108 protein-coding genes and 2 rRNA genes (1 of these 110 running past the window's edge) are annotated in these 115,343 nt (G+C 38.4%); 41 read left to right on the top strand and 69 right to left on the bottom strand.

From position 1 onward, the window contains the following. From I6F47_RS06475 to I6F47_RS06455, 5 genes are all read right to left on the bottom strand, one after another. Window positions 1–105 carry the beginning of a hypothetical protein gene (locus I6F47_RS06475; RefSeq protein ID WP_165721722.1) on the bottom strand. The gene continues 309 nt to the left of window position 1, outside the view, so only the first 105 of its 414 coding nucleotides appear in the window; its start codon is at window positions 103–105; its stop codon lies off the left edge, out of view. Between the two features lie 100 nt (window positions 106–205). After that, on the bottom strand, window positions 206–895 hold the full coding sequence (locus I6F47_RS06470; protein ID WP_165721723.1) for a hypothetical protein: 690 nt from the start codon (window positions 893–895) through the stop codon (window positions 206–208). Window positions 896–1,009: 114 nt separating this feature from the next. Next, complete coding sequence (locus I6F47_RS06465; RefSeq protein WP_007584363.1) at window positions 1,010–1,381, bottom strand: hypothetical protein; 372 nt, start codon at window positions 1,379–1,381, stop codon at window positions 1,010–1,012. Window positions 1,382–1,914: 533 nt separating this feature from the next. Then, on the bottom strand, window positions 1,915–2,166 hold the full coding sequence (locus I6F47_RS06460; RefSeq protein ID WP_165721724.1) for a Rho-binding antiterminator: 252 nt from the start codon (window positions 2,164–2,166) through the stop codon (window positions 1,915–1,917). A 17-nt stretch (window positions 2,167–2,183) separates the two neighbouring features. Beyond that, a complete protein-coding gene (locus I6F47_RS06455) occupies window positions 2,184–3,023 on the bottom strand; it encodes a DUF417 family protein (RefSeq protein ID WP_165721725.1) in 840 nt (279 codons plus the stop codon). A gap of 286 nt (window positions 3,024–3,309) precedes the next feature. On the opposite strand from I6F47_RS06455, the gene I6F47_RS06450 reads away from it, so the two are divergent. Then, window positions 3,310–4,776 (top strand): DASS family sodium-coupled anion symporter, encoded by a 1,467-nt coding sequence (locus I6F47_RS06450; protein ID WP_165721726.1) that lies wholly within the window; start codon window positions 3,310–3,312, stop codon window positions 4,774–4,776. Between the two features lie 114 nt (window positions 4,777–4,890). After that, window positions 4,891–5,325, top strand: coding sequence for a GNAT family N-acetyltransferase (locus I6F47_RS06445; protein ID WP_165721727.1), 435 nt, complete (start codon window positions 4,891–4,893; stop codon window positions 5,323–5,325). Window positions 5,326–5,327: 2 nt separating this feature from the next. Here the strand turns inward: I6F47_RS06445 and I6F47_RS06440 are convergent, their stop codons facing one another. From I6F47_RS06440 to I6F47_RS20750, 4 genes are all read right to left on the bottom strand, one after another. Beyond that, on the bottom strand, window positions 5,328–5,963 hold the full coding sequence (locus I6F47_RS06440) for a trimeric intracellular cation channel family protein (RefSeq protein ID WP_004334621.1): 636 nt from the start codon (window positions 5,961–5,963) through the stop codon (window positions 5,328–5,330). 257 nt (window positions 5,964–6,220) lie between these two features. Next, the gene (locus tag I6F47_RS06435) at window positions 6,221–6,460 is read right to left on the bottom strand and encodes a hypothetical protein (protein WP_165721728.1); all 240 of its coding nucleotides are present in this window, start codon (window positions 6,458–6,460) and stop codon (window positions 6,221–6,223) included. A gap of 266 nt (window positions 6,461–6,726) precedes the next feature. Then, on the bottom strand, window positions 6,727–7,323 hold the full coding sequence (locus I6F47_RS06430) for an RDD family protein (protein WP_165721729.1): 597 nt from the start codon (window positions 7,321–7,323) through the stop codon (window positions 6,727–6,729). Window positions 7,324–7,640: 317 nt separating this feature from the next. Continuing rightward, the gene (locus I6F47_RS20750) at window positions 7,641–7,721 is read right to left on the bottom strand and encodes a hypothetical protein (protein ID WP_231609192.1); all 81 of its coding nucleotides are present in this window, start codon (window positions 7,719–7,721) and stop codon (window positions 7,641–7,643) included. A 283-nt stretch (window positions 7,722–8,004) separates the two neighbouring features. Here I6F47_RS20750 and xdhA point away from each other — a divergent pair, with 283 nt between their 5' ends. From xdhA to puuE, 8 genes are read left to right on the top strand one after another with little or no spacing between them, the layout of a single operon-like run. Continuing rightward, on the top strand, window positions 8,005–9,504 hold the full coding sequence (gene xdhA / locus I6F47_RS06420) for a xanthine dehydrogenase small subunit (RefSeq protein WP_165721731.1): 1,500 nt from the start codon (window positions 8,005–8,007) through the stop codon (window positions 9,502–9,504). Further along, a complete protein-coding gene (gene xdhB, locus I6F47_RS06415; protein ID WP_165721732.1) occupies window positions 9,491–11,830 on the top strand; it encodes a xanthine dehydrogenase molybdopterin binding subunit in 2,340 nt (779 codons plus the stop codon). Before xdhA ends, xdhB begins: the two co-directional genes overlap by 14 nt. Beyond that, window positions 11,823–12,713, top strand: a complete 891-nt coding sequence (xdhC, locus tag I6F47_RS06410; RefSeq protein ID WP_165721733.1) for a xanthine dehydrogenase accessory protein XdhC — start codon at window positions 11,823–11,825, stop codon at window positions 12,711–12,713. The genes xdhB and xdhC overlap by 8 nt, the downstream gene beginning before the upstream one ends. Further along, complete coding sequence (gene uraD / locus I6F47_RS06405) at window positions 12,710–13,210, top strand: 2-oxo-4-hydroxy-4-carboxy-5-ureidoimidazoline decarboxylase (RefSeq protein ID WP_165721734.1); 501 nt, start codon at window positions 12,710–12,712, stop codon at window positions 13,208–13,210. The genes xdhC and uraD overlap by 4 nt, the downstream gene beginning before the upstream one ends. Then, a complete protein-coding gene (uraH, locus tag I6F47_RS06400; protein WP_033028479.1) occupies window positions 13,207–13,557 on the top strand; it encodes a hydroxyisourate hydrolase in 351 nt (116 codons plus the stop codon). Before uraD ends, uraH begins: the two co-directional genes overlap by 4 nt. A gap of 2 nt (window positions 13,558–13,559) precedes the next feature. Continuing rightward, entirely contained in the window at window positions 13,560–14,924 is a 1,365-nt protein-coding gene (gene guaD / locus I6F47_RS06395) for a guanine deaminase (protein ID WP_197113012.1), read from the top strand. Between the two features lie 5 nt (window positions 14,925–14,929). Beyond that, window positions 14,930–16,141, top strand: a complete 1,212-nt coding sequence (locus tag I6F47_RS06390) for a urate hydroxylase PuuD (RefSeq protein ID WP_197113010.1) — start codon at window positions 14,930–14,932, stop codon at window positions 16,139–16,141. Window position 16,142: 1 nt separating this feature from the next. After that, window positions 16,143–17,075, top strand: coding sequence for an allantoinase PuuE (puuE, locus tag I6F47_RS06385; protein ID WP_197113008.1), 933 nt, complete (start codon window positions 16,143–16,145; stop codon window positions 17,073–17,075). 68 nt (window positions 17,076–17,143) lie between these two features. Here puuE and I6F47_RS06380 read toward each other — a convergent pair whose 3' ends face one another. Continuing rightward, the gene (locus I6F47_RS06380; RefSeq protein ID WP_197113006.1) at window positions 17,144–19,645 is read right to left on the bottom strand and encodes a S8 family serine peptidase; all 2,502 of its coding nucleotides are present in this window, start codon (window positions 19,643–19,645) and stop codon (window positions 17,144–17,146) included. 583 nt (window positions 19,646–20,228) lie between these two features. On the opposite strand from I6F47_RS06380, the gene I6F47_RS06375 reads away from it, so the two are divergent. From I6F47_RS06375 to I6F47_RS06360, 4 genes are read left to right on the top strand one after another with little or no spacing between them, the layout of a single operon-like run. Beyond that, complete coding sequence (locus I6F47_RS06375) at window positions 20,229–21,731, top strand: curlin (protein WP_007584406.1); 1,503 nt, start codon at window positions 20,229–20,231, stop codon at window positions 21,729–21,731. A gap of 38 nt (window positions 21,732–21,769) precedes the next feature. Further along, window positions 21,770–22,171: a curli production assembly/transport protein CsgE gene (locus I6F47_RS06370; RefSeq protein ID WP_007584407.1), complete on the top strand. Its 402-nt coding sequence runs from the start codon at window positions 21,770–21,772 to the stop codon at window positions 22,169–22,171. After that, window positions 22,161–22,586 carry a curli assembly protein CsgF gene (locus I6F47_RS06365; RefSeq protein WP_007584408.1) on the top strand — a complete coding sequence of 142 codons (426 nt, stop codon included), beginning with the start codon at window positions 22,161–22,163 and terminating at the stop codon, window positions 22,584–22,586. The genes I6F47_RS06370 and I6F47_RS06365 overlap by 11 nt, the downstream gene beginning before the upstream one ends. Further along, window positions 22,586–23,359, top strand: a complete 774-nt coding sequence (locus I6F47_RS06360; RefSeq protein WP_007584410.1) for a CsgG/HfaB family protein — start codon at window positions 22,586–22,588, stop codon at window positions 23,357–23,359. Before I6F47_RS06365 ends, I6F47_RS06360 begins: the two co-directional genes overlap by 1 nt. A gap of 148 nt (window positions 23,360–23,507) precedes the next feature. Here I6F47_RS06360 and I6F47_RS06355 read toward each other — a convergent pair whose 3' ends face one another. The 6 genes from I6F47_RS06355 to I6F47_RS06330 form a co-directional block, all read right to left on the bottom strand. Then, complete coding sequence (locus I6F47_RS06355) at window positions 23,508–24,197, bottom strand: response regulator transcription factor (protein WP_197183542.1); 690 nt, start codon at window positions 24,195–24,197, stop codon at window positions 23,508–23,510. A 249-nt stretch (window positions 24,198–24,446) separates the two neighbouring features. Continuing rightward, window positions 24,447–24,968, bottom strand: a complete 522-nt coding sequence (locus tag I6F47_RS06350) for a hypothetical protein (protein WP_197183541.1) — start codon at window positions 24,966–24,968, stop codon at window positions 24,447–24,449. 56 nt (window positions 24,969–25,024) lie between these two features. Further along, window positions 25,025–26,563, bottom strand: a complete 1,539-nt coding sequence (locus tag I6F47_RS06345) for an EAL domain-containing protein (protein ID WP_197183540.1) — start codon at window positions 26,561–26,563, stop codon at window positions 25,025–25,027. Window positions 26,564–26,641: 78 nt separating this feature from the next. Continuing rightward, a complete protein-coding gene (locus tag I6F47_RS06340; protein WP_197183539.1) occupies window positions 26,642–27,277 on the bottom strand; it encodes an SGNH/GDSL hydrolase family protein in 636 nt (211 codons plus the stop codon). A gap of 8 nt (window positions 27,278–27,285) precedes the next feature. Next, window positions 27,286–27,795 carry a DsrE family protein gene (locus tag I6F47_RS06335; protein WP_024593723.1) on the bottom strand — a complete coding sequence of 170 codons (510 nt, stop codon included), beginning with the start codon at window positions 27,793–27,795 and terminating at the stop codon, window positions 27,286–27,288. Between the two features lie 72 nt (window positions 27,796–27,867). Then, window positions 27,868–28,341: a flavodoxin family protein gene (locus tag I6F47_RS06330; protein ID WP_165729400.1), complete on the bottom strand. Its 474-nt coding sequence runs from the start codon at window positions 28,339–28,341 to the stop codon at window positions 27,868–27,870. A 76-nt stretch (window positions 28,342–28,417) separates the two neighbouring features. On the opposite strand from I6F47_RS06330, the gene soxR reads away from it, so the two are divergent. The 3 genes from soxR (at window position 28,418) to I6F47_RS06315 (ending at window position 31,004) form a co-directional block, all read left to right on the top strand. Continuing rightward, window positions 28,418–28,876, top strand: coding sequence for a redox-sensitive transcriptional activator SoxR (soxR, locus tag I6F47_RS06325; protein WP_007584428.1), 459 nt, complete (start codon window positions 28,418–28,420; stop codon window positions 28,874–28,876). A gap of 411 nt (window positions 28,877–29,287) precedes the next feature. Next, window positions 29,288–29,929 carry a hypothetical protein gene (locus I6F47_RS06320; protein ID WP_007584429.1) on the top strand — a complete coding sequence of 214 codons (642 nt, stop codon included), beginning with the start codon at window positions 29,288–29,290 and terminating at the stop codon, window positions 29,927–29,929. Next, the gene (locus I6F47_RS06315) at window positions 29,919–31,004 is read left to right on the top strand and encodes a rhomboid family intramembrane serine protease (RefSeq protein ID WP_165721746.1); all 1,086 of its coding nucleotides are present in this window, start codon (window positions 29,919–29,921) and stop codon (window positions 31,002–31,004) included. The genes I6F47_RS06320 and I6F47_RS06315 overlap by 11 nt, the downstream gene beginning before the upstream one ends. Before the next feature lie 60 nt (window positions 31,005–31,064). Here the strand turns inward: I6F47_RS06315 and I6F47_RS06310 are convergent, their stop codons facing one another. The 32 genes from I6F47_RS06310 to I6F47_RS06160 form a co-directional block, all read right to left on the bottom strand. Continuing rightward, window positions 31,065–31,571, bottom strand: coding sequence for a DUF6795 domain-containing protein (locus tag I6F47_RS06310; RefSeq protein WP_024592003.1), 507 nt, complete (start codon window positions 31,569–31,571; stop codon window positions 31,065–31,067). A 400-nt stretch (window positions 31,572–31,971) separates the two neighbouring features. After that, on the bottom strand, window positions 31,972–32,961 hold the full coding sequence (locus tag I6F47_RS06305; protein ID WP_197183538.1) for a hypothetical protein: 990 nt from the start codon (window positions 32,959–32,961) through the stop codon (window positions 31,972–31,974). Between the two features lie 96 nt (window positions 32,962–33,057). After that, window positions 33,058–34,044 (bottom strand): hypothetical protein, encoded by a 987-nt coding sequence (locus I6F47_RS06300; protein WP_197183537.1) that lies wholly within the window; start codon window positions 34,042–34,044, stop codon window positions 33,058–33,060. 293 nt (window positions 34,045–34,337) lie between these two features. Beyond that, a complete protein-coding gene (locus I6F47_RS06290; protein ID WP_231609183.1) occupies window positions 34,338–35,507 on the bottom strand; it encodes a hypothetical protein in 1,170 nt (389 codons plus the stop codon). Window positions 35,508–35,764: 257 nt separating this feature from the next. Beyond that, entirely contained in the window at window positions 35,765–36,082 is a 318-nt protein-coding gene (locus I6F47_RS20560; protein ID WP_231609182.1) for a hypothetical protein, read from the bottom strand. Further along, window positions 36,075–36,386, bottom strand: a complete 312-nt coding sequence (locus I6F47_RS20555; RefSeq protein WP_231609181.1) for a hypothetical protein — start codon at window positions 36,384–36,386, stop codon at window positions 36,075–36,077. Before I6F47_RS20555 ends, I6F47_RS20560 begins: the two co-directional genes overlap by 8 nt. Before the next feature lie 726 nt (window positions 36,387–37,112). Further along, window positions 37,113–37,247 (bottom strand): hypothetical protein, encoded by a 135-nt coding sequence (locus tag I6F47_RS20675; protein WP_269435315.1) that lies wholly within the window; start codon window positions 37,245–37,247, stop codon window positions 37,113–37,115. 890 nt (window positions 37,248–38,137) lie between these two features. Continuing rightward, complete coding sequence (locus tag I6F47_RS06280; RefSeq protein WP_165721748.1) at window positions 38,138–38,734, bottom strand: hypothetical protein; 597 nt, start codon at window positions 38,732–38,734, stop codon at window positions 38,138–38,140. Window positions 38,735–38,736: 2 nt separating this feature from the next. Beyond that, a complete protein-coding gene (locus I6F47_RS06275) occupies window positions 38,737–39,801 on the bottom strand; it encodes a hypothetical protein (RefSeq protein ID WP_165721749.1) in 1,065 nt (354 codons plus the stop codon). Window positions 39,802–39,888: 87 nt separating this feature from the next. Then, window positions 39,889–40,635, bottom strand: a complete 747-nt coding sequence (locus I6F47_RS06270; protein ID WP_197183536.1) for a hypothetical protein — start codon at window positions 40,633–40,635, stop codon at window positions 39,889–39,891. Between the two features lie 100 nt (window positions 40,636–40,735). Continuing rightward, window positions 40,736–41,935 (bottom strand): dolichyl-diphosphooligosaccharide--protein glycosyltransferase subunit 2, encoded by a 1,200-nt coding sequence (locus I6F47_RS06265; RefSeq protein WP_231609180.1) that lies wholly within the window; start codon window positions 41,933–41,935, stop codon window positions 40,736–40,738. A gap of 51 nt (window positions 41,936–41,986) precedes the next feature. Next, window positions 41,987–45,841, bottom strand: coding sequence for a toxin VasX (locus tag I6F47_RS06260; protein ID WP_197183535.1), 3,855 nt, complete (start codon window positions 45,839–45,841; stop codon window positions 41,987–41,989). Then, a complete protein-coding gene (locus I6F47_RS06255; RefSeq protein WP_197183534.1) occupies window positions 45,838–46,863 on the bottom strand; it encodes a DUF4150 domain-containing protein in 1,026 nt (341 codons plus the stop codon). The genes I6F47_RS06260 and I6F47_RS06255 overlap by 4 nt, the downstream gene beginning before the upstream one ends. Next, complete coding sequence (locus tag I6F47_RS06250) at window positions 46,860–47,759, bottom strand: hypothetical protein (protein WP_165721753.1); 900 nt, start codon at window positions 47,757–47,759, stop codon at window positions 46,860–46,862. The genes I6F47_RS06255 and I6F47_RS06250 overlap by 4 nt, the downstream gene beginning before the upstream one ends. Further along, window positions 47,749–48,780: a DUF2169 family type VI secretion system accessory protein gene (locus tag I6F47_RS06245; RefSeq protein ID WP_197183533.1), complete on the bottom strand. Its 1,032-nt coding sequence runs from the start codon at window positions 48,778–48,780 to the stop codon at window positions 47,749–47,751. The genes I6F47_RS06250 and I6F47_RS06245 overlap by 11 nt, the downstream gene beginning before the upstream one ends. After that, window positions 48,770–49,930 carry a hypothetical protein gene (locus tag I6F47_RS06240; RefSeq protein WP_197183532.1) on the bottom strand — a complete coding sequence of 387 codons (1,161 nt, stop codon included), beginning with the start codon at window positions 49,928–49,930 and terminating at the stop codon, window positions 48,770–48,772. Before I6F47_RS06240 ends, I6F47_RS06245 begins: the two co-directional genes overlap by 11 nt. 4 nt (window positions 49,931–49,934) lie before the next feature. Continuing rightward, a complete protein-coding gene (locus I6F47_RS06235) occupies window positions 49,935–50,351 on the bottom strand; it encodes a hypothetical protein (RefSeq protein WP_182692323.1) in 417 nt (138 codons plus the stop codon). A 17-nt stretch (window positions 50,352–50,368) separates the two neighbouring features. Then, complete coding sequence (locus I6F47_RS06230) at window positions 50,369–52,390, bottom strand: type VI secretion system Vgr family protein (RefSeq protein WP_197183671.1); 2,022 nt, start codon at window positions 52,388–52,390, stop codon at window positions 50,369–50,371. A 25-nt stretch (window positions 52,391–52,415) separates the two neighbouring features. Beyond that, window positions 52,416–55,151, bottom strand: coding sequence for a type VI secretion system ATPase TssH (tssH, locus tag I6F47_RS06225; protein ID WP_101163515.1), 2,736 nt, complete (start codon window positions 55,149–55,151; stop codon window positions 52,416–52,418). A gap of 18 nt (window positions 55,152–55,169) precedes the next feature. Further along, window positions 55,170–56,153, bottom strand: coding sequence for a type VI secretion system baseplate subunit TssG (gene tssG, locus I6F47_RS06220; protein WP_007584475.1), 984 nt, complete (start codon window positions 56,151–56,153; stop codon window positions 55,170–55,172). After that, window positions 56,150–57,868 carry a type VI secretion system baseplate subunit TssF gene (tssF, locus tag I6F47_RS06215; RefSeq protein ID WP_165721758.1) on the bottom strand — a complete coding sequence of 573 codons (1,719 nt, stop codon included), beginning with the start codon at window positions 57,866–57,868 and terminating at the stop codon, window positions 56,150–56,152. Before tssF ends, tssG begins: the two co-directional genes overlap by 4 nt. 21 nt (window positions 57,869–57,889) lie before the next feature. Continuing rightward, the gene (tssE, locus tag I6F47_RS06210; protein WP_007584478.1) at window positions 57,890–58,297 is read right to left on the bottom strand and encodes a type VI secretion system baseplate subunit TssE; all 408 of its coding nucleotides are present in this window, start codon (window positions 58,295–58,297) and stop codon (window positions 57,890–57,892) included. A gap of 56 nt (window positions 58,298–58,353) precedes the next feature. Further along, window positions 58,354–58,839, bottom strand: a complete 486-nt coding sequence (locus I6F47_RS06205) for an Hcp family type VI secretion system effector (RefSeq protein ID WP_007584479.1) — start codon at window positions 58,837–58,839, stop codon at window positions 58,354–58,356. 245 nt (window positions 58,840–59,084) lie between these two features. Beyond that, on the bottom strand, window positions 59,085–60,611 hold the full coding sequence (gene tssC / locus I6F47_RS06200) for a type VI secretion system contractile sheath large subunit (RefSeq protein WP_007584480.1): 1,527 nt from the start codon (window positions 60,609–60,611) through the stop codon (window positions 59,085–59,087). A gap of 10 nt (window positions 60,612–60,621) precedes the next feature. Then, on the bottom strand, window positions 60,622–61,143 hold the full coding sequence (tssB, locus tag I6F47_RS06195) for a type VI secretion system contractile sheath small subunit (protein WP_007584482.1): 522 nt from the start codon (window positions 61,141–61,143) through the stop codon (window positions 60,622–60,624). A 76-nt stretch (window positions 61,144–61,219) separates the two neighbouring features. After that, window positions 61,220–62,791, bottom strand: a complete 1,572-nt coding sequence (locus tag I6F47_RS06190; protein ID WP_197183531.1) for a TssA family type VI secretion system protein — start codon at window positions 62,789–62,791, stop codon at window positions 61,220–61,222. Continuing rightward, window positions 62,788–63,780 (bottom strand): type VI secretion system-associated protein TagF, encoded by a 993-nt coding sequence (tagF, locus tag I6F47_RS06185; protein WP_007584486.1) that lies wholly within the window; start codon window positions 63,778–63,780, stop codon window positions 62,788–62,790. Before tagF ends, I6F47_RS06190 begins: the two co-directional genes overlap by 4 nt. A gap of 10 nt (window positions 63,781–63,790) precedes the next feature. Continuing rightward, entirely contained in the window at window positions 63,791–67,462 is a 3,672-nt protein-coding gene (gene tssM / locus I6F47_RS06180) for a type VI secretion system membrane subunit TssM (RefSeq protein WP_024592022.1), read from the bottom strand. Between the two features lie 8 nt (window positions 67,463–67,470). Then, window positions 67,471–68,193, bottom strand: coding sequence for a type IVB secretion system protein IcmH/DotU (icmH, locus tag I6F47_RS06175; protein WP_007584493.1), 723 nt, complete (start codon window positions 68,191–68,193; stop codon window positions 67,471–67,473). A gap of 15 nt (window positions 68,194–68,208) precedes the next feature. Then, window positions 68,209–69,549, bottom strand: coding sequence for a type VI secretion system baseplate subunit TssK (gene tssK / locus I6F47_RS06170; RefSeq protein WP_165721761.1), 1,341 nt, complete (start codon window positions 69,547–69,549; stop codon window positions 68,209–68,211). Beyond that, complete coding sequence (tssJ, locus tag I6F47_RS06165; RefSeq protein WP_007584502.1) at window positions 69,549–70,016, bottom strand: type VI secretion system lipoprotein TssJ; 468 nt, start codon at window positions 70,014–70,016, stop codon at window positions 69,549–69,551. The genes tssK and tssJ overlap by 1 nt, the downstream gene beginning before the upstream one ends. A 21-nt stretch (window positions 70,017–70,037) precedes the next feature. Continuing rightward, entirely contained in the window at window positions 70,038–70,472 is a 435-nt protein-coding gene (locus tag I6F47_RS06160) for a hypothetical protein (RefSeq protein ID WP_007584504.1), read from the bottom strand. Between the two features lie 336 nt (window positions 70,473–70,808). On the opposite strand from I6F47_RS06160, the gene I6F47_RS06155 reads away from it, so the two are divergent. The 13 genes from I6F47_RS06155 to I6F47_RS06095 all read left to right on the top strand — a co-directional run bounded on the left by I6F47_RS06155 (window position 70,809) and on the right by I6F47_RS06095 (window position 84,095). Continuing rightward, window positions 70,809–74,450 (top strand): contractile injection system protein, VgrG/Pvc8 family, encoded by a 3,642-nt coding sequence (locus I6F47_RS06155; RefSeq protein ID WP_197183530.1) that lies wholly within the window; start codon window positions 70,809–70,811, stop codon window positions 74,448–74,450. Between the two features lie 10 nt (window positions 74,451–74,460). After that, window positions 74,461–75,210, top strand: a complete 750-nt coding sequence (locus tag I6F47_RS06150) for an Imm49 family immunity protein (RefSeq protein ID WP_007587069.1) — start codon at window positions 74,461–74,463, stop codon at window positions 75,208–75,210. A gap of 34 nt (window positions 75,211–75,244) precedes the next feature. Continuing rightward, window positions 75,245–75,745, top strand: coding sequence for a hypothetical protein (locus tag I6F47_RS06145; RefSeq protein ID WP_165723084.1), 501 nt, complete (start codon window positions 75,245–75,247; stop codon window positions 75,743–75,745). A 32-nt stretch (window positions 75,746–75,777) separates the two neighbouring features. After that, complete coding sequence (locus I6F47_RS06140; RefSeq protein WP_165723083.1) at window positions 75,778–76,122, top strand: DUF600 domain-containing protein; 345 nt, start codon at window positions 75,778–75,780, stop codon at window positions 76,120–76,122. A gap of 282 nt (window positions 76,123–76,404) precedes the next feature. Then, window positions 76,405–78,075 (top strand): HNH endonuclease, encoded by a 1,671-nt coding sequence (locus I6F47_RS06135; RefSeq protein ID WP_231609178.1) that lies wholly within the window; start codon window positions 76,405–76,407, stop codon window positions 78,073–78,075. Then, the gene (locus tag I6F47_RS06130) at window positions 78,035–78,487 is read left to right on the top strand and encodes an SMI1/KNR4 family protein (protein WP_165723082.1); all 453 of its coding nucleotides are present in this window, start codon (window positions 78,035–78,037) and stop codon (window positions 78,485–78,487) included. Before I6F47_RS06135 ends, I6F47_RS06130 begins: the two co-directional genes overlap by 41 nt. Window positions 78,488–78,789: 302 nt before the next feature. Then, window positions 78,790–79,650, top strand: a complete 861-nt coding sequence (locus I6F47_RS06125; protein ID WP_165723081.1) for an immunity 49 family protein — start codon at window positions 78,790–78,792, stop codon at window positions 79,648–79,650. Between the two features lie 399 nt (window positions 79,651–80,049). Next, window positions 80,050–81,429 (top strand): AHH domain-containing protein, encoded by a 1,380-nt coding sequence (locus I6F47_RS20715; RefSeq protein WP_197183529.1) that lies wholly within the window; start codon window positions 80,050–80,052, stop codon window positions 81,427–81,429. Window positions 81,430–81,441: 12 nt separating this feature from the next. Beyond that, on the top strand, window positions 81,442–81,966 hold the full coding sequence (locus I6F47_RS06115) for a DUF4303 domain-containing protein (RefSeq protein ID WP_165723053.1): 525 nt from the start codon (window positions 81,442–81,444) through the stop codon (window positions 81,964–81,966). Window positions 81,967–82,008: 42 nt separating this feature from the next. Next, window positions 82,009–82,356 carry an immunity protein YezG family protein gene (locus I6F47_RS06110; RefSeq protein ID WP_165723052.1) on the top strand — a complete coding sequence of 116 codons (348 nt, stop codon included), beginning with the start codon at window positions 82,009–82,011 and terminating at the stop codon, window positions 82,354–82,356. Between the two features lie 274 nt (window positions 82,357–82,630). Further along, window positions 82,631–83,170 (top strand): hypothetical protein, encoded by a 540-nt coding sequence (locus I6F47_RS06105; protein WP_155945834.1) that lies wholly within the window; start codon window positions 82,631–82,633, stop codon window positions 83,168–83,170. A gap of 21 nt (window positions 83,171–83,191) precedes the next feature. Further along, window positions 83,192–83,524, top strand: a complete 333-nt coding sequence (locus I6F47_RS06100; protein WP_165723051.1) for a DUF600 domain-containing protein — start codon at window positions 83,192–83,194, stop codon at window positions 83,522–83,524. Window positions 83,525–83,750: 226 nt separating this feature from the next. After that, window positions 83,751–84,095 (top strand): PEGA domain-containing protein, encoded by a 345-nt coding sequence (locus I6F47_RS06095; protein WP_165723050.1) that lies wholly within the window; start codon window positions 83,751–83,753, stop codon window positions 84,093–84,095. A 55-nt stretch (window positions 84,096–84,150) separates the two neighbouring features. Here the strand turns inward: I6F47_RS06095 and I6F47_RS06090 are convergent, their stop codons facing one another. Then, window positions 84,151–84,543 carry a DUF1294 domain-containing protein gene (locus tag I6F47_RS06090; protein ID WP_165723049.1) on the bottom strand — a complete coding sequence of 131 codons (393 nt, stop codon included), beginning with the start codon at window positions 84,541–84,543 and terminating at the stop codon, window positions 84,151–84,153. Window positions 84,544–84,595: 52 nt separating this feature from the next. Between I6F47_RS06090 and I6F47_RS06085 the strand changes: the two genes are divergently transcribed. Continuing rightward, complete coding sequence (locus I6F47_RS06085) at window positions 84,596–85,126, top strand: hypothetical protein (RefSeq protein ID WP_165723048.1); 531 nt, start codon at window positions 84,596–84,598, stop codon at window positions 85,124–85,126. A 62-nt stretch (window positions 85,127–85,188) separates the two neighbouring features. Here the strand turns inward: I6F47_RS06085 and I6F47_RS06080 are convergent, their stop codons facing one another. Continuing rightward, on the bottom strand, window positions 85,189–85,731 hold the full coding sequence (locus I6F47_RS06080; RefSeq protein WP_165723047.1) for a carboxymuconolactone decarboxylase family protein: 543 nt from the start codon (window positions 85,729–85,731) through the stop codon (window positions 85,189–85,191). 112 nt (window positions 85,732–85,843) lie between these two features. On the opposite strand from I6F47_RS06080, the gene I6F47_RS06075 reads away from it, so the two are divergent. Further along, complete coding sequence (locus I6F47_RS06075; protein WP_010553549.1) at window positions 85,844–86,431, top strand: TetR/AcrR family transcriptional regulator; 588 nt, start codon at window positions 85,844–85,846, stop codon at window positions 86,429–86,431. Between the two features lie 103 nt (window positions 86,432–86,534). On the opposite strand, the gene I6F47_RS06070 is transcribed toward I6F47_RS06075, so the two are convergent. The 5 genes from I6F47_RS06070 to I6F47_RS06050 form a co-directional block, all read right to left on the bottom strand. Continuing rightward, window positions 86,535–88,655, bottom strand: coding sequence for a methyl-accepting chemotaxis protein (locus tag I6F47_RS06070; protein ID WP_165723046.1), 2,121 nt, complete (start codon window positions 88,653–88,655; stop codon window positions 86,535–86,537). 106 nt (window positions 88,656–88,761) lie between these two features. Continuing rightward, the gene (gene arsJ / locus I6F47_RS06065; protein ID WP_165723045.1) at window positions 88,762–89,979 is read right to left on the bottom strand and encodes an organoarsenical effux MFS transporter ArsJ; all 1,218 of its coding nucleotides are present in this window, start codon (window positions 89,977–89,979) and stop codon (window positions 88,762–88,764) included. A 23-nt stretch (window positions 89,980–90,002) separates the two neighbouring features. After that, complete coding sequence (locus I6F47_RS06060) at window positions 90,003–91,013, bottom strand: ArsJ-associated glyceraldehyde-3-phosphate dehydrogenase (protein ID WP_165723044.1); 1,011 nt, start codon at window positions 91,011–91,013, stop codon at window positions 90,003–90,005. 32 nt (window positions 91,014–91,045) lie between these two features. After that, entirely contained in the window at window positions 91,046–91,402 is a 357-nt protein-coding gene (locus tag I6F47_RS06055; protein ID WP_165723043.1) for a metalloregulator ArsR/SmtB family transcription factor, read from the bottom strand. Between the two features lie 164 nt (window positions 91,403–91,566). Beyond that, window positions 91,567–91,995 (bottom strand): organic hydroperoxide resistance protein, encoded by a 429-nt coding sequence (locus tag I6F47_RS06050; RefSeq protein ID WP_024594483.1) that lies wholly within the window; start codon window positions 91,993–91,995, stop codon window positions 91,567–91,569. A gap of 129 nt (window positions 91,996–92,124) precedes the next feature. Here I6F47_RS06050 and I6F47_RS06045 point away from each other — a divergent pair, with 129 nt between their 5' ends. From I6F47_RS06045 to astB, 3 genes are all read left to right on the top strand, one after another. Beyond that, window positions 92,125–92,559, top strand: coding sequence for a MarR family winged helix-turn-helix transcriptional regulator (locus I6F47_RS06045; RefSeq protein WP_165723042.1), 435 nt, complete (start codon window positions 92,125–92,127; stop codon window positions 92,557–92,559). Window positions 92,560–92,604: 45 nt separating this feature from the next. Beyond that, window positions 92,605–93,711: an L-dopachrome tautomerase-related protein gene (locus tag I6F47_RS06040; protein ID WP_039486557.1), complete on the top strand. Its 1,107-nt coding sequence runs from the start codon at window positions 92,605–92,607 to the stop codon at window positions 93,709–93,711. A 637-nt stretch (window positions 93,712–94,348) separates the two neighbouring features. Further along, window positions 94,349–95,695, top strand: coding sequence for an N-succinylarginine dihydrolase (gene astB / locus I6F47_RS06035; protein ID WP_004334492.1), 1,347 nt, complete (start codon window positions 94,349–94,351; stop codon window positions 95,693–95,695). Window positions 95,696–95,788: 93 nt separating this feature from the next. Here the strand turns inward: astB and I6F47_RS06030 are convergent, their stop codons facing one another. Then, complete coding sequence (locus I6F47_RS06030; RefSeq protein WP_197183528.1) at window positions 95,789–96,643, bottom strand: mechanosensitive ion channel family protein; 855 nt, start codon at window positions 96,641–96,643, stop codon at window positions 95,789–95,791. A 226-nt stretch (window positions 96,644–96,869) separates the two neighbouring features. On the opposite strand from I6F47_RS06030, the gene I6F47_RS06025 reads away from it, so the two are divergent. Further along, complete coding sequence (locus tag I6F47_RS06025; protein ID WP_197183527.1) at window positions 96,870–97,865, top strand: DUF4382 domain-containing protein; 996 nt, start codon at window positions 96,870–96,872, stop codon at window positions 97,863–97,865. 55 nt (window positions 97,866–97,920) lie between these two features. Further along, on the top strand, window positions 97,921–98,601 hold the full coding sequence (locus tag I6F47_RS06020) for an SDR family oxidoreductase (protein ID WP_024591546.1): 681 nt from the start codon (window positions 97,921–97,923) through the stop codon (window positions 98,599–98,601). Window positions 98,602–98,733: 132 nt separating this feature from the next. Here I6F47_RS06020 and I6F47_RS06015 read toward each other — a convergent pair whose 3' ends face one another. From I6F47_RS06015 to I6F47_RS05990, 6 genes are all read right to left on the bottom strand, one after another. Next, window positions 98,734–99,072, bottom strand: coding sequence for a carbon starvation protein CstA (locus I6F47_RS06015; RefSeq protein WP_169061347.1), 339 nt, complete (start codon window positions 99,070–99,072; stop codon window positions 98,734–98,736). A 163-nt stretch (window positions 99,073–99,235) separates the two neighbouring features. Beyond that, complete coding sequence (locus I6F47_RS06010) at window positions 99,236–99,661, bottom strand: hypothetical protein (protein WP_197183526.1); 426 nt, start codon at window positions 99,659–99,661, stop codon at window positions 99,236–99,238. A 119-nt stretch (window positions 99,662–99,780) separates the two neighbouring features. Further along, entirely contained in the window at window positions 99,781–100,056 is a 276-nt protein-coding gene (locus I6F47_RS06005; RefSeq protein ID WP_197183525.1) for a hypothetical protein, read from the bottom strand. Window positions 100,057–100,172: 116 nt separating this feature from the next. After that, the gene (locus I6F47_RS06000; RefSeq protein ID WP_165723113.1) at window positions 100,173–100,646 is read right to left on the bottom strand and encodes a hypothetical protein; all 474 of its coding nucleotides are present in this window, start codon (window positions 100,644–100,646) and stop codon (window positions 100,173–100,175) included. Between the two features lie 105 nt (window positions 100,647–100,751). Next, the gene (locus tag I6F47_RS05995) at window positions 100,752–101,210 is read right to left on the bottom strand and encodes a hypothetical protein (protein WP_165721575.1); all 459 of its coding nucleotides are present in this window, start codon (window positions 101,208–101,210) and stop codon (window positions 100,752–100,754) included. Window positions 101,211–101,758: 548 nt separating this feature from the next. Next, window positions 101,759–102,466 carry an SDR family oxidoreductase gene (locus tag I6F47_RS05990; RefSeq protein WP_165723068.1) on the bottom strand — a complete coding sequence of 236 codons (708 nt, stop codon included), beginning with the start codon at window positions 102,464–102,466 and terminating at the stop codon, window positions 101,759–101,761. Between the two features lie 388 nt (window positions 102,467–102,854). On the opposite strand from I6F47_RS05990, the gene I6F47_RS05985 reads away from it, so the two are divergent. Beyond that, window positions 102,855–104,168 (top strand): M20/M25/M40 family metallo-hydrolase, encoded by a 1,314-nt coding sequence (locus I6F47_RS05985; protein WP_197183524.1) that lies wholly within the window; start codon window positions 102,855–102,857, stop codon window positions 104,166–104,168. 64 nt (window positions 104,169–104,232) lie between these two features. On the opposite strand, the gene I6F47_RS05980 is transcribed toward I6F47_RS05985, so the two are convergent. From I6F47_RS05980 to I6F47_RS05960, 4 genes are all read right to left on the bottom strand, one after another. Next, window positions 104,233–105,030 (bottom strand): response regulator transcription factor, encoded by a 798-nt coding sequence (locus I6F47_RS05980; RefSeq protein ID WP_197183523.1) that lies wholly within the window; start codon window positions 105,028–105,030, stop codon window positions 104,233–104,235. A gap of 121 nt (window positions 105,031–105,151) precedes the next feature. Beyond that, complete coding sequence (locus tag I6F47_RS05975; protein ID WP_197183522.1) at window positions 105,152–105,868, bottom strand: SIR2 family NAD-dependent protein deacylase; 717 nt, start codon at window positions 105,866–105,868, stop codon at window positions 105,152–105,154. Beyond that, complete coding sequence (locus I6F47_RS05970; RefSeq protein ID WP_197183521.1) at window positions 105,865–106,881, bottom strand: Kelch repeat-containing protein; 1,017 nt, start codon at window positions 106,879–106,881, stop codon at window positions 105,865–105,867. Before I6F47_RS05970 ends, I6F47_RS05975 begins: the two co-directional genes overlap by 4 nt. A gap of 443 nt (window positions 106,882–107,324) precedes the next feature. Continuing rightward, a complete protein-coding gene (locus I6F47_RS05960; protein WP_197183520.1) occupies window positions 107,325–108,203 on the bottom strand; it encodes a diguanylate cyclase domain-containing protein in 879 nt (292 codons plus the stop codon). A gap of 474 nt (window positions 108,204–108,677) precedes the next feature. On the opposite strand from I6F47_RS05960, the gene I6F47_RS05955 reads away from it, so the two are divergent. The 3 genes from I6F47_RS05955 to I6F47_RS05945 are packed head-to-tail and all read left to right on the top strand — an operon-like array spanning window position 108,678 to window position 113,301. Further along, window positions 108,678–110,738, top strand: coding sequence for a TonB-dependent receptor plug domain-containing protein (locus I6F47_RS05955; protein ID WP_197183519.1), 2,061 nt, complete (start codon window positions 108,678–108,680; stop codon window positions 110,736–110,738). Between the two features lie 9 nt (window positions 110,739–110,747). Then, the gene (locus tag I6F47_RS05950) at window positions 110,748–111,275 is read left to right on the top strand and encodes a YfiR family protein (RefSeq protein WP_010553524.1); all 528 of its coding nucleotides are present in this window, start codon (window positions 110,748–110,750) and stop codon (window positions 111,273–111,275) included. 4 nt (window positions 111,276–111,279) lie between these two features. Continuing rightward, complete coding sequence (locus I6F47_RS05945; protein ID WP_197183518.1) at window positions 111,280–113,301, top strand: putative bifunctional diguanylate cyclase/phosphodiesterase; 2,022 nt, start codon at window positions 111,280–111,282, stop codon at window positions 113,299–113,301. Between the two features lie 253 nt (window positions 113,302–113,554). Here the strand turns inward: I6F47_RS05945 and I6F47_RS05940 are convergent, their stop codons facing one another. The 3 genes from I6F47_RS05940 to I6F47_RS05930 form a co-directional block, all read right to left on the bottom strand. Continuing rightward, window positions 113,555–114,190: a methyltransferase family protein gene (locus I6F47_RS05940; RefSeq protein WP_197183517.1), complete on the bottom strand. Its 636-nt coding sequence runs from the start codon at window positions 114,188–114,190 to the stop codon at window positions 113,555–113,557. Window positions 114,191–114,931: 741 nt separating this feature from the next. Then, window positions 114,932–115,046, bottom strand: a 5S ribosomal RNA gene (rrf, locus tag I6F47_RS05935). A 211-nt stretch (window positions 115,047–115,257) separates the two neighbouring features. Beyond that, window positions 115,258–115,343 (bottom strand): 23S ribosomal RNA (locus I6F47_RS05930); the annotation flags it as partial.

The following is a 115,343-nucleotide window of genomic DNA, read 5'->3' as shown; positions in this document are numbered from 1 at the left end:
ATCTTTGATATCAGAGTCAAATTTTTCTTTTGCTCTTTCTGCTGCGATCGGTGGTTGAAGTGCTTCTTCAGGGAGATCTTCGAAATAATCAGACCATTCGCCCATATCCATTCATCCTTTTTAATGTACACACTTTGATAATAAACCTAACGCCCGGCTAAGCCGCCGAAACGGAGTTGGTTGTTTTGCGCAGTTTGTTAGTGTTTTATATTTGATCTAACTCGTCTTTCATTTGCTTACGAATGTTGTCGCGTACGAAGATAATCTCTCGACCTTGTTCTTCAGCTTTTATCTGAAGCGGATACAAAATGGTCTGATTTGCCCAAAACTCAGGGCTTGCCATCATTTCCAACATTTCTTGCGCGGTATTAGTAGCTTCGCCTACTTTAGCTGTGAGTTGATCCAGATGATCATCTAAAACTTCTGAAGAAATTAGACGTATGCTATTAGTTTCTGTGGTGAGTTTTAAGTGCTCTTGGTTTAGCTCACCAAATAAACCCATCATGCTCTGGTTAAACTCAGCGATGCCTTCATTTTGGGTTGACTCATCATTAATTAAATAATTTTCCATAAACTTTGAGTAGATTGGGCCAAAACGCTCCATGAAAATCTCATTGCTTTTGGCATGGAATTTATCGAGAAGAGTAAAGAATTTAGCAAATTGAATCTTCTTTTCTTCGTACTTGTGTTTTCTTAACTCAATATTAAGGGCGTTATCCTTTTTAAGATCCTCGAGCTCTCTAGTATATTTAATCTGAACTTGCTGCTTCTGGTCTTCTAAGCTTTCAATATCTTCTTTTAACGCTCGATTCTTGCCTTTCTCTTTACCATAGGCAATAAAATATCCTGAAGCTATTCCAAGTAGAAATGATATTAATCCAATTATGTATTCCATTCGATTCTCGATCTCAGATGAACACTAACGCCTCAATGACAGGCAAAATTTGGTTAGCTAAAATACGAGCGGAGCAAGATAGACAGCCGTATTTTATCCTTTTTTATTAACTTGTTAGCGCGTACTTTGCTGAACTTTCGGTTTTTCCCATGCAAGAATGCTTACACAGTAATTTACGCCAACCACCAAATACTCAGTTACCTTTGCATTATCTGCTAATAGAAAACCATTTCTATTCTTTTCTAAGTCGAACCAACCATCAGAATTTATTTCATGAAGCCAACCTGCTTGTAAAGAACAATCAGGCCAAAACTCTAGCAAGTCACCTTCATCTAAAACCCGAAAACCTGCTGGATCTTCAAAAATAATATCGATTTTATCACCATCGATAGATATTGTGATCTCTAGAAGTTCAACATCAAAATTGAGGTTTATCACCTCAATCGTGTTTGTTGAATTATCAAACTCTATAACTTTAGATTTCACCAAAACCTCTGAGTACCGCTAACAGCTTATTGACAACATTTGGGGGTTATAACACCCCAAAATGGCGTATATTACATTGTTTAATAATTCCACTAAATAACTTTAATGTAAACAAGTGATTAGGCATGTTATAAAAAGGTCTTTGTTATTTTTCACCAAAACGATTTTTAATGATGTTATCGGACAAAATTAAAACAGCTGTTTATTTAAACAGCTGGCTCTGTAAGTTAGCTTTATTTATGTAGCTACCTTTTACGACCATAATTAACAAACGTACGGATACTAAGCGCTAGTTAAGGCTTATTGAGGCTTACTTATACTGGTTTAGCATTGTTATACGCTTTAATAGTTGGCGTTTAGCCTTATCTGGTGGAAAAACTCGATTATAAAACAGAGGAAAAAGTAATAGGAAAATTTTGGCTTTATGTATTTAGCGCGTAATTAGCTAAAGCATTGGTGAGATAAGCGAGCCTTAACATATTAATGATACAGGCTCGCTGGGGTGTTTGTAATAAAACGAATGAGTGAGGTGCTTACTTTACATCAAAGTTCACGTGGTCAAAGTATGGATTTTTCTCACGCGCTTTAAGTACGCTGATTGTAGTGAGCACAATGAGTTGCAACTCGCTATTTACGCTAACAACTATGCATTCGTCTCTATTAGCATTGCGTTTTGTGTCAGTTGCTACGCCACATACACCATCGCCATTTTTTAATATAAGCTCAATACTTAAACGGTGCATACAGGCAATTTCGATATAGTCGTATTGGTTGCAACTGATCATAATGTCCTCTTTATATGTTATTTAGCCGGTTTAAAAATCATTAAAAAAGCAATAACAACAAGGTTGGCTATATACCAAAGATCTTTAATTACAAACTGCCCTAAGCGTTCCAGTAAAGTGGAAGAGCTAAATGCACCGGTTGCAGTAATTAAGAATGTTTGGGTCATCATAAATACGCTTAAACACGCTAAGCCACTTACAATAATTAGCTTTTTATTATTTAAAAATAGCCCTAAGCCCAATAACACAGCAAATAACACATCAAACCCGCCAATCACGTTAGACGCGCCTTGTACGCTAAATACCGTGTATAACCACGACATAAACGGTGAGGTTTCTACTAAACTTACAATGCCTTTTGCTTCAAACTCATAAAACTTCATGCCGCCAATCCACAATAAAACCATGGCAACCGGTATAAAGTTTAAAAGTACGTGTTGTTTGTCGGTAAGTTTGTCTTTATAAAATAAAAACAAATACAAAGGCACTACAGCAAAGTATTTAATTATGCCCTGCCCACTACCAATGATTGGAAAGCCGCCAAGTTGAGCCATCCAACGGTTACTGGCAAACAAGGTAAGTAATGCTACTAAACTTATAATTGCTGCAAGTAAAAGTGCTGGTGTAGGTTTCATTAATTTAAGGCGAGCGAGCACGGTGGCAAACGCTAAAGCAACCATAAATGAGCCACTAATCAAACCTAATGCAGATACAGACATTAGCGAATCAACGCCATAAAAACTAAACGTAGCCGTTAACGTATTAGGGTTTGCTCCTAACGCAAACGATAAGCCAAGTAACAAAAAGCTACTCGCTAATAAAAAAGTAATCACGTTGTTGGTTAATTTTAAGTTCATTGTATTTCCAGGTATTCGTTAAGACTTACAAAGACCTTGCTAGTCGATAAAACAATTCAAGCTAACTCTTAAAAATATAAGAGTTGATTAAGCACAACGTAAGCTCTCATAGGGTAATGTAATCAATCACTTTAGTTTATGATTTATTACCTCTTTATTAATAAAATCAAATAAGTCTAATATTCATATGATGTGCGTCATCTTTTTTATTATTAAATGAAGTAGAATAACGTCGCCTTTTCAATAAACAGAATGCATGTATTTCTAAAACTTAGGGACATTTTTAATGAAGGGTACTGATATTCGAGTTACCTCTGGACTGATTTCTATAGCCATTGTTTTACTACTTTGGTTTGCTGTACCGCCTCCGCAAGGTGTTACCGAAAACGCATGGCATTTGCTCGCTTTATTTATTGGTACTGTAGTTGCCATTATTGGTAAAGCAATGCCTATCGGTGCCATTGCTATTTTAGCTATTACTTCTGTTGCGTTAACCGGCGTAACTAATGACAGCCCATCTGGCGCTATTAAAGATGCATTAAGTGGCTTTTCTAATTCATTAATTTGGTTGATTGGTATTGCTATTATCATATCTCGGGGGTTAGCTAAAACCGGTTTGGGAAATCGCATTGGCTATAATTTCATTTCTCTTTTTGGTAAAAAAACAATTGGTATTGGCTATGCACTCGCACTTTCTGAACTTGTTATAGCGCCTGTAACGCCAAGTAATACCGCGCGAGGCGGCGCTATTATTCACCCAATAATGAAGTCGATAGCAACAAGTTTTGGCTCATCTCCTGAGGAAGGCACATCTCGTAAAATTGGGCACTACCTTGCTTTAGTGAGCTACCATATAAACCCTATTACATCAGCTATGTTTATTACGGCGACTGCGCCAAACCCTCTAATTGTAAAGCTTATTGCTGATGCTACCGGTGCAAATATTAGTATTACTTGGGGTACGTGGGCGCTGGCAGCGCTTGTTCCTGGTTTGCTATGTATTGCCCTTGTGCCTTTGGTTGTTTATGCCATTTACCCACCTGAAGTTAAAAGTACGCCCGACGCTAAAAAATATGCAGAATCTAAATTAACTGAAATGGGCCCAATGAGTTATGGCGAAAAAATAATGGTGGGTGTTTTTGCTATGCTGCTTATTTTATGGGCCGGCGTACCCGCAATGATTTTAGGGGCTGACTACGCAGTTAACACAACCGCAGTGGCTTTTTTAGGTTTGTCGGTTTTATTAGTGACTGGTGTATTAAGCTGGGACGATGTACTTAAAGAAAAGTCTGCGTGGGATACCGTTGTTTGGTTTTCAGCATTAGTAATGATGGCCACTTTTTTAAATAAATTAGGTTTGGTAACGTGGTTTTCAACACTTGTTGAGAGCAACATTGCACAACTGGGCTTTGACTGGATTGTATCGGCTATTATATTGGTAGCTGTGTATTTTTATGCTCATTACTTTTTTGCGAGTACTACAGCACATATCACTGCTATGTTTGCCGCATTTTACGCCGCTGGTTTAGCGCTTGGCGCTCCGCCTTTATTTTTAGGTTTACTGTTAGCTGGCGCTTCATCACTCATGATGTCGTTAACGCATTACGCAACAGGCACATCTCCCATAGTGTTTGGCTCAGGCTATGTATCTTTAAAAGACTGGTGGGTAATGGGCCTTATAATGAGCGTTATTAATTTAAGTGTATGGGGAATTATTGGCGGGCTTTGGTGGAAAGCACTTGGGTATTGGTAGTATTGCCTTTGTTAGTTTGGCTTGCACATTTAATACTGCGCACTTGAGTTTAGAACAAGTTCAAGTGCTTCAGCCCTAAAAATATAAACATTAGGGCTGTTAGAAGGGAGCATTATGGTTTTTAAATTCATAAAGGCAGCATATTCAGACCGAGACTACTTATTAAGCCTCAGAAAACTGACTATGGTTGAACACTTAGAAAATGCCGGGTTATTTTTAACTAAGCAACAGCATGTTTTAAGGCTTGATGACCAATATGACTGCTCCGATCTTATAGTTATAAATGAGGTACCAATTGGTACTTTAAAATACCAAACGCACGCTCAATACGTTGAAATAATGCAATTACAAATACATCCATTGCATCAAAATAAAGGGTATGGGAGAGCTGTTATTGAACAAGTTATTACAAGTGCGCAATCAAAACCGATTAAACTCACTGTGCTTAAAAACAACCCAGCATTAGGACTTTATAAGCGGCTGGGTTTTACTATAACTGATGAGAATAATTACGAGTACTACATGCAAACGCGGGCTACTCGTAGCTAAAATTAGTCGCTTTGATCTCTGAAGTCTTTTTTTCTGAAAATAGTTAAATGCCAACCCCAATGCAAAGAGCCTAATCTTAAAAAAATAGTCGTGAAAAATGACCCTAAAATACACCAAATGTAATCTACATTAAGACTAAATAAAGCGGCATAAACTGCACCACCCGCTAAACACGCAGAGGCGTAAGGTTCGCTGCGCATAACAGTTGGCACCTCACGGCAAATTACGTCGCGTATTAAACCACCAAATATACCTGTAGTAATGCCCATGGTAATTGCGACCACCATACCAGAGCCATTAATGAGTGCTTTTTCTATCCCCATAATATTAAATAACGCCATACCAACAGCGTCTACCAACAAAAAGTAGTAATTATTAACGCGCGGTAAGTATCGAATAAATGCAATTGTTGCTATAACGGCCCCATAGGTTGAATATAAATACTCCGGGGTAGCAATCCAAAATACCGGTTTGTTTAAAAGTATATCTCTGAGGGTACCGCCCCCTAATGCTGTAACGGTTGCCACCACTACTACGCCAAAGCCACTAATGTTTTTTTCATACCCAAGCAATGCCCCTGCAACAGCAAAAAATGCGACACCGAGTAACCCTAGTACCATAAAGTATTCAGCAGTCATGGTAATTCCTTTTTTAAATTTATAAGGAGTTGTTTCAACTTACGTGCCAAAAAAACGAGTGAATACAAATAAATTTATAATTTAAGCAATTGAAATTTATAAACTTATTATATGTATTAAAAAACATTAGCTATGTGATATTTAGAGAAGGCTTAACAAGAGTAATTATTTTAATTATGGGTAGTTTTTACACGTTAAAGTACAGAGAGGTTTTGTTACAGAGTTGCAGTCGAGCACTTTTAAATCTTAAGCAAAAATTAAATGAGCAATAAAGCTATTACCAATATCACAAAAATAATAGGCAATATTGTATGTTGCCAGTTTTGCTCTTTATTTTGATTATAGAGTGTTTGCATTGAGCTTTTATCATTGTTAGTAAAACTATGCTGGCACTGCTTAAAGCTTTGGGCTTTTATGCTCACCCAAGTACCACATTTAATACATGCGTAACGCCTTGCCAGTTTATCAAACTCGTTTGTTTTTATAAACATTCTCATGTATCACCTCATTGATTTTCGCTGCGGTAAGAAAACCAATGAATAATATATATGTTGGGTAACAAATTAAAGAAGCCGCTAGTGCTAAAATTAGCTGTGTGTTGTTTTTCATAATCATCCTTGGTTACTAGTCAAAAAAAATCGGTAAGGTTTTTTTAATTATATTAACAATTTAGTGAAATACGCCATTTTGTAACTTTTGCTAATCAAACTTAAATCCGGGTAATTTTTTTGCCTAGGCAAAGCTGCCATAATTAATATCCTGATTAATCTACATAACTCACTTTTGTTCCCGCTAAATGATCATGTAAACATCGTTTATCTTTTCCAAATATAAATAATGGATTAACAAAACCAGCTATAAACTGACCTACCGAAGGGACAAGTGATAATAGTTGCATAGAAAGCATGCGTTTAAAGTAAATTGTAGTAAAGCTTGCTTGTGTACCATCTAAATTTTCAATACGGATAGACATTAAAGATTTACCAATTGTTTGTCCGCGTTGGTACATAAGGTAACCATGAAGCACTAACGTGCTTAATATGCCATAACCTAGCAAACCTGCAGATAAAGTAAGTGTTGGTTGGCTTAAATTATCAAACCCTACAAGCATGAATACAGGTATAAAACAAGCAACACCTAAAACGCCATCAACAATAGCAGCTACTAACCTATCTGAGCGCGTTGCTTTTTCTCCTGCTACTTTTGATACAATATTTTCAGATGGGCTCTGTGCTTCTCGCGTTTCAATTAAGTCGTCTATTTCTTTTGCTCGATCTGGGTAGGCTTCGCGATCTATAGCTCTCGCTGATGAGTAAAGCTCATCTAAAGTGTAGGTAGAAAAATCAATTTTAGAGTCCATAAAAGCTAAGTCCGTATCTTCTTTTTATCGTAATTTAACATAATTAATTTATGTTATTCAATTATTTATGTGTTTTTAATAACATACCATAACGTGTTGGCGTTTTTACAATTTGACCTGCAAGCGTGCTGGTATGTCCTGCTAAATCTAGCGCATCAGCAGGCTCTTTTATATTCATTATACCTATCAGCTTAATTAAGTGAGCTATTTTGAGATAAGAAAATCGTGTCGATAACAAGGCAAAAATTTCGCTATTTAGTTGTTCTATATCAGAAATTTTTAACACAATTAGCGTCAGATTCAAGCCCTTAAATTGATCAAGTACTATTGCTGATTGGTATTATACGGCCATTAAAAAACATGTCCCCTTGGTCAGGTTTAACCACATCATAAAGCATTTTCATTAATGTGCTTTTACCAGCCCTATTTTCCCCTTTAGATTTAAATAGTAAAAGCATTCGCTTCACCGTGCCTTATTTTTAAGGCTACTCCGTTATTACCTATACCTCGACAATTTAACCCAACCGCCCTTAACTGACCAAGCGGTCAACAATGGCATAGTAACTGCAATAAGCTAATTAAAGATTAAAAAGTATTTTTGTTACCCGTGCGCAAACAACAAGAAAAAACATACGCCAAGCCTTTATGTATCAGGGCTTTATAAAAATTAAGGGGGTCTGTGTGATTCAATTTTTATTAAATAACACGCCAATTGAAGTACAAGAATGCTCGCCAAGTCTCACCATTTTGGACTGGCTTCGCACCAAAAAAGGGAAAGTGGGCACCAAAGAAGGCTGTGCAACTGGCGACTGTGGCGCGTGCACAATTTTAGTGGGTGAAGAGCGTATAAATGCAAACGGGCAAGCTAGTTGGCAATACAAAACAATGAACAGCTGTTTATTGTTATTAGGTAATGCGCATGCAAAACATATAGTAACGGTAGAGGCTGTGACTACTGGTTTATACCCAAACTTAACCGATTTACACCCCGTACAACGTGCACTCGTTGAGTGCCATGGTTCGCAATGTGGTTTTTGCACGCCCGGTATAATAATGAGTTTGTTGGCTCTTTATATTAATGAACCAACGTACCCTGGTAAAAAAGCGGTTATTCATGCACTTGCCGGTAACTTATGCCGTTGTACAGGTTATAGCCCAATATTACTTGCAGCCGAAAAAGCCTATAGCTATGAGCGTAAAGCTGAACCGTACTCAGCAATGGCCGCTCAATTTAAAGCATCACTTAATACGCAATATGATGACGATATTCCATTTTTAAAAAATGGCCCTCGCAAATTCTATTTACCACAAACGGCCCAACAACTTGTTGAGCTAAAGACGCTTTATCTTTATGCACATTTAGTTGCTGGTGGCACCGACTTTGCCATTGAGCTTAGCCAAAACATGCTCTTACCGGATGTAATTATCTCCCTTAGCCAAGTAAAGGATCTTTGCACCTTGGCAGATAATAACGGTGAGTTACACATAGGTGCAGCGCTACCTTATAGCCAATTTGTTGAGGCATTTTATAACCATTACCCAGAGTCAAAAGAGCTATTTGAACGCTTAGGATCAAGCCAAGTACGTAACAGCGGCACACTCGGTGGCAGCATAGGGAATGCCTCTCCTATTGGCGATCCCGCTCCCCTCTTAATCGCTCTTAATGCATCAATGGATTTATTAAGCAGCGCTGGTACGCGCACTATTAAAGTTGCCGACTACTTTACTGATTACAAAAAAACAGTTCTTAAAAGCGATGAAGTAATCAGCAAGTTCACCATCCCAAAGCGCCCAGAGTCGCTAAAACTGGCATGTCATAAAATATCAAAACGCTTTGAAGACGATATATCTACCGTGTGTTTGGTACTTGCTATAGAGCATTCACAAAACATGATTACTCAAGCCCGCTGCGCTATGGGCGGTATGGCAGCTATTCCTAAGCGCGCGCAGCATATTGAGCAAAAGCTGATATCTCAATCGTTACAAGTAAGTAGCTTTATAGACGCAGCAACGGCTATTAACGATGACTTTACACCTATGAGCGATGTAAGAAGCAGTGCGCATTATCGCACTACGGTAAGCAAAAACTTATTACAACGCATTGGTATTGAGTTTTGTGAGTCGCAAGCACGCAACAATAACAACATTGCCATTACGAGGATCTCACATGCGTCACTTTGAAATGGATAAACTAAAAGCGCAAGGTGGTAGCGTTGGACAGTCTAAATATCACGAAAGCGCTATTAAACAAGTTTGTGGCAGTGCAAATTTTGCCGACGATAACCCTGAGCCATACGGTTGCCTGCATGCTTACCCAGTGCTCGCCCCTGTTACAAGCGGCTTTATTAAATCAATAGATACAAGTCACGCACTGGTAGTTGAAGGCGTTAAACGTATTTTATCGGCCGAAGATGTACCGGGTAAATTAGATATTGGCCCAGTATTTCCAGGTGATGTACTGCTGACCAGCCATGAAATTCAATACCACGGGCAACCTGTATTAATTGTTGTTGCCGACACCTATGAAATAGCGCGCCGCGCGGCACGTTTAGTGGTTATAGAGTGCGAGCAAACCACACCAATACTTGATATTAAAGAAGCCATTAGCAAAGAGCATTGGGTAAGGCCGCCTCATTCACTTAACCGTGGTAACAGCGAAAACGCCATTAATAACGCAGCCCACCAGCTTAAAGGCGAAATAAACATAGGCGGACAAGAACACTTTTATTTAGAAGGCCAAATAGCGCTGGCGCAACCTGATAACGACGGGGGCATTCATGTTCAGTGTTCTACGCAACACCCTACTGAGGTTCAACACTTAGTTGCTAAAATTTTAAAAAAGCCATTTAGCTTTGTAAACGTAGAAACCCGCCGTATGGGCGGTGCTTTTGGCGGCAAAGAAACCCAAGGCGCTCCATGGGCATGCCTTGCCGCCCTTGCGGTTTACCACCTTGGCTGCGCAGTAAAAATGCGCCTAGCCCGTAGCGACGATTTTAAATTAACCGGTAAGCGCCACCCTTTTTATAATCACTATCATGTCGGTTTTGACGAAAATGGTTTAATAGAAGGTGCCGACATTACCGTAAACGGGTTTTGTGGCTACTCCCCTGATTTATCTGATGCAATTGTAGACCGTGCCATGTTTCATGCCGATAACGCCTACTACTACCCAGCCGCCACAATTAAGGGTAATCGCTGTAAAGTGAATACCGTAAGCCATACCGCATTTAGAGGATTTGGTGGCCCGCAAGGAATGATTATGGGCGAGCTAATAATGGACGATATAGCAGCTAAATTAGGTAAAGATCCGCTTGAAATTAGAAAACTCAATTTATATAAAAAAGGCCGCGACACCACGCCGTACCATCAAACCGTAGAGCAACATATTTTAAAAGATATGATAAACCAGCTTGAGGAGTCGGGTGACTACTGGGCACGTAAAGAGGCTATTAAAGCATTTAACGTATCGTCACCCATTATAAAAAAAGGCCTTGCAATGACGCCGGTTAAATACGGTATATCGTTTACTGTACAACACTTAAACCAAGCCGGTGCATTAGTGCATGTATATAGCGATGGCTCTATACATTTAAACCACGGCGGCACCGAAATGGGCCAAGGGCTGAACACCAAAATTGCGCAAATTGTGGCCCATGGCTTTGGGGTCGATTTTAACGCGGTAAGTATTAGTGCTACGCGTACCGACAAAGTACCAAACACTTCACCAACAGCGGCCTCAAGCGGTACCGACTTAAACGGCATGGCGGCGCTAAATGCAGTAAACACAATAAAAGAGCGCTTAATAAACTTTATTACCGAGCACTTTGAAGTAGACAGCCAAAGTATTACATTTAAAGATAACCTCATTACTTTTAGTAAAGGGGAAATTAGCTTTAGCGAACTTGCAAATCTTGCTTACATGAATCGTATATCGCTTTCATCTACCGGTTATTACGCCACACCAAAAATTCATTACGACAGAGCCAAAGGTGAAGGCCGCCCATTTTTTTACTACGCTCACGGCGTAGCACTCAGCGAAGTAGAAGTAGATACGCTAACTGGCGAAAACACGGTAACCCGCGTTGACATACTGCACGATGTAGGCAGCTCAATTAACCCAGCACTTGATATAGGCCAAATTGAAGGCGCCTTTGTACAAGGTATGGGCTGGCTTACCACCGAAGACTTACAATGGAATGATAAAGGCCAGCTTGCAAGCTTTGGCCCAGCCAACTACAAAATACCAGCCATTGGCGATACCCCTGCCGAATTTAACGTCAATCTTTATAACTCAGCAAATCCAGAAACCACCGTGTTTAGATCAAAAGCCGTAGGCGAGCCGCCATTTATGCTGGCCTTTAGTGTATGGAGCGCTATTCGTAATGCCATAAGTAGTGTGGCTGATTACAAATACACCGCCCCATTGGATACACCCGCAACCCCAGAGCGAGTATTGAGTGCAATTGAGCAAACCGCTAGTTGGTTTAAGGAGCATCAACATGACTAATTTAAATGAGTCGTTTCAGGGTTTTCATACTCAAAACTGGGCGCAGGCTATAAACGAGCACGAACAAAGCGGCACTAATTATGTAATTGCCACGGTACTTGGCACAAATGGCTCAACCCCTCGCGGCACAGGCTCTAAAATGGTAATAAGCGGCGAGCATATTTACGACACTCTTGGCGGTGGCCACCTTGAATACGTAGTAATAGAAAAAGCCCGCGAACTACTTGCCAAAGGCGAAGCCGCCCAAGTAATTGAGCAATTTAACCTAGGTGCAAATTTAGGCCAGTGCTGCGGCGGAGCTGCCACCGTTATGCTTGAATGCATGCAATGCGAGCGCTTTACCCTCGACATTTATGGCGCAGGCCATGTAGCACAAGCGCTTATTGGTATATTGGCACAGCTGCCTATGCGCATACGCTGGATAGATAGCCGCGCAGATGTATTCCCACAGGCTATTCCAAATAACGTAGTAAAAGTGGTTGATGAAGAGCCAATAGAACAAGTAAAACGTGCGCCTAAAGCTAATAACTACTTAATACTTACCCATAACCACCAGCTCGACTTTGCACTCACCCAAGCCATTATTAAACGCGCTGATGCCAATTGGCTGGGCGTTATTGGCTCTGACACTAAAGCAAAACGTTTTAAACAACGCCTAGCACATCGCGATTTTACAGCCGCTCAAATACAACAAATGACCTGCCCTGTTGGGCTTAAAAATATTACGGGCAAATTACCAATGGAAGTGGCTATTTCGATTAGTGGACAGCTAATTGCCCTTTATCAGGCTATGCAAACCCAAGCGCCAAAACGCCAAGGCTTGCAGTGGCGCACACTAAAAAATGCCTTAATTAGCACCACGCAGGAGGAAGTAGGCGCATGAGTAGCTTACAAATAAATACGCTAAATGATGCACAAGCAAAACAAGCACTTGAGCATTGCTGCGCGGCCCCTAACTGGGTAGCGGGCATGATAAAAGCAATGCCATTTAAAAGTGCTCAGCAGCTGTTTGAATGCGCAAAAAGCATATGGGATAGCCTTAGCGAGAGCGACTATTTAGCTGCCTTTGAAGGCCACCCGCAAATAGGTGACTTATCAACCCTTAGCAAAAAATACGCTGCTACCGCACAAAAAGCGGGCCATGAGCAATCGGGTATGAGCAAAGCAAACGAAGCCGTACTTACCAAAATGATTACCCTTAATAAAGAGTACCTGAACAAGTTTGGCTTTATTTTTATTGTGTGCGCCACCGGTAAAACTGCCGAACAAATGCTTGAACTCATAGAGCAGCGCATACACAACACCCGCAGCACAGAGCTTGCTATAGCCGCGGGCGAACAAGCCAAAATAACAAAAATAAGATTGGAGTCATTGCTATGAATAAAAGTATGAACAAAAGCCCTATTACCACCCATATACTTGATACCAGCACCGGAAAACCTGCGGCAAACGTTGCTGTTAAGCTATTTAAACTTACAAATAACGAATGGGTACAACTAACCCAAGGCACAACCGATACCGATGGGCGAATTACCGACTGGCTAAATACAGAAGTAGAATTTGCAACCTATAAGCTAGTATTTGATTTAGATAGCTACTACCAAAATCAACCTACCCCTGCGTTTTACCCAGAGGCGCAAATAACGTTTAGATTACAAGATACTAAACATCACCATATCCCATTGTTGCTTAGCCCGTTTGGCTACTCTACATACAGAGGTAGCTAACTATGAGCACACAAAACAATAATAACTTAACAGTAATTTGTGCCGATATACTCGACTTTGTTGACGACCCTGCCATTGCTGGCGAAAGCGCCCATCGTTTTTTTGAAAAAGGCGCATTAGTTATCAAGCACGGCAAAGTAGTTAAACTTGGTTACGAGCACGACATACTGCCAACAATTGATAAATCAGCGCGTGTTATCCGCCACGATGGTAAGCTCGTTATGCCTGGTATGATTGACACCCACATACACTTACCACAAACCGAAATGGTGGGTGCGTACGGCGAGCAACTGCTAAGTTGGTTAACCGAATACGCGTTTCCGACAGAGAAAAAATTTACGTGTAAGCATTATTCAAAAGAGATCTCTAATCGCTTTTTAGACGAGCTGCTGCGTAATGGCACAACCACAGCCCTTGTATTTGGCACTGTGCACCCGCAATCGGTTGATGCGTTTTTTAAAGAATCACAAAAACGCAATTTACGTATGATTGCCGGTAAAGTAATGATGGATCGTAACTGCCCTGACGACTTATCTGATTGCGCGCAAACAAGCTATGACGAATCTAAAGCCCTAATAAAAAAATGGCACAATGTTGACAGGCTAAGCTACGCAGTTACGCCGCGTTTTGCCCCCACATCAACCCCAGAACAATTACAAAAATGCACTCAGTTACTTGAAGAATACCCAGACACCTACCTGCACACTCATCTATCAGAAAACAAAGATGAGTGCGAATGGGTAAAAGGGCTATTTCCAGAAGCTGAAGATTACCTTGGCGTTTACGAGCAAGCTAAAATGGTACGTAAACGCTCGGTATTTGCCCATAGTATTCATTTATCTGAGCGCGAGCTATGCTGCCTTGCAGATAACAATGCGGCAATATCGCACTGCCCTACCTCAAACCTATTTTTAGGATCAGGACTTTTAAATTTAAAAGCCTGTGAAGAGCACGGCATAAACGTAGGCATGGGTACCGATGTAGGCGCAGGAACAAGCTTTTCTATGCTACAAACAGGTAACGAAGCTTACAAAATCCAACAGTTACAAGGTCAAAAGTTTTCAGCATTTAAAGGGCTGTATTTAGCAACTCTCGGCGGTGCCAGAGCACTTGATTTAGAAGGGACAATTGGTAATTTTAAAGCCGGTTGTGAAGCCGATTTTATTGTAATGGATTGTTCAGCAACCCCATTTTTAAAATTTAGAATACAGCATGCCAAAACCCTGCATGAAAAACTATTTGCAATGATGATGTTAGGCGACGACCGCTGCGTTGAGCAAACCTACATTATGGGTAAAAGTGTGTATAAGCGCGATGATAACAATCAATTTTCAGACACCCGCTCACCGGTATTAGAAGAGGCTTAACCGTTATGGAAAACTATTTATTTGAGCTTGCTCATTTAGTACTGCGTTATTTTCATGTTATTGCTGGTATAGCATGGATTGGCGCTTCATTTTATTTTGCATGGCTTGATAACAACCTACAAACACCACCGCAATGGAAAATAGATAAAGGCATAAAAGGCGATTTATGGGCCGTGCATGGCGGTGGCTTTTACGAAGTGGCTAAGTATCAAAATGGCCCTGAACAAATACCTCATACCCTGCATTGGTTTAAGTGGGAAGCGTACACAACCTGGATCACCGGTATATTACTATTTAGCTTACTTTATTATGTTGGCGCCGATGTGTATTTAATTGATAACAGTAAAAGTGAGCTAAGTAAATTTGCAGCTATTGGCGCATCCCTTGGTTTTATTGGCTTAGGCTATGGTGTTTATCGTTTATTGTGTAAAACCCCGCTGGTTGAAAACGGCAAAGTGTTTATTGCTGTAGTTATTGGTTTATTAGCTCTGTGGACTTTTGGGGTTGATCAATTATTTAGCGACCGCGCTGTGTATATTCATGTAGGCGCACTTATTGGCACGTGCATGGTGGGTAATGTGTATCACATTATTATGCCAGGGCAGCGCTACATGGTGAGTGAAGTAGAAGCTGGTAGAATCCCTGATTCAGCGCCAGGTTTAAAGGCAAAGCTGTGTTCTATTCATAATAACTACGCCACGTTACCAGTGGTATTTATTATGCTTAGCAATCACTTTCCTTACACGTATAGCCACAACTTTGGCTGGCTTATTTTAATTGCGCTGTTTGGTATTGGTATGTGGATACGCCATTACTTTAACTTAAAACATCAAGGCGTTAATAAACCTTCAGTACTTATAAGTGGTATTGCAGCATTTTTTGCCCTTATGCTAGCAATAGCACCTTGGCCCAGCAGTACAACAAATGCAGACGAAAACGCGCCTTTACAAGCAAGTATTACCGACGCACAAGCGTGGGATATAATCAGCAAACACTGTACGCAGTGCCATAGCGAAACACCTACCTCTGAGCTTTTTCAAACAGCGCCACTTGGCTTTAAACTTGATTCAATTGAACAGGTAAAAAAGTCGCAAGTACTTGTGCATACCCGCGCGGTTGTAACCAAAGATATGCCACTGGCTAATATGACCAAGATGACAGACACAGAGCGCGAAGCGCTAGGCTCTTGGCTCGCAGCGCTTAAAAAGGAGCAATAAAATGAGTGAGCATTTTAAAAACTACCCGCGCGATTTAATTGGTTATGGTCCAGATGTACCCCATGCAAATTGGCCCAATAAAGCACGTATTGCCGTGCAAGTAGTATTAAATTACGAAGAAGGCGGCGAAAACTGCGTGCTGCATGGTGATGCAGCCGCTGAAACGTTTTTATCAGAAATAGTCAGTGCCCCGCATGTTGAAGACCGCCATATAAGCATGGAGTCTATTTACGAATATGGCTCGCGCGCGGGCGTGTGGAGGCTACTGCGTTTATTTAAAAAATACGATATACCGGTCACCATTTTTGCAGTGGCGATGGCCCTTGAGCGCCACCCCGATGTAGCTAAAGCCTTTGTTGAAGCAGGGCACGAGATTGCAAGCCATGGCCTGCGCTGGATTAATTATCAAAATATAGATAAGCAAACCGAACGCGAGCATATGCAACAAGCCATTGATGTAATTAAAAAGCTCACAGGTAAAAAGCCCAAAGGCTGGTATACCGGCCGAACTAGCCCAAATACCGCAGCCCTTGTAGTTGAAAATGGTAATTTTTTATATGATTCCGACGATTACAGCGACGACCTACCTTTTTACAGTATTAAAGAAGGTAAACCACAGTTAATAGTGCCCTACACGCTTGATGTAAACGACATGCGCTTTGCTGCCGTGCAGGGTTTTAATGCCGGCGATCAGTTTTATAATTATTTAAAAGATGCCTTTGATACGCTTTATGAAGAAGGTGACCCTGAAGGTGAAAACACCCCAAAAATGATGTCGATAGGTTTACATTGCCGCTTAATTGGCAGACCAGGAAGAATAAAAGCATTAGCACGGTTTTTAGAATATGCCCGCTCGCATGAGCAAGTATGGTTTGCCACGCGTGAGCAAATAGCCGAGCACTGGCTTAAAACTCACCCGTATAAAAAAGCATAGTTTATATTTTTTAAAACATAAAAAAGCCCAGCAAAGCTGGGCTTAAATTACTTTAGGAGTAGTGTAATTTATTCAAAAGAAACGGTGATGATATTCGAACACACATTTTCTGTTACACATAATTGGTAATCGTACGATGGTAATGTAGCTCCACGTACGTAATCACGGTAGCGTCCGTTATCTGCAGTGGTATCAACTAACTCACCATTACGGTAAACGCTTAATGACTCTGCACCAACTTCTTCCCAGCTAAGTTCTACACGCATCGTACCTAGGCGTGTTTTGTTAGCGCGTTTTAAGTTCAGTTCAAGGGTCACGTCACTTACAACAACGGTTTGGGTAAATGTATCTGTATTACCTTCACTGTCAGTAACAGTTAGTTCTACATCGTAACTACCCGATTGCGCATATGCATGCACAGGGCTTGAATCTGTTGATGTAGCGCCATCGCCAAAGCTCCAGCTCCATTGTGTAATGTCGTTATTGGCATCATTGCTTGTATCTACAAACGAGGCTGTTAAACCTTGCGTATCAACAGTAAAGCCTGCACGTGGCGGTTGTGCACTTACTTCGCCTATAGCGCTAAGCGTAAGTGACCAGCCATTAATATTACCTGTGTCTGCACCCGCTGTATCCACAGCATTTAACGTCCAGTCGCCTGTTGCTACTTCACTGTTAAATACGCTTGATGTAAATGTTTTAACAATATCATCTTCGCTGCCACCTTCATTACTCTGTAAAGTTACCTCAGAGCCTTGTGGTGAAATTAGCGTAAGGACTATATCGCCAGACCAAGTATGCGTAATATTTACATCAACAGAAGTACCAAAAACAGTTAAATCATCTGAAATTGTAATTACCGAATTAGCACCTTGTGGATCATTATCAGGAATCGCCACATTTTCTTCGCTAGTATAGGTGTAGTCATTTAAACCAGCAGGTTGAAGCATTAAGCTTACTGTTTTTTCTTTAACAATATCATCTGATGTTGCTGTAACAGTAAACTCATAATTACCCCATGGCGTATTTCCATTGGTCTCAACACTAAGCTGTACTGTTTCGCCAGGGCTTGCAGTTAGCTCTGATAAATATGCACCAGTAAGGCTAGATTCTAGTTCAAGCGTTACTTCACCATCCCACTGAGCAATAGAACCAATTTCAAACGTATAAGTTGCAGACTCACCAACTGTTATTTGTTGTGACGCTGGCGTCACAGACATTTTAAAGCTTGGCGTTGGATCGGCATCTAATAACGCCTGATTTGCGTTTAGGCGCGTGCCCGCAAGCGTTTTACCTTGAAGTGCAGCATTAGCGTCACCGCTACTCATTAGTAACGCTTTAAGCTCTGATGTTGTTAAATCAGGGTTTACTGACAACACAAGAGCAGCAACACCGGCAACATGAGGTGTTGCCATTGAAGTACCTGAGTAATTTGCATAGCCATTACCCGGAACTGTTGACAAAATACCAGAGCCTGGTGCTCCCATGTCAACACTTGTCGCGCCCCATTGTGAAAAGTCTGATAAGTTATCATTGCTATCAGTACTGGCAATTGCTAATACACTCTCGTGTTCATAACTTGATGGATAGTGAGGGTTTGCATCATTATCAACTTCGTCATTACCAGCAGCAGCAACAAATAATATGTCAGCTTGCTCACTAACAGTCATAGCATCCGCTAACGCTTGGCTATAACCGCCACCGCCCCAGCTATTGTTTAAAACACGTAAGTTTACACCTGAGTTTTTAAGATTAACCATATAGTCGATACATTTTATTGCATCTGATGTTGAACCATTACCAGCGGCATCTAAAAACTTACAACCAACAATAGAAACTTCATGGTTTACACCCACAACACCTGTAGAATTATTACCGCTTGCACCAATAGTGCCTGATACGTGGGTACCGTGACCTTGGTCATCCATTGGGTCGCCAGCATCCGTAATTGCATTAATACCGTGAATGTCGTCTATGTAACCATTGCCGTCATTATCAATACCATCGCCTGCAATTTCGCCAGTGTTAACCCACGCATTGTCAGCTAAATCAGGGTGACTGTAGTCAACACCAGTATCAATAACACCAACTACAACATCGCGACTACCAATTGAGATTTCCCATGCTTCTGGCGCATCAATATCTGCATCGGCAATGCCACCGGTCTGACCTTCATTATTTAGGCCCCAAAGCTCATCAAAACGAGGGTCGTTAGGTGCGCTCGCAATACTTACTCGGTAATCTGGCTCAACATATTCAATAGCTTGATGAGACTTTAAACGCTCAATAGCTTCTTTAGTGCTCATGCCAGACACTTTAAATTTAGCAAGGCGACCTGAGAATAATGATGTGAAGTTATCATCAACTTCATCATTATTTAAATCTGTAATTTTTGCTTTAACCAAGCTTCGTGCTTGTTTACGCATTTGAGGTGTTGCATTTTTTTTATATTTAACAATAACAGAGTCACTGCTTGCAGCTGCTTGTGGAAGAGCTCCTGCATCAGGTAATTTAGCCGAAGCCAAACAAGGTAGTAAAGCAAGCGTAATAATAGATAATTTTGTTTTCATTGTTCTATCCATAGTTGGGTTAGCTTAGAAGCACTAAGCGGGTTTGTTCACTATTTCAAGTACAAGGGATCACGTGGCAAGTTATAAGCAAACTAGTAAATACGATATTTGACAAGTTAAAAAGTTAAAAAGAATTAAAAATCATAAATTTTGACCAGTTTGGCTATAAAAAAAACACTAAACACAGTCATTTTAATGAACTGCCCCATTACAACCTTACCCATTATAGGGTCAAACTTTTTTACTGCTTTTGCTTACTATTACATTAAAACCCACCAGTTACACACATAAACCGATGATAATAAAAGGTTAATTATTTGGTAAAAAATGATGATTTAAGAAAATGAAATAGGGGAATACAGTTAATGGGTGATTATGAATTTGAGCTTAAACTTTGTTAGTTCAATATTTATGACAAATTAAAACTTAATTATTTATAGTCACATATTACGCTTCACCTACTTCTAAAGTTACGCAAGCGGATCACAAAAAATATATCGGCACGGCATGCTGAAACAACAAATACCTTATTAAAACCTATAACATTTAGGGTATTTGATTTTAATATTTCAAGGAGAAAATAATGAAGTTGAATAAATCACTTTTAAGTTGTGCTGTTGCAATAGCAATGGGTACCAGCTTTGCCTCATATGCAGATACCGACAACAAATCAGCATCAAACTCAGAACTTAGTACAAAAATATCTATACTTAGCACCGCTAATTCAATGACATTGGCACAATCGCAAAATAATAACACCGCGATTTTAATGCAAGAGGGAGATAGTAATACTATTGAGGTTTCGACTACTGGAAACGAGAACACAACAGAAGTTACTCAATTACAATCAGGTAATTATGTTGGCGTAACAACAATTGGTAACAACAACGAGCAAGTATATGCCCAAGATGGCGTTGCCAACGGTGTAATTACCGAAGTTACTGGTAATAATAATTACCTAAATGTTTTGCAAAGTGGCCAAGGCTTTTTTGTAAACAACGAAGCTGTCAACATGATTGTTGGTGACGACAATATCGTTGATGTAGAGCAAGGCACTGGTGGTCATTGGTTTTACAACTTAGATATGAAAGGTAATGGCAACGAAATCAGTTCATTACAAACAGGTGAGTGGCATGAAGCTGAATTAACCTCTGTAATGGGCGATCAGAATAGTCTGAGTCTTGAGCAAAACGGTTACTGGAATACCTTCAAAGTGAGTTCTTTACAAGGCAACGATAACGAGCTTGATATTGAACAAGACGGCGATCGTAATACTGTTACCTTCACTGATATTTTAGGCGATGCAAATGAGCTTTCAATTGAACAAGAAGGCAATACTAACGCAGTAACATTTGTAGCTGTATTAGGCGATGAAAACGAAATTGATTTAGACCAAGAAGGTTCTTTAAATACTATCGAATCAAACTTATTCGAAGGTCAAAACAACGAAGTTACAGTAACTCAGGTTGATTTAAGCAACTCAACAACTGTTGATATTATTGGTGACGATAATGAATTAACGGCTACACAAGTTGGCTTATTAAATGATGCTTACATGGGCGTTTTAGGTACAGATAACGAATTTATGATTAACCAAGTAGGTGAATCAAATTCAGCACACGTTGTTAACTTTAATGGGTCTGAAAATGACGTTAACGTTATTCAGTCTGGCCAAGAAAACACTGCTGTTGTTGAGTCTTCATATCCTGATATATCTCTAACATCAAACGACAACGATATCGATATTATGCAAAATGGTTCTCAAAACGAAGCCATGGTTACACTTGCAGGTATTTTAGATAGCAACATGAACCAAATTGACCTAGCTCAAACAGGTGAAATGAACGTAGTTGATATGATGGTTGAAGGTAATGGCCACAGCATTGATATTTCACAAACTGGCGAAGGTAACTGGGTAGTTGGAATGGAGCAACCTGCATTTTTAGTAGGTGGCGAAAACGTTTCGTTTAGCGTAACTCAAATGGGTAACGATAACATTGTTGAAGGCGCCGTAATTGGTTTCAACAGCACTGTTTCAGTGACCCAAATTGGTGACGGTAACGTGACTTCTATTACTCAAATGTAATTATTGAGGTTGGGGAGAGCAACTCTCCCCATTTAGTTATGCATAATAATAAAAACCATTACCAAGTATTATTACTTACGCTTTCTCTGTTTTTAATGCCCGCATCTTATGCCGCTGAAGAGTTGGAGATTGACGGCCTACTACTTGATAGGAGTATTAGCCGCTTTGGTCATCAGTTCTATTTTGAGTTTTCTAATTACTGGCGAGATCTCCCTTCAACTGCAGGTTTTAACATTGAAATTAAAGAAACGGTCATTCCAAAAGCAGGCACAAAGCTGTCGTTAATAATGAATAACCAACTTGTTTACGCAACTTACTTAGGTAGACGACTAGAGCCTTTAAATGAGCGTGTGGAGCAGGCTGTTTATACAGTGATAGATGCAATGGCTCGCGAAAACATGGCAGTGTCAACACCCGATATGGCTAAAGATGGATGGTAAAATGAAAAATATAGCCCTTATAATAATAACAACATTAAGCTTTTCAGCAGCAGCAACTGAAATAATTTACACCCCAATTAACCCAAGCTTTGGTGGTAACCCACTCAATGCAAATATGCTGTTGAGTAAAGCCCAAGCTCAAAACAAGCATAAAGCACCGGTAGTAGAAAAAGGTTACGCTGAACAATTTCAAGAAACTCTAGAGCGCACCTATTTAAATCGTATGGTAAGAGAAATTACCGATATGGCATTTGGTGAGGACATAGAAGATAGCCTTTTCAATCAAGACTCCATATTTATGAGTGGCGATTATCAAATTGAAGTTATAACCAGCACAACCGATTCTATTACAGTAAGAATAACAAATATAATTGATGACACCGTGGTGATCATTGAAGTACCGAGGTTTGGATAATGTATAAACTACTAATAACAATAATATTAATAGGATTGAGCGGTTGTGCGAGCCTAGGGAACTTAATCCCACCATCGCAACAAAAAGCAGTTAGTTTAGAACCAACCGAATTATTCGCAGATCTGAAAAACTTACCTAAACCGGTCGGGAGTATTCCTGTATCAGTGTACTCATTTAGAGATCAAACAGGTCAATATAAGCCACAAACTAACGTTAGCTCATTTTCGACTGCCGTTACTCAAGGTGCTAACTCAATACTCATACAAGCATTACATGAATCTGATTGGTTTACGCCGGTAGAGCGTGAAGGTTTACAAAACATTTTAACAGAGCGAAAAATTATTCGTGCGGGCCAAGCCGATAATCCTAACCAAGCTGATTTACCTCCGCTAACAACCGCAAAAATCATTTTAGAGGGCGGTATCATAAGCTACGACACTAATGTAAAAACAGGTGGTTTGGGTATGGAATACTTTGGTATTGGCGCATCAGAACTTTACCGTGAAGATGCTATTTCAATATACTTACGCGCTGTTGATGTTCGAACAGGCCAAGTATTATTGAGTGTAGCCACCAGCAAAAAAGTACTTAGCCAAGAAATGCGTGCAGGCTTTTTTAGATACGTGAGCTACAAACGTTTAGCTGAAGCTGAAGCGGGCTTTAGTGACAACGAACCTATGAGCATTTGTGTAACACAAGCAATAGAAAAAGCACTCACAGATCTCATAACAAAAGGTATTGATAAAGGCTTATGGGCTAAAAAATCAGCATAAACTGACTTCCTGGATTAACTAAAGGCTACATATTGTAGCCTTTATAGGTTGTGTGATTAGTGAGTTGAAAGTGCTTCGCTAACCCAACCCTTATAAAGGGTCTAGAGGATAAAGTTTTTACTTAAATAACGTCTTAATGGCTCTACTCTTATTTAGCCATTGGCAGCAAAACCGATATATAGCGCTGCGCCCAATTAGCAAGCTCCACCCTGTTGCGTGAGTTAGTTTTTTTAAACGCACTGTATAAATGTGTTTTTACAGTGTGGTCGCTAATGTTAAGTTTATCAGCGATTGTATTGTTACTCGCCCCCTGTGCAATTAAATGAATAACAGACTTTTCTCGTTTTGTTAAATGATCGTAATCGTCCTGCTTTAATTCAATGTCGTCGTGTAAGCTATTAAACGACGATGCCACGGCTAAAATATCGTTAAAAGCTTTTGAAATCACTTTACGCGTAAACCACAGCTCGCCAGTATTAACACGAAGTAACCCTTTAAAAATATCTTCAGGTGGATCAGATTTATAAAAAACACCATTAAAATGGTTAAGCAATAAGTTTTGCTCGCACACATCTTCTTTATCAACATTAAAAATGACAACGCTATAGTGTTTAGCTAAACAAATAAGGTCAGTCGGAATAAGGTCTTGCCATTTGCTTTTAGTACCATCTATTAAAAACAAATCATAATTTGTGCGCTGCTCAGCTTTAGGAATAACCTCGTCCATTTTAATATCACCAAACAAAGCTTGTAGTGTTCTTAAAATAGCGGTGTAGTTGTGTGAATGAAAAGATGATTGAAACGTTGTTTTTACAAATACCGAGTTTTTATGGGGCATAAATTTCGTCCTTGAAACATTTACACTACATTACCTAAATCAAATACAACTTACAATGGGATTTTGATATTAAAGTACTGTTATTCTTTCTCATCCTAAAATAGATAAAAATCAATTAAATCAATGCAAAACCTTCATCAATTTTATTTTTAAAATTGCTTTTATAAGATAAATAACAGATCGGATTAGTGGCTTAATAACTTATAAAGCCTTAAATATGCATTAGCCTAAACTAACTTTTAGGATCAATTATTCTATACTCGCTTTTAGTTTATTTAGCGCATCAACCGAAAAACCTCGATCATAAAAATATAAAATTTCGCCGCTGTTATTTATAAGTACCACACGTGAGTTATTTGGGCTTTGGTTACCTGTAAACTTTTGAACTGTTTCACCATCTTTATAAATAGTGATTACCCCACCCCATAATTCTTTAGGGATGCCTTTGCGCATACCGCTGTCTATAAATGTGCTAAACATACGTGGTGCCATGCCGGCAATGGTTGGTAGTTCGTATGTAGGGAGCGTTACACCCGCCATATCTAAACCAATTAACCAACGGTCTATATCAAACTGACTATCTTGCTTGTACCCAATGAGCAGCAGTGTTTTATCTGCTTTAAAATCGCTGGGTATAGCCACCATGCTTTGCTCTAAACTTTCGCCGCTAATGCTTGGGAACTGTTTACCTGTTAATTGCTGGTTTGGATACTGTGTTGTACATGCACTAAGTAGTAAAAATGCAAAAGCACTTAATGTTAATTTGATCATAATAAACCTAATATTTATAAATTTCATAATGATACGTTTAGTATGGCAGCTGAGATCTAAAAATGCTGATTAGTTATATAATTTTTAAATTTAGACGCCGTCATGGGCTTACCATACTTCCAACCCTGTCCATAATGCACACCCGCCATTTTTAAAATAGCTTCTTGCTCAGTGGTTTCAATCCCTTCTGCCACACAGGTATAATTAAACTTATGCACAAGTTCCATAATATTTGGGATCATAGAGGCTTTTAAGCCCTCAGTTGCTATATCTTGAACAAACGTACGATCAATTTTAAGTTGATGAAAGCTCAAATTTTGTAAGTTTCTTAAATTCGAATAACCCGTACCAAAGTCATCTAATGATAAGTTAAATCCCGATTCAACTAAGGTTCTAAAATGAGCATGCGCAATGCTTGTATCAAGGTACTCGTCTTCAGTTATCTCTAAACAAATAATAAAGCGTGAGTTGGTAAGCTCTGTAATTTGCGGCAGTAACGACACATTACCCAGCTCTACATCACACGGAAATATATTAAGCGACACTTTAAAGCCTTCTGGCAATAACTCTATAGAGGTTAACTCTTTTATTGTGGTAGCAATCATTGCCTCAGTAAAAGTCCAAGTTAAATTATTTTTTCTAATAACCGGAATAAACTCATCTGGAAATAAAGCACCGTACTTATCTTCAAAACGTGCAAGTACCTCGCAACCAATCAGCTTGCCACTTTGCAAACAAATAATGGGCTGGTAAGTCCAATAAAATGATCCCTTTTTGAGCCCTTTACGAATACGTTGATTGGTAGAGCGGCGTGCAGCAATCCTCGCATCAACTATTAACGCACTCGATATGCCCGCTAAACAGGTTAAAATTAACGAAATTATTAATAATAAGTGATTATTAGAAAAAAACAGACTCCAAGGCAAGTGCACTACTACACAATATTGACTACTTGTAGAACTGCAAACTGAGTTAGTTTCGTAAGGAAAGAAAACGCTGTTTTTTACCTGCTGGTACAGCCCCTCTTTACCTGCTAAATGATGCAAAGCATTTGGTGTTTTATAAATAACTTCCCAATCTGGCGCAGTAATTCCGATGTTGGTAAAGGGCGTGCTCTGCATAATTAAATTATAATCCCTTTGTCTGACTATAATTACCTCCATAGGGCGCTCACTAAATAATAATAGATAAAGCTCTGGCTCAAAACGAACCCTGACCTTCTCACCATCTCGAATAAAGTCAGGCTGTTTGTCGTTAATTGGTTTACTTAATAAGCCTGCACCAGTAGTGCAAACTAGCTGGTTACCTTTAAAAAAGCCTATATCAATTACATATTTTGCATCAAATAAAGCGCGGCGCATCTCAAGAAGGGTTGTGTTGTCACACTGCTTAAACGCAAGCTTATTTAATGGGGTAAGAATTCGACGCCTCTCTGCAATTGCACCTTCTACATGACCGAGAATATATTCAGCATCAGACTTTGTTTGTGCTGTTAACTGCTGCGCTGCAAAATTGAGCAAAATAAAACAGCCAATTACAAAAACTAACCCTCCGGTTAAAACGGCTATAATAGATTTTTGTTGGTACTTTTTCATAGCATCTCGAAGTTGTTAATTTATATCACTACTTTATTAGATGATTGCATAAGTCGCATTAAATTCAAACAGATCGATTCAAGAATTATTGAACGAATTTTGAATAAACTGAGTGATTTTAGCGCTTACCGTTAAATGCTGATTACTTTCAAAGTGAATCCCATCACCGGCTGTTACATTAATAAATGTATTAAAATCAATAAAAGTACATTTATGAGTAGCCCCAACGCTTTTGAATGCACTAGAGAGCTCTGTTGCTTTTATATCTGCACCTTCGTAAATACGCGAATACTGCTCGGTGATTCTTATTTTAGGTGGGCTAGCAATAATAATTTTAGGAGATTTTAAAGTACTACCTTGCTGATAATAAATATGTATTGAGTTAATTAAATCATTTAACCCATCTGCTATTAAACTAGCTGTTAAATTAAAACGTTTTTTAAGATCGTTTGTACCAAGGGCAATAATAATAAAGTCGAGCTCATGCTTATCCAAATAAGGCTTTAGATAACTAACACCATTAAGCACGCCATCAAACGGTGGATTATGCACTAACGTGCGGTTAGGCTGCCCTGCCTCTATTACGTTAAAGCCACACCCTAAGTTTTTATTTAATAACGATGTCCAACGGGTATTTTCATCAAAGCGTTTTCCCGTTACAGGGTTTAAACCCCACGTATTAGAATCACCAAAGCAGAGAATGTTTTTTGTCATGTTAATTATTAAAATGGATTGAGTGTATAACCCTGCTGTTGCAGCTGGGCATGTGCTGTCATCGCCGAAAGTGACATTTGCACACCTTCAATTAGTTGTTCTGGTGCTACTTTATAATGCGTAGCCGATTGCCCACATACATAAACCACGGTGTTATTGGCCAACAATTGCTTTATTAAACTTTGATTTTTGTTATCTGCTTTAAAACGTTCTTTATATTCACTATTAGCCAATACATCAACGCTAGCACTACCATGTACCACTAACGCTAATTGAATGTTATCTGGCTTTACACCGTGTGCTACATGCATATTAATAAAACGTGCAAGTGAGTTCATTGAATTGTTCTGCTCACCTTTTTTAGCGCCATCACCAACATCAAAGGCTATTTTAAATACCGTAGAGTCACTTATCTGAACATGCTCCGGGACACTATAAAAGTAACCAAAGTCTTTAATAAGGTTTTCACCCGCTTGCGAAAATGGGCTTATAAGTAAAAGTAATAATAGGTATTTCATAAACAATCCTGTGTTTTAAATAAGTTAACCTATTTATAAAACTAACAGAAGCAAAGAAAAAAGGGCAGCTTATCATGCTGCCGATTGAGTGTTTTTATGATGGTGGTTAATAAACTGCATACCTAAATAGCTAAATGTTCGTTTAAACATTTCTACAAAAATATCAGGCGCTTCAAGCGATGATGCGTTTGATAACAACGAAAAATCTTTATTACGTAAAGCCCGTAACTTCGGCTTCAAGGTTTCATCATCCATGTAATCTGTGATCCTATCTATAAATGACTTCATTTGTACCGTAGTGTTATACCAATAAACAGGAGACGCGAACACCCAATGGTCGTACTTTAAAACCACTTCAAATAGCGCGTAAAAGTCATCATTTTTATAGTTTTTGTCATAACAATACGGCGCAATTTTATAATCATCCAGACAAATTACGCGCACATCATTTTGCTCGGCAAAGCTATTAACATGAGCTGTGGTATTGCCGTTTTTTCGTGCGCTTGAATAAATAATAACAGTATTACGCTCAAGTTTTTGTTGCATTTAGTTAGCTCCTTTTTTAATGTGGTAGAAGCTTAAAACCTCAAGTTATATTGAGGTCAACTGAAGGATTAAAATAATGCCAGTAGGACAAAAAAAATTAACCGAAGCTAACCTAACCGTTGGCTATGTAGCGAAAAGAAGTGGTGTAAAAGTATCTACTCTTCACTTTTACGAAACTAAGTTTTTAATTAAGAGCTGGCGAAATAATGGTAATCAGCGACGTTATAAACCTGATGTATTACGCCGTGTAGCTGTAATAAAAGCAGCTCAAGCGATGGGAATTACGCTCGATGAGATTAAAAACACCTTAGCGACCCTACCCGACAACCGCACACCAACAAAACAAGACTGGTCAGCACTTTCAAAACATTGGCAAGCGCAACTTGATGAGCGAATTGCGCATATGCAACGCCTGCGCGACAAAGTAGACGGTTGTATAGGATGTGGTTGCTTATCACTTAAAAGTTGCCCAATTTACAATAAAGATGATCATTTAGGCGAAAATAAAAGCGGCGCTGTGCTTTTAAATACATAGTCTTTGCCTGTATAAAAAGTTCTCCACTTTTGTATAACAAAAATAAATACCCCTCTTAGGCGTTGGGCCAACAACGCCTTAAATATAAAGGCTAACTACGCCTCATTATTGAGTTATTAAAGAAGGTTTTTTTAGTCCGTTTATTGGTAATACGTTACTTTGCTAACAAAATAGCCTCAGGTACTACAAAAACTCTCTATTCATTAATATAGAGCCATGAAGTTTCTTGTTTAGTTGGATCGCTAGATGATTTAAAAAACAATTTAAAATTTAGGGGAAGGGCTATACTCGAATGGTTTCTTTAATATATGTAAAAAGTATATTCAATGTGGGTAGGAGCATTGCTAACTGGTTAATTTTTAAGTATTCTTGTGCGCCTAAAAAGGAAGTAAATATTCAAGGAACAAACTGTTGGAACCAACTAATCACACCCCTGAAAACAATACAAAACCACCTGTAGTTACTCAAAAATTTTCGCAAGCCCTTAAAACGGTCGATCACAAAGAACTAAAAAGTACTGGTTTTTGGCTAAATCAATTTTTTATGGTTATTTCTACTATATTCGGCGTGTATTTAGCTGCTCAAAGCGGCTTAGAACAAGCGCTTAAATTTGACTCATTTAGTAAAATGGAAGATAACTACTATTTGCGCACCTCCTTATTTGACGAAGTTGCTGATAATGCAAACAGTATGGAAGAGTATGCTAATTTACTTGCAAAAAGCCCATCAATAAAAGAAATTGAGTATTTTAAACCAACACTCGAAAAGTACATTTGGCAAACGATGCAGTACTCTCCAACTACACTCGAAACCCCAAGTGAATTACTAACGCAAATACGTCGATTTTACTCAAGAGCTAAATTTTTAATAGACGCTGTAGCTAATAAAAGGATTTCCGCTAGACAAGCAGCTGAAGAATTAAAAGAGATTACTAATTTAATTAAAACTCAAACACTCCCTGCATTAAAAAATAGCGCTAAACAATTAAAAATGGAATTACAGCAGAATGATATTTCTGTTGGTTCGTTAAAGGAACTTACAAATGCCAACTAAAAGCTGTCCACATTGTAAAGATCATCCACTAGAAGTAACCAATTATCAGGGTGAAGAAATAGATATTTGCCGTGAATGTGGTGGCTTATGGTTCGAAAAAAATGAAGTAAATCGCATGATTTCCGAGATAAATGACGGCCCAGAAGGTGATAAATTTGAAACTCACTTTGGTGAGCCATTAGGCGTTTCTGAGCTTGACTGCCCTGATTGTAAAAAAAGTTTAGAACGTTTTCACTTACTGGAAGCTTTTCATACCGAAATTGATGTTTGTAGACACTGCGATGGCACCTGGATTGATAAAGACGAACTTGAAAGTGTTGAAAAAAGCCCTGAAATAAAGATGAGTTTAGGCGAGCTAAATCAAAAAGTGAGTTGGAAAACCTACTTGTTTCAATTTTTAACGCAAATGCCTGTTGAATATAATATTAAGCCACAAAAGACTCCTTGGGTAACTCGCGGTCTTATTGTTTTAAATACATTGATTTTTGCACTTTATTTTTTAAACCCGAGCTCATTCAGCTATGTCATTGATAACTTTGCCATGACACCTGCAGATTTAAGCAAAGGTAATGAGCTATGGACTGTATTAACTTGCGTATTTTTACATGGCTCTATAATGCATTTAGTCGGCAATATGTACTTTTTATATATAGTTGGCGATAACCTAGAAGATGTTTTAGGCCATAAACGCTTTTTGTTATGGTATTTAGCCTGTGGACTACTCGCATCGTTTGCAAGCTACATTGTAAGCCCAATGTCTACAATTCCAGGCGTGGGTGCAAGTGGCGCTATAGCCGGTTTATTTGGCATGTATTTAATGTGGTTCAGACACGCAAGCCTTACTTTTATGTTTATAATTTATCAGAAGAAACTTTCTGCGGTATGGTTCTTCGCTATTTGGTTAGGATTTAACATTTTTGGTGCAGTAACAGGCCCCGATGGCATTGATTATGGCGCGCATATTGGTGGCTTTATAGCTGGATTAATTATTGGTTATATTTTAAAAAGTAAAATATTAGAGCAAAACCCTATTATTCGTCTGCTAAATCAAAAAGAAGCGCAACTTAAACGTTAATTAATTTAATAAAGTCATCAATAATAAATTGGTGACTTTATTAAATCTCACTACATAAACTTATAACTTACAGCGAGTATATACGGTAAAAAAATGTCCTGTGTTTTTAATCGGTATATCGTATGTTATTGGCTCTTCAGTAAGCTCGCACTCTAAATTACTTAAGTTATCAGCAAATAAGCCTTGATGCTCTGTAAAAAGAGTATTTAGAACCCATAAAACTGAATCATCAGTATTTTTATTTTTTATATGAATACTTTGCATTAAAGAGCTATTAAAAAACATGTTTGAAGGCTTTGAACTGCGTATTTTTTTATTATTAAAATAGAAGTAACCATTGCTGTCACTTATAGCTTCATCAACATAAGTATCGCCATAAATTAGCTCTCTTGTCACTGTAACGCCTTGTTGAGGCTCACCATTGCTTAATAATCTGCCTTTAATAGACAACGACAACGTAACGTCTTGCTTGTTAAAAAAGCCAAACATATCTGCATATCCTTGCATTGGTATTAATAAAAATAGAATAAGTGTTAACGTCACGCCTGCTGTTCTTGTCTTGATCATAAAAATCCCTCTTGTATTTGTATTTTTAGCCTAACAACAAAAGCCAACTTGTAACATATTTTAAATCGCTATTCTTAGGATTATGCCTATATAGATTTAGCTGATTTACTGGCGATATTAAAAATAACTACAATAATAAAGTCTAAATATTTATACATTGCTATAAGCGAGGTAAGCTGACCTTAAAGTATTAGAAGTAATAAATATAAGATGTCATATTGTCAATTAACTAAAATACACAAACCGTTTAACATTCTTCGTAGAATTAATTGAAGATTATTTTTTAGACTGCGAGCCGCCTAAGTACTTATAATTAAGCATATACTCCTTTAACAAACTCAAACTATGTATAGCTCAAGCTCAAACTTCCTTTAAGTTATAAAGCGGCTTTTATAAACACTTAAGGTATTCCCATAAACAGCTGTAGCGCTAAACGCTTTACTTTGTATTTCCAGGTTAGTTTTTCGATACGCTCAGGCGCACCTTTAAAATGCAGCCAAGGCTTAATTATTTCTTCGTTAGGTGTCGCTCTGAGCCAATTAAAATGAGCAGCCTCTTTATTAAACTTTTGCCAAATTTCGGCTTGTTGAGCAAGTGAAAAGTCGCTCCAAAATTTATTAGGTCTGTCATTTTTTTTGTCAAATTCAGCGGTGGATCCATCAAGGTGGCGGTAGTTTTCATACTCAGGTACATCAGGAAGTGGTTGGCTGCTGTCCATAAAACGCACTACACGCTCCCAATATAAATAACAGTTCATTGGGTTATTTGAGTTATCCGGCACTTGCACAACAATTTTAGTGTCAGGGTATTTATTCTCATCAACATGGCTTATATAGGGTACAAACCCCATTACACCCGGGCGTGTTGCAACCATATCTAAATGGCATACAATATCAGCCCACTTAAAACAACAATTACCCTGCTCATCACGCGCTTCGCAACCAGGGATAGGATAAGTAAAGTCTACTAGCTGCTTTTGTCTATCAAAGTATATTTGTTTTTTGGGGATGTAACTGTCTGTTAGTGGCAGTAAATTAAGAAAAAACAAATTCCAAGAAAAAGTAAGTATAGGTATCCACCATTGAAATTTTTCACCCTCTTCGTAAATAGGTAGAGATAAAACACTTATTAAAGTCACAAGACTCAAAACAGCCCCTATAATTATAGGACCAAAAAGTACAGCTCTAGCTGGACTATTTCCACACATTTCTACTTTATATCGTTCTGGGTGTTTTTGTATTGCCTTCTGTTTTTTAGAAGGTAAGTCATACAAGTAACACAAGCCTTTAAACTTTTCTTTAAGGCTATTTAATCTCTCAGGATAAAAAAAACGATTGAACCGCGTTTTTTTTGGCATAATATCAGCGGCTAGGTAGTCATTATTCTGCATCAGATTCCTTTGATAAACAGAGGCACTTTAAGGTGCCTCTGTTTAAGTTCCTTTTCTGATTGTTAAAGTATCATGGACTCTGAAACTTAAACAGTCTCACGGAAAGCCGATAAAAAGTTGAATCAATAAACGCTTTACTTTATATTTCCACGTTAATTGCTCGAATCGCTCAGGCTCTGCTTTCCAATGCTGCCAAGGTTTGATTACTTCTTCCTGCTCTTTACCTTTTAGCCAATCAAATGGAAATGCTTCACTCTGAATTTCCTCTTCAATTTCAATTTGCTGTTCAATTGAAAAGTCTACCCAAAAGTCTGAAGGACGATTATTTTTTTTATCAAACTCTGCTGTAATTGGATCTGAATGACGGTGTTGTTCATATACAGGCACATCGGGCAATGGCTTACTTAAATCCATAAAACGTACATAACACTCCCACAATAAATAACAATGCACTGGATTGGCTGAAAGTTCTACAACTGAACCGGTTACTATTGTTTTAGGGTACTTATCTTGGTCTATATGACTAATTTCTGGAAAGTAATTCATTACACCCGGCGCGCCCATTTTCGAGGTTAACCTGCAAACAATCTCTTCCCATTTAAAGCAACAGTTACCTAAGTCATCTCTTTGTTCACAACCTGGTATCTCAAAAGTAAACCCGACCGTTTGGTTTTGCCTATCAAGGTACATCACCCTATCTGGTATGTATCTTGCTGTGATCGGTAATAAATTTAAAAAGAATAAGTTCCATAAAAAGGTAAAAAATGGTATCCACCACTGAAATTTTTCACCTTCATCATAAAATGGAAGTGATAAAATACTAATTAATGTAATTAAGCTTAATACAGCTCCAATAGCCATTGGTCCAAATAATATGGCTTTTATAGGGTTATTGCCACAAGGGACAACTTTGTATTTTTCGCGCTGACTTTCATATAACTTGTTCGTATCAAGCCAATCATATAAAAAACACAGGCCTTTAAATTCGTGATATATATTTTTTATACTGCGATATTCAAAAAAGCGATTAAAGTTCGTTTTCTTTGGCATTATTCCAACACCGAAGTAATTATTTTTTTGCATCAGGTTCCTTATGCGATTGCTAAATCAGGTGTGGCATTTTCAATTGGCTTTTCAAATGCATCAAAATCTATTGGTAGGGTTAAATTTTCGTTGTATATAAGTATCCGTATTATTTCAAGATCAAACACACTGATACTAGGTGATTCAATTTCAAACTCATAAACTGCAGCATTTAGGCTAAGGCTATTATCATCAAATTCATAATTAAACTAGACAGCCGCTCTAATTGTGTTTTTAAAGTTGATTTTTGCATAAGGCAAAACAGCGATTCACACTAACCGCTGTTTTTTACATCACCATACTTTATGTCTGTTTACTTGGCAGTCATCAGGGTCTAAATAAGGTTTTAGCTCCTCAGGAAAAGCGTGTTTTTCCGTTATATCTTTATCAATTTTGAAGTAATGCTCTATCGATTGGTATAAATGCGTGCCAAGTGAGATTGATGTATCCATAAAGGTCATGGCTGTGGCGTATGCCAGTGAATCCCATTCACGATTTGAACCACCCACATAAAAAGTAGGCTTGGTAAAGCGATAATGTTTAGGGTATTTTAACGGTACCATGAGTGACACAAATACACGTGAACCACCACGGGCTGAACCGACATTACGCTCATTGGCGCCATAGCAAACAATGTCTTCGTAAGGTAAATAAAACGGTTTTCTAAATAATGTATGCGGAGTTTTTACAAGCCCGGTATGACGATTAAAATAAAAATTATCTCGGTGCGCTAATATGGCCCGGTGTTTCAGCATATAAAAACCTATAATAAACATAGGTGCGTATATAGCAAATGGCACCCACCGATAATCCTCCCACACAAAGCCAATAACACCCAAATCAACGAAAAAAAACAGAACTGCAGCGACCATTAACAAGAAGCTTAGACCAGTAAATAAATTTGACCACCCTCCAAACCATGAAATAGCCAACTGCTTACCATCGCTCTCTACCCAATGTCCCTCAAGTGTTGACCCACTATCTGGGGATTCAAGCTCTGCTGAATATTCATCAGTAAAACGCTTACTTTTAAACGTGCGAGTTTTGAACCTGCAACCATTGAGTGCTTCGGCTTTTTTTAATCGCGTTTCATAGCTGTCTTTATGTAAGTAGTCTCTTGGCAGTTGCTCTTCGTAGGTTGCTCTATTATCACGGTATCTTCTTTCGTTTCTAGTTCGCTTTCGTATTTCAGCCACTTTCTCTGGGTTATTTTTTCTAAACTCTTCTCTTCGCACCACCGCTTCTTCATCCAAAGCCAGTTGCTTTATGGTTTTATCTTTTGTTCTAGCGGGGTCTCGACCAGGATTTTCAGCGCACCACTGTTTAATTGCGTTAACACGGTTTTCTCTTTTTATTTTTTCTCGTTCTTCGTGAGTTAAACCATCTTCCTCTTCAGCAATGTGGCGCTCAACTAGCTCATCAAGTATTCTTTCGTCCTCTGATCTTTTATCATCTATGTTCATAGTTACTCCTTTAACAATCTACTTCTTATAAATTAATTACTGCTTGGCTTATAACTTGACCAATGCGGTGACTGTACTTGCGGTCATCACCCAAGATAATGTTCTAGGTTTTCATCCGCTTTGTAATACTCAATTGGTAAGCCATAGGTACTATTAAAACCTTGAATAGTCGGCTAGCCTTTACCTTATGGGTACACTGATAATCAAACTATATAGCCACTCTAATTATATAAACCAAACTGCGCCATAAAAGGTACTTAAGGTATCCCACACGTTAATTGCATAAATATCCGTTTCGCTTTGTATTTCCAATTAAGTGTTTGTTTTCGCTCGGGCTCAGGCGTCCACCGTAACCATGGTTTGGTTATTTCAGGGTGTGGCTCGTCGTTGTACCAATCTATTTTGTATGCTTCAGCATATAACTCATCATAAATTTCGGTTTGTTGTGCAAAGCTCATGTCACGCCAGTAAACCTCAGGGCGATTGTTGTGCTTATCAAACTCAGCGGTAATTGAATCTAGGTGCCTGTAACCCTCATATTCAGGTATATCAGGTAATGGCTTTGTGTTATCCATAAAGCGAACTAAACGCTCCCAAAACAGTAAACAATAAACAATAAATTGGGTTTTGTGCTAACTCTGTCACTACAATCGTCATTTTTGTTTGTGGGTATTTATCTATGTTTTTATGGGAGAGTCTTGGAAAAAATGCCCGCGAACCCGACTGCGAGGTGCTTTCGTTTACCAATACACATTTCATATCTCGCCAATCAAAACAGCAATTACCAAATTCATCGCGCTCGTCACAACCAGGAATATTAAAGGTGTAACCGACTTTACCTGTTTGACGATCAAAATATGCTAACTTAGGAGGTGCCATACGATCCCAAAGTGGTTGAAGGTTTAAAAATGTAAGGTTAAAGCCGAGTACTAAATACAGAAACCACCATGAGAAGCATCGTCCTCTCCATGAAATGGGATTAGCATTATATCTAAAGCAACAACCAAACTACCAACAAACCCCAAATATAAGTGCTCTCATGGGGTCATTACCGCATGAATGGACTTGAAAGCGCTGGGGTTGTGCCTTTAGGCCTAACTTATCGATATATAACCAATCATAAAGAATACATAATCCACCAAATTGCTTTGTAAGACTTTTGCTTGTTTTAGCATTAAAATATTTATTAAAAATTGTTTTTTTAGCCAGCGGGCCACCTAAGTACTTAAATATATTCATACTATTTTCACTAAATAATCTAAGCAGCACTAATGCTGCCTAGGTTTAACTTCCTTTTATGATTGTTAAAGAACTACGGTTAGTTAACCGATTTAAAACCCTGGTTCTTCATGAAAAATAGAAAGCTGTATCTAATTTTTTCAACAGCTTACAAATCTATCATCAAAAATGAAGTGAATTTTTGCCACAACGTTTTCCCAAACTTAACTTCACTCTCAGGCTTGATGTTATCTGCGTATTTCCATGGAAATTTAAAAATATCTGGCGGTGTTAGCTTTTTAATAGGTTTTCCCATCAATATGTTATCGAGCTGTTCTTCATCATTAAATTCTTTTCTAAGCTCATCATCTGCTTTAGATATTTTTTTTAAAAATGCTTATCAACTCGATACCAAAAGTACTTAGGTCGACCATCGGTTTTATCAAATTCAGCGGTTGTTTTATCAAACTCACGGTAATATTCAAATTGCGGGATATCTGCTAAAGGCTGGGTAACATCCATAAAGTTTTGTAATAATTTCCAATGTTGAAAGCTGCAAGCTATCTCATTGTTGTAAGCAACATCATAACGCTGATCTTCTTTATAATTTAGAAGCGTAAGCCCCTATGTGGAAAGCCACTTTTGGGATTATGTGTAGCTTTATAATAAGCATTAAATTCTTCAAAGCTTAAATAAACAAAGCTCTTTGCACCGCTTTTAGGTATTTTAACTACACCTGTTTTACGATCGAAAATAACTGCTAATTTAAAATTAGATCTAAAATATGGCCATATTACCCAGTTTGAAATTTTTGAAAAACACCAAACAGATAACAACACAGTGTAACTATCAAATGCCTCTGCAATATCTCCAAGAAAAAACTAGTAATAGGAAAAGCTAGCAAAAGAAACAGTATTGATATGTGGAATATCCCCCAAGCGAAAGTTAAAGTGTCTATGAAACTTACAGGGTTAGAAGCCAAAGGTAATTCCAGTCGGCTCTCATTTTGACTAAGAATACTTCGATGCTGGTTTGCTGCACCACTTATATTCAATTTATATTCTAATCTTTGAGAGTTATCAAAACAGTGCCCAAACACATTACCTCTAGGGAATAACGCTTGCTTACTTTGATAACAGCAATACATAGAGTCCCGCTCATCAGTCGCTATTTCATTCCTGAATTTTGGGTTTTTCTTACCTCTGTAAGCTGTGTCAGCATATTCTATTTCCTTTATTATCTATGCCTTATCTGACATTTAATCCGCGCACCACTTTGAAAGAGTTTCCGAATTAACAATAAACCTAGGTCCTCTTACTAAACAAGAAAACTGTGTTACTAAATTTGCATTTAAGACTGATAATTTATGTTTTACGAATGCGCTACTTTCATTTGATCTGGTAAATGCAAAACTAAAATGGGTGTGTTTTTTTTCTGCAGAGAACTAAATACTCTGCTACTTCTTCATTAATACTCTTCAATAACTCCGGATCAGTATCGGCATAACCCGGCCGTTGAAAGTTATATTCAAGGTGATGGTTATATATATAACTTGAATTAATATCGGTTAGAAATAGCGATTTACTTTCGCCAGGGTAGCCTCGATAAAAGTTGATGTTAAAGTTCATTTTTCTTGTTCCACCTTGAGATGGTAACAGATCACCTATTGGTATTTTAAGGACTGATATATGGGTAACCTCAGACTCAAGTTCAGCAATTGGTTCAATATTCACATATTTGCAAACTCTATATGAATCACCATGTCGCAACGACTCATTTTTTGTAAGAATAAAGCTAACTTCTTTATCTTCAGTGATATCCATTAAATTAATAATTAAAAAATTCAACCCTTCTCTAACAAGATTTTGATTAATACAGATATCAAACTCTGTGTTATTTACTTTAATTAAGCATGGTTTTTTTAAATTTTCTCTAAAAGTATTTTCATTTCCAATATTTACTAAAATAATAATAACAAACAGAAAAATAGTTAAAATTAATATCCACATAGCTATATCCCTATTAATAACTGCCGTATTGAAACCAATATATCCCCTATTGAAGCAAGTACATTCATTTTTTTATTACGCTGTTTAGCGCTAAATTGAAGCCAAGGACAAACTAGATCGTATATATCAAGCATTTTTTTTGATAATTCATACTGATCATCATAAAACGGATTATTAATCAGCTCTCTTTCAATATCTCTTTGTTGTTCGTATGAAAAGTCACACCAAAACCGCTCTGGTCGTTTGTTTTTTATATCAAACTCTTTAGTAGATTGATCGTTTTTTCTATAGAGTTCCAAATCTGGCGAGTCGGGTAATGGTAAAGTTAAATCTAAATAACGCTGATACCTTGCCCATTGCTTAATTACATCATCAACGGTGCCATGATATTCACTTAACGCGTGAATATGTACCCAAGGGACGTCATTGTATTGAGCAATATTTTCATGAATAAGTACTAGGCTTGCTATTTTACCGACTCCTTGAGTTTTTGTTAAAAAACGTACGTTGAGTGAAAATTCACCTACGGGGAATGCAGCATTAGCAAACTCATCTTTAAAAGGAGGCTCATTGTTTGTCTGTTCTGTAAAGTTGATTGTATTATTCAACCTATCTAAATAAACCAAATCCTCATTTTTTGAACTAAGTCTATAATAATAAAATGAACTAAAGTTGCATACGATAGCATTCCAAAACATAAATATTATTAAGCCTAGCCAAGTCGGCATTCCAAAAAACTCATCACTGCCAAATACAACTATAAATAACATTAAAAAAGAAATAATAAACGGGAGAGTATAAAAAAATATATCTAGCCTTTTCCTCGCATTCAAACGCCGTCCAACAACTAGATATTTAGATTTATCTGCTAGGCTTGATTTTTCAAAGCTTTCAGCTCTAGCCCTTTCATTAACAAAGTATCGTCTAACTACATTTATACCAAAACAATCAAACCAGAAACTTTTATCCCTATCAAACTGCTCTGATTTAAAATAAGGTAAAATGCGGTTTTGATACAATCTGGGCGAGATTTTTTCGGCAAATGAAGTATAAAATGTATAGTCCATGAATTCCCTTTTTAGCTTATCCCTATTCTTGTTATTTACTTAATTATTATAAAAAATTAAGACGGTTTTTTAGTTTTTGCCTCTAAATTAGATCTCATTGTTAGTTTTAGCTAAATTAATTCCATATACTTTACGATATAGCAACGACAATAGGGAAAGTAATGTAATTAAAATAAACCACGTTATATTTGAATTTAAAAAAGCGCTTTTAATAAAAGAAGCTGATATGAAACTCAGTGTATTAAAATCTATTTCACCTTTAATATAAAGACTTAAGAAAGGAAATAAAATCATAATAATTAAAGAAAATAAGATTAAAAAACTGACCAAAAAGAATGATAAGAGTTCTTTTTCAGCAGCCACCCCAGTAAACAAGCCTGTTTTATCTAATGTTTTTAAATAATTTCGAAAATTAAAAAAACGTTCACTTTGGTTCTTTTCTTTTTTATCTTTTGTCTGTTTTAAATTAAAAAAATGTAACAATGACAAAATCACTCCACCCTCAATCAAGTAATAAAAAACATAAGGGTAATCACCATTGATAACTATAAAAAAATTAGACAAAACAAAATAGACACAGAGGTTAAATTTATCAGCCGTTTTTAATACTAAAAAAAACACTATAGACATTACCAGTGGTAATAAAAAAAACGAATCCCAAGGTACTAAACTCGAACATGCTCCAGCTACTGTGCTGCATATATTATTATCGTATGTAGTACTATTAAAACTTAAAACGGGTCTTGAGTTTAATGAATTATAACTCAATAAAAACTCGACAAAAAAACTCATAAGCATTGCGAGTGATAAATTTTTAAATGCAAAGCGATTCATAAAAATCCTTTTAAAGTACCTTAAACAATAAAAGCGCTATTGTTTAAGGTTGGTTTTAATAAAGTAAAACTACTATTTATGCTCAGCGCTGTTTTTTACATCACCAAACTTCATGTCTGTTTACTTGGCAGTCATCAGGGTCTAAATAAGGTTTTAGCTCCTCAGGAAAAGCGTGTTTTTCCGTTATATCTTTATCAATTTTGAAGTAATGCTCTATCGATTGATATAAGTGCGTGCCAAGTGGGATTGATGTATCCATAAAGGTCATGGCTGTGGCATATTCCAGTGAATCCCATTCACGATTAAAACCACCCACATAAAAAGTAGGCTTAGTGAAGCGATAATGTTTAGGGTATTTTAACGGCACCATTAGAGACACAAATACACGTGAACCACCACGGGCTGAGCCTACATTACGCTCATTTGCACCATAGCAAACAATATCTTCGTAAGGTAAATAAAACGGTTTTCTGAATAATGTATGCGGAGTTTTTACAAGCCCAGTATGGCGATTAAAATAAAAATTATCTCGGTGCGCTAATATGGCCCGGTGTTTCAGCATATAAAAACCTATAATAAACATAGGTGCGTATATAGCAAATGGGACCCACCGATAATCCTCCCACACAAAACCAATAACACCCAAATCAACGAAAAAAAACAGAACTGCAGCGACCATTAACAAGAAGCTTAGAGCAGTAAATAAATTTGACCACCCTCCAAACCATGAAATAGCCAACTGCTTACCATCGCTCTCTACCCAATGCCCCTCAAGTGTTGAGCCACGATTAGGCGACTTGAGCTCTGCTGCATATTCATCAGTAAAACGCTTACTTTTAAACGTGCGTGTTTTAAACCCGCAGCCATTGAGTGCTTCGGCTTTTTTTAATCGCGTTTCATAACTGTCTACATGTAAGTAGTTTCTTGGCAGTTGCTCTTCGTAGGTTTGTCTATCCCTACGGTATTTAATTTTGTTTTCAGACCTTATGCTTATTTCTGCCATTTTCTCAGGGTTATTTTTTCTAAACTCTTCAATGCGCACTACAGCTTCTTCGTCTAAAGCCAGTTGCTTTATGGTTTTGTCTTTTGCTCTTGTAGGGTCCCGATTTGGGTTTTCAGCGCACCACTGGTTAATTGCGTTAATACGGTTTTCTCTTTTTATTTTTTCTCTTTCTTCATGGGTTAAACCGTCTTCTTGTTCAGCAATATAGCGCTCAAGATCCTTGTCACTAATAAGGCTATCAAGTAAGTCATCCAGTTTGCTTGATTTATCCAAGCCTTTATCACCACTACTCATCATTAGTCCTTTCTTTTCTGTACTTCTTTTGTATTGTTTTAATAACTTAGCTTTTTATAAATTAATTACAGCTTGGCTAATTACTTGGCCAATGCGGTGGCTGTACTTGCGCTCATCACCCACTTTGTAATACTCAATGGGCAAGCCATAAGTGCTATTAAACCCTTGAATAGTCGGTTGGCCTTTACCATCTGGGTACACCGTGGCCTCTAATTTAAGCTCTATTTGGTCGCCGGGCTGCAAGCCGAACTCAGTCAAAAATGCATTATAATTTATTTCTGCTTGCCACCCTGTTCGTGAAGGCTGAAGCATCCATATCGCATCTACTAATATGGGGGAACTAAGGGGAATTTGTTTAAATTCTCTATGCTTTGTATAACGTGACATTTTAAGTTGTATTATTTTTGCATATTTTTCAGCTGCTTCAACATTATAACCTCGATAAGGTGCAATCATATTTGCGCTTGTTGGATTAACTACTCGCCAATAGAGCTTTGTATCGACGCCTTCTTTTACCGCAGCAACTGGCGTGGATAAACCAATTGAAATAGTTTTAGCTAAGTTGCTTGCAACCAGTTTTGTATAGGGCTTGTAAAGTGCATTATAGACATCGAGTAATGCTAAGTCAGGGCGGTTTAGCCACTGAGCGGCTCTTACACTGGAAGAACCATCATTAATAAAGGCAGCTTTCCCCCATGGGCATGCATGAAGCCATGCCTCAACCTCTGCTTCGCTAAAGTAATAAATAAGCCCTGCCGCAATAAGAACTATCACTAAGCCGGCAATACCAAATACAGCTATCAAGGCTGACGCCCCTTTGGTAATGATTGCAATACCTGATGCGGCCGTCATGCTTAAAAAGCCTAAAGCCATAATAGAATTTGCTGTCGCAAGGCCTATATTACCTTTGTTATATTCATTAACCGCATCCCTCACGGCCACATATGTACTTATTGCGCCTGCGAGGAACGTCGCTGCATTAGCGGCATAAGATAACGCTACCTTCGCAGAGGTAACACTGAGCCTTCCTCTTAGTATTTTTTTAGTAAACTCACTAGCAGGCACTTTGTTTCTAGAGAAAAGTTTCAACTGTCCAGAGCTTGGCATACCATAACGACGCTCTACCAAATCTTTACCAATATTCACCATAACATCTAACAAATCAGCATACGCTGACGTTTTATCCATTAAACTAACGCCATCACCAGTTATAACTGTATAAAAGTTAATGGCCTCTAGCCCAGAAACAAACGGCAAAACACCAATACTGGCTGTGCCAACTTTGCCCACTTGCTGCTTACCCAATGCTGCTTGCGCGTATTTTTTGAGGGATTTATTATGATCTTTATACCCAGTTAAATCCCAGTTAGTTTTAAGCTGAGCAGTTTCAAAAGCCTCTAAACCATCTTCAAGCCTCTTCTCTACTGCTTCCAATGCAGCTAACTTGTTTTTATCAAGCGCAACCATTTTTTTTATCACTTTTTTCTTGGCGCTGTCTGCTTGGTAGTATTGCTTAGTAACCATAGCTTCTAATTCATTTAAAGAGCCATCTAAACTTGTAATAAGATCTAAACGCGCGGGTATCGTTACTTTATCGTTGACTTTAAGTTTAACAATGGGCCGCGTTCCGCCATTGCCTGGGTAACTACCTTGGCTCAGTGCTTCATCGATTCCTTCGGTTATTTTATTAAATTCTAAAATTCTTTGTTCGGCACGCTTAGAACGGCTGTCAAAATTAAGCGGGACGACTGAATCAGGTAAGTTACCTTCATAGTAGTCATTAACATCAATATCAATCTCAACAAGTAAACCATCAGAAACCATATGCGCGAGATGCATTATTTTTTGATAGGGGTTATACGACATCGCAACTGACTTAATACGCGCCTCACTATTAAGCATGTCTAAACCCACACTTTTTAGTGTTGATAAATGCGCACGTGTTACACTACCTTTTGTTTTTGCTTGTTTAAGGAGTGTTTTATAGTGCTCTAGTTCTTTGTTTCTTTGTTTAAGTTGCCTGTTTAATTGCTCGGTAATGTCACCGCCATCTATACCTTGGTTACGCGCTTCTTGAATTAGCTTGTTACGTGACATTTCAAAGTTTTTAATTTCACTTTGTTTATTTTTTATCTGTATTTCTAAATCTTTTGTTTGCCGCTCAAGTTTATTACTTTCTCGCTGTAAGCTAGATTGCTTTTGCATGCGGGCAGTAAACACATCTTTAATTGTTCCGCCACCTTGAGACATAGAATAAGTGGCAGATGGTACTTCCATAATAATATTAAAGAAGCCCCATACAGCTTGGCTACTACGCCTAAATACTTGCGTTAAATCGCCTTCTATATAACCATTAAGTTGATCATCTTGCTTCTCCAAAGCCTTAAATTCATCAATAGAAAAATCAACATTTTTAGGATCTTCTTCATCTCGAAAACACTTATATTCAGTTAAATTAGGCTTACTATTGGTTTCATCAGGGAATAGTAACTTATGTAGTTTCAACAAATTTGAACGGTCACTGTTATCCTCTGGGTGTGTACCTAACACTTTTAAGATTATATGTTGCCCTAGGTCATTACTGTCGATTTGCTTAAGCTTTTGCGCGTCTTGGTCATACACTACACTTGAGCGAAGCAAGTCTGCCGTTAAATCTTTTAGAGGGGCTAATACGTCACACATAAGTTGATATATGTCGAGTCGTCGGTTACCTGAGTAGTATGCATAGTCTCTTGCACATTGATAAAAGCAAGAAGCAGTCTCTTCATCCTCTATAAGGTCTTTTACATTGGCTCTTAGCTCATTGATATACTCACCAAGCACAAGCACTTTTTCTGTTGCTAGAAACTTTCTGAACGCTGCTTTATCAAATTTATTTTCTACCCACTTTTTATAATCATTAGCAATGTCCTGTTCTTGTTCAGAAACACTGTCTTCACCATATGTTGCTAATTTGTCAGACACCGATTGCGGAAAAGCAAAAAAGGTTTGTTGAACAAACGATGCTAATTCAAGTTCACCTCGCTGCTCTTTTGAGAGCTCATCAACACTCGAAACCGTTTGTCCATTTGCTACTTGCTCTATCGGTAGTGAACTAATCACTGAGCGAGTGAGCGTGATATCTGCAGCGGCTTGTCTTACTTTTCCTATTGCGTCAGGTATAACGGGGCAATAGACTCCAGCTTTATTCACCACATCGAGTGCAACATGCTGAGGTAACTGATTACTATTATAGCCTTGCTCAAAATCACCAAGCTTATCTAACGTAAACAATCTGTTGCTTCGAAGCTCTATTGCATCAGCATTATTCTCACCTGGCTTAACAGGCTCTCCATAGTTTAACCTTGGATCTTCAGGATTAAACCCTCCAAATAATTGAATCTGTTTCCACGACCACTGGATTTCAGAAAAAGCAATTTGTACTTGGCAGTTACTTCCATTGAGCTTATTTGGTACAATAATGGTTTTAAGTGTTTCACCAGTCGCCTCACGAAAACCTTTATTTGTTTTCCAAGTAAGAGCGCCTTTTTGCCAAGCAAGGTTAACATCATTAAAACGCGTAACGCTTTCTTTGGTCGTTACCTTAAGCTCACGCCATAAATGACCGTCAACAAAAATGTATAAAAAGCCATCTCTTAAGTTCGTTGTATGATCGTCAATTTCATCTGCAGGGTGGGCATATCTAATTGGGAATATATGAACTAACTCAATATCAGCTGTACTATCACTTTCCTCTTTAGCACCTACCTGATATAACGGGATTTTATAGTAGCCTTTACTGCTTCTATTTACAGGTTCATCTTTAATCATGAGTGATACATTTTTTACACCATCTGATTGGCGTTCAAAAACAAGCTCTCTATGCGCATTTTTTTCATCAATTTTATCTGCTACATTTAGATCACTCATACAATTGACACTCCATCTTCATCTAACTTTTCTGATCCTGATATTTTTATGACTATTTTTTTACCGGCTTGCTGGTCAGCCAAACTATCCCTCATTTCTACACTCAATCCTCTTGGTGATGCGCCACCTGATTGCGCTAGCGGCATAGGCGGGGTGTTTTTTGAGTTTGAAATCATTGGGTCGCCTTGGCGAACAGCGGGTTTCCCTTCAATGAGTACATTAAATGAGCCCATAATAAATTCTGCTTTTCCATCGTTTGTACCGCTTATTATGCCTTTTTTGTTACCCGGCTTGTCGCCTTTACTCTTTGAAAAGTTACTTTTGATGTTAGCCGCGCCATTTCCGTTAATTTTTACTGACCCGGCAACACTTGCTACATCACTAGCTGCCGCCATATTTGGATAAGGTATTGGGATAACACTTGGGCCAACCGTTGTTAAACATACATCTATGGTACTTAGTTTACCGCCGCTACTTTGGTGCACTGCAGTGCGGCCATTAATCAATACATTTTGCCCTGATACTGTGGCTACTTGCGCTGCTTGCGATTGCGCATCTTTAGTTAACTGTTCTTGATTGCCGGCTTGCCACCCTAAATGACTCGACACTAAGTCTAAAAATGCTTGGGCATTAGTAATAGGTTTATTAACATCCATACTCGTTTGTGGCTCGTTCCACGGCAAAATAGGTTCGTTTTTTTCATCATCCCATTGTGGTGGTGGAATTATATAGTCTGGAATAAATACATTAACCATTTCGCCAAGTGTTTTATCGCGGTATTTGGGGCGTGCTATTTCAGCTAAAAATGCCGCATCTCCACTGGCTCGGTCTTCAAAAATAGCGACATTGCTGGCTTTACCTAATGCGCCGTTACTTCGAGCACTATTATTAAGCCCTAATAGTGTTGGGTTGTTGTGTCGCCATGTTAACGATCCACCTGAGCGCACATCGGCGGTTAGCGCGTCGATGTCGTACTGAACACTGCCTGTTTGTTTACCTGCGGCTGCATTAATGTATGTCATGAATTTTCACTCCTTGAAATTTTTATTAGTTGCTCATTGGGTGAATTAAATAATAAAAATACATGCTGTAACCCTTCATTTAGTGGGTTATTTAAATAGCTATTTGCAAGCACAAACCCCGCTGGATCGTTTGCAACGCCTTGATGGCCAATAGTATTATTTAAGTTGGCGAGCTCTATTAATTCGTCTTCTGGGCTATACAATGCTTGTGTATTAGCAAACCATTTTTTTTGCCATGCTAACGACTCCTTTCCTGCAAATAGGTAAGTATCATTAACACAAGCCTCGGCTTGGTTGAGCTGTTCGTTTAATTCGCCATTATAAAGGTGTGCACTAAGGGTGCCTTGTAAATGGGTAAGTAATACACATCCACCTTCACCATTAATAATGCCTGGCGGGCCGTTTAACACTTGCACCACGTTATTTTTTGCTTGATGGCTTACGTATTGGTAGCTAACGCAAGAGTCGAGTGCAATTATAAGTGTATCGGGCGCTATGCTTTTTAAATCAAGCGTTGTAGTTTGTTCAAAATCAGGGACTTGCTGCGAAATCACCTCAGCTAAAAGCTCACTGAGTGTATCGTCACTTATTACTGGGTTGTTTAACTCATCCTGTGGTAATACAAACACTATTTGACTTATACGGGATGTTTTTCTAAGTGTTGTAATATCAATATTTTCGAGCAGCTGGCTTAATAACAATAAGCACTTGGTTTGCCTATCAAGCTGAGCAAGCTCTTCTATTTCTACCATTATGTAGGGGGCATCTAAGCTTATATCACACCGTATTAATGCTTTACTCGGTTTAGAAAACAACATTTGGTTTGCAACAGCTGTATATAGGCTGCTTGGTGTACACCCTGTAGCATTTATATGGCAAAGTACATCAAACTTCATTGTTAGCTTCCCTTTTTGCCACGACTAACTGGCTATTTGCGCCTACGTGTATTGCGTCAATATAACCGCGCCATAACAAAGAAAAACTTTGCGCGTCAGAATCAATCACCAACGTATCGCAGCGCAAGTTAATTGTATGTCTGTTTAATGTGTTAACTAGCTGAACAATAGGCTCTTCAAATGGAAGCTCAACTCGCTGATGCTGCCCATATTCTTGTAACGGGTATAACCCTGAAAGTGAAAACGCCCACCCTTGTGTAAACTCTTTTTTTACTCGCTGATCTAAAGGTGCCATATTGTTAAAATGTTCATCAAGCACTGTTTTAAAAGGATAATTGCCTGCCATAAGTGCTTTTTTATCAATGTCGGGCATAAGTTCGATACGCGGTGACCAATGTGATGGTATAGCTGAAAAACTTGCAACTGAGGTAGTATGACTCGGTTTACGAAGTAGTTGATTTGCGTATTCAATGCAAGGTAATTGCTGCCCTTTTGCTTGTTTGTTTTTAAGCTTAAATCCTCTCCCTATCGGATTTTCAAGCAGATAATTAGACTCATCGTTAAGATCTTTTCCACCAAAAGCATTGCTGTAATTAATGGGTGTAGGCTCAATAATATTCGGATCAGTTGCAACAGGCCCAAGTAAAGAGCGCTTCCAAAAGCGTGCGCCAGTTACACGTAAACGCTTTTTAAATAGTGGCTGCGTTTTATCATGAAGGCCAAGCTCTACTTCAATTACTCGCGCTTGTTTGGCTTTAGGCGGGTAAGCTGTAAAGTCGCCATACACTTCAAATCCATGCTTAAAGGCGACTTGTTCGTCTACTTCTCTAAGTGGTGTATATGCGGGGTCGCCATCGTAGTCATCGGCTACAACAATATCGGGTCCGGGCTCGTTTGGTGTTACATTGCCTTTTTCGTCAAATTCAAAGCTTTGTTTTACGACAACCACTTTAGCCAGCGTACGGTCACTCAACCAACCATCAAAAAAACTAGCCTGCCAAGGAGAAAAATTATTCAGCACTTGGGCTCTCCGCTATAACGCTTTGCCATTGTTTGGCGCTCAGTAATACATGGTACAAACCACAGGCTTTTTGCAGTGGATAATGTGGTGCTACAGCACGTTGCACAACTTCACCTGCAAGTATTTTTAATTTTTGTTTTGCATTACTGCACACAAAGCTAATGCCGTTTAATAATTGATCCCCTGGGACAAGTGCAAACGCTTGCCTTGCATGCTCTGCATCGTCAAGGTTTATGCCGCTGTGTACGTTTTTTTCGTTATTTGATTCTACTACAGTTACTTTTTTTGCTTGGGCAAGCGCTCTGTTAGTAATAATTAGCCATGCTGCGTAAGCTGGTTTTTGAGTTACCCCATGCGCCATTAAATTTATAAATAAAGGCAATGCGCGCTTATATACAAAGTGGCTTAGTACATGTTGGCAAAGCCCGGGGTTAGCTTTACAAAAAAGTAGGCAAGGTTCATCCCAGCGCGGATCGTTAGTAAGCCCTGCTAGGGCAAGTAATTTTGCTTTTTTGTCGTCATCATTTGTTTTGGCAAATACTTTAAACAGCATGTCAGATACGTTACTTGTTTTATTACAATAGGCATTCACGAGTGCTGCATAAGCAATATCAAAGTTAGCATGTAGCATGGCACTATTTAGCTCTGTTTCACTCAATTGCTGTGAAAAAAGTAAAGTAATCGCGGTACTATCAAGCTCTTCTTTTTCGTTGAGTACACTATTGCGCAGTGCTTTATTATCATCTAACTGCCAATAATCAAGTAAGTGCTGTAATACACTGTAATAACTTAAATGTTTGTTCGACTTTAAAGCTAAAAAAGTTTCGCCGCTGTTAAGTTCACTTTTTAAATTAAGACTTTGCAGCAATAGCGTGTAGATACTGTGATGCTCGGGGTTTTCTGTCGCAAAGGCAATAAATTCATTAAGTGCTAATTGACTGACTTGTGTTAAATTTTTGCCTGTAAAGTAATCTGTGGGGGCATCACTTTTTAAATCGCTGAGCGTATATAAATGATTTAGTAATTGGCTTTCAATTACATTGAGTCGAGCAAGCGGGTAAACGCCTTGCGCTTGCAACTTTTGTTTGTGTTTTAATAAAGTAGTTAAACGCTGCTGATGCTGCTTAACTTTAGCGACTTGAGCAAACATAGTGTTAATTAAGCCTAATTGGCCAGCCAGCCAAGGTAAGATCTTGCTCGCTATTGGCTGTTATATCTCGCCCTTCGAGCACTATGGTGCCGTCGGCAAATACTTCTATCGTCCCTTTAGCCGTTTGAAGGCTAATACTTTGCTGCGCTTCAATAGTTATGTGGCCTTGACTATTTTTAATGAGTGCAGCGGGCGCTTGATCTTCACTTGCAAGTAGCCCTGTTACTATAAAGCCTTGTGCAGTGTGGGTAAGTAGTACTGTGTCGCCCACTTGACATGGTGTTATGTGCGCCGCTTGTGCTACAACACTCTGTTCGTCGTTATTTATTGTAACGCCTTTAACTCGGCCAAATTCATCAACTTTACTTACAGGTGCAAGTTGCTGATCGTGATTAAATATACTTTTAACTTTAGCGTTCATTAAATTACTCCTTTAACTTAGTTGTTACTAATTGCACTGCCTTTAATTGCTATATTAGTGGCACTTAACGTTATATTAGTGGCATCAATTGTAAGGTTACCCGCAGCATCAATTTCTATACTTGCACCACCTTGGCTTAACTGAATTGAGCCTTGCCCATTTGCTTTTATAGTAATATTTTTACCACTGTTTAATTCTAAATCACCTTGAGGTGCTTGTAGCTCAAGGTTGCCGTCTACCGAGTAAACGCTAATATCTTGTCGTGCTTGCATTTTAAGCTCATCAGTTGCTGTGAGCTCTAAGTTACCGTCAGTCGCTTGAATACGACTATTTGAGGCTGAGTTTAGAGTTAAATCCGCAGCCGAGGTAACTGTAATATCTCCCTCGCGGGTTTGAATTTGCAGATTGTTTTCTACTCGGGTTGTAAAATTATTAGCGACTGTAAAATTTGCGTCGTTCTCGGCAACAAACTGTAGGTTTTCTTTCGCTGAAATTTTAACATCACCATCAACAGACTTTAACATTGCCTGGTGCGCACCATTTGTTGCATCGAGTATTAATTGGTTTTTATTGTTTTTATTGGCAAGGCTTATCTTCTCTTCGCCTTTTTTGTCATCCATTACAAAGCTGTGTCCAGCTTTAGTTACTAATTTGTTTTCAGTTGGGTTTTCGCTTGTAACAGGGTTTGGTGCATTTTCATTATAAAGCGCGCCTAAAATTATAGGCCTGTCTAAATCACCATTTTCACCACAAACGAGCACTTCTGTACCTTGAGTTAGTGGAAAATGCATACCGTGCCCGCTGCCGCCGTAAGGTTGCATTAAACGTGTAGGACGGCTTTCTTGGCCTTCTCCATCTTGATTAAACGGTAGTTTTACTACGTAGTTACCTTTGTCATCAATTTCTTGCTCAATTAATGCATTAAACGTAGCAAATACACGTCTCGCTGGCATTAATGGGGCTTTATAAGGCTGGTTAACACTAATTAAATAAGCTTGGTTTTTATACGTTAAGCCCTTTACATTAGAGCCGTATTCAACCGAGGCACTTTGGCTACCTTTGTGCTCTACACGCGTCACTAAATACTGACCATCATGCTCTGGGTGGTCATAAATATTTAAACGCATACCAGGGCGAAGCGCCCTGCAGTCTGTGTCTATTATTATTTGCTCACGTTGGCAATCAAACGCTTGCTGTCTGATAGTTGCTAAGTCTTGCCCTTCGTTTGATTGCCCGTAATTATCACCGTAATGACTATCTTCACCAAAACCAATAACTGACGCACTGTTATTTTTTGAAACTTGCAAATTACCCGGAGCTTGGTAGTTGTAATCATCTAAGTGTGTACTTTGCGGAAATAATTGGGCCTGCCTGCTTATAGCAAAAATTGACTCACTCGTTCTTACTTGCCCAGAAGGTGGTACATAGCTTAGGTTTATTTCATCAAACTCTTGCGCTATACCATTAGAATCATTGCAAATATACAATGTACATTCACCACCCGTTTGCTCTACAAAGCTGTACACAAAACCGTGCTTACGCATTAAGCGTGTTACAAATTCGTAATCAGTTTCGTTGTATTGCACGGTCATATCGAGCATGGTTGAGCTTGCTTGTACATTTAACTTTTGCGCAGGGAAACCTGCTTTTTCAAACACACTCAAAATGATTTTACCTGCATCCATAGCAGTAAATACACGGTTAGAATGCTGATGCTTAAGTAATGTTAAATGAGAACTCATGATCAAAGTATAGTGATACCCCTGATGACTTTGACCATGCGCTATAAAACCACTAATTAACCCTGAAATAGTACGATCTAACATTGACCACACTAGTGATAACGATACATCTTTGCCTATTAGCATTTCAGATGTTAGATGCTCAGGGCTCAATACTTGGATTTTAAATTCATAGTCTTCACATAAACGATCGTCCCTAGACTCAAAGTCAGTTACATAGACCATTCCGTCAGGCATGCCCTGTATAGCAACACTAAAGTGACTCTTATTGGCCTTGAGCTCGTTAAATATGTCCATGAATCCCATTTTTACATCCTTTTATTTAAGCGTTATCTGCAAATGTCGCCGTAATTTCGTCTTGTTCGTCAACGGCCAGCGTTAAAATATCAGGCATGTCTTCTTCTGCCATAAACTCTAAAATTGATTTAGCGATACCAGGAAGTATTTGCTGCTCTATAACCGCGTTCACCATACGTGCACCACTATCTGAAAGCGTACACTGAGTAGTCAGTTTTTCTAAAACACTGGCATCTACTCGTAGCTGCATCTTGTGGTTTTCGTGCAAACGTGTGGCAATGGCTTCAAGTTTCAAGCTGACGATAGACTGTAGAGCTTCAGAATCAAGCGCTAAGTAAGGTATAACTTGCATACGGGCAAGTAAAGCAGGCGCAAAAAAAGCAAGTAACTGCGGCTTAATTAAATCAGTAAGTGCACCGATTGATGGTACTTTCCAAGGCGTTCCGTCTTCATTTATAGGTGCTTGCGTTGGATTTAGCGCTTCGTTAATAGCTGCTTCTTGCTCGCTTTGCTGTACTTGTTCTTCCTCGTCATCTTGAGGACTTAGGTCTATAACTGTAGGCGGTGTACATGCATCGATTAACTCTGCTGAGCCTAAATTAGATGTCATGATAATTACAGTATTTTTAAAGTCTATTTCACGTCCTTCACCGTCACGCATCGTGCCACGCTCAAACACTTGGTAAAACATGTTCATTACATCTTTGTGCGCTTTTTCAACTTCATCAAGTAAAATTACTGAATATGGACGCTGTCTTACCGCTTCGGTTAACACACCACCTTCACCATAGCCAACGTACCCTGGTGGTGAACCTTTAAGTTGCGATACGGTGTGCGACTCTTGATATTCGCTCATGTTAATTGTCGTTAAGAACTTATCGCCACCAAATAACTGTTTTGCTAAACAACGCGCCGTTTCTGTTTTACCCACGCCCGATGGACCAGCTAGTAAAAATACGCCTAGCGGGCCTTCATCGTTGCTTACGCCGGCTTTACTCACTCTTAGTGTTTGCGCTATTTTAGCGAGTCCAGCCTGCTGCCCTATAACTTCTTGGCTAATTGTGGCTTCAAGATTAATTAAATTACTAATCTGATCTTTTACCATGGCCCCTACAGGCACACCGGTCCACTGTGAAATAATTTGCGCAACAGCATCGGCGTCTACTTCACTAAATAAGCCGTTGTCTTGTGTATTTTGCTCTTTTAGTGATTGGCGAAGTGTCAGCAATGATTCGCTATCAAGCTCTTGATCAGTTGCCTGCTTTATCTCGTTAATTTGACTCAAAGTCGAAATTTGAGATTCACGCGAGTGAGTAAGTTGTGCCAATTTATTTTGTGCAATAACCAGCTCTTCAACTAAATGGGTAAGCTTATCTTTATCAACAACTAAACCTTGCCCTAGCTCTACATTGAGGCTATTGATTCTGGTTTCTAAATAATTAATGTGCTCGCGCTCAGACTCAATGGCAGCGGGGTCTGTAGCAAACGACATACGTACTCTTGCCGCTGCGGTGTCTAATACATCAATAGCTTTGTCTGGTAATTGGCGGCCTGTTATATAGCGCGACGATAAAACAACAGCAGCTTCTATAGCGTCATCCGTAATTTGAATATTATGATGCTCTTGATATTTATCTTTTAAGCCTGCAAGCATTAATTGAGCCGCTTGCTCTGTTGGCTCATCCACTTTAATAAGCTGAAAACGGCGCTCTAGAGCGGCATCACGTTCAAAATACTTTTTATACTCGCTCCATGTTGTTGCCGCAACGGTTCTTAATTCTCCGCGTGCTAATGCTGGCTTTAATAAATTTGCCGCATCACTCATGCCCGCATCGCCACCGGCACCAATTAAAGTGTGCGCTTCATCGATAAACATAATTATTGGCGTTGTTGAATTTTTAACTTCGTCGATCACTGTTTTTAAGCGGCGCTCAAACTCACCTTTAACGCCGGCACCTGCTTGCAATAACCCCATATCAAGCACCAATAAGCGTACGCCTTGCAGGTCACTTGGTACTTGGCCATCAATTATACGCTGGGCAAAACCTTCAACGACTGCTGTTTTACCTACACCTGGGTCACCCACTAAAATAGGGTTATTTTTTCTTCGACGGCATAACACATCGACCATCATACGAATTTCGTCATTACGACCGAGAACCGGGTCGATTTTACCCTGTTTTGCTTTTTCAGTTAAATCTTCACAGTACTCATCAAGCGCAGCTGTACCGTGCGATGAATCTGTTTGATTTGCAGACTTTGATTTAGCTACTGGGTTTAAACGCTCTGAAGATTGCTGACAAATTTTATCTAAATTTTCAGCTAAAAAGCGTGAATCTATTTTATCTAGTAAAGCAGGTAGTTGAAGTACAGGGCTGTAAGGTAATAACTCTGTTAATGAATCAATAAGCGCAGCACCTGTTATAAAATCACTTTTATGCTGAACATTAGCACTTAACCATGCACGCTCTAGCCATTCGTATAAACGACGAGAAAATGTAGGCTTACTTTGATTACCGGCAGGCTGTCTATTTAAAAAGTCTAATAGCTCATGCCATACTTTGTCTTGATTAATATTAAAGAAATGAAAAATGTGCTCAAGGTCACCATTACTTCCTTCTTCCATTAACTTAATAAGTAAATGCTCAGGAAGCACTTCAAAATGACTACGACTACTCGCAAACCCAGCTGCTGATTCAAGTGCTGTTGCGGTGTGGCCATTTAATTTATCTATGAGTTGTTTTATGCCTTTAGCATCCATTTTTTTATCCTTAATTCCTTAGTGTTTATACTGTTGATGGCTGTAGCTATGTGTTGTTGTATTTGCAGCTGCGGCCCCTAAATATGAATTATGTCCAAGTACTAGCGGTTGCTGACCTAAAGCTTGTTCGGCAACAGCCTCATTAGCTACTTTTATTTGGCAAACCCACTCTACATTACTTGGTAAATGCGCAGTCAGAAGTGCAGCCATTTTTATACCTTCTTCGCTTCTTGGCGTTAAACTCATGGCTGTATCACTATTAACTGGACCTATATCTATTGTTAAAATACTTCCGCTAACTAATACCTTCGTGCCAAGTACTGCAGAGCTGCCTAAAACCATTTGGTTTTCTTCGCCGATTGAACTTGGTGTATCTATTTTTTGCCAATTTGCTCGTGTGTCGTCAACTTTTAGCGTGTCTATATTTAAACTATGTTTAAGAAGCTGCGCTAAGCCAGCAGCGCTAGTTTGCTTTAAACTTGCAATACCACACTGAATTTTTTGATCAGTTTTTCCCAGTAAAATAGATTCAACTAACCCATCAAATTGGCTCGCGCCTCTGCCTGCTATATTAATTTGCGACTTTTTCCAGGCCTGAAAAAGTTGGCAATAAAGTACATGATTAAATATATCTAAAAACTGACGAACGCGGTCACCGCTTTGCTCATCACTTGCTGCTTGCTCTAATACATAGTGTGGCATGGGTGCATCTACACCATACAAACCTAAAAAAGAGGTCGATAAGCTTAATCTTCCTCTGCCATCATTCTCTAATACACATTCGCGTACATCAGTAGCCGGAAAACCAAGCTCTTTAAAAGGTTTAAAAACAACTCTGTTACTAATCCCTTGCTCTAGCTCTTGAGGTGCGGCCCAATGTTTTTCTATTAAGCTCATCGCTTTAAATAAGTTAAACCGCCAAGGCTGCTCAATAAGTAGTTCTATTGGCGCGGGTAACTTAGACCAAACTGGGTGCGCATGATTTTTATCAGCGTAACTCATAGCTGATAACTCTTACCCGGTTCAATATCCCAACTCCACGATTTATAACTAGGAATTGCATTAACACGCGTTTGTACGCTTTCATTTATAGGGGCATACATTAAAAAGAATTCATGTAATACATTACAAAAATGATATAAATCAGCATCACCAACAAATTTACTTTCATCAATATCAATAAGTACATCAACACCTTTGATAAATATTCCGCGTTTAATTTGGCTGATCGGCGTTGCTGTTATTTTTAAAATGCTTTCAATTCGTAATCGATTCTCAGCTTTATTAGACCAATCAAATAACACTAGTAATCTTTTTAGTTCTGTAACTTGCGTAATTTGTGAAAACTTTACATTTAATAAGCTAATAAGCTGCCAGTGTTTTGGCTGACTTGGACATGCTAAATAATTAGTTGGCCGTATAACATTTTTAACCTCAACGATGCTCGGCATGTCTTTTCCGCCTTCGTTCAAGTCTCCCTCTTGCAAAAGCTGACGAGGCCAACCGGCATTAAAAGAGGTTAAATCAACTGATAGAGTTTCTTTTTCATCTTCTAAATTAAAAGGAAGCTGTAAATAATGAGTCGGGGCTGCTGCACCTACGTCTTTTGTGAGCACAGTAAATAGCTTTTTTTCGTCTTCAAATACGCTTTGATAACGAGGAGTGTAATCATACGATTGCCCGGTTATAGAGTTTCGACCTGCAACTGCATCTACCGTATAACTAAAAACGTGGTCAAAACGTGCCTGATCTGCACTTATCATATAATCAGTTCTGTTTGGCTCTATTTTAATTGGCTCTGCAGCTTGGCTAAATAAATTAACTGCTGGCACGCAATTGATTAAAATGTTCTCTTTACTTAACTGATGACCCGGCGGTAATTTATTATCACCCCTAAATACGATTTCAAAACGGTCAATATGTTCAGGAAACTCTTCGTCTTTTAAACCATCAAATGTTAAAAAATAAAACCTATCTTTTGCATTAAAATAATCAAGTAATAGTGCATATCCAGGATGGCTTTTAGCTGCACTAGGGAGTAAAGCGCCATCTATATCTAAATAAGTAGCGCTGCAACCTTTTGCTTTTAACTTTTTGTTGAACTCAAAATGGTTAGCACCAAAATCAAGTTCTGCTTGTTTATTAGGTGTTTTTAATAATTGAAATAAAGCACTGCATAATGGTGTATCGCCACGTAAATAAAAGTTTAGTTTAGATAAATCAAAATTACTGCGTTCACCTTGGCATACAAACTTAAGCCCTATTCGTAGCTCTGCACCTAAGTGCGACTCTTGATATCGAACATGCTCAACATCTAATGGGACAACGTCTAAACCGTGAGTTGTGCTAAAAATTATTTTTTTATTATCGGCCTTTGCTTTAGGCGGATTAAGCTGTAAACCTTTTGAAATGGAATGTGTTTTTTGCATAGCCAATTTAGGCTTAAATTGCACCACAGTACTAGAAGGATAATAACTTAGGAGTATTGGACACAGTTGACGCAGCACTTGCTCTGAAACTTCAGGTACTGACTCATCTAAACGCTTTTGAGTATGGGCAGTTAAATACGCTACGCCTTCTAATAAGCGCTCAATATGAGGGTCTCTATCTTTTAATGCATCAATGTTAAGCATTCCTGCATGCTCAGGATAAAACTGAGCAAACTGCTTACCAGCTTGGGTTAACAAGCGCATTTGTGCATCAAAATATTGCTGCATTCATCAATCCTTTAAATAACATTAGTTAGTGTTTTTTGCATGTTGTATAACGTCTGCTTTACCGCCAGATTCAAAACGGGTATTTAACTTGATACTTTGCCCGCTCGTTAAAAAAGCTTGAATATCTAGCCTTATTACACAATTATCTTCTTTAATTTCAACAGGTGTTACATTTGCATATCGTACGCGTGGTTCGTACTTTTCTATCAATTTTTTAACCTCAAACGCTAACGTGTGTTGTGAGTATGGTAACCCCTCGTAAATATCTTCTACATCGGGCAAACCATAGTCAGACAAGTGCTTCAGCACTCCTCTTCTTGCATTTAAAAGCTCATTTAAATGCTTGCACACACTGACTTGCTCATCAGTTTGAAAACCATGATGACCATTGCGTGTAACTGGTTGAGTTAAAAAATCGAATAACGCCATATTTAGATCTCAATAAAAGGATATGCTTGCGCATATCCTTCAAAATTACTGACTAATTAACGACCTTCAGTCCAAGAGTCAGAGAACTCGATGTTGCCATCTAAGTAAGTCCAAGTAATGCGTTTGTAACGTAGACAAACTGTTTCAAGGTGCGGGTAACGCTCCTTGTCTAAGTCTTTAACGTTATGCATTGTTGGTGAGATCGAAGTGATCTTTACATCTTCCAACTTGTGGCAGAAATATTCACGCTCAGTCCCTGTGTCATCAATACGGTACCATTTAAGCTCTAATTGCTTAAGTGTTTGACCGTTTGAACACGCTTTGTACAAGTACGGCGTAGCCGCATCAACAGCTTTTGTAATTACAAAAGGTTCATGCTTACGAGTACCTGTAAGTTCACCTGTATCGTTATCCGTAGGAATACGAAGTTCATGATCAAAGTGTAGGATCTCAATTGAACCTTCACGCTCTGCAACAGTTACAGAACCTTTGATGTCATTACCTTGGTCATCCTTTAACCACATGTACGCTGGAATTGCCATTTCATTATTCTCCTTTTAGAATGAAGTGTTTCCTGTTAGTTGGCATTGGCATAAACAGTAATATTTATGCCCCCCAAAAAGCCCTCTGCTTCATGCCACTGGGGAATATGTCCCAAGTTGGATGCAACCAACTTGGGGCAATTTTTTAGACTATAAGTCTTAATCCTTTATGTACACCTGCCAACTACTCACCAAATTGACGCATTTGATAGTACTTAAATCCGTTTCATTGGCGGCGTAGCAGTTCATTTTTCGCCAGGCATTTGCCCTACTAGCGCTAAACGAACATCAATCCCTTCAACTTGGAAATGAGGAACAATGTACGTACTTACTCTGTAGTAACCAGGGTTACCTGGAATTTCTGCTACAGTTACTTTTGCATCTTTTAGTGGATGCGTAGCAATAAGAGATTCATCTGGGTTGTTCATTTTAGTTACTAATGCGCCAAGCCAATCATTAAGCTGCTGCTCTAATTCATGGCGAGGTTTACTTGAACCAATATTTTCACGCTGTAAAACTTTTAAGTAATGCGCAATACGCGATACTAAGAAAATATATGGTAAGCGTGAGTTAATTCTTGCATTAGCTGTTGCTTCATTTGTTTCTAATACCTGTGGCTTCTGCGCACTATTAGCAGAGAAGAAACATGCAAAATCTGAATTTTTATAGTAACTAAGTGGAATAAATCCTTGGTTAGCAAACTCAAGTTCTTTAGTTTCAGAAATAAGTACTTCAGTTGGAATTTTAGTTTCTGATCCTTTACCAGCTTCAAATGAATGCAGCGGAAGATTTTCAACTTTACCACCTGATTGCGGCCCACGAATATTTACAGCCCAACCATTATCATGGAAACTACGGATGATATTTGCAGCAAATGCAAATGTTGCATTACCCCACAAATAACGTTCATGATGCTGCGCACTTACATCTTCTTGGTAATTAAAGTTACGAAGTGGATTTGTCTCACCATAAGGCAGACGTAGTAAAAAGCGCGGGAATGCTAAACCAATGTAGCGAGAGTCTTCTGATTCACGGAAGTTTTTCCAACGAAGAAACTCAGCGCGCTCCATGTAAGAACCCAAATCTTGGATTTTAGATACTTCTTCCAATGAGTCTTTAAGAAAAAACTTAGGACCAACACTGCCCATAAACGGACAATGCGCTGCCGCAGATACACGAGATATCTCTTGCAGTAACGATACATCGGGCGCAGAACAATCAAACTCAAAGTTCGAAACCATTGTTGATACTGGCTCACCACCTGGCGTATCGTAATCTGAAGTATATACATGTTTATATAATGCAGATTGAGTTGTATCAGGCGCCTCTTCAAAATCATCTCTTAGAGTTTCTTTATCTACATCAAGCATTTCAATTTTAATGTTGGCATTGTTAGGCGTACGGTTAATTAAGTAACGTAACGAGCGCCATGCTGATTCCATTTTTTGAAAATTTGGGTGATGTAAAATTTGATCTAACTGCTGAGAAATAATAATGTCTACTTTTGCGATGTAATCATCTAAAAGTAATTTATCAATTCGAGTTACTTCTTGGCCACTACTGCTAGCCATATCTAAAAATACATTTATAGCTGCTGTTAAGCGCTCATTTGCACGAGTTTCAGCTAGGTTGCTTGCATCTCTAAATGAATCAAGTTTGATTTCATCTGCAACTGGAGAAATATCAACCATTCCACATATATTTTCATAAGTGGATAAAGGAGCTTGCTCCGTGGTATGCGCGGCAACATTTAATTGTTCTTGCATTGACATGGTAATCTCCTTATTCAGTTATTGGTTGTTTTTCATCTTCAGACGCTAGCGGCGCAATTTCATCCAGTTTAGCTTTTAACTCATCTAGCTCTGGCTGATTTTGTAAAACACGCTCTAATTCTTTACGAAGTGATGAGTTATCTAATAAATTAGATTTAAGGTCGCGAAGTAAATTACGCATAGCCATCATTTTATTAAGCTCTGGCACTTGAGAAGCAACTGATTCTGGGTCAAACGATTTAAAAGAATCAAACTCAAGGTTTACGTTAATTTCGCCGTCACCTTTAATTTTGTTCGCTACCTGAAAGTTCGCTTTAGGCGCCATATCTTTAAGCACTTGCTCAATATTATTTTTATTAATTGTTACGCGCTCACGTTCAGATAGTTCTTGGCTATTTTGACCATTTGAGTAGTCACCAATTACTAGCATCTTTAATGGCAATTCACTTTTTTGTGAAGCGCCATCTGTATCAAGCTCTAACGAAATATTGATCCGAGCTCTGGGGATCTCTTTTTGAAATGTATCACTCATGTTTTTTCCTTTGCAGTTTGGTTATCTACCGACTCAATTCCAATTAAACCTCGACATATTAGTCAAGCCCTTGTAACTAAACCCACGCTAATGCTTGTGCAGGGTTAGTTACCATCATTTGCTGACTAATATGTTTAGCAGCTAAACTCATTTCATCTTCTGGCGTTTGTGACAAACTTGCATAACACTGCTTGGAAAATCGCCATACTTCCATGCAAAAACATTGTTGCCATTGCGCTAAGTCATGCGCTTTTATTTGTTTTAGTAACACGTTTAATAATGCTAAAGCATGTTCGTAATGCTCAGCTTTTATTAATAATTTTGCCTTTAATAATTGCGCTTGAGCTTTATCAAAATCGTTTAAAATATTTATTTGATCGACTTTAATTAATGCCGTCGATAACAGCCCTTTTTCGACGTCTTGTATTAACTCGCTATAATGCTCATCAAACGCACTACTTTGAGAGCTAACAGACTCTGTTTTTGCAGAATGTGATAACTCTTTTAAAAACTCTTTATTTACAGATGAACACAACGGACTTCCATCGTCATACTGTAGGGAAACTAAAGCAGGAAACTGCTCATTTAAATTAACTAATTGTTGCTCAAGCCAATGAACAAGCGGCAATTTATTTAATTTTTTTAATGCATTTAAACTAAGCACTTGGAGATTTAAATTAAATTGCATAGCCCCTTCCATAAACAACCCTTCGGCTAAATTTAAAGCTTGTTCAGGTTGCTCACTTGCCAATGCATTTTCAATTGGAGCAAATGCTGCAGCTCTAGGAGCGGGTAAACGCGTTTTTCCATTTTCGTTAGCCGGTAATGCCAATCTTGTCCAACGTGCAGCTCGCGATAACTTTATTACTCGTTCAATGTTATTTTGTTCTTTATCAAAGTTAAGTAGCTGCCTAACCGCACTTAAATACGCTGTATCTGAGGCAATATCAGCATTACCAATACTAACCTGGCTAGCAACTGCGGCTGGTGCCGAATTATTAGTTTCTGATTTTGGAGCCGTTACAGCTGAATTCTCAGCTAATTTTTGCTCTGTGCTAATCGCTTTTTCTTCTTGCTCTGGTTCAGCTACAGGCACTGGGTTTCGTTTTTCTTGTTCTTTAGCCCACTCATTCAAAGTCGATAGAGGGCCAGATTCGTTGTCTAATAACGCAACACAATGCTCATTGTATTGAGTCAAGGCAGCTATAAGTTCAGGCCATTGTTCAGCGTTTGTATCATGCCCTTGGGCAACACCCTTTAAACGTTCTTGCTGTTGTAAAAACCATGTATTAACTGCAGCGCGCATTCTGGCTTTTAGTGGGTGTACCTCATCCGTATAAGTAGTCAACAAACGATTAAATAACAATAACGTATGCGTTAAACCTGTAACCCCAAACTCACTTGTTGCAGCTAGTGCTAAATAACTTACTATGCGTAAATCTTTACTTTGAGTGTTGAGTAAATCGGATGCTTGTATAAACATCACTTTAAAGTCAACTTCCCCCACTCCTGATGAAGATGCTTTTAATGCTTTAAATGTTTCTTCATATTTTAAATCTTCTCCACACTTGTTCCCCGGCAGAGGAGCACTTAATGCTTCAAGCCATTCAATCCAGGTGGTATGTGTATGCGGCGCTTTATTACTCATGATTTACACCAACGACGAAGTGCATCGTAAACACTCACGTTATCCATATCAGCAAAATTAAGTGTTTGTGAAGACGGCTGTTTTTCTACTTTTAAATTACATAGATCAACAATATCGTTTGTTTTTTTATCGTATTCCCACACACTATTAAAGTATGACGCTGGAATAGGCCTACAAAAAATAGTTAAGCTTGGCGCTTGATTCTCATCACCTAACTGATAAAAAAACCAAGGCTGCCAATTATGATCTGCCACCATAGATGCAACTAAGTGCAACCAAAACCCGGCAACTAAGGCACTTTCATGACTAAAACTAGGCATTGGTAGGCGAATACCAAACTGACTTCTTAAACACCCTCTATTAGCGATAGATTTAAGCACAGCCGATAGCTCTTCAATTAAAATTGCTCTTTTAGCAATATCGTTCAGGCCTAAATGCTGCCAAAAAACGCTCATCGGAATAGTTCTAAGTTTATCAAGCTCTAGAGTTAAATTTGGTTGCTGTTTAAGTGCATCAGCTACACGGTTATAATCTTGTGCTTTTTGCTCCATTTCATTAATACTGGCAGCTTGTTTAATATTTTCATTTACACCTAAAAGGTGCTCTATTACTTGGCTTGCAAATAAAAATAGAAAAGCAGGATGTCGCTTATATGTATCAAGCCCACTATGTACAAAAGAGCTAAATGGGTAAAACCGACCACTGCTATCTTTACTTGGCTGCAAAACGCCAAGTAAACCACCATCATCCGCATTGCCAGATATAAAGAACAACGACTTAGTTCCATTCAGGTGGCTTGTATCCGTTGTTTTTCTACCACGGTTTAAATGTGCAAAGCCCTCTTGCAACCAATGATCAAATCCAACCGATTCTCTAGATGAAATATTAAGCTTTACAAAGTCTGGTCTTATTGGTGTTTTACCCATAAAACCAAAGCTGTGTTGCTTAACCAGTGTCGGTGTTTTCTTTTTAGTAAATAAATTAAACATTGCTAGCGGCCTATTGCATTGTTCGCGACTGCGATTGAGCCAAGCTAGGGCTTTGTGAAAACAAAGAACTTGGCAATGCAAACGATGTAAGCATGTATTTTGAAAATATACCGCTGTTGCGTCCTGATTTAAGAGAAAACTGGACTGTTAACACCTCATCAGATTTATCTTTTAATTCCCATGTTGCTAAAAATTCTGTGCCTTTAATCCACTTAACACTGGCTGAGTTAAGCACTTTTAGTAGTGCCCAAGGTCCGTCTTGCTCGATAGAAATACGACGCCCTTTATTATCTAAACCATACAGAACCGCTTTCTCTGCAGCCCCTCGACCAGGCCACGAAAAATTACGCCATTCTTCAGGCTCATTGCGGTAGCGATAACCTTGCTCACTAAAGCCTAAGTATGTTTCACGAATACCTCGGTGTGGAACAGGCATCATCTGAAAAGTAAAACCAGCACTGTCGGCACCACTAGAAAACAACGAACGAGTTACTTTATTTGCTTTAGTTAAACCATCAAGTAATTGCGCGCTAAAACCAATACCTACACCATTCCATTGTTTTTCTTCCCACACACCGCGGCGTACTTTCATAAATGGTTTGAGCTGGGTGTTAATAAAGCTCCATAAAATTCCTGATTCAGAATTTAAAAATTCAGAAACATCAGCTATCGCAGCATCAGGGCCAGTTAAGTTAAATGGATATTTACCAGCTAAACTGCTGTTATACATAGTATAAACCTGGTTTTCCCATTCTTGGTTAAGCTGAGTACGTGCTTTTGCCATGATAGTCGCTATACCACCATGAAGCGGGGCCTTAAATAGCTTATCTAGCGTTTCTTTGGTTTGAGGGTCTAGTGCTCGAGTTTGGCTCTCAATAATAATCCACGAAGACTGTAATGCATTACTTTGGCTATTACCTGAAAGTAAGTCCTGCGCAAATATCATTGCTTGAGCATCATCTTCATTACTCGCTGCCATTGCTTTAATGTCTGAATGGATGCTACTTAATGAACTGATGTATTGTCTTAAGTAATCAGAAGAATTCTTATCTTCATTAGGCTGTGCAAAGCGTCTTAAGTCAGCAAATCGACTTTCAAGCTCTGGCGCTCTAACCGTACTCATTTGAGTAATTGTTGGCGTGTTTAAAGCTAATTTATTTGCAACATCTGCAGCCGTCTTACCTATTGAAGCTTGGCTTTTTGAAGGAGCGTCAGCGAGCGTAATATTGTCGTTAATCAGTTTCATTAAATCGTTAAAAGGGCCATCCATCGATGAAAGGCGTGCAAAATCAATACTTGCATCGTTTAGATCTCTAAATGCAGGCACTTTTATGCTATCTATAAAAGCAAACCAAGTATTGCCGTAGTCTTTAAAGTAATATGCACGCATAGCCTTTGCCAAAGTTTCAGCTTGTGCTTCGTCAACAACATTTTGACCATTTTCATCGCTAGAACCCATAACCCAGTCACCAGAGAACACCAAACGTGAAATACGTTTAATCTCTGGGAATACATATTCTTGCCAACCTAAGTTTGTATAAACATACGGGATTTTATACTTACTTTTGAATACATCACGATTTTTAGAAATCATAAAATCGTTTAATAACAATGGCTTTTTACGTTCAGCAAAGCTTGTAATTACTTGTTGATATAACGGGAAAGCCTCTGGCTGGGTATTTAAATTGTCTCTCGCTAGCGCTATCGATGTTTCGTTAGCCTGCCAAAATGCAATTTTACCTGGCTGCTCTATATCGTTACCCATATTTTGTAAGTACATATCAACTAAGCTACTTAGTTGTGTATAAATGGGTGCTTGCTCTTGTGCATTTATGTCTATATGAAAATGCTCAGCTATAAAATTAAGTAATTGCTCTTTAGCAAACTCCGTTGAAATATGCTCAGGGTTCGTACTCATCATTAAATGCATTTTTAGTGCATCGTAATACTGCTGACGAATCGTTGCTTTCGCTTCACCTTCATTGTCAAACCATTGTGTTTCGTACTGTTTTATTTGCGCAAGTAAATGCTCTTCACCTGGGTAAGTAATAAGCTGATTCATCTGATTAAATAGCACATTTGCAACACTACTTAAGGTTTCATCACCTTCATAAATACCAAATATAAAGTACCACGGTAATGAATCTTCGTAAGTTTTAAGCTGACCATAGTGCTCAAACAGCGCTAGCGTAGCAGCAAGCTTCTGCTCATCTTTTGCCTTACTTACGTTAGCTTCAACAACTGCTTTTACGCGTGACTCACCTTGATTAAGTAATAATTGATTACTTGTGTACGACGTAATAAGGAGTGCTGTGATTGCTGCAATAGATGCCAAACCTGAAGTGACTGTTAAACCTTTTAACCAGCGTCCTACTAACCGTTTTTTTCTATTTCCTCGCGTTAAATCCTGTAGTTTAAAAATAACATCATTAAATACGCGGTTGATAAAATAACTTTGAGTAATGCTTTCTTGTTTTTGGTCAACAACAACCGCACCAAATTGATCTCGTACACCATTAGTAATACGCTCAATAGGCGTGCCTTCTTGCGTGCCCGATGTAAAATAAACACCAGCAAACCAAGGAACTTCTTGATATGGATTAGACTTAAACAGTAAGTTAACAAACTCAGTTAACTTAGTTGAAGCTGATTGAAATTGATTAGGAAAATCAAGTATTAGCTGTTTACGATGCTCGTTGCGCTCTCGTGCAACTTTGCTTAAACGTTGCTCGCACAGTCGCTCATATAGCTCCTGCATACGAACTTCAAACATTTCTGCAGGATCATTTTTTTGATCTTCACTAATATCGAGTAAGTACGCACCAAATACTTGCTCACGCTCTTTTTCAGATAAGTCACTAAAAAAAGGTTCAAAACCACTGATTAAGTCAGTTTTGGTAAAAGTGATATATACAGGAAAAATAACGCCAAGCTGGGTAATTAGCTCTTCTATACGCTCACGCACTAATTTTACATGTTGACGAATTTCTTCACTGTCGGAAGTTAAAACATCTGCAACACTAATGGCCACCATTACACCATTTATAGGCAGTTTTGGTCTATATTTTTTAAGGAGCGCTAAAAATGACAACCACTCTTTATTTTCTGACTGCTCAGTTGTGTAACGCCCAGCGGTGTCAATTAAAATAGCTTGATCTGAGAACCACCAGTCACAATTGCGCGTTCCACCAAAACCTTGGATATGCAATTCACTCGAATTAGAGTAAGGAAAATGTAAGCCCGAATTTGCAAATAAAGTACTTTTCCCTGTAGCCGAAGGGCCAATAATCATATACCAAGGCAAAGCGTATAAAGCGGTATTACCACGATAACCCGCACCTAAATGAGATGCTTTTAAAGATCCCAATGCTTCTTGCATCTTTTCTTTAATTTCGCTTAATTCAGCACTCGAACCGGCATTATGACTTGCTAATTCAGAAGCTAACTTATCGCCTGAGCGCTTAGTCCATAACCAACGAATAAAAATAAATAAAACAAAAACAGCGGTTACAGCACCCATCGCAATTAATTTTTTATCGGTAGTATCTAAACCCACCATGCGACCGGCAAACCACACAATACTCAAAACGGCTATAAAGCCAATAAGTTGACCCGTTGCACGCGATGATACCAAGCCCAATAAAAAATGAACTAAACCGCTTTTATTAACTCTTCCCTGCATTGTGTTACCTATCGTGTTTCGTTGGTTTTATTGAGCTGAGTCAGCACTTCAATTTGGTTGTCTATTACCTGAGTACTCTGCGTTGCTTGCTTATTAATTACATAATGAAATCCAGCAAATAATGAGGCAATAGAACCCAAGCAAATAGCCAAAATCACCCAGTAAGGAATATTACGCCCCACCTTCATAGCAAACCCTTCTGCAGGTATACCGTTATCAGATAATTGAGAACTCGGTGTTCCTTTTATATCTTCAATTTGAGCTCTAACATCAACAATTAACGCTTTTAATTGCTCAATGCCTTTAACTTTGTAAATGCCTTCAAAGCCAAGCTGCAGACAAATATAATAAACCTCTAATGCAGCTAGCTTTTGCTCTCCGCCGGTACGCAACTTACCTAAACGTTCAAAAAATTCTTCACCAGCTCGGTTGTTACCAAAAAATTCAAGCTGTAGCGGTCGAGACATCCAATCCATTCTAAAATGAGCACCTGAACTCATAACAAATTCATCACACATAGCCGTAAGAGCAAACTTAACTTCTTGCATTAAACTTGTTGTTACCTGTTGCGAGTAACAATTACGCTCATAGTCATCAAAACTAGTAAGTAAATTTTCTCTAAACTCTTCAAGCTCTAAGTTAGTAGATTGCTTTAGTTTTAATGGTGTTAGCGCATTAATTACAGGCGAAATACACGCGACTAAATCTTGTTCTTTTTGTGCTTCTTGCATAATTTCAACTCAACGTTAATTACGTGCTACGGTAACAATTTCAATTTGTGCACTTTGCAATCCAAATGGTACAAATAGGCTTAATGATTGCTCTTCAATAATTTGCTGCCAAATGAAACCATGCGACTCAAGCCTGAAGTATTCATAACCACTTTTTATGGCCAGCTTATTTGGAGGTCGCTGACAATGTGTTAGTTGCACACCCGCTAAAGCAGATGAAATCATGATATCGAGCTTTTCGCTTGCTCCAACTTTTACTTGATCACTAAATGTTTCAATCCATTTGGTGTCTTCAGATTCAAAATACACAGCTAAATAAAAGTCGTTGTTAGTAAACGTTGCAGAATCAATAGTGGCAACTTGATAAATAGCGTTAGAGGTTTTTTCAAGTTTTAAGCCCACCATTTTCTTAGGTACAACCCCTTCAAGTAAACGAGTTAATAGGCCATCAAGCTGACCAAATACATTGCTTAAATTTTTATGCTGGTATGGTGGTACTTGGTTAACTAAGTCACTGTGCTCAAACATTGAAACTGAACTAATTAAATCAACAAGCTCACAATACAAACGTTCAGGATGGACCAATGACAAGTTTTTAAGATGATCTAAACGCTTGGCGGATGGAGCCATTGCATTAAGTAACAAAAATGTATTCATTTCATTCGGCCCAAAGTCAGTAACTGAGCCATAATTTTTACGTCTGCTAAGCAGCACATTAACTTTTGCATTAACTAAATTAGCCGTTCTATTTAACAGCTCAGTTAAATAAGCAGATGCACTTATATTTAATAAAGGAGGCACAAACTGTTTATTTAAAACAAATGATCCATCTTCCGAGCGACTTATTTTTAAACATGCAATGGTGTCAAAATAAGTTTTTACATCTGAGTCAGACAGTAATATAAATTTAGGCTTTGCAACTAATACCTCACGACTACGCGACGCATCATGATTATCTTCTAAATCAATATAATCCGCTTCATATGCACTTAATTGCCCGCTGGCCGCATAACCTTCAATATTGCTAACTGTTTTATTAGCAGCAATAGCAATATAAATAACACTCTCTTGATGGTTAGTATCGAGCTCAAGCTTTAAATCATCTTGATGCTGTCGATCAAAATCAAGCAAGCGACCATTTTCTAAAAGTAATTTAAAACTGGTCACTTTTAATATACCGCGAGCAAGTGCTGATTCATCAATAGCAAAATGCTGTAAACCGAACGCCAATGGCGATATTAGCGCTTGACGTACAATCTGATTTTGATCGTGATAATCGTCAAATAGTTGAAAGTGTTGCTGGGCAAGCAAAACACCTTCAGCCCAAACGGGCTTTGCGGGAGCTTTTAAATTCATTACTCAGCCTTATCCACGCCAGGTAATTGAACTTCATTATTGGTAACCAAAACATCTAATGATGTAGACAACTTAACAGGGCCATCTGCAAGCGGATAATACGCTTTCCAGTTATCGCCACTGCGATCTCTAAATAAAGCAACAATAGCTACAAACTTTGCATTTTCAGCTTGTTCAAACTTAATTTTAGATTGTTCAGAAGGGTGAATTGTTCGCTCTTCTAATGTAATTAAACTATTAGCTAAAACTGACTTATCTGACTTCCATAACTCTTCAAATGTGGCTGTTTTAAATGTTTGTATATCAGACAGTTGATATACCTTTAAAACCACTGGTAACGCTTCATCAAATTGGTTTAAATTTAAATTATCTGTTGCCTTAACATCTAAACTTACGTTAGTACTCATACAACCAGTTAATATTATAGAAAGTGATAAACCTATAATTGCATTTAAAATAAAGCGCATTTTTTACCTCAATAAATATTTTTATTTAAAATTAAAATTAGTTTTGCAAAGAGTAGCTTCATAAACTGGGCAAATAACTTTATTGAATCTTACATTCGCACAATCAGACCATTTATTAGTTTTAAAAAAGCCTAAAAGAGTCTTAGTCCTGCTTTTCTCTTGAGAATCAACTAACAAAGACTGCGTAACAACATCATCTATAGACGTAATTAACTTAGTATTTATTAATGAAAGCTCTTTTATATAAACAGATACATCACCGTTAATTAAAGTAACTTTTCCATTGCTTTTAGGGGGATTATTTAAAAAAAAGAAAAAGTGTTCTATAGAATTTTCAGAAAAAACGCGATGGGCAGGAATACCTACCTGGTCTAGTAGCGAAGAAACGCTGGCAGTAAGTGACCAAGCTAAGGAGTACAAGCTATTTATTTGATTTATAAACTCTTTTTTATTCACAACATGCTCCTTGTCATCAGTTAAACTAAAAAACTCTTAGTCTAAGGCTAGTAATAAATCCATTTATTTGGCGCATAATACAAACACCTAACCTCTATTGTCAACCTATATAAGGTTTAAAATATTAGAATATTAATGCGATTTACGAATTAGAATAAACACTCTAAAAAACAGTTATAAATGAATAATACGCAATAAAACAAAACAATCCCTATTTATGAAACAATCAAAAAGATAATTCAATTTATTTTTAGAGTTACAATTATCCAGTTGATCATTAACACACAAAAAGGTATGTTTACGCCACTAATTTTACCGAGCAGGGATTGCAACGTTTTGACTAAATCTAATTTTTTTTTGAAGGTTAATGACAAAGACTTTAATGTTACTTACCTACATGGCTACGAAAAAATTAATAAAGGCTTTAGTTATTCACTCACCGTTGAATCTTCAGTAAAAATTAATACAGATATACTACTTGCTAATGCCAGTGTGATTTTTGTTAATAAAAATAAAAGATATAGAGAACAATGCGGCCTGATTACATCTGTAACCAATATGGGTGTATTCAACAATCTACATCGCTTTAAAATAAACATTCAAGATCGATTATCCACCTTAAAAGACACCTCAAACAGTAAAGTCTTTATTACCGTAAACGTACAAGATGTATTAAATTACTTAGCACAAAAAGCAGGTTATTCATCAGGACAAATCGTTTTTAGGACAAGCTCCGCCTTACCGCATTTAAAGCAATGTGTGCAAGCAATGGAAAGTGACTGGGCCTTTTTTAATCGCTTGATGTCTCAGCATGGTCTTTTTTACTGGATTGAAAGTGAATCAAACACCGAAACACTTGTTATAAGTGACAGCAACCTCAACAGCCCCTATTTAAGTACGGGTGTATTAGAAGTTAAAGCAAACGCGGGGATGAACGCCCAGTACTGGGGTAACTTTGTCGGCTTTATGCACAGTGAAGTAACACAAACCTTATATAATAATGCAGCGCAAAGTAATGCCCATGGACAATTCCAAAAAGTAGCCAGTAACAGTCAATCTTTTTTCGAGCCTGCTGCAAACTCAGACGCCGAAGCATCAGCACAAACACAAAGCTTTAGTAATGCATTAGCCACACACAATAAACTGGTTACGCTTACGGGTAATGTATCTGATGTATTTGCAGGCTGCTCAATTTCGCTTGACGATAATATGGGGTTTGCCAGTGGTGATTTGCTATGCATTGCAATAGATCACACCCTTAATCAAGCAAATGACGAAAGCAGCCATGAAGGTGAAACGCACTATCACTGCGTAGCGCAATTTATAGAGCGCGGTACACCTTACAAAGCAATGCCTGAGCCCCACACGCCTAAGCCCATGGTATTCCCCGCAACCGTAGAATCTCTCACAAGTAATGCATTTGTAGATGAACATGGCCAATACCGTATTCGTACCGAGTTTGATAAAACAGCTCGCCCAGTAATTCAATCAAGCCCTGCACTAAAAAAACTAGCGCTATATGCTTGTGAAAATCAACCTCAAGCCACTGGCTGGCACTTCCCACTCGTTGGTGGCTCTGAGGTACTTATTGGGTGTATTAATAACGACCCAAATAATACATTTATAATGGGTTTTGCACTAAACGCCGACCAGCCAAGCGTAGTTACAGCCGCTAACCCAACACATAATCGCTTATTAAGCGCAGCGCAAAATGAACTCATGTTCGATGACGATAAAGATGTACCCAAAGTCATCTTACAAACACTCGCCAGTGAGCACTATATTGAATTAAATGCTATAAAATCAGGCCGCCAATTTATTCAATGGATAAGCCAACTCGGTACTATAAATTTACACGCAGGGCGCGACCTATGCCTTGAAACCGAACAAAACAATGTTCAGTTTGTTATTAAAAACAATCAATTTATCGATGTTAAAAATACCGTGTCGCAAACCACAAATAACAACCATGTAAATTATCAAAGTGGTGGCAGCCAAGCCTTCAGTGGTAAAAATGCGGCCCTTACGAGCGAGAATGAAATATCACTCCTCACCGGACGTGCAGTAAAAGTGCACGCACAAAGCGACATACTCCTTAAAACTAATAACAGCGACTTAAAGCTTAATGTGCCTAATGGCTCTACGTTTTTACAAACAAACAATAATATAAGCATTACGGGCTCAGGTAATGGCGATTTAATTATTCACAACGCAGGCGGCGAGATAAAACTCGACAGCCAAGGTAATGTTGATATTACCGCCACTAACGTACTCACACTCGATGGCACATTTATAACCTTTGATGGCCCGGTTGATTACGACATAACTAGCCCACAAACAGCGCTGGCACCAAGCAATGCAAGCCCTGCCAATATTAGCCGCATTAGTGATATAACCATTAATGACTCCGGTATTGCTGCAACAACGTCAAGCGTAGTGGATTTGCTTTATGTTTATCAAGATGGCAGCCCTGTAAAAAACGCACCTTATACAATTAAATTTGATGATGGAACACAAAGCACAGGCCAGCTAGATGAAGACGGTATAGCGCAATTAACCGATGTACCAAATGGTCAGTTTACTATTCAGTATGGGGAAGATACGCGCGAATATGAGCCTCAAGATAACGCAACGCCAAACCCACTTTATAAAAGAATAACCCCCGCCTCTGCCATACAAATGAGCAGAGCTGGGCAAGCAGCAACACTTGATGAAGCAAGCAACATAGCCAGCCAAGCAGGTGATTGGTTATGGGGGGCACTGCAAGGCGACTTTAATAAAGACCCCACCACTGCACAGATTGTAGTGGGCAGTATTATTTCAATGATACCGGTTATTGACCAAGTCATGGACGTGCGGGATATTTTAGCCAATGTAATGCTGCTGACTGATGACGATAAAGCCAACGACAGTGATGGCTGGATAGCCTTTACGCTCACCGCGATAGGTTTAGTGCCTGTGCTCGGCTCCGCGGTAAAAGGCGTCGGTAAAGTGGTGATTAAAAACAGCGGCGACACAATAGAAGCCGCAATTGCAGTCCTTCGCAAGCTGGGCAAAGGCGACCCCGTTCAGTATTTACGTAAAATAAACTGGCAAGACCTAGGCAAACAAGCAGCCAGCGAAGTAAAAGCCTTTATAAAAGGCCTGCGCGATACACTTCACGAAATATCAACAAGTTGGCAATACGACCTACTGCTGCCACAACTAGCCATAGACGGCATGCAAGCCACGATTAAACAGCTTGATGAAATAGCGCCCAAAATAGACCAAGGCGTTAAAGGCGCAGCCAGTGAGATTGGCAATCGCGTAAACAAAGCCCTCGATGAATTCGAGCCGCCGAAAAGCACCGGTATTGTGGGCAAACCTAAAAAGACCGTTGCGAATGAATTAGATGCGCCGAAAGGAAATGATTTAAAAGGGGCTGCAGCACTTAAGCTGGTAAGAAACCCAGCTCTTGATGCTCACTACAAAAACCTAGCGGACTATGAAGCGGCATATAAGAAAAAACTAGCCAAAGCAATAGAAAATGGCGACTCTAACCGCCGCATCGGAGCCTTTAAAGCTAAGCTCACTGAAGTTAAAGGTGAGCGGGCAGCTAGTACCTATATGGCAAAACACTTCTCTAAGCCACCACCACCTGCGAAAATGGAGCTTGGTTTTGGACCAGGCCCTGGTGTTGATCAAATATGGGCAAAGCGTGATAAAGACGACAATGTACTCGAATATTTTATTGTTGAAGCTAAGGGGCCTGGGGCTAAGCTTGGCAAAACAAGTAAGGGGTTCACGCAAATGGATGATGACTGGATTAAAATGAACCTTAATCGCATGAAAAAATCAAAGGATTATGACAAAAGCCAACTTGGGCAAGATTTATTGGATGCTATTGAAGATCAAGAACCTGGTATTAAAAAATTGGTGCTTGAAGCTGTTGAAGAAAGTGGCACTGTAGTTGGCGCAATATTACAACCTTTACCTTAGAGAATTAAGAATGTTAAAGTTAAATAAGTTTGAAGAAGATTATGAGCGTGTTTTTAATCGCGCCCCAAAAGTATTAGCAAAACGGGAGCCACAAATACACGACTTAAATTTGAGTTCGTATGATAGACAGCAGGCAACCTTTGTAGTTGCAGGTAAGTATATTGAGCTAGCTTATTTAAATTATTGGTTAGAAAACTTTGACCAAGTAAAACCCAATTTAAAAAAAGCCGCACCCTATGCGTTTTTATGCGGCTTCGACCCTGAGTTACATACCCATAAAAGCGATTACTCCATTCAAAAAGAGTTAAACATCTGTTTGTTGTTTGGTGAGCCGGAATTACTAGAACAAATAAAAGCGCTTGATTGGTCACTACCCGAAGATGATATTGTGCACCCTGCTATTTACCAATACGACCACTTATTAATGAAAATAGCCACAGGCAGTACTCCTACACAGCAGGATATTAACACCGCACAACAAGATGCTAAAAAAGCCAAAAATAAAGATGTATTACAATTTTTTGCCCCTTTAATTGATGCAATTAGTGCGCTTGCTTCAGGCGATAAGACACTATGGCAGTCATCAATTGACAAGGCTGTGGCTTGGCATAAAGATGAGTGCAAATTTGGTGATTACAAAGATATGGAAGAAGGCTTTATCTGTTTAAATGCGCTTACTATGGCTAAATTAGGCAAAGACATGTACGGCTGGCAATGCCAAACCAATTCACTTTATCTACCTTTATTTTTAATTGATTAATTTCAAATAACTCCGCAACAAGAGCACATAAACTATGAGCAGTTTAATTCACTTATCACTTATTGATGAGAACAGTTACCCTACTACGCTTAACGGTGATGATGAAAGCAAATACCAACAGTTACTTGAAATTACTGAAGGAGAAGCCATTCATTGGCAGTCAATCGAAATAAACCTGCGCGGCTTTGAGCCAGCACTGCAATTGTGGGACGCTATAGCAGGCAATAGCCGCCTGTTACTCATTGCAAGTTTTAACTTTTTTCCTCATAAGCTGCTACCACCTGACGCTGATATTAGCGGTACTTTCGGTTTTTTCCCTGCTGATATGGTCAAAGATTTATATACCATAATGGAAGAAAAATACGACTTCGATATTAGCAATTTGGAAGGTCAGCAAATTATTGCTGAAATTGAGCAAGATGGTATCGACGAAGTAAACCCTGAAGCGTATGAGCTAGTTCGAGACAAGTACTTTGTAACCTTTAGAGATGCGACTGAGCAAGGTAAATCAATCGTCGTACTCATTGAACAATGATTAATAATGTAAAGTAACGCTAAGGACAGCACATGCAACCCGATATTAAAAACACCCCGCAACACCTCGGTCAGTACCTTTATCAACAAATAAAAGAACCTTGGCTGGAGGCTCAGCTTATTTTAGATTGCGATAATAATAATGTGATTGAGTGCAAATCTCACTTTATTAAAGCAGATAACGAAACACAGCATGCAATTGCTGTATCTGAAAATATAACAGCGTTGTTTAAAACGTTATTTGACCACGCTATTAAAAACGAAGTGGAAAATTGGCAACGCGCTATTTTTACAATGACTCGACAAGGTCAGTTCAACTTAAACTTTGAGCGTGATAATAACGATGAAGAAGTAACCGCCGCTGTTCCAACACGTTAAGTATTAATTTAACCCGCTCTTTAACAACATGGATGTTGTAAGGCTAGGCGCTGCAGCCTTAAAGGATTAGCGCCCTAACCTTTCAAGTAATGGCTACTTTTATGGTTAGCGCCCTCATTTACTTCTCATTCTTTTCTCTTTGTGCAACATGTTTTTTGAGTAAATTATTCACAAAGAGGGCTAGAGGCGCTGCGCTTAAAGAGTAAAAGCTTAATGTGGCAACTAAGTTGAAAAATTCCGAACTAATGGCCCTGCGTTTTTACAAACAAAAATATAAGTATAATGAGCTCAGGTAATGGCGATTTGATTATTCACAACGCGGGCGGCGAGATAAAACTCGACAGCCAAGGTAATGTTGATATTACCGCCACTAACGTACTCACACTCGATGGCACATTTATAACCTTTGATGGGCCGGTTGATTATGACATAACCAGCCCACAAACAGCGCGGGCACCGAGCAATGCAAGCCCTGTCAATATTAGCCAAGTGACTGCGCTTGATTTGAGTGACAATACGTTATCCGCAAGTACACTCGCTCAGCTTGAACTTGAATACCTTTATGATGATGGCTCACCCGTTGATGGTATTGACTATATCGTTATAGATAATGAGGGCGTTGAACATACCGGCTCACTGGCAAACGGTGTAGCCACCTTGGCTAATTTACCGCAAGGTAAAAGTGATGTTTTGCTGCGCGCAACCACTCAAGCTGATGAGCAACAACTCATCCAACTGCGTAACGACTTTAAACAACATCTCACCTCCATGCTTAATGAAATACGCAAACAAGCAGCTATTGGCGATGCTATTTTTGAGCAAGAGGACTTTTTTACCCAATGGATGATTGAAACCGGTGCACGCGCAACGGGCCTGTATCAAGGCGCAAAGTCCCTTGTAACGGGTATCGCTGATTTAATCGTATTGGGTATAGATATCAGTGTGTATTCTGCCTGTTTTAGGATGATTGATGCCGTTGCAAGTGGTGATAAACACGCGGTTAAGCACGAACTTGAAACAATTTTAGCCATTAGCCAAAAAACAACCAGTACATTATCAGATGCCTTTGAATTATTGCTTGCCTTAATGGACGATGAAGACACCCGCAATACACTCGCGCGCTTCCCGTATGACTATATTGAAGCCCACTCGTACGTTGATAAACAACGTATAACCGGTGTAATGGCCTTTGAGATATTATTAGCGATATTAACAGGCGGGGTGGGTGTTGCCGCTTCTGCAGCAAGTAAATCAAAACACCTTGCCAGCGCCAATCGCGCACTGGTTAATATGGCCGATATACTTAAGCGCAAACAGCTAGATAAAACAATATCGCACACAGTATCGCCTGAGCAACCTAAATTAATTGAGCGCATTGACAAACCCGATGCAACATTACAACCAGGTACCAACCGAGGCGTAACAACGCAGGTGTCTATAAAAACTCAAAAACCTATGCTTACAAAAGATGGCATGGTTATTCCTTACGGTAAAACCGAAGCCGATGCAATTTCAATCCAAATGCCTAAAGGTGCCGAGAAAGGAAAAAGCTTTACAAAAAATGGCAAAACCATAACATATGATAAAGATGGTTTTCCTATTTTCAATAGTAAATTCGATGTTACTCTTGATGCCTCACATTTAGGAACGCAAAAGCATGGCAAACACTTTCAGGCGGCCAATGAATCAATACAAAAAGCATTAATAGATGATCCATCTTTAGCTAAAAAAATGAAATTAACACCAATGCAGCATAAGTTTTTTATGAAGAGCCCATCAGTTCAAAGTAAGCCACCGGGATTAACATGGCATCATCATCAAGATTTAGGAAAAATGCAGTTAATTAGTTCAATAGAACATAAAACTTTTTACCTCATACTGGAGGTATGTCAATTTGGGGAGGGGGATATAAATGATAAACGAATGGGAATTGTATTTGTGGGAAAAAGATAAGCCTTTAAACAAACAAGTCGTCTCTTCGTTTGAGAAAAGAATGGGTATAACTTATCCTGAGAAATATTTAGAGATTATGAACTTGCATCAAGGGAAGACACCTAATCCTGCATCAATATTAATAAATAATAATATTGAAACTGCTATTAGTTGCTTACTCCATTTTGCCGATGATGATTACGAAAACGTTTACAATGTAGAAACGACCACCTCTACCATGGAAGATAATATACCATATGGAGTTATTCCATTCGCTGATTCCCCTGGGGATGATTACTTCTGCTTTGACTTTAGAATAGAAAATATTGAACCAAAGGTTATTTTTTTCTCTCATGAGCTTAAAGGGGACGAAGCAATATTTCCGGTAGCCGATAGTTTTAAGGAATTCCTAGATAAAATTTATTCTTCTTAAGAATCCTAAATTCTCTTTAACAGCTTACAATATTCAAAACCAAACTATTAAGTAACTTCTTAATAGTTTGGTTTTATTGGAACATTAAACAATAAAAATCAACCTTCACTTTGTTTTTAATTAATATATTGCCGAAATAGAAAAAGACAGTGTTGGTGAAGTAAACCCCCAAGCTTGTTAAATAGTACATGATAAATACTTTATCACCTTTAAGACATACAACAAAAAGCCAACGATAATGGCTTAATTGATGTCATTGATGTGTCTATTTTTGATATTGGATTTTAAGGAGATTTTTTAAGATGATTAAAAGCCATTACAGCTTTGCAAAAGTAAGTTATGAACACATGTGTGAGCGATACAAAAAACACGAAGAAAAAAACATCCCTCGTATCCAAAAAAACCCAAGTTTAGGGTTACAAACTCAATTTAAACGAAATTTAATTGAATCATTCCCCATGGAAGCCATTGAAAACCCCAATAGCTACCATGCTTGGCTTTACCTACTACGCGCCTCACAATTAGGGCATGGTATTTTTCAAAGTAACGCCAATGATGGTCAAGCCTTTGCATTTTTTTATGATGACGAATACCTAGAAGTCATTGGCAAGAAAAATCCTGAAAACGCAGAGCATCCTGTTTGGCTACTTGCTTTATATGCCGCGATTATCGTACGCAACCAAGAGGTCATTGATTTTTTGACCACCATAGATAATGAGGTGTTTGTAAACTCTAATTACGGCAATCAACTCAAACCGTTCGATTACGCCTTAGCTGATTTACTCAAAGGGCTATTCAATCCAGACGCCGATTTGGCGCACCTGCTTGAGCAAGCGTATGTAACCTCAAATCCAGATGATTACCCTATTGATGAAGCGTATTTATATGCCAGCCGTCTCAAGTGGCCATTAGTGTCTATTATCGAAGCCATCTTCACAGAAGACGGCGAGCAAGCCTACAATAGCGCCATCGAAAAGGCTTTATTACTGCACCAAGAATATTACAGTGATGAAGAGCGCTTAGGCAGCCGAAGTGGAGGTTTAGCAATTTCTCTTATCGCAATGGCCGTTATCGCTAAAGAAGTGAAAGGCTATCAAATCACTATTGAAAATGAGTATATTCCTGATTGGTTAATTAATGTGAACCCACCAAAACCAGAATAAACGAACGTATAAATAGTTACCCGCTCTTTAACAATATGGATGTTGTGAGGTTAGGCGCTAAAAATGAGCGCCCTAACCTTTCACATAATGGCTGCTTTTTACGGTTAACGCCCTCATTTACTGCTCATTCTTTTCTCTTTTTGCAAACAATATTTTAAGTGAATTATTCACAACGCGGGCGGCGAGATAAAACTCGACAGCCAAGGCAATGTTGATATTACCGCCACTAACGTACTCACACTTGATGGCACATTTATAACCTTTGATGGCCCAGTTGATTACGACATAACTAGCCCACAAACAGCGCGGGCACCAAGCACCACAAACCCTGCCAATATTAGCCGCATTAGTGATATAACCATTAATGACGCAGGTATTGCTGCAACAACGTCAAGCGTAGTGGATTTACTTTATGTTTATCAAGATGGCAGCCCTGTAAAAAACGCACCTTATACAATTAAATTTGATGATGGAACACAAAGCACAGGCCAGCTAGGTGAAGACGGTATAGCGCAATTAACTGATGTACCAAATGGGCAATTTACTGTTCAATATGGGGAAGATACACGCGAGTATGAACCTCAAGATAACACGACACCAAACCCTCTTTATAAAAGAATAACCCCCGCCTCTGCCATACAAATGAGCAGAGCTGGGCAAACAGCAACACTTGATGAAGCAAGCAACATAGCCAGCCAAGCGGGTGATTGGTTATGGGGAGCACTGCAAGGCGACTTTAATAAAGACCCTACAACTGCGCGGATTGTGGTAGGCAGTATTATTTCAATGATACCAATTATTGACCAAGTCATGGACGTGCGGGATATTTTAGCCAATGTAATGCTGCTGACTGATGACGATAAAGCCAACGACAATGATGGCTGGATTGCCTTTACGCTCACCGCGATAGGTTTAGTGCCTGTGCTCGGCTCCGCGGTAAAAGGCGTCGGTAAAGTGGTGATTAAAAACAGCGGCGACACAATAGAAGCCGCAATTGCAGTCCTTCGCAAGCTGGGCAAAGGCGACCCCGTTCAGTATTTACGTAAAATAAACTGGCAAGATTTAGGTAAACAAGCAGCCAGCGAAGTAAAAGCCTTTATAAAAGGCCTGCGCGATACACTTCACGAAATATCAACAAGTTGGCAGTATGATTTGCTGCTGCCACAGCTTGCCATAGACGGCATGCAAGCCACGATTAAACAGCTTGATGAAATAGCGCCCAAAATAGACCAAGGTGTTAAAGGCGCAGCCAGTGAGATTGGTAATCGCGTAAACAAAGCCCTCGATGAATTCGAACCGCCGAAAAGCACTGGTATTGTGGGCAAACCTAAAAAGAGCGTTGCGAATGAATTAGATGCGCCTAAAGGAAATGATTTAAAAGGGGCCGCAGTGAAAAATAGAAAATTTGGTCCTGTGGAAGGTGAAACAGAACCAGGCTGGGGTAAACTACTAAGAAAATATGGCGCAGGAGAACCACCTGAAAGTATGCAGAACCCGCATGCCCATCATTCTATATTTAAAAAAGGGCGGGGTAAAAAAATGATTGAATATCTTGACGAAAGTAAAGATATTGTAGAAAGGTATGATATAGACTGGTACAAAGGGCCTGAAAACTTAGGATGGGCGCCGAACAAAAACCATAGTACAAAAGCAGCAAAAGCTGTCAGAGATTACTTAGTTAAAGTTGAGCAAAACAGCCCATCAAAAGAGTCAATAATTAAAGCCTTACAAGAAATCAAAAAGCATTTTGCAAACGATACTATACATACACTTTATTAAAGAGAGAAATTCATGGATATGCCTTTACTTAGAAAAAAAATTGAATCGGCTATTAAAGATTGTTGCTTAGAACTAAAAGCAAATCATGGGCAGTCCAATTTTTATAGTTTCGCATTATATAGTGACTCTGAAGCAGCATCTGTAGCCCCTTCTGCAAATACTAAAGATTATCTAAATGAATTAATAAGTGATGATCCAAGTGATGCAACTTATTATAAGTGGAGCCCAGGAGAATGGCAGTTTGAAGGTGTAGGAGCAAAACATTTTAATGAAATATCTAAGGAACTATTTTTTCTAAGTAGTAAAGCCAATAGCAGTTCCGAAAAATCAAAACATAGAAACATTATCTTTAACTGTATTGTTGAGGCACTAATCAATGTTCATCAATCTGGATTTTTTAATTCATTTGCACAAAACCCAATAATAGTTTTTTCTGTAATTGGAAATGAGGATATAAAAGAAGAAGTACGTTGGATCTCAGAACTTAACAGCATAGAGGAGGCTGAAGAATTTGAAAGTTGGATTTATACTCTATAGCTAAAACAGTTTCTCTCTCAAAAGTAACGCTAAGGACAGCACATGCAACCAGACATTAAAAACATCCCACAACACCTAGGTCAGTACCTTTACCAGCAAATAGATGAGCCATGGCATGAAGCACACCTTATTTTAGATTGCGAAAACAACAATATACTTGAATGCAAAGCTCACTTTATTAAAGCAGATGACGAAACACAGCATAAAATTGCAGTATCCAAAAATATCACTGCGTTGTTTAAAATGTTATTTGACCACGCAATTAAAAATGAAGTGGAAGATTGGCAGCGCGCTATTTTTACAATTACGCGTAAAGGCCAATTTAACTTAAACTTTGAGCGCGATAATAACGATGAAGAAGAAGTAATAACCGCTGTTCAAACACATTAAGTATTAATTTAACCCGCTCTTTAACAACACGGATGCTGGCTGGTGCTACAGCCTTTTAAAATTAGTACCTTAGCTTTTGGCTGTATTTCAAATTGGGCCCCTCATTTACTTCTCATTCTTTTCTCTTTGTGCAAACGATTTTTTTAAAAATTATTCATAATGATGTTAGAAGACGCTGCGCTTAATGGGGCGGGAACACAGATATTTATCAAGCCTGGTTTAATCACTGGTGACAAAATACAACCAAACTAACAAATTGGCCGGATGCAATATAATGAATGAAAATGCAAAAAAAACACTCATCGAGAGGAAGTTTACTTCAATAGACTACATCAAACTTTACGTGGATAGTTATCAGGAAATTGTTGAAACGCTTGAAGCCGGAATGAATGAGTTTGAACTCCAGTTGCAAAAAAATCCGACTTTAAACATGGACAACTTTAAGTCATGGCAACTCCGAGGCGCTCCCAATATAAAACGCGGCGCTCAGAATGCGCTTGAACACTTTGAAAAAGCTAAAAAAGGCCACCTTACAGGAATTGCAAGCTCTGCTGGTAATTTAAGAGGCTTATCACGCGATGTTGATAACATAGGTGGTTTTGGTGAGTGGTGGCATGAAATAGATAATAAATACTGGGATACTTTTTATTCAACATATATGAAAACGAAAAAAATAGGCTCGAATATCGATTATACCATTTCAGGTTATTGGGATAATGATGAAATTCTTGATGAAGAAATTACAGGGCCTATGGATAAAAACGAGCTGCTGAATTATTTAAAGCCAGGCGAATCGCTTGATGATTTGTCATAAATAAAACGCTAAGGACAGCACATGCAACCCGACATTAAAAACATCCCGCAGCACCTAGGTCAGTATCTTTATCAAAAAATTGATGCTCCGTGGCTTGAAGCACAGCTTATTTTAGATTGCGATAATAATAATGTGATTGAGTGCAAAGCTCACTTTATTAAAGCAGATGACGAAACACAGCATGCAATTGCTGTATCTGAAAATATAACAGCGTTGTTTAAAACGTTATTTGACCACGCTATAAAAAACGAAGTTGAAGATTGGCAGCGCGCTATTTTTACTATCACTCGTCAAGGTCAGTTTAATTTAAACTTTGAGCGCGATAATAGCGATGAAGCCACTTTATTACTTTAAATGAGCAGCATAAGCATAGCGTTAAATTTATTTAAAACTTTATAAATTAATAACAATAATTGAACCTGAGCTGGATACATATTAAACTGTACGCCAATTTGTTTTTTAAACAAACGAAAGTCAAGGAAGACGAGTTAGGTACCCCAACTTATTAATACTCCTCCATGATATTTCGTGACATTTAACATTTATTATTTATTATTTAAAATAATTTTACGGAGTACCTATGAAAAAATTAAGCGCACTTTTGGGTTTACTGTTATTAAGCGGTTGTTCTACACCTCCTCCAGCCCAAGAAACTGAGCAAGTAGTTTTAGAACCTATTGCAGAGATTAACGAAGTAGCTCCACCAATTTCATTAACAGTTATTACTAACCCTGCTGATGCTCGCGTTCGTATTATGAATATCAACCCTGTTTACAAAGCTGGTATTGAGCTTAAAGAAGGTAAATACGATATTGAAGTAAGCAAAGCAGGATACCTTACTTACAGAAAATGGGTTTCAGTTGATAAAAAAACAATACTAACTGTTGAACTCGATACAATGGAAGCAAGCCAATCGGCTCAGTAAGCTTCTCAGTACGTTTTAGTTTATATGCCTTAGCCTGGTTAATTTAATAACTGGCCTAAGGCATATTAAATCCTTCATAAAGCCACAAATATCCTACTGCGAAATAACTACCAACATTCACTAAAATACATAACCACAACACAATAATAAAACGTCGCTTTTGCGATTTATGACGAAGTAATTGTTGAGCAAGTAATGCCCCCGGCCATCCTCCAAATAATGCAAGTAGCTGCAGTGTACGCTCTGGCGTGCGGTTTACTTTTGTATGTGAAGAACGCTTAGCTTGTCGCTTATCCCACGCGTACATTAAAAAAGTTATAGCACTTAATACACTTATATAACCAGGTACATATATTGGTATATAAACAGGTAAGTATTGCAGCGGGTAAGCTAACCAAATGGCAGCTAAATAAAGCAATGAGAATGTGATTAATATTTTCTTTATCAATTAATTATCACCTATACTGGGCTTATAAGAGCCTAACAACGAGAGCCAAATTATGACATATTTTAAATCGCTATTCTTAGCATTATGTTTATGCACATTTAGTAGCTTTGCTAATGAAACTGCCAGTAACCTTGATAAAGAGCTAGAAGTGTTTAAACCTTACTTAGGAACGTGGCAAGCAGACTTTAAAGTACCAGAAGGCGCTAAAAAAATACAAGATGTTGGCCGTTGGGAACGCGCTTTAAACGGTAAAGCTATTCGTACCATGCACTCGATTAACGAGGGTGAGTATGGCGGTGAGTCGATGATTTTTTATGATAGCAAAAGGAAGTCACTCGTATTTTATTATTTCACTACGGCAGGATTTTACACTAAAGGCACAATAACGGTATTAAGCCCTACTCAGTTTGTAGCCTATGAGGAAGTAACAGGCAGTAAAGAGGGAGTGACTAAGGTTAAATCTACTAGTGATTTAAAAGACGATAAATTTATTGTATCGACCTCTTATCTTAAAAAGGGTGAATGGACTAAGCCCGAAAGCAGAAGTTATACACGCAGTACAAAAACGGTTAAATTTAAATAGCCGCGATTTATAAACACAAAAAAGGCAGCCTAGGCTGCCTTTTGTCATTTATAAAATCGTATTTATTTTACGTATTTTTTAAATGCAGCGTCTACTGGTGTATCAGCAAGGTGATTAGTGTAGTTGCTCATTACTTTTTGAGACAAGCCTACAATAATTTCAAGTAGTTGTTGCTTACCGTAACCTGCTGCAAAGAATTTTTCGATTTGCTCATCGCTGATCACGCCACGTTCACGTGTCATTGCGAGTGTAGTTTCACGAAGAGTTTCTAGCTTAGGGTTTTCAAGTGGTGTTTTGTTTACAAGTGCGTCAACAATACCTTGATCAACTTTCATTGCCGCTGCAATACCACTGTGAGCAGGAACACAGTAATGACATGCGTGCTCAACGTTAATTGATTGCCATACTACTGTTAGCTCTTCTGCATTGAATGATGTTTTTTGAAACAGCTCATGCAGTACTTGGTAACCTTTAAGTAATGTTGGTGCTTCAGCCATTACTGCATGTAAGTTAGGAAGCATACCAAATGCTGCTACTGAATCAGCTAGTAACGGTTTTGCTTCTTCTGGTGCGTTTTCTTGAGTGTATAAAGTAAATTCGGCCATGGTTAGCTCCTAATAATTAATAGTTTTAAGTAACTTCGAGACACATAGTATTTGATTTTGAGCGACCGTTCAAGTTAAAATTGAGCAAATGTTCAAATTGATTGAGAATGATATGGCTAATAAGGTTAAATTTGAACGCGATAATGTAGTTCGCGTTGCAAGCCAGCTATTTTGGCAAAAAGGTTTTCATGCAACCTCAACGCGTGACTTGCAAGAAGCCGTTAATATGCGCCCGGGTAGTATTTACTCTGCGTTTGGCTCTAAAGAAGGGCTATACTGCGAATCGCTGAAAGATTACACAGTACAAATGAAAACCCAAATAGAGGGGTTTCTATCAAGTGCAGATACAGTACTTGGTGGGTTACGTGCATTTGTTGAAAACGTGGTAATTAAAACAAAAGATTGCAGCCCAAGTGCTATTTGTATGCTGGTTAAAGCAAACAGCGAGTTTGCAGAAAAAGACTCAAACCTATACGAGTTAAGCTTAGATTTAACAGCTCAATTTGAAGCTTATTTAACGCAGTTGTTTACACAAGCAATAAACAAAGGTGAGTTAAGTAATACGTTGACCGCTGTTGAATATGCGCGCTTTTTTCAGGTGCAATTTACAGGTTTACGCGGTTATTTTAATCGTCCTAATGTAGAGCAATTTGCTGAGCCAATGATCAACCAAATGTTTATGTTGATTAAAAAGTTATAAATAGCAGTTATCGCGCATTCTCAACAAGTTATACTTATTTTACTAAATAAAAATGGCCAGTATTAACTGGCCATTTTTTTGTGCTTAAAACTTAATTTATAAGTTACGTTTTAAGCTTATTTAGCTCATTATCTTGCTGGGCAACAAGTGCATTAAGCGCTTCGCTGCTATCCCCTGCTTGTGTAGATAAGTCAGCAAGTTGCGATGCGGCATCAGATATAAGCGTTAAATTACGGTTTATTTCTTCAGTCACTAAGCTTTGTTCTTCAGCAGCGGTGGCAATATGTGTAATTTGATTGGTTATTTCATCAACTTTAACGACAACACTGTGCAGAGCATCAAAAGCTACAGATGTTTCATCAACGGCATTTTGTGCACGTACTACGCCTTTTTCAATAACGGTAGATGCGTTACCCACTTCAGATAATAAACTATCAATTAACTGGCTTATGTCATCTGTTGATGAACGCGTTTTAGAAGCAAGTGCACGTACTTCATCAGCAACAACGGCAAAGCCTCGCCCATGCTCACCAGCGCGCGCAGCTTCAATGGCTGCGTTAAGTGCAAGTAAGTTTGTTTGTTCTGAAATAGTACGAATTACATCTAATATTTGCGTAATGTCTTTACTACGCGAAGCGACTTTTTCAACTGCTTGGTTAGCTTCTTTAATTTCTTCAGACATCGTTTTAACTTGTGTCATCGCTGACGATAAGCTCGACTCACTGCTTACTACCAAGCTATTTATTTCATCGGCTTGTTGGGCTGATTGCTCTGATGCTCTGGCTACTTCGAGTGCTGTTGCGCTCATTTCGTTCATAGCCGTTACCACACTTTCAATTTCTTGAAATTGAGATTGAACATTATGCTTAGTATCAATAGCTATATGCTGCGCTATTTCACCTTGTTGCTTGGTTTGATCAGACACATCTTTAAGTTCTGTAATTAAAATACGTAACTTAGATAAAAAGGCATTAAAGCCACCAGCTAAAGCAATTAGCTCTGCATGAGTTTCAACATGAAGTGTATGCGTTAAATCGCCTTCAGAACTTGCTAAGTTATCTACACGTTGTTGAATTTGCTGAAGAGGCGCAACCACACTACCAATAACAAATTTCATTATTAAAAATGCAATAACGCCAATAACAGCACCTGTAATTAAAATCATCGCGCCTAAATCGTTTGCAGTATCGGCCATATCTTGTGACAGTGCATCAGGGCCCGCTAAAGCTAAGTTACTAGGTACTTCAATAATTAAGGACCAGTCGGTGTTGGCTAGTTTTATATTTATAGGGTAATTAACTAAATACTCAGATGATGTTTTAAATATGCCTTTTTGGCCCTTAAATTTTTCAAGCTCTTTAAACAAGTTAGAACTAACAGCTTCTTTGAATGGGCGCCCTAATTTAGATTTATAATGGCTGCTCCCTACAACTAACCCAATATCGCTAAGCACGGTTACTTTAGCTTGGCCATTATAAAGCTGTTTAGAAAGTTCCTCAGTCATGGCCTGAAAGGTCGGCAGTGTTAAATCAACACCCGCTAAACCAATAAACTGACCCGATTTTAAAATAGGCACTGTTAATGAGGTAAGCATTACTGAATCGCCAGATGGGATTTCGTATAAATACGGTTCCATAATACAAGGCTTGAGTGTGTCTTTTGCACACAAGTACCAATGTGCTTCACGAATGCCGAACTCATTAAGTGAGGTAATATATTTATCTGCGGCATTAGCTACTTTTTGCTGCTCAATCACGTTATTCTGATCGCGTGTTATATAAACTTCTAGCGTACCATCGCCATTAACCGAGTGCTTATAGCCGGTTGTGAAGCTTGAATCTTGTCCATCAAACGCATTTGGTTCAAACTGAGAGTAAATAGATGAGAGTAATGTATTTTGTTCTAAAATAGAGCGATTAATACTCACTACTGTATCGCGACTAAGGCTTTCGCTTTTAGCAGCATCACCTAATAACGCAGCTAAAGAGTATGGCACTCGGTAAGCTTCGTTAATAAAGCCCGCTATTTTTTCACCATATATTGCTGCATTCGCATTTAACTTTTCTTCCACTTCAGCAACAATATAATCTTCTGACTTGCTTGCTAGTTCGGTATTACTTGCAGATAACTGCCACCACAAAATGCTCGAAAGCACTAATACAGTGATAAATATACTTCCGACAGTAAGCCAAAGTAATTTTTTTGCTAGCGATATTTCCCGCATTCATCTCACCCTTAAATTAAAACTACTGATATAGTTTAGTAGATCTAACCAACGAAGCTATGAATATCGTTAAACAAATTGAATTTAATACAATATGTTGAGTTTTTTAAAGTTTAGCTAAGCGTGCCGTTGTGATTGAGGCTGCAATTAATAAACACACACTCACCCATAAACATGCACTAAGCCCATACACTTGAAAAACCCAGCCAGAGAGCACCGTACCAAGCAAGCGCCCTATTGCATTAGCCATATAGTAAAAGCCAACGTCGAGCGACACCCCATCATTTTTAGCAAAACTTACTATTAAGTAACTGTGCAGTGATGAATTTACGGCAAATACACCACCAAAAATAAGTAAGCCAATTACAAGCGTAAAATGTACCGCGATATCAAATTGCATCAACAACGCTAAAATACAGGTTACGCCACTTAATAAAGCAACCCACCAATACGCTTTTTTGACTGAGTGTGAATTTGAATCACTTTGCCCTGTTATACGCGGTGCTTGCGATTGCACCAGCCCATAAGCAATAACCCACAAAGCCATAAAGCCGCTTACCCACCAGTGATCCCAGTTGAACTGAGCGGCTAAGTAAACCGGTAATGCAACGACAAACCACACATCACGCGCTGCAAACAAACATAAACGCGCAGCACTAAGTAAGTTGATTGCACGGGATTTAGAAAATAACTCTTTAAACTTAGGTTTGTTTTTAGCTTTGCCAATATCGCCTTTCAAAAAAATTAAACTAATAACCCACGCAACACTAAGTAATGCAATTAGGCTTATTAATGCCCCCACAAAACCAAATACAGTAAGTAATAAGCCGCCTAAAAAAAAGCCCACCCCTTTTAACGCATTTTTAGAGCCTGTAAGTATGGCAATCCATTTATATAACTGGCTTTGCCCCTCATCGCTTTGCGGTACTAAATACTTAATGGCGCTTTTGGCACTCATTTTATTTAAATCTTTAGCTATACCGCTAAGCGCTTGCGCTGCCATAACATAGGCAACGGTTAACCAATCCCCTGGCACGCAAAGCATGGCCAAAGCTACAAGCTGCAGCCCAAGCCCTACATTCATGGTTTTATTTAACCCTAAATGCGCGCCAAGCCAACCACCTACTAAATTAGTGATCACACCAAAAATTTCATAAAACAAAAACAACATGGCTATTGCAAATGCACCATAACCTAACTGATGAAAATACAGCACCACCAACATGCGTAGTGCACCGTCGGTTAAAGTAAATGCCCAATAGTTACCAGTAATTATTAAATATTGCTTTATAGAACTCGGTAAGTTAGCCAACTGCGCAAACATAGCGTTAAACCTTTTAAATGAGATTAAACTAAATCACTTTTTGCAACTTTAAGCATTAGCTCAGCAGTACGGTTTGCATAACCCCACTCGTTATCATACCAAGCGTATAATTTAAGTTGGGTGTTGTTAATTACCATAGTAGAAAGGGCATCTATGGTGCAGCTGCGCGGATCTGTTTTGTAATCTATAGATACAAGCGGTCTTTCTTCGTAGCCTAAAATGTCTTTTAGCTCGTTATTTGCAGCGTTTTTAAACCAAGTGTTTACTTCATCTTGTGTAACACCTCGCTCCAGCTCAAAAACACAATCGGTAATTGACGCGTTAGTAAGAGGTACACGCACAGCATGGCCGTTTAATTTCCCCTTAAGCTCAGGGAAAATATGCGTAATAGCCGTTGCACTACCGGTTGTAGTAGGAATTAAACTAGTACCGCACGAACGCGCACGGCGTAAATCTTTATGAGGGGCATCAATAATCGTTTGGGTATTAGTAATGTCGTGAATAGTAGTCATTGAGCCGTGCTTAATACCCACTTTTTCTTGGAGTACTTTTACTATTGGCGCTAAACAGTTAGTTGTGCAAGAAGCAGCTGTAACAATTTTATGCTCACTTGGGTTATATAGGTCATCGTTTACACCCATTACTACATTTAAAATACCGTCTTCTTTTACTGGTGCTGTTACCACAACACGCTTAACACCTTGCGCTAAATATTGGTTTAACAGCTCAGTGGTTTTCATTTTACCGCTGGCCTCTATTACTACATCGCAATCTGACCAATCAGTTTCATTTATGGTTTTGTTGTTGGTAACTGCAATCGTGTGTTTACCCACACTAAAGCTATTATCATCACTAGTAACCTGCTGCGCTAAGCGTCCGTGTACTGAGTCAAATTCAATTAAATGTGCATGGGTTTTAGCATCGCCCGCTACATCATTTACTTTAATAAACTCTATTTCTGACCAATCAACTGCTGCACGCAGTGTTAAACGTCCCATACGGCCAAAACCGTTAATACCTACTTTAATAGTCATAATTAAATACCTTTAATAAGTTAATTTATTAGTTAGTTACAACAGCTAGCTGCACGCTCAGGGCGATTACCCATAGCGTTTAAGCGCGTTAAATCGTTTTGATAAAATGAAGAGTTAGCAGTTAGCGTTTGCGTTAATACATTTTTAGCCCACTCTGGCAGTGCTTTGTTAATACTGTAGTACACCCATTGATTTTGTTTACGGTCGCTTAATAATCCGCATTGTCTTAACTGCGCTAAATGGCGAGATACCTTAGGTTGGCTTAATTTAAGTGCAACAACAAGCTCGCATACACACAGCTCTTCTTGATGGCTAATTAGCAGCATTGCTTTTAAACGTGTATCGTCTGCTAGGCATTTATAAAATTGAAGTGGGTTGAATTGTTCCATACTGTCCTCACTGTGCTTATGCATACACAATAAAACAAAACAACAACATATGGAATAGTGAATATACGTTTTATCGTATATTTAATTTTTATGCCTTAAACGCAAAAAAGCACACAACGACTAATTGTCGTTGTGTGCTTTTATAACTTTTCTTTATTTAGTTATTAAATAACTGAAAGCTCTACTTCAATATTGCCACGTGTTGCGTTTGAATATGGGCATACTTGGTGTGCTTTATCTACAAGCGTTTGCGCTGCAGCTTTATCCATATCACCTAGTGATACAGCTAGTTTTACCGCAATACCAAAACCGCCTTCAATAGCACCAATAGACACTTGTGAATTAATATGTGTGTCGCTTGGTAAATCTATTTTTTCGCTACCTGCTACAAATTTAAGTGCGCCAATAAAACATGCTGCATAACCTGCGGCAAATAATTGCTCTGGGTTAGTGCCTTGTCCGTCGTCTCCGCCTAAACCTTTAGGTGTCGATAAATTTACATCTAAACGACCATCATCAGATTTAGCTACGCCTTCACGGCCGCCAGTTGCAGTTGCTTTTGCAGTGTAAGCTACGTTTTGTAATACATTCATAATGAACTCCAAAGTTTAAAAACATCAATCAATTTAGTTTGTGTGCAAAATAATAGAACAAGTAATTAGAGATTGCAAATACTTTGCATGCAAATTAAAATAACATGTATCGAAATAAAGGATAACGTTATGGCGTTTGAGCAATTAAAGTTAAAAAATCAGTTATGTCATCGGTTATACATGGCATCTAACAGCATTGCGCGTGCGTATCGCGAGCCTTTAAACGCGCTAAATTTAACTTACCCGCAATACGTAGTAATGATGGCCCTGTGGGAGCAAGACGAAATAACAATTGCAGGGCTAATAGATAAAACCGCGATAGATGGCGGTGCAATGACCCAAATACTCAAAAAAATGAGCGACAAATCATTACTGGCTGTTATTAAAGATGAGCACGACAAACGCAAACGCCTAGTGCAGCTAACTCAGCATGGCCAATCGCTTAAGTTAAAAGCAGCCGATATTCCTAAAAATATTTTATGTAAATTTGATAGTGTAAATGCAACACAAGCGAAGCAATTGATGCAGCTGCTCGATTTAGTAGTAAACGACTTAGCCGATTAGGCTCTTAATTTTTAAACAATAAACGTGTTTTAAAAGGTTTTAAAAATGACTCATATTAAAAAATTACTATTAGCTGCGGCGTGTAGCACGGCACTTTTAGGTAGCAACGCCGTATCTGCTAATACTGCTAACCAAAATGCTGATTTAAAAACAGTAGCCACTTTTGATGCGCAGCACCCACCGGGCAACATTGCTATTACCCCATCCGGCAGAAAGTTTTTATCTGTGCATGGCTTTTTTGGCCAAAAGCAAAAAATTATGGAGCTTTTAAGCGATGGAACAACTAAGCCCTACCCTAATGAAGAATGGGCATACGCGTACAATAACGGTAAAGGTTTTTACGATGTACTTGGTATAAACGTATCAAGCGATGGCGTTTTATGGATGCTTGACACTTCAGGGCCCGATCACGCTGGGCGCTTAGTAGGTTGGGATACAAACAAAGAGCAACTGCATAAAATTATTTATCTGGCTAAACCGACCATTACCGACACCTCGTTTTTAAACGATTTAGTCATCGATAATAAGCATGGCGTTGTATACATTGCTGACACAGCCCAAGGCAGCCAAGCCGCTATTATTACGGTTAACCTTAAAACAGGTGTCGCACGCAGAGTGTTACAAAATAGCCATTACACCACTGCCGAAAATATCGATATGGTTATTGATGGGCGCACAATGAGCCTTGGCGGACAACCTGCCCGCTTAGGTGTTAACCCAATTACGCTTGACCCTAACGAAGACTGGCTTTACTTTGGCTCTATGTCGGGCACGTCGGTTTACCGCATTGCCACCAGCGATATAAATAACAAGAGCCTTTCGGCTAAAGCGCTTGAAGACAAAGTTACGCGTTACGGCACTAAGCCAATTTCAGATGGTATTATTGTTGATGGCGGCGGTAACGTATATGTAACCGACATAACCAATGGCGCAATTGGCGTAGTTAAACCCACTGGCGACTACGAAGTATTATTTAAAGACGAACGCTTAAGCTGGCCTGATGGTTTTAGCTACGGAGCCGATCATAAAATATACTTTACCGTTGACGACTTACATAATTCGCCTGTACTTAATAATGGCAAAAATCAAAGCCACGGTAAGTTTAAAGTAATGTCGTTCGAGCCTTTAGTAAAAGGAAAAGTAGGCCGCTAATTTACTTTTTAAGTGACTACATTTTTAAAAAAGCCTTGCACATTTAAGTGACCTAATAGTTGCAGGGCTTTTTGTTAAAAACACACCACGTTGGTGCATCTTTTAGTAATACTTCACCTCTTTGGTGCTAATCCTTAAGTATGTATTTACACTTAAATACTAAACACCTGATTTCTATTCATAAAATATTCAAGTTAATGTTGGCATACTTCTTCCTATAAACTGATGTGTTCAGTGAAAATACCAAGGAAAAACCATGTTCAATTTATACCATACCCTTTACCTTTTATGGCGTTTAGACATTAGCGTTTGGCAAGTTAATGACCCTACAAATACCCGCACTACCGCTGATAAAGAACGCGCCTATGTTAAGTAGCATCGTATTGTGTAAAGGCTTGGCATAAAGCTTAAATGTATAAACCTACTTTAGGCTAAGCTTTTGCACACTATGAAATTTATGTGTACATTTTAATTAAACTTCAAATTAATCATTCAATATAAAAACAACCCCCTTGTAATAAACTCCACATTTAAAAACATCAAAAAAATTAGTAAAAACACTGCGTTTATAACTTTGCAAGCAACCCTATTGCGTTGTATTGTTGCACCCTATTGATAATTTTTAGTTGGAACGTGTATGCACGCTTTGGAAGTTAATTTTGATGGCTTAGTTGGCCCTACTCACAACTACGCTGGTTTATCGTATGGTAATGTTGCCTCGTTAAATAACGCAGCAAGCTTTTCAAATCCTCAAGAGGCTGTGCTTCAAGGCCTTGAAAAAATGAAAGCCATGCACGACAAAGGCCTAACTCAAGGTGTATTTGCCCCTCATGCGCGCCCCGACTTAAACGTACTGCGCCGCTTAGGCTTTACCGGTAACGATGCACAAGTAATTCACAAAGCATTTAAAGCAGATCCTATTTTATTACGCGCGTGTTATTCAGCGTCTGCAATGTGGACAGCCAATGCCGCTACGGTATCGCCATCACCTGATACAACCGACGGCAAAGTACATTTTACTTCAGCTAATTTAAATAATAAGTTTCATCGTTCATTAGAGCCTGCAACCACTACACGCTTATTAAAAGCGATGTTTAACAACGACAAATACTTTGCGCATCATACCCATTTACCCGACCAAGGCTTTTTTGGCGACGAAGGTGCAGCAAACCATACTCGTTTTTGTGACAGCCACGGCGAGCAAGGCCTTGAAATGTTTGTATTTGGTGCCAGCGCGTTTAACAGCCAATTACCAAAACCAGCTAAATTTCCTGCAAGGCAAACACTCGAAGCCTCAGAAGCAATTTGTCGCTTACATAACTTAAAAGATTCAAGCCAAATTTTACTACAGCAAAATCCAGACGTAATAGACCAAGGTGTGTTTCATAACGATGTAATTGCAGTAGGTAACGCCAACGTATTACTGTGCCACCAGCAAGCATTTTTAAACCAAGCTTTGGCACTGCAAGATATTCGCGAAGCGTATGTGGGCAATAAAGAATTTTATATTATTGAAGTACCTACCGATAAAGTAAGCATTACCGATGCTGTAAGTAGTTACTTATTTAATAGCCAGCTAGTGAGCCTTGAAGATGGTTCAATGCTGTTAGTGGCACCACAAGAATGTAAACGCAACAGCGCGGTTAACGCCTACATTGAAGAAATGATCATGGCAGATAACCCAGTAAACCAAGTGCAGTTTTTTGATTTACGCCAAAGTATGCAAAATGGCGGCGGCCCAGCTTGTTTGCGTTTACGTGTAGCCCTTAACGAGCAAGAACTTGCTGCAGTAAACCCAGAGGTTATTTTAACTGATACTAAATACACACAACTGTGTGACTGGGCAAAACGTAACTACCGCGACAAATTAGGCGCAAGTGACTTTGCAGACTCAGCCCTATTAACTGAAAGCTACCAAGCACTTGATGAGCTAACGCAGCTACTTAATTTAGGCTCAGTGTACGACTTTCAATTAGAAGGTTAATACCTCAGTTAACACAAAGGCTAATACTACGGCTAATACAAAAATAGCGAGCCAAGGCTCGCTATTTTTATTTGTGTTTATGTTAATACATATTTAAGCATCTTTGTTAACAGTTATTGCCGACGCCATAGACTCAGATATATGCAGCGTACGCTGCGGAAACGGAATACTCAGCCCAGCACCTTCAATTGCTTCTTTAACGCGTTTATTTAAATCCCACACAGTTTGCCAATAATCACCATTAACAGTCCACGCACGTAATTGAATGTTCACTGCGCTTTCGCCTATTGATGTCACCATTACTTTAGGTGCAGGCTCTGCAAGTAATCGGCTCTCTGATGCGGCTAATTCTTTAAGTACATTTAAGCCAACGTCAATAGAGTCGGCATACGAAATCCCCACCACTATGTCCATTCGTCTTTTGCCATTACGGGTAAAGTTTTTAATATTGCCACCCCACACTTTGCCGTTAGGCGATGCGATATAAAGACCGTCGGTGGTTTTAAAAATAGTGGTAAACAAGTTTATTTCACTCACAGTACCAAGCGTGCCACTGGCATCAACAAAGTCGCCTATTTTAAAAGGTCTGAGTATTAGCAGCATAATACCCGCAGCAATATTGCTCAGCGTATTTTTAAGGGCTAAACCAATCGCTAAACCAGCAGCACCCATTAGCGCAATTAAACTGGCCGTATTAACGCCAAAAATATCTAAAATAAATAGCCCACCAATTATATAAACTAAATAACCAGCAATACTCGATAAAAGAGGAAGCAGCGTACTATCCACTCTTTTTAATGGCGATTTAGAGTTTTTAATCGCTTTTTTAACCGAGCGTGCAATTAAGGCACTCGCAATTAAAATCACCAACGCTAAAATCACTTTGTATCCTAAAGTGATGATTGTTTCTGAATGGCTTTGCCAAAACGCTAAGAGTTTATCTTTCATGTTTGTTCCGATAAATGTGGCTGAAACTCAGCAAAATAATGGTTAAATCTAATAAAAACCGACTTCAAAAGAAGTGGCGCGAGTATATAGTAAAAAACGATTAAATCTATGAAATTAAAAACGTTTTAAAACAGTATGTTAAAGTTCTAACTCCTCATATTTTTAATTCAATTTAGGTTAAGGGTCAAATACATACACTTAACAAATCAAATAAGAGGAAACAACCATGAACTTTAAATCAACAATATTAAGTAGCGCTATTATTTTTGCCTTAGCAGGCTGCGGCTCATCAAATGACGATGCTGAAACAACCCCACAAACAAGTGATAAAGCAACTTTTAGTTTAGGTATTTCCGACGCTCCAGTCACTGGTTTAAAACAAGTTAACGTTGTATTTGATTCAATAACAATTAAAGCCCAAGAAGGTGAAGAAGTTAGCTTTGAAACTCGCTCTAAAAACGATTCCACCTTAGCGCAAATGGTCAATTTACTAGACTATACGGGCGACGATATTTTTCAATTACTTGACGATCAAGAAGTACCTGCAGGTGATTATTCGTGGATCCGCGCGCAAGTAATAAACGGCGACACAAACAACCTTAGCTTAACATCTCACGTAGTTTATGAAGACGGCAGCATTGCACCGCTTATCGTAAAAAGAAAAGGTAATGATGGCGTGGGCGAAATTCAGCTAGATGGCTTTACACTCAATCAAACCGACAACGAGTTTGTATTAGAGTTTGATTTAAAAAAATCATTGGTTGATCCACAAAATAATAACGAAGTATTTTTAAAACCTCGCGGTGTGCGTTTGCAAAACCTCTCTGAATCACAAGATATTGAAGGCACTGTAAGCCAAACACTTATAAACAATTGCGAGACTGATAACATTGATCTTGCTGCTGATGATTCATCATTTGGCCATGCTGTTTACCTTTACTCTGCGCAAGCACAAACCCCAACAGATATTCATGGAATAGATGACCAAACGCCTGATAACGCTCCGTTAGCTACTGCCAATGTTGTATTTGATGCAGACGATAATGAATACGAATTTGAACTCGCATTCATAACACCAGGCGACTACCAACTTGCTTATACATGTAGCGCACACCTAGACGATGCAGAGCAAATAGATGCTGATTTTAATATTTATCAACTAAAACAAATTAGCCTAACGCAAGCTGACGATTTATCAGTCAATTTTGACATAGCGCAATAACTGCATGGCGCACATTGAGCTGCGCCTTTATTCATTTGTTAATAAGGAAAAAACCATGGCAAAAGAGAAAATAGTACTCATAACCGGCGCTTCTAGTGGCATTGGTGAAGCAACGGCAAAAACCTTAGTAAACAACGGTCATAAAGTTATATTAACCGCCCGTAGAGAAGAGCAACTTAACCAACTTGTTGCCGAGCTAGGATCAGATAACGCACTGAGCGTAGCCGCAGATGCAACCGACTTTACCGCGCTTGAAAACGTAGTTACCAAAGGCATTGAAAAGTTTGGCCGATTAGATGTAGCCTTTGCTAACGCGGGTATGGGTGTTTCAACCGCTGGCACCGAAAAAGGTGATCCCGATGAGTGGTCAACCATGATTGACATAAACATTAAAGCCCTACTGTGGACTGCAAAATTAACACTGCCGCATTTACGCCAAAATAAAGGTCACTTTATATTAACCAGCTCTGCCGCTGGCCGTAAGCCAATCGGCGGCTCTATTTACGGTGCAACTAAATGGTTTGCTTATGGCTTTGGACAAAACTTAGCTGAGGAAATGAGTGAGTGGAACGGCCGCTGCACAACCATAGCCCCAGGCATGGTAAACACCCCGTTTTTTGATGAAGCTAAACCCGACAAACTCGATCCGCAAGATGTAGCCGACGCGGTATTGTTTGCTATTGAAGCAAACCAGCGCAACAGCGTACGCGAGATTTATTTAATGCCAACTAATTAAATGTTGCTTGGTTGAGTTCGGGCTGTCAGGTTTAATGCTAATGGCGTTAAACCTGATGGTTGTTAGTGCTTAGTTTGGGTTAGATGTTAGTAGGTAAGAATGAATTAAAGGTATTAGGCATTTAAAGTCTTGTTAATTGCCAATGCTGTCCTTAAACCATATGTAAGAAAAATATAGGACAACGGCAATATATCCAAAAGAAATAACTAGGTTTACTTTCCAAAGGTTTAGCCAAAAATTGCCTCTGAAATAAGTGCGTTCTCTTATTTCATGGTTGAACAATGCTACTGAAGAGGGCACTAATATTAACGCAGACCAACCAAGTATAGGTAACACCATAAACATAATGCCTATGCCTGTACCTCCTGCTGAAGCGTCGGATGCTTCACCATCAATTGGGGCTAGCATCACGTAGCCTAAAATAAACCCAACAATCGCAAGTATAAAACCTAAAAGCTGAAATGTTCTCATTATTATCCTTGGCAACTAACGAGACTGTAAAATAACTCCAACAGCCAAATTCAATTAAAAAATGAGCTCCTTTAATTAACCCTAAGCGTTTTTAAAGCATTACAAGATTTAGGTTGGGTGTCACTGTAATTCACGCTGGAACAAAACCAACTGTTTTTTGTCCTTATTGGATCGTCTTGTTATATGACGTTTTAACTGCATACGTTTCATACTTTACAACAAACTCTTTAGCTTGCGCTAGAGTTTCTGGATAAGGCACACTCTCGTAGCTGTTTTTAATTAGTCGAATTTTTTGGAATACAAAACCATGCTCAATTAAAAACTCTACTTTTTTCCATTGTGCCGTATCTGATTTTTTAGGTGGTTTAAAATGACGGCCTAAATTTACAGCTACACCTTTACAAACAGGACACTCAATTACTTTGGGGTAATGACATGGTTCAAGATTGAATTGTCGCATGTTTGAGGTTTTACATTCACAACAAGCAAAAGACATAGAATACTCTGGCCCCTGATATTTGACCTGTGGTTTAGGCAAATCTCTATAACCAGCTTTTCTACGAAGCTTCATCCTCGCTTGTTTATCCATACTTGATTACGCCTTATAACGCCCCACTAAGAGGCGACTAATTGTTGGCTAAAATGTGAAGCGAAGCGGAACCGAGCCAACTGTTACGAGTCCTGCTTTAGTGGCTTGTTATATGGCAATTACTCTACAGAGAAAGAGCTTGAATTTACTGAAATAATATCACCAGACTGCATTTCAATTTTAAACGTATTACCATCTTGTCTAATTGCATTTACAGAAGCCGATTGTCCCCAAAGATTTTCATGAGGAATAGATACATTTGTACAATCACTAAACTTAATTACTACTTTCTCAAGATGCAATTTAAAGCTTACAAACGTTAAAGCATTTGCCCAATCAAATTCAATATTAATTAGAGTTGCATCATGTAAATTTAAACCTGCAAAATTAGCCATATTCGCCTTGCCATATAACGCCGTTTTAAGCGGCAAATTACAGTTGGCTAAAATAAGTGAGGCACGAACAAAAAGCCAACTGTAATTTGTCCGGCTTGAAAACCCTTGTTAGGTGTTTATTCCACCGAAACTATTTTAATAGATGTTAAGCACTCTGATGTAAAGCCAAGTGGTTCTAAACTATACCTGACACCTTGAACTCCTCTTTTTTTAGGCAAACTATACCCTTTCATTACTTCTAAGGTGTTCATATTAAACCTAATAGTATATTCAATATTTTGATTGTCGGGAGTTATAGTCATATTTAAATATGGTGGTAAACGCGTTAAATTATGATACCAAGAACTTGATATATCCAATGAATACATAAATGTACTATTATCTCCAAAATACTTTGAAAGGCACTCTGGCATAATTAACTTTTTATCTGCAATTTGAAGAGTTAATGATTTACGATCAAATGATGCAGGTTCATATTTCTGCGGAAGACCAATTAAAACTCCATCATCTTGGATTTTAACCCCAGTATCTTTATGAGCAAATAAAAAAGAACTATAAAATATCGATAATACTATCAAAGTTAACCGCATTCTGAAAACACCTAACGCCGTTTTAAGCGGCAAATTACAGTTGGCTAAAATAGGTGAGGCACGAACAAAAAGCCAACTGTAATTTGTCCGTCTTGAAAACCCTTGTTAGGTAGCGGCTTTCACAGGAGCTACTTTTTCAATTGCTCTAATAGTTGGAGCATCCTGACAAATCACTTCTAAACACTCATCTTTAGTGACAATTAAATGAGCCCACTCATCAGAATTACCCATAAAAAAAGTTAATGGGCTTTCTTGCTGCCAGCCGTGACCTTTAACTTTAAATGTATTGGCTTTAGGTGGATTCCCATTCCATATCTCAGTTAACCCATGTTCATCTAGGCAGCGGTAGCCATTAACGGATTCATAGGATATTTCATAAATAGTCTCACTAGTTTCATGAAATACACGAACGATTAATTCAGTACTTTCGTGTTTATCACTTCCTGAGATTATATATTTAACGCCATCTGCTTTTTCAAGCGTCCACTCTTTGGTACCCCAAGAAAGATCTATTAACCAAACCTCTCCGAGTTCAAAAGGCGTGAACCAGTTATCAAATTCCATTTAGCTACCTAACAATTTAGTCTACGACATTTGTCGTTTTACAAACCGACAAATGTCTTTATATTACAATGATTTTATCCTAGCTATAAAATAAACAACTGTAAACAGTTAGTTAGATTCGCCTTACCTTTTCTAAATGTAGCAAAACCCCAAAATGGTGGAGATCAGTAATATAAGACATATTGCTATGTTGTAATAATGGCTACTTAGTTAACAGGTTATATTTTAAATATCTGTGTTTAAACCAATAATGCGTACACCCCATGGTCCTTAAACTTGTAACTCGTTATTACTTATAAAATTAGTTAAAAATCACAATCTACTTCTATTGAATCCTGTGTATTTTTACTTCATGTTAAATACTCTTATTTCTCACTTACATACCTAGAGCGCTGCATGAATGGGTTATGGATCTTAAACCGCGTTAACACCCTACGATGAATTGACGTATTTAATAGCCTTAAAACGAAGAGGCTCAGCAGTTTTAAAATTTGCAATTAATAGCTGACTTTACTAGTTATCCACCTCATAGCGTGTTGTTATATTTATTAGAACGGTAACTCATCACCATTAAAACTATAAAGCTTTCCCGTATTATCAATAGATAAATTCAGAATAACGTTCATAACTCCAAGAGCCGAATCTACAACATTTTCACTTGCTGTAGAGCCACCCATATCGGTTTGAACCCAACCGGGGTGAACAGCTACCACAGCCACATTATCATTAACAAGTTCTTGTGATAAGTTCACTACTAGCATATTGGCTGCTGCTTTAGACATTCGATAACCATACCAATCCACACTTTGTTCTAGCGACAAAGATCCCATAGCAGAAGAAATAACGGCTATCTTACATAAGCGTTTTTTATTTATTAAAGGTAAAAAGCAATGAGTTAAATATAGTGGTCCAAGTGAATTCACCTTAAAACACATTTCGGCATTAGCGTAATTAATAGTATGGATACTTGTGTTTTCTCGATCCAAATATCCCGCATTATTTACTATTAAATCTAATTTAATATTTTCCTCATTAAGTTTACTTGCCAACGCCTTAATTTTTTCAGGGCAAGTGATATCCATTAATTCAATCGACAATTTATTTGGAAAGTTACCTTGCAATGAAACTAGACCAACCGCCGTTTCTAGATTTCTACAGGTAGCAATTACTGTCCATCCATTTATAAGGTATTGTCTGGCTAATTCGAAACCGATTCCCCTATTAGCACCCGTTATTAATACAACTAAGTTATTCATTGTGTATACCTATGAATCTTACAATTTAGTCTACGACATTTGTCACCTAAAAAATGACAAATATCCTTATATTACAATGATTTTACCCTAGCTATAAAATAAGTATTTGTAAACAGTTAGTTCAGTCTCAACTTTTCTAAATGTAGCAAAAATCCAAAATGGTGGAGGTCAGTAATATCAGGCAAATTGCTGTTTAGTTGCACAGCTTGATTATTAGTTAAAAGGTTATATTTTAAATACCTGTGTTTAAACTAATAACGCGTTCACCCTTAAACTTGTAGCTCGTTATTACTTATAAAATTAGTTAAAAATCACAACCTACTCCTATTGAATCCTCTGTATTTTTACTTCATATTAAATACTCTTATTTCTCACTTATTATGCTGTTATGTCATTTTTAAAATTTAGCCATGCACTTATCCTCACACTTGCTAGTACCTTACCGCTTACAAGCCATGCTGCGCTTGATAAAAATGAGCGTGAAATAGTAAAACAGGTCGATAAAAATATTCCCCAAGCACTGCAAGAAATAGAGCAAGCCGTAAATATTAATAGCGGTTCGCTTAATATTGAAGGTGTAAAAAAAGTAGGTGCGCTGACAAGCGAGCAGCTTAAAGCCATAGGTTTTAAAGTAGAATGGCTTGATGGCAGTGCGTTCAACCGCGCAGGACATGTATTAGCAACCCATGAGAGTAATGATCCCGATGCAATAAAAATACTGATGATCGGCCATCTAGATACGGTATTTGCCAAAAACGATAACTTTACTACTTACAAACAGCTTGATGAAAACACCGCAAGTGGCCCAGGCGTTGCCGATATGAAAGGCGGTAACACGGTAATAATTACTGCACTTAAAAGCTTACAAGCCCTTAATTTACTCGAAAATGTAAGCATAAAAGTGTTACTAACCGGCGATGAAGAAAGCAGCGGTCGCCCGCTTAGCTTATCTAAACAAGCTATTGTTGATGCGGCAATTTGGGCTGACGTAGCGCTTGGTTATGAAAATGGCGATAACAATATAAAAACTGCTATGGCGGCGCGCCGTGGTTATACAGGCTGGACGCTAAATGTAACGGCAAATGCAGCGCATTCGTCACAAATATTTAGCGAAAGCGTTGGTTATGGCGCTATTTACGAAGCATCACGCATTTTAAATGATTTTAGAGAGCAACTTGCCACGCAACCTAATTTAACATTTAACCCAGGGCTTATTGTAGGTGGTACAAATGCCGACTACGACAGTGCTAATTCGTCAGCAACGGCGTTTGGTAAAAGTAATGTAATAGCACAAACCGTGCATGTAGCAGGTGATTTACGCGCACTATCGCCAAAGCAATTCGAAAACGCAAAAAGATCAATGCAACTCATTGCTAGCAACAGTTTAAATGGCAGTAAAGCAGAGCTTATTTTTGAAGACGGTTACCCGCCAATGGCATTAACTGATGGCAATAAAAAGCTATTAGAATTATACAGCGACGCAAGCCATGATTTAGGCTTCAACAAAGTAGTAGCCGCCAACCCTCGCAACGCAGGTGCAGCTGATATTTCGTTTGCGGCAAATCATGTTGATATGGCACTTGATGGTTTAGGTTTGATGGGCAGCGGCGCGCACACTAAAAACGAAACAGCCGATTTAACCAGCCTTGATAAAAACATTAAAAAAACTGCATTACTCATTTATAGATTAGGAAAACTGTAATAGTAAATGTATTTTAAAGGTGAGCGTAGGCCAAATAATAACAGTCCTACGCTTGTACTTACTTTTAAGACATTATTTTAAACAATAATTCTCGCACTGTGGCCGGTTCAAACGGTTTATCACAAATAGCATCAACTCCCGCTTGAGCTATATTTGCTAGGTGCGTTTCGTTTGCCTCTGAGCTCACCATTAAAATAGGAATATGTGAGTAACTATTTGAGCTTCTAACGGTTTCTGTTAGTTCTCGTCCGTCCATTTCTGGCATATTGTAGTCGGTTACAATTAAGTCAAACGATTGGTTATTTAAGTGCTCAATAGCTTCTTTACCGTTTTCAGCTTCTATTGGTTCTGGTATTCCCATACCCGCAAGTACGCGTATTATGTGTTTACGCGCAAAGCGGCTGTCGTCTACCACTAAAACTCGCAGCAGCGTTACGTCAAAATGATCAAGTTCTACTTCTTCTTCGCTTATAATATCGAGGGTTGCTTTGAGTGCGCGGGTAATGGCTTTTGCGCTAAAAGGCTTAGGCAAAATAGCTAGAACACCCGATTGACGTAATTGCTCAAGGTATTTTTTATTACGCTCGCTCGATATAAGCATAAAAGGTTGATGCTCGGTGATAAGATTTGATCTTATTTCTTGCAATAGTGAGTCGGCTGTCCCGTCAGATAAATACATAGAGCTTATAACTAGATCAGGGTGATAACTTGCTAATAAGCTAAGCGCTTGTGTTTGTGTAGATGCAGTTTCAACTTGTTTTACACCACTTTCTAAAAGCGATTTTATTATTATTTTTTGCTGAACCTCTGAAGGCTCTACAAGTAAAATGGACAAGTTTGCTATTGCAGTTAAGTCGCTCATTCAGATCTCTTTAGTATTGTTATAATCAGGATAATAATAACATTTTTGACTCGTTAATATTATATAAAGAGATTGTAATATTTAAGAAAACATTATCAATCCCTTTAAAATATAGCACTTCTTAATTAGATTGAATGTAATCTAATGCATTCATTTTTTTATATGTCACGTTAGCGTGCAAAATATGTGCAGGCTCAGGGTCAACCACTTCAACAGGAATGTCGTAATTTCGGGCTATTTCAATTGCCATTTGCGTAATGTTAACGCTAAACGAGGTACCCATAAATACGATTTTATCGGCGTTGCTCATACGCTTTTGCGCTTCGCTAATTCTATAAAGCTCGGTGTAGTACTCATCAAACAATAAAACAAAGGGTTTAAAAGAGTAATTAAGCTCAGGTGCTTGGTTTTGAATATTAAACACATCAAATAAAGAGTTGTGCAAGCAGCTTTCATCAACCTTTTCCCACGGAGCGGTAAAAGGGGTTACGTCATCGCCTTGATGGTGAAATAAGGTCATTTGATCAAGCCTGCCATGAATAGCAATGTAGTTTTTATTACCTGCTTTGCCATCAAGCCCATCTATGTTTTGAGTAATTAGGTTTTTGTCACTTAGCCAATGGTGTACGTCGTTTGGGCCATGGTTGCGATACGTTGCAAAGCGATGGTAATACCATGCTAAAAACTCTTTAGGGGCGTTTTGGTACATTGCGCGCGTTGCCATTTCCATAGGCGTATAATTTTTACTGCCAATGGTCCAATAACCATCCTCCCCTCTAAAGGTGGGAATACCACTGGCTGCGCTGACTCCCGCTCCGGTAATGTAAAGGGTATTCACTTTGGCGCCTCGTAACCGAGTACGTTAGCGCTTACTTGCTGACTGTTATCAATACCGCCAATTCGATATAAAACACCGCTGTGCTCAAGTAAACCACGATGATCCATACTCTTTACTTCAACTGAGGATAAAACCTGCCATTCGTTTTTTTCGATACTAAAGCGCCAAACATGGTCACTTGCTGGTGCAGGTTTGCCGTCGTAGCCTATTGCGCTGTAGTTATATGGGTTATTAGAGCCTGCCATCATATAAATATTGCCATTATAGCTGGTAGCAGCCATTCGATAGTGAGCGCTGCCCGTTGGATGTGGCAACGTACGCCAATCTATTTTTTGTGGGTTAGTTGAATCTATTGTGCCTTTTAAGCACTGTGCTACACCTGCAAACGAGCGACGCGAATCAGGATTAGCTTGTGTTTTAACGCCATCACAAATAACAATGGTATTATCGCTAATTGCAGCAGCTTGGCCAAATACGGGCTCACCTAAAAATGGCGAGGCTTGTTGCCATGTATTATTTTGCGTGTCGTACACTTGCACTAAGTTTACGTTGCCGTCGTTATGCCAACCGCTAATTAGATAAATGTAACGCGCTTTGTAGCTCAGCGCTACGCTATCGTCTACGGGTACTGGCATACTCGCAAGATGAGTGTAGATATCTTTTATTACGTCGTACTTATATACGTCGGGGCTTGAAACTTCAGTATGATTCTCTGCTACCGTATAGCCGCCAAACACATAAGCGTACTCGCCTAAGCCGACTGCGGTGCTTGCTAAGCGCCCTTTTAATGGCAAGCTTGAAGGCACACCAGTTTTAGATTGCCACTGTGAATCGCCAACTTTAAGCGCCCACACTTTGTTATGCACTGACGAGTATTGTTTATCGCGCCCCAGCCCCATAAAGCTTAAAAAATAGGTTTGGTTTTGTACTGTAACTTTAGCCACAGCATTATTAGCAACTGGCTCTGGTAAAGCGGGAAGGCTTGCTAACGCAAGAGAAAAAAGAAGGCTCATAAGGCAAATAATTTAATAAGAATTAATACGCTCAGATTAAATTATTTTAACCTTGTGAGCCAGTATTGTTATATCTAAATAATCAAACGCTTTTGATTAGTAACCATATTAGTAGGCAATACTAATATGGTTATTAACGTGCGCCGCATTTTGCGCTTCATCAATCATTGCGGTTGCATAATCAGTGACCGATACCTTACTTTCGCCTGTATCATTCGTAAAAAATGTATTGCTGCCAACACGGTAATCGCCTTCATTATCATCTGGACATAATTTGTGGACAGTTTATTTATCACGTAATTATCAGCAAACGGCAGTGCGTGCTTTCATCGACTTTTTAGCGCAGCACTGGCAAACCGATATTAAAAATATGGCGGCAAGTAAGGTATTATAGTTAAGGGCGTTTTGACTATTGTTTAATCTAAGGTGGTAATTCAGCTTAGTTACTGAGGTAAGTAGGTTACGTTATCTAATCCTCGTTGTTTATTTTTATACATAGCTTGGTCGGCATATTTTATAAGTTCGTGATCTGTTTGACCGTGCTCTGGGTAGTTTGCAATACCAATACTAGGTGAAATATTTAATAGTACGTCACCTAACTTAAAGACGGCCTTAAACTCAGTGAGGACTTTATTTTTGATTCTGAAAGTTTCGTGGCTAGAACTTAAATTATCTAAAATAATTAAAAATTCATCTCCGCCTAAACGCCCTACTGTATCGTAGTGCCTGACCGATGCTGAGAGCCTATTTGAAATGGCGCATAAAAGCTTATCGCCAGTTTCGTGTCCGTGAGTATCGTTTACTGCTTTAAAACCATTTATGTCTATAAACAGTAAGGAAAAAAATGTGTTGTCTCTGGTTGCACTAACAATTACCTTTTCTAATCGATCCATCAATAAAGATCGATTAGGCAGACCTGTTAATACATCGTGCCGTGCCATGTAATGGAGCTGCTCTTCCATTACTTTTCGCTCAGTTATATCGTGCGCTACTGCAATTCTTACTTGATGTTGCTCTGACCAACGAACAGACCATAATATATGGACTACTTGACCATCTTTTCTCATCCAGCGGTTTTCGAAGCGAGGGTTTACCGTTTCGCCAGACAATAGCGATGTTACGGCATTATGCGTTTTGTAATGATCACCTTCGTAAACATAATTAATCATTTTTTTGCCAACAACTTCATCGGCTGTATAACCAAAAATTTGCTCAAATGCAGCACTTACAAAAACAAATGTGCCTTGTTTATCTACCACACACACAGCATCAAGCATTAAATCGAGTACTTCTTCTACATTAATCAATTCATTTTTCATCATACTCTGGTGCCTTTAAAGCAAAACCAAGCGAATTTAAGTATTCTATATACCTTTAATAAAAGCAAAGGTAATTGAAACTACACTAATAATTAATACAAAGTTAGATTAATCGTGCACGTATAATTAATATCGCCCTGCAAAAGCATGATATGCAAAGTTAAATAATCAATAACCGCAAAATACTTTGAAGTCCTTCAAAAATAGCCTAAATTTTAAATTGTAAATAACCATATAGCTCTCAGTAACTTCTATTTTTTTACTCTTTAATAAATGTACTTGTATAAAATGTATCTACTGTATTTTTTATTGTTTTATTGGCCGTAGTTAAATTTTTAACTACTACAACATTAGTTATTTTGATTTAATCGCATTTATACTTTTACGCTGTTAATGTATGTTAATATTGTGTGATATCACATGTATTACAAAAACAGTCATTGTTTTTGATTTTTTGATTGCGCAGGAGATTTTTGGGTGAAAATATCACAACGTTTATTTTGGCCATTACTTTTTGTGTGCCCTCTTATAACGGCTGAGCCGTTTGAAGATGAAGATCTCGATCTTGATGCTTTAATGGGTATGGATGTGCAAGCGACTTCTGCGATGAAAAGAGCACAATCAGCATTTGATACCGCCTCATCTATTTATGTATTAAGTAAAGAACAAATTACTAAATCTGGTGCTACATCAGTACCTGAAGCACTAAAAATGGTGCCGGGTTTAATTGTCCGTCAGCTCGATAACAATCAATGGGCCATTTCCTCAAGAGGCATTGCCTCTCGCTTTTCAAGCAAATTATTGGTTATGATTGACGGACAAAGCTTATATACCCCAAAGTTTGCCGCTGTTTATTGGGAAACACTCAACGTTCCTTTGTACGATATTGAACGTATTGAAGTTATACGCGGACAAGGCGGATTACTTTGGGGAAGTAACGCAAATAATGGCGTTATTAATATCATTACTAAAAATAGTATTGATACTCGCGGTGGACACGCAAGTGTAACAACTGGTAATCAAATAAATGTTGATGCTAATCTTCGCTACGGTGGTGATATAAGTAACATAGGCAGCTACCGAGTGTATGGGCACTTAAAAGATGCGAATGAATCCCAAAAAGGCATCTCACTTCCCCCTAATGACACAACCAAACAAAACTCTTTAGGTTTTAGAGCTGACTTTACCCCTAATGATGAGTGGTCAGCACTACTCCAGGGTGATGTAACTCATTCCACACTTGGCCAAAACTACCGAGGTGTTGTCGATGAAACCAACGAAAACATTTCATTTTCAGATGATTTAAAGCGAACAGACTCGCGCATAATGGCGCGCCTTGAAAACAGAATGTCGCCAGATGCCAATCAAATGCTACAAATTTCTTGGCTTAAACAAAATGGCTCTCAAAATTATATTAAAGAAGACTTTGAATCTATAGATATTGATTATCAAATGAACTTTATATATCAATCTCTACAGTTAGATTGGGGGTTGAACTACCGATACAATTCTATATCTTTCGCAGAAAGCGTATTTTTAGATAGCGATAAAAACTTTGATAGCCTCAAACAATATGGTGCACTTGTTCAAGCTCAATACAATGTTACTCCTGACACTCTCGACTTTATTATTGGTACTAAGCTTGATCATAACGATTTAACTGGCTGGGAAAATCAACCATCAGCAAGACTTATATACAAACCAGTAGATAACCACCTTACTTGGGGCGCAATATCGCGAAGTGTACGTACACCAACATTAATTGAATTTAACGACAACTTTAAAGTTAATGGTACAGAAATTAAAGATCTTACCGGTTTAAGTTCAGGCTTTGACCAAATAGACGACTACCGAATTGCAACCTACCTAAATGGTAATGACAAAGTTAAATCAGAAAACTATCTATCTTATGAATTAGGCTACCGTTTTACTGCTAACGATTGGTCATTAGATCTTTCTACTTATTATACCGATGCTAAAAACGTAGCGGTTATTGATATGAATACGCATGCTGAACAATTCACTCCTATACTTGATTTATTTCTAGTAGGGAGAATTCCAGAAGTATTTCAAGCACTAACAATGACTCGTATAGATTTAGACTTTGCATCTGTAGCAGACACAACCACTAAAGGGTTCGACTTAGTAGTATCATGGCAACCAATTGATAATCTCAATACTGAGTTTGGTTATAGTTACACCGATTATAACTACGATTTACCTCCTAGAGTAGAGCCCGCTATCGGGTATGACTCTAAAAACAGGCAGTTATTTGCAAAAGCCGATTATTCTTTTTTAACCAACCATAATGTGTTTGCGACATTACGAGCAGTAAACTCAAATGCATATAATACTGATAATTACACAACGCTAGATATTAGTTGGAATTGGCAGGCTACGCCTGTGTGGTCTACTGCAGTTTCGGGTAAAAACCTATTTTCAGGTTCACATATTGAGTACAGTAATACGCGCGAAACCTATACATTACCAAACTATATTGATGAATGTATTACGTTTACAATTTCAGCAAATTTCTAAGCTAATTAGATGATTAAATTAAGAAGTCTAATTCACAGAAGCTTAATAGCCTTGGTACTTTTAAGTACCAGCGTTGACGCTGTTGAAAAAGAATACATGCTAAAAGCAGGCTTCTTGTATAACTTTGCACGTTTTGGACACTGGGATTCTCATTTAGAACCCCTTGATCAATTTACTATTTGTAGCCCTGATAAATACTTTATTGATGTGGCTAACACCGCTCTAAAAAATCGCACTATAAAAAAATTACCTTTACATAATAAATTAGTCACTCTTGATGAAGTCACAACATCTGCGTGTAACATGCTATTTATCACCTCAGATACATTTGCTCAGTGGCAAAACATAACTCCTTTAGATCTAAAAAATATTATGGTCATTGGTGAAACAGACTCATTTATTGAAAATGGCGGCCATATCAGATTCTTTCTTTCCAGTGGTAAAATTCGCTTTGAAATTGCACCACAACAGCTTAAAGATGCAGGCATTACTATGAGTTCAAAAGTACTACGACTTGCACGCGTTGTAGATAGGTAATGCAATGAAAAAACTATTTGCATTAAATACAATGAGCAAAAAATTATTATTCATCTTAATGAGTGTCGCACTTGTATCAACCGCTACAGTAACCATTGTATTTAGTGCTTATGAAATCACCAGCGCTAAAGAAGAACAAATAGAAAGCCTGGGGTCGCTGTCTAAAATGCTTTCACCCAATATAACTGCTGCACTTATGTTTAATGATATAGATGCAGTACAAGAGCTTATAAACCCAATACTTATACGCTCAGATGTTATTAGTATAATGGTAACGAGTATGACTGGTGAACAACTTGTTATTGCTCAAGCCGAAAATGAAGAAATAGAACAAAGCATTGAGGTTAATACCCCCCTTCAGCTTGATATGCATGATTATGGTATATTAAAAATACGCGCTAACAACAGTTACATTCAAGACAGAATCACTTTTTACTTTAAATTTATAATGATTTTGATGGTCTTTACCTTTGCTATCAGCCTCATTTTATCCCTTTTGCTAAGGCGCCGCTTTTTAAACCCTATTTTATATTTAGCACAAACAGCAAATAAAATAACAACGTCACATGATTATAGTTTACGCGCTAAACAACTATCACAAGATGAAGTCGGACAGTTAACTTCTTGTTTTAACGATATGCTATACAACATTGAGCAAAGAGAAAGCTCATTAGAAAACCAAGTTAGGCTTCGTACTAATGAACTTGAAAATGCAAATATTCAGTTGCAACAATATGCTTACCAAGACGGGTTAACCGATTTACCAAATAGACGGTATTTTTACGAAAAACTACAAAGCTTAGTAAGTGTTAAAGGAATGAAATTCGCACTTATATTTATAGATTTAGATGGTTTTAAAGAAGTAAACGACAGCCTTGGACATGACTACGGTGATTTATTATTACACCAGGTAGCAACGAGGCTGCAAAGCTGTATAACAACAAAAGATACAGTAGCACGCTTAGGTGGAGACGAATTTACATTAATTTTAGAGGGTGTAAGTAGCCCTGATGAAGCATCAAAAATTGCCGAAGCTGTAAAAAGTAGTTTAATGCAGAGCATTAAAATAAAAAAAGAAACAGTCTATGTTACCGCAAGCATAGGTTTAACGTTTTTCCCTGCTGATGGTTTAACAGTAGAAGAGCTTGTTAGACGTGCTGATCAAGCGATGTATTTATCTAAAAATAAAGGGCGGAATCGCTATGAGTTTTTCTCCTATGCTATCGAAGAAAAAGCCACAGAAAAGCGTCGCCTGATAGAAGAGATACGCACTGCAATTGTAAAAAACCAATTTGAATTATATTACCAACCTATATTTTCAATTGATGGGAAATCAGTACCTAAAGCTGAAGCCCTTATTCGTTGGAACCACCCTGAACGAGGCCTAATAGGGCCTAATGAATTTATACCTGTTGCTGAAAAAAACGGATTGATAAACGATATCGGCCAATGGGTAAAATCTCAAGCAATTCAAGATACTGTCCAATTCAATGTTTTAAGTGAAAAGACAATTCAAGTCAGTGTAAATACATCACCTCTTGAAATTGACCGCGCTGGTTGCTGGGTGGATGAATGGATTGTTGCAAGTAAAAAGTACCAACTACCCGCCAACACTATTTTAATTGAAGTCACTGAAAATACCTTAATGGATCCAGATTCGTCAATACAGCGACAATTAAAACGCTTAAGCACTATTAATATAGACATAGCGATTGACGACTTTGGTGTTGGTTATTCTTCTTTGGCGTATCTACAGCGCTTAGATATAGATATTTTAAAAATAGATCGCTCATTTATAAGCGATATTGAATCAAACGATAATAGTATTGCTCTCGTGAAGGCTATTATCACTATGGCTCACAACCTAGATGTAATGGTGGTAGCGGAAGGTGTTGAAACAGAAAAACAGTATGATCTATTAAAGCAGCTTGCTTGCGATTATATTCAAGGCTACATTTTTTCAAAGGCAATTTCTAAAAAAGAATTTATAAAAAAGTATATAATACCAATCCTCAATAATACTTAATCATTTTGCGGGGCTAAATGTGTCGCTACCTGTGTTAAAAAATTCTCATTTAGAACAACTAAATAGCAAATTCTTTGCCTAGCTATCAACACGTTTTTCCATCCTCAAAATAGATCACTTAATTAAGCGAATTGGTATAAAACAAAAAGAAGTGATCTGATTTATGTCCATCTTGCTAGATTTTAGCAAGCCAACACAGAACACTTCTTTACTCTTGCGTTAAAATTTCATGTATTTAAAGCTTAATCCCAAGCTATAACCAGCGAGGGACTAGTTGCTTGTACTCTTTATATTGTATTGAAAAGCGATGAGCTAAATGAGCTTCCTCAACTAACGTCTGTCTATATATAGCTATAAAACCAATAACCAAACAGGTCAAACTAAATATACTAGGTAAGGCTAAAAAGAAACCCACCTGTGCAGCTACAACACCTAAATACATCGGATTCCTAGAGTATTCATATAGTCCTGATGTTTTAAGCTCATGTGGTCCCTTAGGATCAATTCCTGAACGCCAAAGTGCCGCCATATGAAAATGTACAAACATCGTCAAAATAAAACCTGCACTCAATAAAATATCGCCAAATAATACACCTGGCCAGCCATTGAGAATTGGGAATAGCCCAAGGTAGCTATCTAACTCAGGTACAAACACTCTAATTACACATATAAACCAAATAGCAGCCCTGAAAAATTTAAAAACCATATGGTTCCACCAACTAGTACAAAACTTATCTCCGGGATAAATAACGCCTGATGGTGTATCTCGATTTTTATAAATAATTCTAAATGTATAAAACCCCGCAACAAAAGTATAAAAAACAGCTAAGTAAATACGTGTAAATTCAACTAGCGAAGTAGAGTCATCTAAAAATGTTTCATAGGGCATCTAGTTACAGCTCACAATCATTATTGGTAGTAATTTTAAAACAACTAACTCAATAAATTTTAGTTATAAGGTCATGAAATTATATTAGTATTCATTGCCTTCATAAACAAGTTAAGTCAGAGGTTTGTTAACGAGTAATCATTAACTCATACCATTAATTTAAAATAACTTTGATTTATGAGGATCTCATACTTTTTATATAATACCAATCTGCTTATATATTTGAATTGATATTATTCACTCATATTTTTACATTCTATATATGCAAAAAAACGACTATTTAGGTTAGGACTTTCTTTAATTTGAAGCTTTGTACAGTGCAATAGTGCCCTCAGCGTTAGGAAGTCACAGTGAAAGACTACACTCGCATCGGCGATGCCACTTTAACTAGTTAAATTAAGTAGATTATTCACTGAGAGACGCTTCGCTCTAGAGGAATACCTGAATCACTTTTCTAAAAATGTAAAAAGCCCAGCTCGTTAGGTTCGGGAGCTCTACAACTTAATGCTTGTGTGATGTCATGATATCTTCAGCGGTGGAGAGTCATAGTGAAAATGCTGCGCACTCATCGTAGAGCGTAGGTTTTTATAATTTTAACAGCAGGAGTCGCTTTGCTCGCCCGCCCTGCGTGTTGATGTGAGTGTGTGTTAATTGCGCGCATTTCACTTTTCTGCAGACGTAAAAAAGCCCGNAGACGTAAAAAAGCCCGAATCGTTAGATTCGGGCTTTCTACAATTTGAAGCCTGGTAATGTCCTACTTTCACATAGCAAATGCTACACTATCATCGGCGCTGTTTCGTTTCACTACTGAGTTCGGCATGGAATCAGGTGGGTCCAAAACGCTATTGTCACCAAGCAAATTAGGTGCAAAGAATCAATGACAAGCACGTAGTGCTACCATTTTCTTTGCGCAAGGTGCCTCAATGTTAACGCTACGCGCTAAGAGTCACCTCTTGAATTTGGAAAATATCTGATAATATTTTTTAAGTCTTTCTAAGTAATATCTACTTTAGTCATATTAACTTCTTCGCGTGTTTCACTATCACATAAAACGCGTTTGGCGTTGTATGGTTAAGCCTCACGGGTAATTAGTACAAGTTAGCTTAATGGCTCACACCACTTCCACATCTTGCCTATCAACGTTGTAGTCTTC

The organism is Pseudoalteromonas sp. NZS37 (assembly GCF_015864265.1).
Lineage (GTDB): Bacteria > Pseudomonadota > Gammaproteobacteria > Enterobacterales > Alteromonadaceae > Pseudoalteromonas > Pseudoalteromonas arctica.
The sequence above is the reverse complement of the archived record's forward strand: the minus strand, read 5'-3'. Positions and strand labels throughout refer to the sequence as shown.

Bases quoted from the DNA above. Each gene is read 5' to 3' on its own strand.
- I6F47_RS06470 (WP_165721723.1), bottom strand. From the start codon at position 895: ATGGAATACATAATTGGATTAATATCATTTCTACTTGGAATAGCTTCA.
- I6F47_RS06460 (WP_165721724.1), bottom strand. From the start codon at position 2,166: ATGATCAGTTGCAACCAATACGACTATATCGAAATTGCCTGTATGCAC.
- I6F47_RS06455 (WP_165721725.1), bottom strand. From the start codon at position 3,023: ATGAACTTAAAATTAACCAACAACGTGATTACTTTTTTATTAGCGAGT.
- I6F47_RS06450 (WP_165721726.1), top strand. From the start codon at position 3,310: ATGAAGGGTACTGATATTCGAGTTACCTCTGGACTGATTTCTATAGCC.
- I6F47_RS06445 (WP_165721727.1), top strand. From the start codon at position 4,891: ATGGTTTTTAAATTCATAAAGGCAGCATATTCAGACCGAGACTACTTA.
- I6F47_RS06440 (WP_004334621.1), bottom strand. From the start codon at position 5,963: ATGACTGCTGAATACTTTATGGTACTAGGGTTACTCGGTGTCGCATTT.
- I6F47_RS06435 (WP_165721728.1), bottom strand. From the start codon at position 6,460: ATGAGAATGTTTATAAAAACAAACGAGTTTGATAAACTGGCAAGGCGT.
- I6F47_RS06430 (WP_165721729.1), bottom strand. From the start codon at position 7,323: ATGGACTCTAAAATTGATTTTTCTACCTACACTTTAGATGAGCTTTAC.
- I6F47_RS20750 (WP_231609192.1), bottom strand. From the start codon at position 7,721: ATGCTTTATGATGTGGTTAAACCTGACCAAGGGGACATGTTTTTTAAT.
- xdhB (WP_165721732.1), top strand. From the start codon at position 9,491: ATGCGTCACTTTGAAATGGATAAACTAAAAGCGCAAGGTGGTAGCGTT.
- xdhC (WP_165721733.1), top strand. From the start codon at position 11,823: ATGACTAATTTAAATGAGTCGTTTCAGGGTTTTCATACTCAAAACTGG.
- uraD (WP_165721734.1), top strand. From the start codon at position 12,710: ATGAGTAGCTTACAAATAAATACGCTAAATGATGCACAAGCAAAACAA.
- uraH (WP_033028479.1), top strand. From the start codon at position 13,207: ATGAATAAAAGTATGAACAAAAGCCCTATTACCACCCATATACTTGAT.
- guaD (WP_197113012.1), top strand. From the start codon at position 13,560: ATGAGCACACAAAACAATAATAACTTAACAGTAATTTGTGCCGATATA.
- I6F47_RS06390 (WP_197113010.1), top strand. From the start codon at position 14,930: ATGGAAAACTATTTATTTGAGCTTGCTCATTTAGTACTGCGTTATTTT.
- puuE (WP_197113008.1), top strand. From the start codon at position 16,143: ATGAGTGAGCATTTTAAAAACTACCCGCGCGATTTAATTGGTTATGGT.
- I6F47_RS06380 (WP_197113006.1), bottom strand. From the start codon at position 19,645: ATGAAAACAAAATTATCTATTATTACGCTTGCTTTACTACCTTGTTTG.
- I6F47_RS06375 (WP_007584406.1), top strand. From the start codon at position 20,229: ATGAAGTTGAATAAATCACTTTTAAGTTGTGCTGTTGCAATAGCAATG.
- I6F47_RS06370 (WP_007584407.1), top strand. From the start codon at position 21,770: ATGCATAATAATAAAAACCATTACCAAGTATTATTACTTACGCTTTCT.
- I6F47_RS06365 (WP_007584408.1), top strand. From the start codon at position 22,161: ATGGATGGTAAAATGAAAAATATAGCCCTTATAATAATAACAACATTA.
- I6F47_RS06360 (WP_007584410.1), top strand. From the start codon at position 22,586: ATGTATAAACTACTAATAACAATAATATTAATAGGATTGAGCGGTTGT.
- I6F47_RS06355 (WP_197183542.1), bottom strand. From the start codon at position 24,197: ATGCCCCATAAAAACTCGGTATTTGTAAAAACAACGTTTCAATCATCT.
- I6F47_RS06350 (WP_197183541.1), bottom strand. From the start codon at position 24,968: ATGATCAAATTAACATTAAGTGCTTTTGCATTTTTACTACTTAGTGCA.
- I6F47_RS06345 (WP_197183540.1), bottom strand. From the start codon at position 26,563: ATGAAAAAGTACCAACAAAAATCTATTATAGCCGTTTTAACCGGAGGG.
- I6F47_RS06340 (WP_197183539.1), bottom strand. From the start codon at position 27,277: ATGACAAAAAACATTCTCTGCTTTGGTGATTCTAATACGTGGGGTTTA.
- I6F47_RS06335 (WP_024593723.1), bottom strand. From the start codon at position 27,795: ATGAAATACCTATTATTACTTTTACTTATAAGCCCATTTTCGCAAGCG.
- I6F47_RS06330 (WP_165729400.1), bottom strand. From the start codon at position 28,341: ATGCAACAAAAACTTGAGCGTAATACTGTTATTATTTATTCAAGCGCA.
- soxR (WP_007584428.1), top strand. From the start codon at position 28,418: ATGCCAGTAGGACAAAAAAAATTAACCGAAGCTAACCTAACCGTTGGC.
- I6F47_RS06315 (WP_165721746.1), top strand. From the start codon at position 29,919: ATGCCAACTAAAAGCTGTCCACATTGTAAAGATCATCCACTAGAAGTA.
- I6F47_RS06310 (WP_024592003.1), bottom strand. From the start codon at position 31,571: ATGATCAAGACAAGAACAGCAGGCGTGACGTTAACACTTATTCTATTT.
- I6F47_RS06305 (WP_197183538.1), bottom strand. From the start codon at position 32,961: ATGCAGAATAATGACTACCTAGCCGCTGATATTATGCCAAAAAAAACG.
- I6F47_RS06300 (WP_197183537.1), bottom strand. From the start codon at position 34,044: ATGCAAAAAAATAATTACTTCGGTGTTGGAATAATGCCAAAGAAAACG.
- I6F47_RS06290 (WP_231609183.1), bottom strand. From the start codon at position 35,507: ATGAACATAGATGATAAAAGATCAGAGGACGAAAGAATACTTGATGAG.
- I6F47_RS20560 (WP_231609182.1), bottom strand. From the start codon at position 36,082: ATGGATAACACAAAGCCATTACCTGATATACCTGAATATGAGGGTTAC.
- I6F47_RS20555 (WP_231609181.1), bottom strand. From the start codon at position 36,386: ATGGCACCTCCTAAGTTAGCATATTTTGATCGTCAAACAGGTAAAGTC.
- I6F47_RS20675 (WP_269435315.1), bottom strand. From the start codon at position 37,247: ATGGATGTTACCCAGCCTTTAGCAGATATCCCGCAATTTGAATATTAC.
- I6F47_RS06280 (WP_165721748.1), bottom strand. From the start codon at position 38,734: ATGTGGATATTAATTTTAACTATTTTTCTGTTTGTTATTATTATTTTA.
- I6F47_RS06275 (WP_165721749.1), bottom strand. From the start codon at position 39,801: ATGGACTATACATTTTATACTTCATTTGCCGAAAAAATCTCGCCCAGA.
- I6F47_RS06270 (WP_197183536.1), bottom strand. From the start codon at position 40,635: ATGAATCGCTTTGCATTTAAAAATTTATCACTCGCAATGCTTATGAGT.
- I6F47_RS06265 (WP_231609180.1), bottom strand. From the start codon at position 41,935: ATGATGAGTAGTGGTGATAAAGGCTTGGATAAATCAAGCAAACTGGAT.
- I6F47_RS06260 (WP_197183535.1), bottom strand. From the start codon at position 45,841: ATGAGTGATCTAAATGTAGCAGATAAAATTGATGAAAAAAATGCGCAT.
- I6F47_RS06255 (WP_197183534.1), bottom strand. From the start codon at position 46,863: ATGACATACATTAATGCAGCCGCAGGTAAACAAACAGGCAGTGTTCAG.
- I6F47_RS06250 (WP_165721753.1), bottom strand. From the start codon at position 47,759: ATGAAGTTTGATGTACTTTGCCATATAAATGCTACAGGGTGTACACCA.
- I6F47_RS06240 (WP_197183532.1), bottom strand. From the start codon at position 49,930: ATGTTTGCTCAAGTCGCTAAAGTTAAGCAGCATCAGCAGCGTTTAACT.
- I6F47_RS06235 (WP_182692323.1), bottom strand. From the start codon at position 50,351: ATGAACGCTAAAGTTAAAAGTATATTTAATCACGATCAGCAACTTGCA.
- I6F47_RS06230 (WP_197183671.1), bottom strand. From the start codon at position 52,390: ATGGACATATTTAACGAGCTCAAGGCCAATAAGAGTCACTTTAGTGTT.
- tssH (WP_101163515.1), bottom strand. From the start codon at position 55,151: ATGGATGCTAAAGGCATAAAACAACTCATAGATAAATTAAATGGCCAC.
- tssG (WP_007584475.1), bottom strand. From the start codon at position 56,153: ATGAGTTACGCTGATAAAAATCATGCGCACCCAGTTTGGTCTAAGTTA.
- tssF (WP_165721758.1), bottom strand. From the start codon at position 57,868: ATGCAGCAATATTTTGATGCACAAATGCGCTTGTTAACCCAAGCTGGT.
- tssE (WP_007584478.1), bottom strand. From the start codon at position 58,297: ATGGCGTTATTCGATTTTTTAACTCAACCAGTTACACGCAATGGTCAT.
- I6F47_RS06205 (WP_007584479.1), bottom strand. From the start codon at position 58,839: ATGGCAATTCCAGCGTACATGTGGTTAAAGGATGACCAAGGTAATGAC.
- tssC (WP_007584480.1), bottom strand. From the start codon at position 60,611: ATGTCAATGCAAGAACAATTAAATGTTGCCGCGCATACCACGGAGCAA.
- tssB (WP_007584482.1), bottom strand. From the start codon at position 61,143: ATGAGTGATACATTTCAAAAAGAGATCCCCAGAGCTCGGATCAATATT.
- I6F47_RS06190 (WP_197183531.1), bottom strand. From the start codon at position 62,791: ATGAGTAATAAAGCGCCGCATACACATACCACCTGGATTGAATGGCTT.
- tagF (WP_007584486.1), bottom strand. From the start codon at position 63,780: ATGTTTAATTTATTTACTAAAAAGAAAACACCGACACTGGTTAAGCAA.
- tssM (WP_024592022.1), bottom strand. From the start codon at position 67,462: ATGCAGGGAAGAGTTAATAAAAGCGGTTTAGTTCATTTTTTATTGGGC.
- icmH (WP_007584493.1), bottom strand. From the start codon at position 68,193: ATGCAAGAAGCACAAAAAGAACAAGATTTAGTCGCGTGTATTTCGCCT.
- tssK (WP_165721761.1), bottom strand. From the start codon at position 69,549: ATGAATTTAAAAGCTCCCGCAAAGCCCGTTTGGGCTGAAGGTGTTTTG.
- tssJ (WP_007584502.1), bottom strand. From the start codon at position 70,016: ATGCGCTTTATTTTAAATGCAATTATAGGTTTATCACTTTCTATAATA.
- I6F47_RS06150 (WP_007587069.1), top strand. From the start codon at position 74,461: ATGTTAAAGTTAAATAAGTTTGAAGAAGATTATGAGCGTGTTTTTAAT.
- I6F47_RS06145 (WP_165723084.1), top strand. From the start codon at position 75,245: ATGAGCAGTTTAATTCACTTATCACTTATTGATGAGAACAGTTACCCT.
- I6F47_RS06140 (WP_165723083.1), top strand. From the start codon at position 75,778: ATGCAACCCGATATTAAAAACACCCCGCAACACCTCGGTCAGTACCTT.
- I6F47_RS06135 (WP_231609178.1), top strand. From the start codon at position 76,405: ATGAGCTCAGGTAATGGCGATTTGATTATTCACAACGCGGGCGGCGAG.
- I6F47_RS06130 (WP_165723082.1), top strand. From the start codon at position 78,035: ATGATAAACGAATGGGAATTGTATTTGTGGGAAAAAGATAAGCCTTTA.
- I6F47_RS06125 (WP_165723081.1), top strand. From the start codon at position 78,790: ATGATTAAAAGCCATTACAGCTTTGCAAAAGTAAGTTATGAACACATG.
- I6F47_RS06115 (WP_165723053.1), top strand. From the start codon at position 81,442: ATGGATATGCCTTTACTTAGAAAAAAAATTGAATCGGCTATTAAAGAT.
- I6F47_RS06110 (WP_165723052.1), top strand. From the start codon at position 82,009: ATGCAACCAGACATTAAAAACATCCCACAACACCTAGGTCAGTACCTT.
- I6F47_RS06105 (WP_155945834.1), top strand. From the start codon at position 82,631: ATGAATGAAAATGCAAAAAAAACACTCATCGAGAGGAAGTTTACTTCA.
- I6F47_RS06100 (WP_165723051.1), top strand. From the start codon at position 83,192: ATGCAACCCGACATTAAAAACATCCCGCAGCACCTAGGTCAGTATCTT.
- I6F47_RS06095 (WP_165723050.1), top strand. From the start codon at position 83,751: ATGAAAAAATTAAGCGCACTTTTGGGTTTACTGTTATTAAGCGGTTGT.
- I6F47_RS06085 (WP_165723048.1), top strand. From the start codon at position 84,596: ATGACATATTTTAAATCGCTATTCTTAGCATTATGTTTATGCACATTT.
- I6F47_RS06080 (WP_165723047.1), bottom strand. From the start codon at position 85,731: ATGGCCGAATTTACTTTATACACTCAAGAAAACGCACCAGAAGAAGCA.
- I6F47_RS06075 (WP_010553549.1), top strand. From the start codon at position 85,844: ATGGCTAATAAGGTTAAATTTGAACGCGATAATGTAGTTCGCGTTGCA.
- I6F47_RS06070 (WP_165723046.1), bottom strand. From the start codon at position 88,655: ATGCGGGAAATATCGCTAGCAAAAAAATTACTTTGGCTTACTGTCGGA.
- arsJ (WP_165723045.1), bottom strand. From the start codon at position 89,979: ATGTTTGCGCAGTTGGCTAACTTACCGAGTTCTATAAAGCAATATTTA.
- I6F47_RS06060 (WP_165723044.1), bottom strand. From the start codon at position 91,013: ATGACTATTAAAGTAGGTATTAACGGTTTTGGCCGTATGGGACGTTTA.
- I6F47_RS06055 (WP_165723043.1), bottom strand. From the start codon at position 91,402: ATGGAACAATTCAACCCACTTCAATTTTATAAATGCCTAGCAGACGAT.
- I6F47_RS06050 (WP_024594483.1), bottom strand. From the start codon at position 91,995: ATGAATGTATTACAAAACGTAGCTTACACTGCAAAAGCAACTGCAACT.
- I6F47_RS06045 (WP_165723042.1), top strand. From the start codon at position 92,125: ATGGCGTTTGAGCAATTAAAGTTAAAAAATCAGTTATGTCATCGGTTA.
- I6F47_RS06040 (WP_039486557.1), top strand. From the start codon at position 92,605: ATGACTCATATTAAAAAATTACTATTAGCTGCGGCGTGTAGCACGGCA.
- astB (WP_004334492.1), top strand. From the start codon at position 94,349: ATGCACGCTTTGGAAGTTAATTTTGATGGCTTAGTTGGCCCTACTCAC.
- I6F47_RS06030 (WP_197183528.1), bottom strand. From the start codon at position 96,643: ATGAAAGATAAACTCTTAGCGTTTTGGCAAAGCCATTCAGAAACAATC.
- I6F47_RS06025 (WP_197183527.1), top strand. From the start codon at position 96,870: ATGAACTTTAAATCAACAATATTAAGTAGCGCTATTATTTTTGCCTTA.
- I6F47_RS06020 (WP_024591546.1), top strand. From the start codon at position 97,921: ATGGCAAAAGAGAAAATAGTACTCATAACCGGCGCTTCTAGTGGCATT.
- I6F47_RS06015 (WP_169061347.1), bottom strand. From the start codon at position 99,072: ATGAGAACATTTCAGCTTTTAGGTTTTATACTTGCGATTGTTGGGTTT.
- I6F47_RS06010 (WP_197183526.1), bottom strand. From the start codon at position 99,661: ATGGATAAACAAGCGAGGATGAAGCTTCGTAGAAAAGCTGGTTATAGA.
- I6F47_RS06005 (WP_197183525.1), bottom strand. From the start codon at position 100,056: ATGGCTAATTTTGCAGGTTTAAATTTACATGATGCAACTCTAATTAAT.
- I6F47_RS06000 (WP_165723113.1), bottom strand. From the start codon at position 100,646: ATGCGGTTAACTTTGATAGTATTATCGATATTTTATAGTTCTTTTTTA.
- I6F47_RS05995 (WP_165721575.1), bottom strand. From the start codon at position 101,210: ATGGAATTTGATAACTGGTTCACGCCTTTTGAACTCGGAGAGGTTTGG.
- I6F47_RS05990 (WP_165723068.1), bottom strand. From the start codon at position 102,466: ATGAATAACTTAGTTGTATTAATAACGGGTGCTAATAGGGGAATCGGT.
- I6F47_RS05985 (WP_197183524.1), top strand. From the start codon at position 102,855: ATGTCATTTTTAAAATTTAGCCATGCACTTATCCTCACACTTGCTAGT.
- I6F47_RS05980 (WP_197183523.1), bottom strand. From the start codon at position 105,030: ATGAGCGACTTAACTGCAATAGCAAACTTGTCCATTTTACTTGTAGAG.
- I6F47_RS05970 (WP_197183521.1), bottom strand. From the start codon at position 106,881: ATGAGCCTTCTTTTTTCTCTTGCGTTAGCAAGCCTTCCCGCTTTACCA.
- I6F47_RS05960 (WP_197183520.1), bottom strand. From the start codon at position 108,203: ATGATGAAAAATGAATTGATTAATGTAGAAGAAGTACTCGATTTAATG.
- I6F47_RS05950 (WP_010553524.1), top strand. From the start codon at position 110,748: ATGATTAAATTAAGAAGTCTAATTCACAGAAGCTTAATAGCCTTGGTA.
- I6F47_RS05945 (WP_197183518.1), top strand. From the start codon at position 111,280: ATGAAAAAACTATTTGCATTAAATACAATGAGCAAAAAATTATTATTC.
- I6F47_RS05940 (WP_197183517.1), bottom strand. From the start codon at position 114,190: ATGCCCTATGAAACATTTTTAGATGACTCTACTTCGCTAGTTGAATTT.